Source organism: Citrobacter sp. Cy070 (genome assembly GCF_030332245.1).
In the GTDB taxonomy this organism is placed as follows: domain Bacteria; phylum Pseudomonadota; class Gammaproteobacteria; order Enterobacterales; family Enterobacteriaceae; genus Citrobacter; species Citrobacter youngae.
Window position 1 is genome coordinate 54,950 of sequence record NZ_JAOWIG010000089.1, and the last position, 101,043, is coordinate 155,992.

General features: G+C 54.2%; 103 protein-coding genes, 2 pseudogenes and 1 other annotated feature (1 of these 106 running past the window's edge). Of the genes and pseudogenes, 55 read left to right on the forward strand and 50 right to left on the reverse strand.

Annotated features, from left to right (window positions below; all coding sequences use genetic code 11):
* The 29 genes from OGY19_RS20070 to OGY19_RS20210 form a co-directional block, all read left to right on the forward strand.
* Window positions 1–812 carry the 3' portion of a major capsid protein gene (locus OGY19_RS20070; protein WP_153429476.1) on the forward strand. The gene continues 193 nt to the left of window position 1, outside the view, so 812 of the gene's 1,005 nt are visible here — the last part of the coding sequence; its start codon lies beyond the left edge, outside the window; the stop codon is at window positions 810–812.
* 10 nt (window positions 813–822) lie between these two features.
* Window positions 823–1,122 (forward strand): head-tail joining protein, encoded by a 300-nt coding sequence (locus OGY19_RS20075; RefSeq protein WP_153429478.1) that lies wholly within the window; start codon window positions 823–825, stop codon window positions 1,120–1,122.
* A complete protein-coding gene (locus OGY19_RS20080) occupies window positions 1,119–1,652 on the forward strand; it encodes a phage tail protein (protein ID WP_153429480.1) in 534 nt (177 codons plus the stop codon). The genes OGY19_RS20075 and OGY19_RS20080 overlap by 4 nt, the downstream gene beginning before the upstream one ends.
* A 13-nt stretch (window positions 1,653–1,665) precedes the next feature.
* Entirely contained in the window at window positions 1,666–2,181 is a 516-nt protein-coding gene (locus tag OGY19_RS20085) for a hypothetical protein (RefSeq protein ID WP_153429482.1), read from the forward strand.
* A complete protein-coding gene (locus tag OGY19_RS20090; protein ID WP_153429484.1) occupies window positions 2,178–2,828 on the forward strand; it encodes a phage baseplate assembly protein V in 651 nt (216 codons plus the stop codon). The genes OGY19_RS20085 and OGY19_RS20090 overlap by 4 nt, the downstream gene beginning before the upstream one ends.
* An 87-nt stretch (window positions 2,829–2,915) precedes the next feature.
* Entirely contained in the window at window positions 2,916–3,152 is a 237-nt protein-coding gene (locus OGY19_RS20095; RefSeq protein ID WP_153429486.1) for a hypothetical protein, read from the forward strand.
* 3 nt (window positions 3,153–3,155) lie between these two features.
* A complete protein-coding gene (locus OGY19_RS20100; protein ID WP_286597093.1) occupies window positions 3,156–3,488 on the forward strand; it encodes a GPW/gp25 family protein in 333 nt (110 codons plus the stop codon).
* Window positions 3,485–4,369: a baseplate assembly protein gene (locus OGY19_RS20105; protein WP_286597094.1), complete on the forward strand. Its 885-nt coding sequence runs from the start codon at window positions 3,485–3,487 to the stop codon at window positions 4,367–4,369. The genes OGY19_RS20100 and OGY19_RS20105 overlap by 4 nt, the downstream gene beginning before the upstream one ends.
* On the forward strand, window positions 4,362–4,985 hold the full coding sequence (locus tag OGY19_RS20110) for a phage tail protein I (protein WP_153429488.1): 624 nt from the start codon (window positions 4,362–4,364) through the stop codon (window positions 4,983–4,985). The genes OGY19_RS20105 and OGY19_RS20110 overlap by 8 nt, the downstream gene beginning before the upstream one ends.
* Window positions 4,982–6,061 (forward strand): phage tail-collar fiber domain-containing protein, encoded by a 1,080-nt coding sequence (locus OGY19_RS20115; RefSeq protein ID WP_286597096.1) that lies wholly within the window; start codon window positions 4,982–4,984, stop codon window positions 6,059–6,061. Before OGY19_RS20110 ends, OGY19_RS20115 begins: the two co-directional genes overlap by 4 nt.
* 8 nt (window positions 6,062–6,069) lie before the next feature.
* Window positions 6,070–6,819, forward strand: a complete 750-nt coding sequence (locus tag OGY19_RS20120) for a hypothetical protein (RefSeq protein WP_286597098.1) — start codon at window positions 6,070–6,072, stop codon at window positions 6,817–6,819.
* Window positions 6,820–6,904: 85 nt separating this feature from the next.
* Entirely contained in the window at window positions 6,905–8,065 is a 1,161-nt protein-coding gene (locus tag OGY19_RS20125; protein ID WP_286597099.1) for a phage tail sheath subtilisin-like domain-containing protein, read from the forward strand.
* Window positions 8,066–8,077: 12 nt separating this feature from the next.
* Window positions 8,078–8,581 carry a phage major tail tube protein gene (locus OGY19_RS20130; protein ID WP_286597101.1) on the forward strand — a complete coding sequence of 168 codons (504 nt, stop codon included), beginning with the start codon at window positions 8,078–8,080 and terminating at the stop codon, window positions 8,579–8,581.
* A gap of 32 nt (window positions 8,582–8,613) precedes the next feature.
* Window positions 8,614–8,937 (forward strand): phage tail assembly protein, encoded by a 324-nt coding sequence (locus OGY19_RS20135; RefSeq protein ID WP_286597102.1) that lies wholly within the window; start codon window positions 8,614–8,616, stop codon window positions 8,935–8,937.
* Window positions 8,938–8,986: 49 nt separating this feature from the next.
* Window positions 8,987–11,446, forward strand: coding sequence for a phage tail tape measure protein (locus OGY19_RS20140; protein WP_286597104.1), 2,460 nt, complete (start codon window positions 8,987–8,989; stop codon window positions 11,444–11,446).
* 8 nt (window positions 11,447–11,454) lie between these two features.
* Complete coding sequence (locus tag OGY19_RS20145) at window positions 11,455–12,384, forward strand: phage tail protein (protein ID WP_286597106.1); 930 nt, start codon at window positions 11,455–11,457, stop codon at window positions 12,382–12,384.
* The gene (locus OGY19_RS20150; RefSeq protein WP_286597108.1) at window positions 12,359–12,565 is read left to right on the forward strand and encodes a tail protein X; all 207 of its coding nucleotides are present in this window, start codon (window positions 12,359–12,361) and stop codon (window positions 12,563–12,565) included. The genes OGY19_RS20145 and OGY19_RS20150 overlap by 26 nt, the downstream gene beginning before the upstream one ends.
* Before the next feature lie 3 nt (window positions 12,566–12,568).
* Window positions 12,569–13,621: a phage late control D family protein gene (locus tag OGY19_RS20155; protein ID WP_286597110.1), complete on the forward strand. Its 1,053-nt coding sequence runs from the start codon at window positions 12,569–12,571 to the stop codon at window positions 13,619–13,621.
* A gap of 66 nt (window positions 13,622–13,687) precedes the next feature.
* Window positions 13,688–13,987, forward strand: a complete 300-nt coding sequence (locus tag OGY19_RS20160; protein WP_286597112.1) for a DUF6127 family protein — start codon at window positions 13,688–13,690, stop codon at window positions 13,985–13,987.
* Window positions 13,988–13,989: 2 nt separating this feature from the next.
* Window positions 13,990–14,451 carry a hypothetical protein gene (locus OGY19_RS20165; RefSeq protein WP_286597114.1) on the forward strand — a complete coding sequence of 154 codons (462 nt, stop codon included), beginning with the start codon at window positions 13,990–13,992 and terminating at the stop codon, window positions 14,449–14,451.
* The gene (locus OGY19_RS20170) at window positions 14,451–14,948 is read left to right on the forward strand and encodes a lysozyme (protein WP_286597116.1); all 498 of its coding nucleotides are present in this window, start codon (window positions 14,451–14,453) and stop codon (window positions 14,946–14,948) included. Before OGY19_RS20165 ends, OGY19_RS20170 begins: the two co-directional genes overlap by 1 nt.
* Before the next feature lie 154 nt (window positions 14,949–15,102).
* Entirely contained in the window at window positions 15,103–15,903 is an 801-nt protein-coding gene (locus tag OGY19_RS20175; protein WP_286597117.1) for an ABC transporter permease, read from the forward strand.
* A 12-nt stretch (window positions 15,904–15,915) separates the two neighbouring features.
* Window positions 15,916–16,659: an ABC transporter ATP-binding protein gene (locus OGY19_RS20180; RefSeq protein ID WP_286597119.1), complete on the forward strand. Its 744-nt coding sequence runs from the start codon at window positions 15,916–15,918 to the stop codon at window positions 16,657–16,659.
* 2 nt (window positions 16,660–16,661) lie between these two features.
* The gene (locus OGY19_RS20185) at window positions 16,662–18,047 is read left to right on the forward strand and encodes an FkbM family methyltransferase (protein ID WP_286597121.1); all 1,386 of its coding nucleotides are present in this window, start codon (window positions 16,662–16,664) and stop codon (window positions 18,045–18,047) included.
* Window positions 18,044–18,670, forward strand: coding sequence for a NeuD/PglB/VioB family sugar acetyltransferase (locus OGY19_RS20190; protein WP_286597123.1), 627 nt, complete (start codon window positions 18,044–18,046; stop codon window positions 18,668–18,670). The genes OGY19_RS20185 and OGY19_RS20190 overlap by 4 nt, the downstream gene beginning before the upstream one ends.
* Before the next feature lie 16 nt (window positions 18,671–18,686).
* Window positions 18,687–19,793 carry a DegT/DnrJ/EryC1/StrS family aminotransferase gene (locus OGY19_RS20195; protein WP_286597124.1) on the forward strand — a complete coding sequence of 369 codons (1,107 nt, stop codon included), beginning with the start codon at window positions 18,687–18,689 and terminating at the stop codon, window positions 19,791–19,793.
* Window positions 19,790–20,824, forward strand: coding sequence for a glycosyltransferase family 4 protein (locus OGY19_RS20200; protein ID WP_286597126.1), 1,035 nt, complete (start codon window positions 19,790–19,792; stop codon window positions 20,822–20,824). Before OGY19_RS20195 ends, OGY19_RS20200 begins: the two co-directional genes overlap by 4 nt.
* On the forward strand, window positions 20,821–21,858 hold the full coding sequence (locus OGY19_RS20205; RefSeq protein WP_286597127.1) for a glycosyltransferase family 4 protein: 1,038 nt from the start codon (window positions 20,821–20,823) through the stop codon (window positions 21,856–21,858). Before OGY19_RS20200 ends, OGY19_RS20205 begins: the two co-directional genes overlap by 4 nt.
* Window positions 21,855–23,156: a glycosyltransferase gene (locus tag OGY19_RS20210; protein ID WP_286597129.1), complete on the forward strand. Its 1,302-nt coding sequence runs from the start codon at window positions 21,855–21,857 to the stop codon at window positions 23,154–23,156. The genes OGY19_RS20205 and OGY19_RS20210 overlap by 4 nt, the downstream gene beginning before the upstream one ends.
* A 286-nt stretch (window positions 23,157–23,442) precedes the next feature.
* Here the strand turns inward: OGY19_RS20210 and OGY19_RS20215 are convergent, their stop codons facing one another.
* From OGY19_RS20215 to uhpA, 5 genes and pseudogenes are all read right to left on the reverse strand, one after another.
* Window positions 23,443–23,691: a helix-turn-helix transcriptional regulator gene (locus tag OGY19_RS20215; RefSeq protein ID WP_286597130.1), complete on the reverse strand. Its 249-nt coding sequence runs from the start codon at window positions 23,689–23,691 to the stop codon at window positions 23,443–23,445.
* A gap of 279 nt (window positions 23,692–23,970) precedes the next feature.
* Window positions 23,971–24,792 (reverse strand): annotated as a pseudogene (gene uhpT, locus OGY19_RS20220) (hexose-6-phosphate:phosphate antiporter UhpT); the annotation flags it as partial.
* A gap of 141 nt (window positions 24,793–24,933) precedes the next feature.
* On the reverse strand, window positions 24,934–26,262 hold the full coding sequence (locus OGY19_RS20225; RefSeq protein WP_061066885.1) for an MFS transporter: 1,329 nt from the start codon (window positions 26,260–26,262) through the stop codon (window positions 24,934–24,936).
* A gap of 9 nt (window positions 26,263–26,271) precedes the next feature.
* The gene (uhpB, locus tag OGY19_RS20230) at window positions 26,272–27,774 is read right to left on the reverse strand and encodes a signal transduction histidine-protein kinase/phosphatase UhpB (protein WP_115601264.1); all 1,503 of its coding nucleotides are present in this window, start codon (window positions 27,772–27,774) and stop codon (window positions 26,272–26,274) included.
* Entirely contained in the window at window positions 27,771–28,364 is a 594-nt protein-coding gene (gene uhpA, locus OGY19_RS20235; protein WP_003023923.1) for a response regulator transcription factor UhpA, read from the reverse strand. Before uhpA ends, uhpB begins: the two co-directional genes overlap by 4 nt.
* A 22-nt stretch (window positions 28,365–28,386) precedes the next feature.
* Between uhpA and OGY19_RS24630 the strand changes: the two are divergent.
* Window positions 28,387–28,482: pseudogene (locus OGY19_RS24630) on the forward strand (hypothetical protein); the annotation flags it as partial.
* A 36-nt stretch (window positions 28,483–28,518) separates the two neighbouring features.
* Here OGY19_RS24630 and ilvN read toward each other — a convergent pair.
* The 3 genes from ilvN to ivbL all read right to left on the reverse strand — a co-directional run bounded on the left by ilvN (window position 28,519) and on the right by ivbL (window position 30,707).
* Window positions 28,519–28,809: an acetolactate synthase small subunit gene (ilvN, locus tag OGY19_RS20240; protein ID WP_003023914.1), complete on the reverse strand. Its 291-nt coding sequence runs from the start codon at window positions 28,807–28,809 to the stop codon at window positions 28,519–28,521.
* A 3-nt stretch (window positions 28,810–28,812) separates the two neighbouring features.
* Window positions 28,813–30,501 (reverse strand): acetolactate synthase large subunit, encoded by a 1,689-nt coding sequence (ilvB, locus tag OGY19_RS20245; RefSeq protein WP_115601263.1) that lies wholly within the window; start codon window positions 30,499–30,501, stop codon window positions 28,813–28,815.
* A gap of 107 nt (window positions 30,502–30,608) precedes the next feature.
* Window positions 30,609–30,707: an ilvB operon leader peptide IvbL gene (ivbL, locus tag OGY19_RS20250; protein ID WP_003827118.1), complete on the reverse strand. Its 99-nt coding sequence runs from the start codon at window positions 30,705–30,707 to the stop codon at window positions 30,609–30,611.
* 520 nt (window positions 30,708–31,227) lie between these two features.
* Here ivbL and tisB point away from each other — a divergent pair.
* From tisB to emrD, 3 genes are all read left to right on the forward strand, one after another.
* On the forward strand, window positions 31,228–31,317 hold the full coding sequence (gene tisB, locus OGY19_RS20255; protein WP_003023909.1) for a type I toxin-antitoxin system toxin TisB: 90 nt from the start codon (window positions 31,228–31,230) through the stop codon (window positions 31,315–31,317).
* A gap of 123 nt (window positions 31,318–31,440) precedes the next feature.
* Window positions 31,441–32,274: an EamA family transporter gene (locus tag OGY19_RS20260; RefSeq protein ID WP_286597133.1), complete on the forward strand. Its 834-nt coding sequence runs from the start codon at window positions 31,441–31,443 to the stop codon at window positions 32,272–32,274.
* A gap of 193 nt (window positions 32,275–32,467) precedes the next feature.
* A complete protein-coding gene (gene emrD / locus OGY19_RS20265; protein WP_048213759.1) occupies window positions 32,468–33,652 on the forward strand; it encodes a multidrug efflux MFS transporter EmrD in 1,185 nt (394 codons plus the stop codon).
* Here emrD and OGY19_RS20270 read toward each other — a convergent pair.
* Complete coding sequence (locus OGY19_RS20270; protein ID WP_048213760.1) at window positions 33,579–34,661, reverse strand: cellulase family glycosylhydrolase; 1,083 nt, start codon at window positions 34,659–34,661, stop codon at window positions 33,579–33,581. The two genes, emrD and OGY19_RS20270, sit on opposite strands and share 74 nt — an antisense overlap.
* Window positions 34,662–34,739: 78 nt before the next feature.
* A complete protein-coding gene (gene dsdC / locus OGY19_RS20275) occupies window positions 34,740–35,666 on the reverse strand; it encodes a DNA-binding transcriptional regulator DsdC (protein WP_061068784.1) in 927 nt (308 codons plus the stop codon).
* A 228-nt stretch (window positions 35,667–35,894) separates the two neighbouring features.
* Here dsdC and dsdX point away from each other — a divergent pair, with 228 nt between their 5' ends.
* On the forward strand, window positions 35,895–37,232 hold the full coding sequence (gene dsdX / locus OGY19_RS20280) for a D-serine transporter DsdX (RefSeq protein ID WP_115601261.1): 1,338 nt from the start codon (window positions 35,895–35,897) through the stop codon (window positions 37,230–37,232).
* Window positions 37,233–37,249: 17 nt separating this feature from the next.
* Entirely contained in the window at window positions 37,250–38,572 is a 1,323-nt protein-coding gene (gene dsdA, locus OGY19_RS20285) for a D-serine ammonia-lyase (RefSeq protein WP_115601260.1), read from the forward strand.
* Window positions 38,573–38,584: 12 nt separating this feature from the next.
* Here dsdA and OGY19_RS20290 read toward each other — a convergent pair whose 3' ends face one another.
* The 6 genes from OGY19_RS20290 to ibpA all read right to left on the reverse strand — a co-directional run bounded on the left by OGY19_RS20290 (window position 38,585) and on the right by ibpA (window position 42,763).
* Complete coding sequence (locus OGY19_RS20290) at window positions 38,585–39,115, reverse strand: radical SAM protein (RefSeq protein ID WP_185963964.1); 531 nt, start codon at window positions 39,113–39,115, stop codon at window positions 38,585–38,587.
* Entirely contained in the window at window positions 39,112–39,474 is a 363-nt protein-coding gene (locus OGY19_RS20295; RefSeq protein ID WP_048213764.1) for a DUF202 domain-containing protein, read from the reverse strand. Before OGY19_RS20295 ends, OGY19_RS20290 begins: the two co-directional genes overlap by 4 nt.
* Window positions 39,464–39,811 (reverse strand): YidH family protein, encoded by a 348-nt coding sequence (locus tag OGY19_RS20300; RefSeq protein ID WP_005121491.1) that lies wholly within the window; start codon window positions 39,809–39,811, stop codon window positions 39,464–39,466. The genes OGY19_RS20295 and OGY19_RS20300 overlap by 11 nt, the downstream gene beginning before the upstream one ends.
* Window positions 39,812–40,040: 229 nt before the next feature.
* Window positions 40,041–41,702, reverse strand: a complete 1,662-nt coding sequence (locus OGY19_RS20305) for a putative transporter (protein ID WP_048213765.1) — start codon at window positions 41,700–41,702, stop codon at window positions 40,041–40,043.
* A 124-nt stretch (window positions 41,703–41,826) separates the two neighbouring features.
* Complete coding sequence (ibpB, locus tag OGY19_RS20310; RefSeq protein WP_005121488.1) at window positions 41,827–42,255, reverse strand: small heat shock chaperone IbpB; 429 nt, start codon at window positions 42,253–42,255, stop codon at window positions 41,827–41,829.
* 94 nt (window positions 42,256–42,349) lie between these two features.
* Window positions 42,350–42,763: a small heat shock chaperone IbpA gene (gene ibpA, locus OGY19_RS20315; protein ID WP_040231504.1), complete on the reverse strand. Its 414-nt coding sequence runs from the start codon at window positions 42,761–42,763 to the stop codon at window positions 42,350–42,352.
* Window positions 42,757–42,829 (reverse strand) — a sequence feature (ROSE (Repression Of Heat Shock gene Expression) occurs in the 5'-region of heat shock genes and acts as an RNA thermometer to modulate expression.). Its footprint overlaps the gene before it by 7 nt.
* Window positions 42,830–43,068: 239 nt before the next feature.
* On the opposite strand from ibpA, the gene OGY19_RS20320 reads away from it, so the two are divergent.
* Window positions 43,069–43,401: a YceK/YidQ family lipoprotein gene (locus OGY19_RS20320; RefSeq protein WP_162873168.1), complete on the forward strand. Its 333-nt coding sequence runs from the start codon at window positions 43,069–43,071 to the stop codon at window positions 43,399–43,401.
* Between the two features lies 1 nt (window position 43,402).
* Here the strand turns inward: OGY19_RS20320 and OGY19_RS20325 are convergent, their stop codons facing one another.
* The 9 genes from OGY19_RS20325 to dnaA form a co-directional block, all read right to left on the reverse strand.
* Window positions 43,403–44,629, reverse strand: a complete 1,227-nt coding sequence (locus OGY19_RS20325; RefSeq protein WP_061066890.1) for a YidR family protein — start codon at window positions 44,627–44,629, stop codon at window positions 43,403–43,405.
* 64 nt (window positions 44,630–44,693) lie between these two features.
* Window positions 44,694–45,818, reverse strand: coding sequence for a DUF4056 domain-containing protein (locus tag OGY19_RS20330; protein WP_370528892.1), 1,125 nt, complete (start codon window positions 45,816–45,818; stop codon window positions 44,694–44,696).
* On the reverse strand, window positions 45,815–46,936 hold the full coding sequence (locus OGY19_RS20335; protein WP_260846263.1) for a BamA/TamA family outer membrane protein: 1,122 nt from the start codon (window positions 46,934–46,936) through the stop codon (window positions 45,815–45,817). Before OGY19_RS20335 ends, OGY19_RS20330 begins: the two co-directional genes overlap by 4 nt.
* Before the next feature lie 5 nt (window positions 46,937–46,941).
* Window positions 46,942–47,952 (reverse strand): hypothetical protein, encoded by a 1,011-nt coding sequence (locus tag OGY19_RS20340; RefSeq protein WP_115601258.1) that lies wholly within the window; start codon window positions 47,950–47,952, stop codon window positions 46,942–46,944.
* A 172-nt stretch (window positions 47,953–48,124) separates the two neighbouring features.
* On the reverse strand, window positions 48,125–48,937 hold the full coding sequence (gene yidA, locus OGY19_RS20345) for a sugar-phosphatase (protein WP_048213770.1): 813 nt from the start codon (window positions 48,935–48,937) through the stop codon (window positions 48,125–48,127).
* A gap of 213 nt (window positions 48,938–49,150) precedes the next feature.
* On the reverse strand, window positions 49,151–51,565 hold the full coding sequence (gene gyrB / locus OGY19_RS20350; RefSeq protein ID WP_048213771.1) for a DNA topoisomerase (ATP-hydrolyzing) subunit B: 2,415 nt from the start codon (window positions 51,563–51,565) through the stop codon (window positions 49,151–49,153).
* A 28-nt stretch (window positions 51,566–51,593) separates the two neighbouring features.
* Window positions 51,594–52,667 (reverse strand): DNA replication/repair protein RecF, encoded by a 1,074-nt coding sequence (gene recF, locus OGY19_RS20355; RefSeq protein WP_048213772.1) that lies wholly within the window; start codon window positions 52,665–52,667, stop codon window positions 51,594–51,596.
* Window positions 52,667–53,767, reverse strand: a complete 1,101-nt coding sequence (dnaN, locus tag OGY19_RS20360; RefSeq protein WP_005121477.1) for a DNA polymerase III subunit beta — start codon at window positions 53,765–53,767, stop codon at window positions 52,667–52,669. The genes recF and dnaN overlap by 1 nt, the downstream gene beginning before the upstream one ends.
* Before the next feature lie 4 nt (window positions 53,768–53,771).
* Window positions 53,772–55,175, reverse strand: a complete 1,404-nt coding sequence (gene dnaA, locus OGY19_RS20365) for a chromosomal replication initiator protein DnaA (RefSeq protein ID WP_061066893.1) — start codon at window positions 55,173–55,175, stop codon at window positions 53,772–53,774.
* A 297-nt stretch (window positions 55,176–55,472) separates the two neighbouring features.
* On the opposite strand from dnaA, the gene OGY19_RS24635 reads away from it, so the two are divergent.
* The 10 genes from OGY19_RS24635 to OGY19_RS20410 all read left to right on the forward strand — a co-directional run bounded on the left by OGY19_RS24635 (window position 55,473) and on the right by OGY19_RS20410 (window position 63,441).
* Window positions 55,473–55,553, forward strand: coding sequence for a hypothetical protein (locus tag OGY19_RS24635; protein ID WP_418221920.1), 81 nt, complete (start codon window positions 55,473–55,475; stop codon window positions 55,551–55,553).
* 228 nt (window positions 55,554–55,781) lie between these two features.
* The gene (gene rpmH / locus OGY19_RS20370; protein ID WP_003023858.1) at window positions 55,782–55,922 is read left to right on the forward strand and encodes a 50S ribosomal protein L34; all 141 of its coding nucleotides are present in this window, start codon (window positions 55,782–55,784) and stop codon (window positions 55,920–55,922) included.
* 17 nt (window positions 55,923–55,939) lie between these two features.
* Window positions 55,940–56,299: a ribonuclease P protein component gene (gene rnpA / locus OGY19_RS20375; RefSeq protein ID WP_003844432.1), complete on the forward strand. Its 360-nt coding sequence runs from the start codon at window positions 55,940–55,942 to the stop codon at window positions 56,297–56,299.
* Window positions 56,263–56,520, forward strand: a complete 258-nt coding sequence (gene yidD, locus OGY19_RS20380) for a membrane protein insertion efficiency factor YidD (protein WP_003023846.1) — start codon at window positions 56,263–56,265, stop codon at window positions 56,518–56,520. Before rnpA ends, yidD begins: the two co-directional genes overlap by 37 nt.
* Before the next feature lie 2 nt (window positions 56,521–56,522).
* Entirely contained in the window at window positions 56,523–58,169 is a 1,647-nt protein-coding gene (gene yidC, locus OGY19_RS20385; protein WP_048213774.1) for a membrane protein insertase YidC, read from the forward strand.
* A 105-nt stretch (window positions 58,170–58,274) separates the two neighbouring features.
* Window positions 58,275–59,639, forward strand: a complete 1,365-nt coding sequence (gene mnmE, locus OGY19_RS20390) for a tRNA uridine-5-carboxymethylaminomethyl(34) synthesis GTPase MnmE (protein WP_115601257.1) — start codon at window positions 58,275–58,277, stop codon at window positions 59,637–59,639.
* 182 nt (window positions 59,640–59,821) lie between these two features.
* A complete protein-coding gene (locus OGY19_RS20395) occupies window positions 59,822–61,003 on the forward strand; it encodes an MFS transporter (protein WP_115601256.1) in 1,182 nt (393 codons plus the stop codon).
* Window positions 60,972–61,931, forward strand: a complete 960-nt coding sequence (gene yidZ, locus OGY19_RS20400) for an HTH-type transcriptional regulator YidZ (protein WP_048213776.1) — start codon at window positions 60,972–60,974, stop codon at window positions 61,929–61,931. Before OGY19_RS20395 ends, yidZ begins: the two co-directional genes overlap by 32 nt.
* A 166-nt stretch (window positions 61,932–62,097) precedes the next feature.
* Complete coding sequence (locus tag OGY19_RS20405) at window positions 62,098–62,844, forward strand: 4'-phosphopantetheinyl transferase family protein (protein ID WP_048213777.1); 747 nt, start codon at window positions 62,098–62,100, stop codon at window positions 62,842–62,844.
* A gap of 30 nt (window positions 62,845–62,874) precedes the next feature.
* On the forward strand, window positions 62,875–63,441 hold the full coding sequence (locus OGY19_RS20410) for an NADPH-dependent FMN reductase (protein WP_048213778.1): 567 nt from the start codon (window positions 62,875–62,877) through the stop codon (window positions 63,439–63,441).
* 53 nt (window positions 63,442–63,494) lie between these two features.
* On the opposite strand, the gene adeP is transcribed toward OGY19_RS20410, so the two are convergent.
* Window positions 63,495–64,832, reverse strand: a complete 1,338-nt coding sequence (gene adeP, locus OGY19_RS20415) for an adenine permease AdeP (protein WP_048213779.1) — start codon at window positions 64,830–64,832, stop codon at window positions 63,495–63,497.
* Between the two features lie 166 nt (window positions 64,833–64,998).
* On the opposite strand from adeP, the gene yieH reads away from it, so the two are divergent.
* The gene (gene yieH, locus OGY19_RS20420) at window positions 64,999–65,664 is read left to right on the forward strand and encodes a 6-phosphogluconate phosphatase (protein WP_061066897.1); all 666 of its coding nucleotides are present in this window, start codon (window positions 64,999–65,001) and stop codon (window positions 65,662–65,664) included.
* Window positions 65,665–65,747: 83 nt separating this feature from the next.
* Here yieH and phoU read toward each other — a convergent pair whose 3' ends face one another.
* The 20 genes from phoU to asnC form a co-directional block, all read right to left on the reverse strand.
* Complete coding sequence (phoU, locus tag OGY19_RS20425) at window positions 65,748–66,473, reverse strand: phosphate signaling complex protein PhoU (protein ID WP_003023824.1); 726 nt, start codon at window positions 66,471–66,473, stop codon at window positions 65,748–65,750.
* 14 nt (window positions 66,474–66,487) lie between these two features.
* Window positions 66,488–67,261: a phosphate ABC transporter ATP-binding protein PstB gene (gene pstB, locus OGY19_RS20430; RefSeq protein ID WP_003023821.1), complete on the reverse strand. Its 774-nt coding sequence runs from the start codon at window positions 67,259–67,261 to the stop codon at window positions 66,488–66,490.
* A gap of 46 nt (window positions 67,262–67,307) precedes the next feature.
* Window positions 67,308–68,198 (reverse strand): phosphate ABC transporter permease PstA, encoded by an 891-nt coding sequence (pstA, locus tag OGY19_RS20435; protein ID WP_101742132.1) that lies wholly within the window; start codon window positions 68,196–68,198, stop codon window positions 67,308–67,310.
* The gene (gene pstC / locus OGY19_RS20440) at window positions 68,198–69,157 is read right to left on the reverse strand and encodes a phosphate ABC transporter permease PstC (protein WP_048213782.1); all 960 of its coding nucleotides are present in this window, start codon (window positions 69,155–69,157) and stop codon (window positions 68,198–68,200) included. Before pstC ends, pstA begins: the two co-directional genes overlap by 1 nt.
* 262 nt (window positions 69,158–69,419) lie before the next feature.
* The gene (pstS, locus tag OGY19_RS20445; RefSeq protein WP_115601255.1) at window positions 69,420–70,460 is read right to left on the reverse strand and encodes a phosphate ABC transporter substrate-binding protein PstS; all 1,041 of its coding nucleotides are present in this window, start codon (window positions 70,458–70,460) and stop codon (window positions 69,420–69,422) included.
* A 334-nt stretch (window positions 70,461–70,794) separates the two neighbouring features.
* Window positions 70,795–72,624 (reverse strand): glutamine--fructose-6-phosphate transaminase (isomerizing), encoded by a 1,830-nt coding sequence (gene glmS, locus OGY19_RS20450; RefSeq protein ID WP_061066898.1) that lies wholly within the window; start codon window positions 72,622–72,624, stop codon window positions 70,795–70,797.
* A 225-nt stretch (window positions 72,625–72,849) separates the two neighbouring features.
* Complete coding sequence (gene glmU, locus OGY19_RS20455) at window positions 72,850–74,220, reverse strand: bifunctional UDP-N-acetylglucosamine diphosphorylase/glucosamine-1-phosphate N-acetyltransferase GlmU (RefSeq protein ID WP_048213785.1); 1,371 nt, start codon at window positions 74,218–74,220, stop codon at window positions 72,850–72,852.
* A 655-nt stretch (window positions 74,221–74,875) separates the two neighbouring features.
* Complete coding sequence (locus OGY19_RS20460; RefSeq protein WP_005121460.1) at window positions 74,876–75,295, reverse strand: F0F1 ATP synthase subunit epsilon; 420 nt, start codon at window positions 75,293–75,295, stop codon at window positions 74,876–74,878.
* Window positions 75,296–75,315: 20 nt separating this feature from the next.
* Window positions 75,316–76,698 (reverse strand): F0F1 ATP synthase subunit beta, encoded by a 1,383-nt coding sequence (atpD, locus tag OGY19_RS20465; RefSeq protein ID WP_003023806.1) that lies wholly within the window; start codon window positions 76,696–76,698, stop codon window positions 75,316–75,318.
* 26 nt (window positions 76,699–76,724) lie between these two features.
* A complete protein-coding gene (gene atpG, locus OGY19_RS20470) occupies window positions 76,725–77,588 on the reverse strand; it encodes a F0F1 ATP synthase subunit gamma (protein WP_005121458.1) in 864 nt (287 codons plus the stop codon).
* Between the two features lie 50 nt (window positions 77,589–77,638).
* Window positions 77,639–79,180: a F0F1 ATP synthase subunit alpha gene (atpA, locus tag OGY19_RS20475; protein WP_003827026.1), complete on the reverse strand. Its 1,542-nt coding sequence runs from the start codon at window positions 79,178–79,180 to the stop codon at window positions 77,639–77,641.
* Window positions 79,181–79,192: 12 nt separating this feature from the next.
* Window positions 79,193–79,726, reverse strand: a complete 534-nt coding sequence (atpH, locus tag OGY19_RS20480; RefSeq protein WP_048213786.1) for a F0F1 ATP synthase subunit delta — start codon at window positions 79,724–79,726, stop codon at window positions 79,193–79,195.
* A 14-nt stretch (window positions 79,727–79,740) separates the two neighbouring features.
* Window positions 79,741–80,211 (reverse strand): F0F1 ATP synthase subunit B, encoded by a 471-nt coding sequence (gene atpF / locus OGY19_RS20485; RefSeq protein ID WP_040232304.1) that lies wholly within the window; start codon window positions 80,209–80,211, stop codon window positions 79,741–79,743.
* A gap of 59 nt (window positions 80,212–80,270) precedes the next feature.
* Complete coding sequence (atpE, locus tag OGY19_RS20490) at window positions 80,271–80,510, reverse strand: F0F1 ATP synthase subunit C (RefSeq protein WP_000429386.1); 240 nt, start codon at window positions 80,508–80,510, stop codon at window positions 80,271–80,273.
* 46 nt (window positions 80,511–80,556) lie between these two features.
* The gene (gene atpB, locus OGY19_RS20495; protein WP_005121454.1) at window positions 80,557–81,372 is read right to left on the reverse strand and encodes a F0F1 ATP synthase subunit A; all 816 of its coding nucleotides are present in this window, start codon (window positions 81,370–81,372) and stop codon (window positions 80,557–80,559) included.
* Between the two features lie 8 nt (window positions 81,373–81,380).
* On the reverse strand, window positions 81,381–81,761 hold the full coding sequence (gene atpI / locus OGY19_RS20500; RefSeq protein WP_048213787.1) for a F0F1 ATP synthase subunit I: 381 nt from the start codon (window positions 81,759–81,761) through the stop codon (window positions 81,381–81,383).
* A gap of 614 nt (window positions 81,762–82,375) precedes the next feature.
* Entirely contained in the window at window positions 82,376–82,999 is a 624-nt protein-coding gene (gene rsmG, locus OGY19_RS20505) for a 16S rRNA (guanine(527)-N(7))-methyltransferase RsmG (RefSeq protein WP_048213788.1), read from the reverse strand.
* A 102-nt stretch (window positions 83,000–83,101) separates the two neighbouring features.
* A complete protein-coding gene (gene mnmG / locus OGY19_RS20510) occupies window positions 83,102–84,991 on the reverse strand; it encodes a tRNA uridine-5-carboxymethylaminomethyl(34) synthesis enzyme MnmG (RefSeq protein ID WP_061066899.1) in 1,890 nt (629 codons plus the stop codon).
* Between the two features lie 372 nt (window positions 84,992–85,363).
* Window positions 85,364–85,813: an FMN-binding protein MioC gene (mioC, locus tag OGY19_RS20515; RefSeq protein WP_048213790.1), complete on the reverse strand. Its 450-nt coding sequence runs from the start codon at window positions 85,811–85,813 to the stop codon at window positions 85,364–85,366.
* A gap of 88 nt (window positions 85,814–85,901) precedes the next feature.
* Window positions 85,902–86,360 carry a transcriptional regulator AsnC gene (gene asnC, locus OGY19_RS20520; protein ID WP_003023780.1) on the reverse strand — a complete coding sequence of 153 codons (459 nt, stop codon included), beginning with the start codon at window positions 86,358–86,360 and terminating at the stop codon, window positions 85,902–85,904.
* A gap of 151 nt (window positions 86,361–86,511) precedes the next feature.
* On the opposite strand from asnC, the gene asnA reads away from it, so the two are divergent.
* Window positions 86,512–87,504, forward strand: a complete 993-nt coding sequence (gene asnA / locus OGY19_RS20525) for an aspartate--ammonia ligase (RefSeq protein ID WP_115601254.1) — start codon at window positions 86,512–86,514, stop codon at window positions 87,502–87,504.
* 3 nt (window positions 87,505–87,507) lie between these two features.
* Here the strand turns inward: asnA and viaA are convergent, their stop codons facing one another.
* Both viaA and ravA read right to left on the reverse strand, forming a co-directional pair.
* A complete protein-coding gene (viaA, locus tag OGY19_RS20530) occupies window positions 87,508–88,959 on the reverse strand; it encodes an ATPase RavA stimulator ViaA (RefSeq protein ID WP_115601253.1) in 1,452 nt (483 codons plus the stop codon).
* Entirely contained in the window at window positions 88,953–90,449 is a 1,497-nt protein-coding gene (gene ravA / locus OGY19_RS20535) for an ATPase RavA (protein WP_048213792.1), read from the reverse strand. The genes viaA and ravA overlap by 7 nt, the downstream gene beginning before the upstream one ends.
* A gap of 331 nt (window positions 90,450–90,780) precedes the next feature.
* Between ravA and kup the strand changes: the two genes are divergently transcribed.
* From kup to rbsR, 7 genes are all read left to right on the forward strand, one after another.
* The gene (gene kup / locus OGY19_RS20540) at window positions 90,781–92,649 is read left to right on the forward strand and encodes a low affinity potassium transporter Kup (RefSeq protein ID WP_048213793.1); all 1,869 of its coding nucleotides are present in this window, start codon (window positions 90,781–90,783) and stop codon (window positions 92,647–92,649) included.
* 192 nt (window positions 92,650–92,841) lie between these two features.
* A complete protein-coding gene (gene rbsD / locus OGY19_RS20545; RefSeq protein WP_003023766.1) occupies window positions 92,842–93,261 on the forward strand; it encodes a D-ribose pyranase in 420 nt (139 codons plus the stop codon).
* Window positions 93,262–93,268: 7 nt separating this feature from the next.
* Window positions 93,269–94,774 (forward strand): ribose ABC transporter ATP-binding protein RbsA, encoded by a 1,506-nt coding sequence (gene rbsA, locus OGY19_RS20550; protein ID WP_115602368.1) that lies wholly within the window; start codon window positions 93,269–93,271, stop codon window positions 94,772–94,774.
* Between the two features lie 5 nt (window positions 94,775–94,779).
* Window positions 94,780–95,745 (forward strand): ribose ABC transporter permease, encoded by a 966-nt coding sequence (rbsC, locus tag OGY19_RS20555; RefSeq protein WP_003826999.1) that lies wholly within the window; start codon window positions 94,780–94,782, stop codon window positions 95,743–95,745.
* 24 nt (window positions 95,746–95,769) lie between these two features.
* Window positions 95,770–96,660 (forward strand): ribose ABC transporter substrate-binding protein RbsB, encoded by an 891-nt coding sequence (rbsB, locus tag OGY19_RS20560; RefSeq protein ID WP_003023760.1) that lies wholly within the window; start codon window positions 95,770–95,772, stop codon window positions 96,658–96,660.
* Between the two features lie 141 nt (window positions 96,661–96,801).
* Window positions 96,802–97,731 carry a ribokinase gene (gene rbsK, locus OGY19_RS20565; protein ID WP_115601252.1) on the forward strand — a complete coding sequence of 310 codons (930 nt, stop codon included), beginning with the start codon at window positions 96,802–96,804 and terminating at the stop codon, window positions 97,729–97,731.
* A 3-nt stretch (window positions 97,732–97,734) separates the two neighbouring features.
* Window positions 97,735–98,727, forward strand: a complete 993-nt coding sequence (gene rbsR, locus OGY19_RS20570; RefSeq protein ID WP_105242127.1) for a ribose operon transcriptional repressor RbsR — start codon at window positions 97,735–97,737, stop codon at window positions 98,725–98,727.
* Here rbsR and mdtD read toward each other — a convergent pair.
* Complete coding sequence (gene mdtD, locus OGY19_RS20575; RefSeq protein WP_061066903.1) at window positions 98,693–100,120, reverse strand: multidrug transporter subunit MdtD; 1,428 nt, start codon at window positions 100,118–100,120, stop codon at window positions 98,693–98,695. The two genes, rbsR and mdtD, sit on opposite strands and share 35 nt — an antisense overlap.
* A gap of 3 nt (window positions 100,121–100,123) precedes the next feature.
* Complete coding sequence (locus OGY19_RS20580; protein WP_115601251.1) at window positions 100,124–100,828, reverse strand: FadR/GntR family transcriptional regulator; 705 nt, start codon at window positions 100,826–100,828, stop codon at window positions 100,124–100,126.
* Window positions 100,829–101,043 lie beyond the last annotated feature (215 nt).

Here is a 101,043-nt window from a genome sequence, read left to right on the forward strand (position 1 = left end):
AGCGCGGTGCACCGGGTGACGTCACCGTGGGATCGAAGCGCGACATGATCCCGTTCTCGACCCTGCACCTGGCCACCACGGGGGCCATCAAAGCGGACGAAGTCCAGGGGGTGCGCGCCTTTGGTTCTGAGTCGCAAACCCAGACGGTGCAGAACCTGGTCACCCAGCGCCTGCTCAAAATGCGTCAGCGTCTGGAAGCGACCCTGCGCTACCACCGCTTCGGCGCGGTCACCGGCAAGATCTACGATGCGGACGGTTCGCGCGTGCTGCTCGACTTGCACCAGCGCTTTGGTATCACCGCGCAATCGGTGGCCATGACACTGGGCACCGAGACCACCGACTTGCAACAAAAGATTCGCGATGCCAAGCGCAAGAGCGAGGATGTGATCGGCGACTCGGGCGTGATCACCGGTTGGCTGGGCATTTGCGGTCGCGGTTTCTACGACGCCTTTGTCGGCCACGCCACCGTCAAGCAGGCCTACGACCGCTGGAACGATGGGCAATTCCTGCGGGACGATCTGCGCAAGGGCTTCACCTTCGGCGAGGTGACCTGGAAGGAGTTCTACGGCAAGGTCGGCAGCATCAGCTTCATCGGCGAAAACGATGCCTATCTGATCCCGGTCGGTGTCTCGGAACTCTTCATCACCCGATATGCGCCGGCCGATTACATGGAGACGGTCAACACCATCGGCCTGCCGCTCTATGCCAAGCAGGAGCTGATGCGCATGAACAAGGGCGTGGCGCTCGAAGCGCAGTCCAACCCGCTGAACCTGTGCACCAAGCCGCGTGCGGTCATCAAGCTCAACAAGTGAGTCGGCGGACATGCACGACTTCCGTGCCCTTGGCAATGAACTCGATGCCAGCGTATTCGACGCCTTGGCCGATCAGGCCGATATCGCTGGTCGTCCGGTGCGTGGCATGTTCTCTTCCCCATGGCTCGCCCCTCAGGTGGGGCGATTGGATACCGGCCTGATTGAGCCGCAGCTCATCGTGCGCGATCTCGATGCGGTTGATGTGGCCCGGGGCACGACCTTGAGCTTTGATGGCCAGACGTTCGAGGTCGTCGGGATCGAGCCGGACGGCACCGGCGTCACGGCTCTGATCCTGAGGCCCATGGCATGAGTACCACCCTCAAAGTCGATATCGATGTGGGGCAGGTGCTGGCATTGACCCAGGGTCTGACCGCCAGCGCGAGCCAGGCGGCCTGGCGTCGCACCCTGCGCAAGACCGGGCAGTGGGTCAAAAGCCAGACCGCGAAGGCGGTGAGCGCTGAGACCCGTATCCCGCAAAAGCTGCTGCGCCAGCGCTTGTATTTCTTTCTGCGCTCGCGCGACAGCGGCAAGGTCTGGCTGGGGCTGAACGCCATCGAAGCCCACCGCCTGGGCAAGCCACGCCAGACACGCACCGGCATCTCGGTGGGGCGCCATCGGTTTGATCAGGCGTGGCAGATGCGCAAGCGCTCGCCAGACGGACCACTTTATCGCCGCACCACGCAGGCGCGTCGCCCCTATGAGGTGGTCAAGGTGGACTGGGCCGGCCCTGGTGAGGCGGCATTTCGACAAGCGGCCGAGCGCGCCGAAGAACGCCTGCTGACGGTGCTGCGCCAGGAAGTGAACTACGAAATTCACAAGGCGCTGGCCAAGGCACGCTGAGGATGCAAACCCCATGATTGATTCACTTGCCCAATTGCACACCGCAATCGTCAGCGGCCTGCGTTCCAAAGTGGACGGGGTGCCCACGGTTGAGGCTTATCCGGTCTTGCAGCGCCGCATCGGCCTGCCTGCCGTGCTGGTGGAGCTCGCCGAGATGGAGCCGGGCGATGATCCGGGCAACGGCGCCACGGCACTGATTGGCCGGTTTCAGGCCCGGGCGATTGTTGACCCCAATGCGGCCCAGGCCGATTTGCAGGTGCGTGAATTGGCGGCGCGGGTTGCCGTGGCGCTGACCCATGAGACCTGGGGCCTGCCGATCACCATGGCGAGTCTGGTTCAGATCGGGGATGACGCTTTCAAGCCCGAACTCGATGGGTACCTGGTCTGGGTGGTCGAATGGACCCATGAGTTTCATCTGGGCGAAGCCGTCTGGCCTTACGCCGATGAGAGTGGTCTGGCCATCTGGGTGGGCTTCACGCCAAACATCCAGCCTCCTGAGACCTATGAACCTTTGACGGAGGCGCCATGAGCGATGCTTACGCGATTGGCGAACACGATCGCATGATCGCCGCCATGTTGCAGGCCGGCACCATCGAGGTCGTCGATCACAGTGCCGCCCGGGCACGGGTGCGCATCGGCAACTGGGTGTCGGCCTACCTGCCGTGGCATGTGCCGGCTGCCGGTGCAGTGCGGATCTGGCGCGCGCCCTCGGTCGGTGAGCAGTGCTTGCTCATTTCACCCTCGGGCATGCCGGAGGCCGGGTTTATCCTGCCGGGCTTTTACACCACCACGCACGGCCAGGCCGATAACCGGGACCATGTGACGGTGATCCGCATGCCGGATGGCGCACAGATGCTCTACGACTGGCAGGCAGGTGCATTGCTGGTTGAGGGCACCCAGAGCGTGACTGTGAAAAACGCCGCCACCGTGCTGATCAACAGTGCTGGCCCGGTGACGGTCAAGGCCCCCAGCGTCACGCTGGATGCGCCCGAGACCACGGTCACTGGCAATCTGACGATTGGCGGTGCGCTGGCCCAGGGAGGCTCGGGTGGCGGCAATGCCACCTTCGGTGGGCAGGTTCATGCACAAGGCGATGTCACTGCCGGTGGCATCAGCCTGCAGGGCCATACCCACACCGAACAAGGCGACGGCGCGCCAACCAGCGTTGCCCGCTGATCCTTCATTCACCCCAAAAGCAAGCCCGTCCCCGTTCGCGCTGGACGGGCTTGTGCTTTGGGGTTGTGTTTTTTTAAGGAGCCCCACATGGCCAAGATCGACACCAAGCCCACGCCCACACTCACACCCACCCCGGATGAGAAAAGTCCTTCAACAGCGACGTACCGCGACCTCGCGTTCAAGAGCCGCACCCTGGTGCTGGCCGATGGCCGCAGCTTTGCCGTGGCGCAAGGACGCATCCAGACCGGCGACACCGCCCTGATCGCCTTTCTGGAAAAACACCCGGAATTCCAGCGCGAGCCTGGTCCGGCCGCCGGAGTGTGAACCATGGCCCTGATTGGCATGAGCCGTGACAGTGGCCAGGCGCTTTCTGGCATTGCCCACCTCAAACAGTCCATCCGCGACATCCTGAGCACGCCTTTGGGCAGCCGACGCATGCGCCCGGAGTACGGCAGCGAGATTCCCCGCTATGTGGACCTGCCGATCAACAAGGGCTGGATCTCGGGGGTGCAGGCCGAGGCCGCACGCGCCATCGGCCGGTGGGAGCCACGCATTCGCTTGTCTGCGGTGCGCATCACCGGCGTGGTCGATGGAAGGATTGATTTTGTGATTGAAGGACAGTACGAGGCCGCGCCTTTGCTGCTGGAGGTGGCGCTGTGATCGACTTGTCGCAACTGCCCGCACCCGAAGTCGTCGAGCCACTGGATTTCGAGGGCATCTATCAGGACCTGTTGGCGACCTTCCGGGCGCTGATGGGCGATGGGTGGACTGCTCCGCTGGAGTCCGATCCGGTCGTGAAATTGCTCGAGCTTTGTGCGTACCGCGAGGTGCAGCTGCGTGCGCGTATCAACGATACCGCCCGCTCGGTACTGCTGGCCTATGCCGTGGGTGCGGATCTGGAACAACTGGCGGCCAATGTGAACGTCTCGCGTTTGCTGGTCAGCCCGGGTGACCCAGAGGCCTCGCCACCCGTCGATCCCGTCTATGAGAACGACGCCAGCCTGCGTGCCCGGGTGCAGCGGGCCTTCGAAGGTCTGTCAGTAGCCGGTCCCCGTGCAGCCTACGTCTTTCACGCGCTGTCGGCTGATGGGCGCGTGGCCGATGCTTCGGCCGAGAGCCCGGCGCCCGCCGAGGTGGTGGTTACGGTGCTCTCACGAGAAGGCGATGGCAGTGCGTCTGCCGATCTACTGGACGTTGTGGATGACGCCTTGTCGAGCGAGGAGGTTCGGCCTGTGGCCGATCGTCTCACCGTGCAAGGCGCCCAGATCGTGCCTTACCAGGTCACAGCCACCCTGTGGCTTTATCCCGGGCCGGAGGTCGAGCCCATCCTGGCTGCGGCATTGGCGCAACTGGAAACCTATGTCGGCACGCAGCGCCGGCTTGGTCGCGATATCCGGCGCTCGGCGCTCTTTGCCGCCTTGCATGTGGAGGGTGTGCAGCGGGTGGAACTGCTGCAGCCGTCTGCTGATGTGGTGTTGACGAGCAGCCAGGCTGCGCACTGCACAGCGATTGATGTGTCTGCCGGAGGCTTTGATGAGTAGCGCCTTGCTGCCAGCCAATAGCACGCCATTGGAGCGTCATCTGGCGGATGCGACCCACCGATCGATGCCGGTGCCCATCGCTGATCTGTGGCGACCCCAGTCGTGTCCGACTCACTTGCTGCCGTATCTCGCCTGGGCACGCTCGGTGGATCGTTGGGACCCGGCCTGGTCGGGAGCGGCCAAGCGCGGCGTCATTGCTTCCGCTTTTTACGTACATCAGCACAAGGGCACCATCGGCGCGCTGCGCCGGGTGGTCGAGCCTCTGGGCTACCTGATCGAAGTCGTTGAGTGGTGGGAGCGGGTCCCTGTCGGTCCGGCCGGCACCTTCAGCCTGAAGGTCGGCGTACTCGACACCGGCATCAGCGATGCGATGTACCAGGAGCTTGAACGGCTGATCGATGACGCCAAGCCGCTCAGCCGACACCTGATTGGTCTGGCGATCAGTCTTGAAGCCCGGGGTATTTGCCCCGTTCACGTGGCGGCCTATGAGGGCGACGAGATGGTTATCTACCCCTACACGCCGGAAGTGGTCGAGGTCGCTGGGCTGGTGTGCATCCAAGGCGCCGACCACACGATCGATCACCTGAATATCTATCCCTGGAGCGCATCGCTATGAGTCAAACCTACTTTGCCATCCTGACCGCGATTGGCGAGGCCAAGCTGGCCAATGCCACGGCGCTGGGCACGACGCTGCAACTGACCCAGATGGGGGTCGGTGATGGCAACGGCAGCACGCCACTGCCCAACCGCAGCCAGACCGCCCTGGTTCGAGAGAACCGCCGCGCACCCTTAAATCGTCTCTTTGTTGATCCTGCCAATGCCAGCCAGATCATCGCCGAGCAGGTCATTCCCGAGGAGATCGGAGGCTGGTGGATTCGCGAGATCGGCCTGTACGACACCGATGGCAACCTGTGCGTGGTGGCCAACTGCCCGGATACCTACAAGCCTGTGCTGGCGGAAGGCTCGGGGCGCACGCAGGTGATCCGTGTGGTGCTGATCGTGAGCAACACGGCGGCTGTTCAACTGAAGATCGATCCGGCGATCGTGCTGGCCACGCGCGGCTATGTGGATGACGAGTTCGACAAGCACCTGGCCCACCTTGACCCACACCCGCAATACATGAGCGCTCCGGAAGTGGCCAGCGCCATCTCTGGCAAGGCGGACAAAGCGACGACATTGGCGGGGTACGGCATCACCGATGGCGCCACCATCGCTGCCGCTGTTCAAGCCGCGCCTGCGGGAGCAGTGGCTTTCTTTGGCATGCAAGTTGTCCCAAACGGGTGGCTCAAAGCAAACGGGGCGGAGGTTAGCCGCGTTACGTACGCAGCGCTATTTGCAGCAATCGGGACAAGCTTTGGTGCCGGCAATGGCAGCACCACGTTTCGCCTGCCGGATCTGCGGGGTGAGTTCCTGCGGGCGTGGGACGACGCGCGCGGCGTTGACGTGGGTCGAACATTCGGTGCCTGGCAGGGCGATTCGTTCAAGAGCCACGACCACGTGATCAATTCAGCCGATGTGTTCAACACCGCAGCGTTTGTCATCAACGATAACGGGGGTGACAACATCGTGAGTTCTGACAACGCGCCAGCGATGTACGCCACCTATCACCCTAATCGCTACTACACCGGCGTGGCGGGCGGTGCCGAAACCCGACCCCGCAACACCGCCTTGCTCGCCTGCATCAAATACTGAGGTCACCCATGACAACCCTTTATCACTACCACCCCGAAACAGGCGAGCTGATCGGCCAAAGTGCTGCGGACCGATCTCCTTTGGAGCCGGATATCTGGCTGATTCCGGCATATGCCACCGATCTGCCACCTCCCAAACCAAAAGCACGACAGGTAGCGGTCTTCCGAGAGAACCGGTGGCAGCTCGCTCCCGATTGGCGCTCGGCGGCGCTGTGGTCCACCGAAGACGGCACTGCCGTCTCGATCGCGGATATTGGTGTCACCCCCGCCGATGTTCACGCCACCGAAACGCCACGTCCCAGCGCGGCCCACCGATGGCAAAACGGTCAATGGCAGGAGGATGCAGATTTGCGCTTGGCATTGCTTGATGCTTTGAAGATCGAGCTGTGCCAGCAGATCGATAGCCTTGCCGATCAGGTGAGGCGCGAGTTGGCCGGTGACCCCTTGCGGGTCGCTGAATACGACCGGGCTGCGCAGGAGGCCAGCACGTATCAAACCGCAGGCTACACCGGCACGGTCCCGCCAGCGGTTCTGTCGTGGGCCGAAGCCAAGGGCTGGGCCGCGCAGGCTGCTGCCGACGACATCTTGCGTGCTGCAGGCCGTTGGAATTCCGCCCTTTACCAGTTGCGCGACCAGCGTCTCAAAACCAAAGAGGCCATTCGCAGTGCGCTTGATGAGGCGAGCGCCAATGCGATCGCGGCGGCTGGGCTTGACGCCTTGCGTGCTGTGCCCCTGATGGCAGACACGTTGCCGCCGTAACTTACCCCACGCTTGATCCCTGCCATCCCCGTCCATGCCATCCGGCCCACCCCAGCGGTGGGCTTTTTACTTTCTGGAGAACACGATGCCCACTTCCTTCTTCCACGGGGTGACCGTCACCCTGATCGACACCGGTCCGCGACCGATCGCCATTCCGTCCTCGTCGATCATCGGTCTGGTCGATACCTATACGCCTGCCGAGGGGTTGGCCGAGCCCAACAGGCCCATCTTGCTGACTTCTTATCGCGAGGCGGTAAAGCAGTTCGGTGCGGGCAGCGCCCTGGCCAAGTCGGCACGCGGCATCTATGCCCAGTCATCGGCGGTGGTGGTCGCCATCGGGGTGCCGCTGGTCGCCGATGCCGCTGCGCTCACCAGCGCCATCATCGGTGGCGTGACGGTCGATGGCCAGCGCACGGGTATGCAGGCACTGCTCGACGGCAAGTCCGTGCATAACGCGCAACCCCGTCTGATCGTCTGCCCGGGGCAATCGGCCACCCAGGCGGTGGCCAGTGCCATGGATGGCTTGGCGGCAAAGCTCAAGGCAATCGCCATCGTCGATGGCCCCAATACCGACGACGAGGCAGCCATTGCCTACTTCAGCAATTTCGGGAGCAAGCGGATCTTTGCGGTCGACCCATGGCTCAAGGTCTGGGACCCCGAGTCCGGCGCGGCCAGCACGGTGCCGGTGTCCCCGTATGCCGCAGGTCTCTTTGCCAGGACCGATCGGGAGTACGGCTTCTGGGCCTCTCCATCGAACAAGGAGTTCGTTGAGGTCATTGGGACCGCCCGCCCGATCGAGTTTCTCGATGGGGATGAGACCTGCCGCGCCAACCTGCTCAACGCTGCCAACATCACCACGGTCATCCGTGATGGCGGCTACCGCCTGTGGGGTAACCGCACGCGCTCGGCCGATGCCAAGTGGGCATTCGTGACCCGGGTGCGCACCGTGGACATCGTCATGGATGCGATCCTCTATGGCCACAAATGGGCGGTGGACCGATCGATCACCAAGACCTACGTCAAGGACGTGACCGAAGGCCTGCAGGCCTTCATGCGCGATCTGAAAGCGCAGGGCGCCATCATCAATTTCGAGGTCTACCCCGACCCCGAGCTCAATACCGCGAGCCAGCTTGAGCAAGGCCGCGTGTACTGGAACATCCGCTTCACCGACGTGCCTCCCGCAGAAAACCCCACCTTCCGGGTCGAGGTCACGAACCAGTGGATTACCGAAGTTCTCGACATTTAAGGAGCCGCCACCGTGATCCCGCAAACCCTCTACAACCTCAACCTCTTCATCGACGGCGTGAACTTTGCCGGCATCGCCACCCAGGTCACCCCGCCCAAACTCAAGATCAAGGCCGAAGACTACCGGGGTGGCGGTATGGACGCCCCAATCAAGATGGATCTGGGCCTCGAAGCGCTGGAGGCCAATTTCTCGCTCTCGGGCATGTCGGTCGAAGCCCTGCGCTTCTTCGGCCTGGCCGACCAGAGTGCCTTCAACGGTGTCTTCCGGGGCGCTTTCCGAACCCACAAGGGCGAGGTGCAGTCGTGCGTCGTGACGCTGCGCGGCATGCTGACCGAGGTCGACATGGGCGACTGGAAGCCTTCAGAAAAGGCCGAAACTAAATTCAGTCTGGCCTGCAGCTACTACAAGCTCGAGCTCGATGGCCTGCTCATCTACGAGATCGACCCGATCGCCTCGGTGCGCGTCGTCGACGGGCGCGACCAGCTGGCCGACATCCGTGCCGCCCTTGGCCTGTAACCCACATCCCATCTATCTGAGGAGAACGCCCCATGGACCAACTGACCGTCAAGCTGCAGCACCCGACCGAATTCGACGGCATCCGTCGCGACACCCTGACCCTGCGCACACCACTCGTGCGCGACATGCGTCTGGCTTCCCGGCAAGCGCCATCGGACGCTGAAGAGCGCGAACTGATCCTGTTCGGAATTCTGGCCGGGGTGGCACCCAAGGACCTGGAGGGCATGCGCTTTACCGACTACAAGCGGCTGCAAGACAGCTACTTTTGCCTGGTGTCCGCTCGCCCGGATGACGCCACCCCTGTTGGGGCTGCTGATGAAGCGCCTGGCGCGGGAGCTGCACTTTCCGCCGTCTGAGATTGATGCCCTGGAGCTTGGGGATGCCCTGTGGTGGCTGGAGGACTGAATGAAACGTGATATAGCACTGGGCATCGTCATTGGTGGCGCGGTGGATGCCTCGCTGGGCCGGGCGCTTTCTGATACCCAGTCGCGCATCACGCGTCTGAAGCAGACCGCCGAGCAACAACGCCTGTGGCAGCGCACGATTGGGGAGACACAGCGCCTGCAGGGCGAGTTTCGTAAGCTGCACCTGAGTGGCGATGCCGCTGCGGAGGGCATCCGCAAGAAGATCGAGAGCAATCTGACCGTTTTGCGTCAGGCGGGCATTGAAGCGGACAACCTGGACCGTGCCTATCAACGGCTTGGCCGCACGGCGCGGGGGTTAGAACTGCAGGCTAGCGGGCGTGAACGCATCGGTCAGGGAGTGGCCCAGGGGCGTGAAGCGGTGGGCGATGCCCTGAAGCTGACCGCCACGGTGGCGGTGCCAGCTACGATCTCGGCCAACTACCAGGCTATCGTGCGCGACATGGCGATCAAGGCCGGCATTGCGGGTACCGCACGTGAAGCGCAGATTGGTGAACAGATCGCCCAGAGCGCCCTGGCCAGTGGCATGGGACGCAATGAGCTGGCGCAAGCCATCAATCAGCTCGTGGGTGGCGGCATGGATCTGGAGCGTGCCACCACCTTTGCTCCTTTGCTCGCGAAATTCGCCGTGGGCCAGGGTTCTGGCAGTGTCGACACCGCCCGCATGATCGGCGCGCTGGAGCAAAACGCCAGGATCAGCGACCCGGCCCAGATGCAACAAGCGCTCGAGGCGATCGCCTACCTGGGCAAGGAGGGGTCGTTCGAATCCTCCGACATGGCACGCTGGTTTCCGGAGTTGTTGGCCGAGATGCAGAAGATCGGCATCACCGGCCAGGATTCGGTCAATCAGTTGGGCGCCATGCTGCAGGTGCAGATGAAGGTCTCCGGCTCGCCCGATCAGGCCGCCAACAACCTCAAAAACTGGTTCTCCAAGATCGGTTCTCCCGAGACCCAGCGACGCTACGCCGATGCCGGTATCGATTACACAGCCATGATGCAGGAGGCCATCGGCAAGGGCTGGAGCACGATGGAGTCCTCCTTTGTGCTGGCCCGGGCCTACATCGAGCAGGTCGATCCCCAGCGTGCCCAGCAAGTCTCCGTGGCGGCGCAACGCATCGGTGAGGCACGTGATCCGGCCAAGCAACAAGCCATGCTGCAAGCCTTCGAAGCCACCATGAAAACCGGCGACCTCTTCGCCGACATGCAAGTCAAGGCGGCGCTGACCGCTTACATGCAAAACGCCGATCTGTACCAACGCCTCAAGCAAAATGCCGCACAGGCCAGCGGTGAGATTGAGCAAGACCTGATCGCCCGGCGGGAAACTTCCAAGCAGATCTGGGCCGAGGCCGGTCAGGCGTGGGACGAAGCCTTGCGCCGGATTGGCGACGCCTTGCGTCCCGTGACCGACACCGTGGGTCAGGCTGTCGGTTCTGTCGGCAGAGCCTTGGCCACGCTGGTCGAGCAGGCACCGATGGTGGTGGCGGGTCTGGCCACCGTGGCCGGCGGACTGGTGGCGCTCAAGGGTGCCAAAGCCGCCTGGAATATCGGGCGCGGCGCATGGGATCTCGCGCGCGGCACGCTCATGTCCGGCCGGATCGGGACAGGCAAAGGCCTGCCGGGCAAGCTCGGTAGTCTGGCCAGTGTGCTCTCTGGCGGTGCGGCCAGTGCCGGTGCCCAGCCGGTGTTCGTCACCAACTGGCCTGGTGGTGGCGGAGGGCTTATGGATCTGCTCGGTCAGTCTGGTCGAGTTAGGCCAGGCACCGCCACGACCGCTGGCAGGGCAGCCGGGGGCATCGCAGCTTCTGCAAACAATCTGGGGCGCTTTACGCGTGTGGGCAACTGGCTGGGCAAGGCCGGTGGCCGATTGGGTGGTGCCATGGGCGGTGCGCTGGCCATTGGCACAGCCGCCTATCAGGTTTACGACACCAGCAAAAACGCCACCACCCGCCAGGAGAAAGCCCAGGGCTACGGCGGCGCGGCCGGCACGCTCGCTGGTGGTTTAGCGGGTGCCAAACTGGGGGCAGCGGTGGGCGCACTCGGCGGCCCGATCGGTATCGCCATCGGTGGCCTCTTGGGTGGTGCCATAGGCAGTTTCGCCGGCGACAAGCTGGGCGGCTGGCTTGGCAAATCGCTGGTCGCGCCCACAACGCCCCAGCCGTCACCGACTTTGGCTGCCACGCCAACCTCGGCAGCTGTATCTCCGCCAACGTCTGCAGCAAATACCCCAGCTCCAATTGTCAGGCCAGCCACTACGCCAGCGGTAAAGGCGCCGCCCGTACCGCAACAGCTGAGTTTCTCGCCCACGCTGCAAATCACCGTCAAAGGCGACGTCAAGGACCCGAGGCAACTGGCCAATGAGCTGCTGCCGCACCTCAAAACCCTGTTTGAACAATTTCAGCAAAAGGCCCAGCGTGCCGCCTGGTACGACGGTGCCCATGTGTGAGGAGCACGATGCCTTTCGTTACTAGCACGACCGCCATCACCCAGCAGATATCGCAGGCGAGCACGGCCGTTGCGCGTGCCGCCAGCCATGCGCAGCGTCTTGGGCAACTGGCCAATACCATGACCGATGCCACTCGGCCGGCGGAAAGTGTGTTCCGGCTGGCAAGCACGACCACCGCAGAATTGCTACGCAGCGCTACCGCGCTCAAGGGCGTGGCAGCCCTGTTGCCCACCAGCGTGCTGTCGTCCATCGAGCGCAGCACCGTGGGGCACAGCCTGGCGACGCTTCAGACGGGGCTGGTCGACATCAACCGGCGCACCCAGCAAGTCGGACGCTTGATCGATGCCAGCCAGGCCGCGGCCAAGCGCCTGGGCACCGCCGTGCAATCGATCCAGAATGCGGTAAGCGCGGTGAGCAATCAGGTCACGACCATCAAGACGCAGTTGGGCAACGGGTCGCCCGTGGCCGCCGCTGTCGTTTCCACTGGCGGTTCGGGCGCATCCCCACTGCCTAGCCTGTCCAGCGCTCGCCCACACCTGCTGGTGATGATTGCAGACCAAGGCGAGCGCTTTTACTTTGGCCTCAGCACTGCTGCTTTCGACAGCCTGCGCCGGCAGACCAACTACAACGTCGCCACCCAGGAGCGGCTTGGTCGCCCGGAAGCCTTGCAGGCCGTCAATCAGGGCGGCGAATCCCTCACGCTCTCGGGTGTGGTCTTTGCCCAGATGGCCGGCATGACCCAACTCAACGCTTTGCGGCGCATCGGCTTCCAGATGAAACCCGTGGAACTCATCGCCGGGCACGGTGAAACCCTCGGTCGCTGGTATCTGACCAGCCTCTCCGAAGACCAGAGCGATCTGATGGCCGACGGCGCACCGCGCAAGCAAACCTTCACTGTGGAATTCAAACGCTATGGCGACGACTATCAAAACCTCTGACGGCGACGTGCTCGATTCACTGTGCCGGCGCCACTACGGGCATCTGCTGGGGTCGGTCGAGGCCGTGCTTGAGGCTAACCCGGGCCTGGCTGGCATCCCTCAGCCCTTTGCCATCGGGGTAAGAATATTTCTGCCTGATCTCGCGTCGCCGCGCACCGACGTAATCCAGCTGTGGGACTGACCCATGCGCGCCATCTTTCAGGTCATTGCCAACGCCCAGGACATCACCGATCTGCTCAAAGACCGCCTGCTCAGCCTGGAACTGACCGACCGGGCGGGGCTGCAGTCTGACGAATGTGACATTCGCCTGGACGACCGGGACGATCGCATTGCCTTCCCCAAGAAGGGTGCCGTGCTGCGCATCTCATTGGGTTGGGAGGGGCAGGGCCTGAGTTTCATGGGGGCTTACACCGTCGATGAGATCGAACTCTCCGGCCCGCCCCGCACCCTGGTGATCCGGGGCAAGCCCGCAGACATGGCAGGAGCTGCGAAGAATAGTCGCCAACATGCCTGGGAACAGGTACCACTGTCGCAGATCGTCAAAGAGGTGGCCGCGCGCAACGGCTGGCAGGCCGTGTGCTCGATCGACATGACCATCCCTCGGGCTGATCAGACGGGGGAGTCCGACCTCAATTTCTTGACCCGCCTGGCCCGCCAGTACAACGCCACGGCCACCCTGAAGGAACGCAAGCTGCTGGTGATGCCGCGCGCCAATGGCAAAACCGCCTCCGGCAAGAGCCTGCCGGTGATCCAGTTGGAGACCACCGCGATCAACAGCTATCGGCTGACCTTCCCGGATCGCGGCAGCGTGGCCTCGGTCAAAGCCAGGGCGCACGACAGCAAAACCGGCCAGAAAATCGACATCGTCATCCCGAACCCGGATGCACCGACGGGTTCGAGTGCTGCGGTACATACCGACCGACACATCTACCCCAACGCCAGCACCGCCAAGGCGGCGGCCAGAGCCAAACTGGCCGGAATGAACCGGCAAACCGCCACAGGTAGTCTGACCTTGCGTGGACGGGCCGATCTGGCTGCCGAGAAATCCGTCGAGCTAAAAGGCTTCAAGCAGGAGGCCGATGGCACCTACCTGATCGAGTCGGTGACCCACCACTTGGCCGGGCAGAGCTGGACAACAACTGTGGAGCTCTCAGCCGGGAAGTCTGGCAAAGCCAAAGCCGGGCACACCAAGCAGCCGACCAGAAAGACCGCACTGGTCATCCCAGCCGCGCCCTGACCTGTACATCTCTTAACCCCACCCAACCTCGCCCTCGTGCGGGGTTTCTTGTTTCTGGAGACCGCAATGAACATACCGATGACACCGACCACGCGAGACGGCTGGGTATCCATGCCGCTGGACGAATTCGAGCGATTGATCGAGGACGCAGCTGAACGTGGCGCCAAGCGCGCCATGACCGATGTCGGTCTGGATGGCGAAAGTGCCGCCGCCGACATCCGTGAGCTGCGTGGACTGCTGGAGGCCTTCAACACCGCCAAGCACACGGCCTGGCAGACGCTGATACGCATGGTGACCACTGGCTTCATTCTGGCGCTGGTCGCAGGTGCGCTGATCAAACTGAAACTCTTTGGTGGAGGGCACTGATCATGCTGACCTTGCTCGGATCACTGCTGGGCTTCCTCAGCAGCACCTTCCCGGAATTCCTCAAGCTGTTTCGCGACAGCCAGGATCGCAAGCACGAGCTCGCCATCCTGGACCGGCAGATGGAGCAGCAGCGGTTGGGGCATACCCAGCGACTGGAGGAAATCCAGATTGCGGCTGATGTTGCCGAGAGCCAGGCGCTCTACAGCTATGCCAACCATCCCACGAGTTCGCCATGGGTGGAAGCCTTACAGGCCTCGGTGCGCCCGGTCATCACCTATGCCTTCTTCCTGGTCTTCGCGGTGGTTAAGGTATCGGCGCTGCTCACGATGCTGCAAGCCGATGGGAACACACTGACGGCTGCTTTGCAGGCCACCTGGGACGAAGAGACCCAGGCGCTATTTGCCGCCGTGATGTCCTTCTGGTTCGGTAGTCGCCAGATTAGCAAGATGCGCCGAGGTGGCTGATGCGTCACGTCACCGAAGAAGGGCTCAACCTGATCAAACGGTTTGAGGGTTTTAGCCCGACGATCTACATGTGCCCGGCCGGCTACCCGACGATCGGCTATGGCCACGTGGTAATGGCACATGAGCGGGAGCAGTTCGCAGCGGGCATTACGCAAGCCGAGGCCACCGATATTCTGCGACAGGACGTCGGCATCGCCGAGCGAGCCGTGCTACGGCTCATCTCCGCGCCCCTAACGGACGGGCAGTTCGATGCCTTGGTGTCTTTCACCTTCAACCTGGGTGCCGGGGCGCTACAGCGCTCGACACTGCGGCGGAAGGCTAACCTTGGCGAACACGAAGGCGTCCCCGCTGAGTTGATGAAGTGGGTGTGGGCGACAGGGAAAAGGCTGCCGGGGCTGGTTCGTCGGAGGAAAGCGGAGGCCTTGGCCTACGCCTACGGGACGCATGTGAGCGCAGAGGTGCGCATAGATGATGGCAAAAGCATGCAGAAAGGGTGACACCCCCCCCATCGCATGCTAAAATGCCCAGTAGAATGATGAAATCCGATTAACAGATAAATTCGTACACGTATCAAAGAGCGTGTCGACAAAGTCATGAACAGGATCATAGCTCAATGGTGGCAGATAACGCTGATGCGAGCACTTGTAAATTATGATTAACCTTTTTATTTCACCTGCATTTTTAGACGTAACTGCTGCAATAAAAAGATATTCCTTGGTGGGAATGCTCGGATGGCAGGACGTTCGTCAACGCTACAGAAGGTCTGCGCTCGGTCCGTTCTGGCTAACCATTAGCATGGGGGTCATGATTGGCACAATTGGCATTGTGTTTGGTCAGATTTTTAACTCCCCAATGCAAGAGTATTTGCCGTTTCTTGCCATTGGCTTGATCCTCTGGGGGTTTGTATCTTCGGTTGTCACTGAAGGGTGCACAGGATTTATTGCGGCAGAAGGTGTTATTAAACAGCTTCCCATACCGCTGTTTGTTCATATCCTGCGCATGATCTGGCGGAATATACTAATTCTGGCGCACAACATTGTAATTTTTCCGCTTGTACTTCTGGCGGTTGGAAAGCCAATAGGTCTTATAGCACTTATTGCCATCCCTGGATTTTTGCTTGCACTGATTAATCTGATTTGGATTGCTCTCATCTTGGCTGTCATTTGTGCTAGGTATCGTGACCTGCCGCAAATTGTCAGTAGCATTCTACAAGTTGTCTTTTATTTAACACCAGTAATGTGGATGCCAAGCCTGTTGCCGCAAAGAGCGGGTTTGTATTTGCTTGATCTAAATCCCGTTTATCATCTGCTTGAAATTGTTCGCTCACCGCTGCTTGGTCAATTCCCAAGTGCTACCAATTGGGTGATATCACTCCTTTTGGCACTGATTGGTTGGTGTGTGGCTATTATTGTGTATGGCCGCTACAAACGTCGCATCGCATATTGGTTATAAAAGAAGAAAAACATGGCATCGATAGAATTTAGCAACGTTTGCGTGGATTTTCCCATCTATAACGCGAACGGAAGATCGTTGAAGAAGCGCCTAATCCAGGTTGCCACGGGGGGGCAACTAGGGGCCGACCAAAACGGACGCGTTGTGGTTCGAGCTCTTGAGAACTTGACCTTTTCGATCAAGGATGGTGATCGTGTCGGGCTGCTTGGTCACAACGGAGCAGGTAAAAGTACCTTACTTCGATTGCTCAGTGGAGTGTATGCGCCTTCCTCGGGATATGCTCATATCAGTGGTGATATTGGATCTCTCATAGACATTTCCCTAGGAATCGATCCAGAGGCTACAGGTAGGGAAAATATCTATCTTCGTGGTGGTCTATTGGGCATGGGTCGCTCTGAAATCAATAGTCAAATTGAGGAAATTATCGAATTTTCTGAACTGGGTGATTTCGTCGACATGCCATTACGCACCTATTCCACAGGAATGCATCTTCGTTTGGCGTTTGCAGTGTCCACCATAATTCGTCCCGAAATTCTGCTAATGGACGAGTGGCTATCTGTTGGCGACGAAGGGTTTAAGCGTAAAGCTGAAGTACGAATGACGGAGTTGGTTCAATCCACGAATATTCTGGTGATTGCCAGTCATTCTCGCGATTTGGTATTGCATACGTGTAATCGTGCCATATGGCTTGAGCATGGAAAAATTCGCATGGATGGAGATCCTGACTTGGTGTGTCAAGCATACTTTGGGTTGTGAAAATGAATTCCATCGTCAGAACGGGGTTAAATATTAAAGTTGCTTTTGAGTCTGGTTTCAAGCGGAAATCGCCTCCTGTGTCTCAGTATGAAGATATCCCTGAGAATATACCGATGGTGGCTGTTTCTGCCTTTACTCATGTGCCCAGTGAATCCGACCAAGTTGCGCATCAATCCTGGTTCAAGAGATCGCTTCGCGCAGTTGCGAAATACATTTATCGGCTTTCGAAACCAGCGCTCCGGCCGATCGCTTTTAGGGTTCGCCGTTATTTGATTGACGGCTTGCGTCAAGAGATCCAGCAGGAGATCCAGAGGGCGTCGGCTGCTACGGCACAAGGGATCCAGCAGGAGATCCAGAGGGCGTCGGCTGCTACGGCACAAGAGATCCAACAGGAGATCCAGAGGGCGTCGGCTGCTACGGCACAAGGGATCCAGCAGGAGATCCAGAGGGCGTCGGCTGCTACGGCACAAGAGATCCAACAGGAGATCCAGAGGGCGTCGGCTGCTACGGCACAAGGGATCCAGCAACTGCGCGGTGCCCTTTGGCCTCGACTTGACCTAATAGAGGTATATACCGCTGCCGCGGCTCGCAGAATAGCCATAAACTGCGGAGCGGGTGAAGTTCTAGTTAGAACTGAAGTGGGCTTTCTTCTCTGCGCTGCATCCGATCATGCGTTGCTTTCATGTTTGCTGGATACTGGTGAGCTTGAACGCGGGACAAGGGTCTTTATTCAAAAATATTTGAGACCCGGGGATGTCTATGTCGATGTTGGCGCTAACGTTGGAATGCACACCTTAGCGGCTGCTCGAGCAATGCAGGGGCTGGGAAAGATCATAGCTTTTGAACCGTTTGAGCCGACGATGCGCATGCTCGAAAAATCCATCTGGATGAATGGATTTTCGAGCATGACAGAGATCCATCAGGCGGCTGTTTCGAATACCACCGGCCACCAGCAACTTTTCATCGGCGCCACCAGCGGGCATCACTCCCTGTTTGCGCTAGAGCCCTCACCGAACAATACGCACGGCCCGGTTGAGGTCCCCTTGGTCAGGCTCGACGGCGCAATCCCACCCGGCCAACGCATTGACCTTATGAAAATCGATGCCGAAGGGGCTGAACTTGAAGTGATTGAGGGGGGGGCATCCTTGATTACTGGTAATCCGGATATTGCCTTGATTGTTGAATTCGGCCCTTCGCACCTTCGCCGTACTGGGCATACTCCGAGCCAATGGTTCGCGTCATTCAGCCAACTAGGTTTGGATTACCGGGTGATCAACCAGGAATCTGGGGCGCTTGAACACTGGTCGTTTGACGCACTGGAGCAGACGGAATCTGTCAATCTTTTCTTCGCGCGAGCGGAATCTGCGGCGTGGGGCCGAGTGTCATGAGCTCAGGAATTATTGTAGTTGGTGCGGGAGGTCATGCAAAAGTATGTATTGAACTTCTCCGGGCCATGGGGGAGAGCGTTACCTATTGCGTGGGAGCTCCGGACAGCCCAGACAGTTGCCTAGGTGTCCCGGTTCTGCGGGGAGACGAAAACCTAAGCTTTCTGCGCTCGAAGGGCTATTCCAGAGTCTTTGTTGCCGTTGGTTCGAACCGCCTCAGGGAGCGTTTAGGCACTCTTTGCACTGGGCAAGGCTACCATTTGGTCAATGCGATCAGCCCTCATGCGGTCATTTCGCCAAGCGCCACACTGGGTCACGGGGTCGCGGTGATGGCCGGGGCCATAGTTAACGCAGAATCGGTGATTGATGATCTCGCTATCATCAACACGGGCGCGACGGTTGACCATGACTGCCGTATCGGTCTGGCGGCGCACATCGCTCCGCAGTGTGCGCTTGCGGGGAATGTGACTGTCGGCAACCATAGTTTTCTGGGCGTCGGCTGTAAGGTGATTCCCGAAATCAGGATCGGCGAGCGCGTTACGGTAGGGGCCGGCGCGGTTGTGGTTTGTCATATCGAGTCGGATGCCACTGCGGTTGGCGTGCCGGCAAGAGTGCTCATTAATTGATTGTTCAAGGAAAAGTATGAATCGAATCTTTGTAGCGCAACCCAAGATGGCAGGCAATGAACGCAAGTACGTGCTCGATTGTCTCGATACCAACTGGATTTCCTCCAACGGCAAATATATCGGTGCCTTCGAAGAGGCATTCGCCAAATTCTGTGGTGTCAAACACGCCATTGCTGCAAACAACGGAACGACCGCATTGCATCTGGCCTTGGTGGCACTGGACCTGAAGCCGGGCGATGAGGTGATCATTCCGACGGTAACGTACATCGCGACCGCCAATGCGGTTCGCTACTGCGGCGCGACGCCTGTTTTGGTCGACGTATGCTCGGATACGATGAATATCGATCCTGCGGATATCGAACGAAAAATCACTCCGAAAACGCGCGGCATCATCCCTGTCCATCTCTATGGCCATCCAGCCGACATGGACGCGGTGAGCCAGATTGCATCCAAATATGGATTATGGGTTGTCGAGGATGCGGCCGAGGCACATGGTGCCGAGGTGAACGGGAAAATGGTCGGGACACTGGGAACCTGTGCCACTTTCAGTTTTTTTGGTAATAAGATCATCACAACTGGCGAAGGCGGGATGATCACGACGGACGATGATGATCTTGCCGCCAGATTGCGCCTCTACCGAGGCCAGGGTATGGACCCCAACCGTCGCTACTGGTTTCCCGTTGTTGGATTCAACTATCGCATGACCAACATCCAGGCTGCGATTGGCTTGGCGCAGATGGAGGGGATTGAAACGGCCCTTGCAGATCGAGAACGCCTCGCCGGTTGGTACGACGCTGCATTGAGCGATCTGACTGAGCAGATCGTTTTGCCCACGCAGGCACCTTGGGCTAAGCAGGTCTACTGGATGTACAACATCTTTCTGCGTGACGGCAACGAAAACCGACGCGATCAGGTCATGCGTGACTTGGACGATATGGGGATCGAGACTCGCCCGGTTTTCTACCCGATGCATGTGCTTCCCCCTTATCAGGAAGCCTCGTCTTATCCCGTTGCTGATTTGTGGTCGCAGCGAGGCATCAATCTGCCCACGCATCAGGACCTGACGAAGAGCGACGTCGAGCGGATCGCGCGGAGCCTTCGTGAGGTTCTCAGCAAAAAATGAAAATCGCCCTCTGTTCTTCGTTCGTTCCGTTCATCAATGGGGGCTATCGAAATATCGTCGAATGGCTTCAGCCGATGCTTGAGGAGCAGGGGCATCAGGTGGAAAGAGTTTATCTGCCAGAAGTCGATGCGCCCGACTTGCTGTTCCAGCAGATGATGGCGTTTCGCTGGGTGGACCTTGAGATGGCTGACCGCATCATCTGTTTTCGACCACAAGCACACCTGATCCCGCACCGGCACAAGATTCTCTGGTTTATTCACCATATCCGTGCTTTTTACGATCTGTGGGACAGCCCGTATCGCGGGTTCCCAGATGACCTGAAACACAGAGGCATTCGGGATGCCCTCCATCGAGCCGATGATGCCGGACTAAACGAAGCAAAGGCTATCTTCACAAATAGCCGGGTGGTTTCCGATCGCCTGAAGACTTATAACCGGGTCAATAGCGAAGTCTTGTACCCACCAGTTTTTCAGCCTGAACGCTTTCACTGTGCAGGCTTCAATGACGAGATCGTCTGCATTTGTCGACTGGAGCATCACAAACGTCAGCATCTCCTCGTCGAAGCTTTGCACCATACCCGAACACCGGTACGCCTCCGGTTTTCGGGGACCAGTGCAGGGGCAGACTATCCGCGTGCGCTCTCCCAACGAATTTCAGAGCTGGGTCTAGCCGACCGCGTCAGCATGGATAACCTCTGGATCAGCGAAGAGGACAAAGTGGCGCAACTCGCCCATTGCCTGGCTGCAGCATATCTTCCTTTGGACGAGGATTCCTACGGCTACCCGAGCGTCGAGGCGAGCCACGCATCTAAGCCGGTCCTAACGACATCGGACTCCGGCGGAGTGCTTGAACTCGTCCAGGACGGCGTCAATGGCTACGTTACCGAACCCTCGCCAGAGGCGCTGGCCGACGCCATGGACCGCTTGTATCTCGACCGCCTCAAGACGGAAGCCATGGGCCGGAATGCCTTAGAACGGCTGGAGGAATTGAACATTTCCTGGGCCCATGTGTTGCAGAGGCTCCTTTCATGAAAGTTCTGATTGTCAATAACATGGCTCCATTCGTATGGGGTGGTGCCGAGGAGTTGGCTGCGCATCTCCAGAAAAATCTGGTGATCGCCGGCCATGATGCGGAAATCTTGCGCATCCCCTTTCAGTGGGAACCCGCAGCGCGTATCCCTTCGCAGATGCTGATGGCGCGGGCATTCGAACTGTGGAATGTCGATCATGTGATTGCGCTGAAATTTCCTGCCTATCTGATCCGTCATCCGAAAAAAACACTTTGGCTACTTCATCAATACCGGCAGGCCTACGACCTGTACGATACGGGGCAGACCAATCTCCCCCCCGGAGCCGCAGGACTTGAACTGCAGTCCTTGATCCAGCAGGCCGACCAAGAGAGTTTTGCGGAAAGCCGACATATTTTTACCAACTCTGAAGTCACCCGGCAGCGTTTGCTCAAGTACAACGGATTTGATGCTGAAGTCTTGCTTCCACCGGTCAATGATCCTGAATTGTTTCCGGGCGGTGAGCCTAGTGACTATATCTTTGCCGGCGGGCGGGTGAACGGGATGAAACGCCAGCACCTTTTGCTGGAGGCACTAGCACAAGCCGATAAACGCGTGAAACTACTTATTGCCGGCCCCCCCGATAGCCCGGACGACGCGGCATGTTTGATGGCGGCAGTGGAACGATTTGGACTAGCCGATAGGGCCAGGCTCGACCTGCGTTTTCTCCCTCGGGAGGTCTATGCGGGCTATGTGAACCGAGCTGCTGCGGTGGCTTACCTGCCCTATGACGAAGATTCGCTGGGCTATGTCGCCATGGAGGCAGCGACTGCTGCCAAGGCGCTGATCACTACAGCCGATAGCGGTGGCATCTTGGGTCTGGTCAAGCACGAGGATACCGGGTGGGTGGCACAACCCAGCGCCGATGACTTGGCGAGGGCTATGGAGGCTGTTTTCGAGAATGCTGCACGTACCAAAATTTATGGGCAGTCCGCACGCGCGCTCTGGGAAAGCATGAAAATAAATTGGCCCGATACCGTGGAGGCATTGTTGCGATGAAGCTGATTGTCTTTACGCCAGCCAACACGAAGTCGGCTATTGGCCGCATGGCTGCGTTGGTGACGCGCGAACTGGTGGCTCAGGGGTGTGAGGTGACGGTGGTGCGTACCGAGGCGAAGCATATGCTGTCGACTGATGTACACGACTTTGGCGCTCAGGTCTTGCCTTGGGACGACGACGCAGAGGTTCGGGAACTTAGCCGGAGTTCTGATGCCTGTATTTTTCATATTGGAAATAGTTTTGAGTTTCATGAGGGCGGTGTTCGCTGGCTGGTAGAGTTTCCTGGTCTGGTTTGCCTCCATGATTTTTTTCTGGGTCATCTATTCTATGGCTGGGCGCAGACGCATCGTGCGCAAGCGCAAGCCGTATTGCAGCGCTGGTACGGAGAAGTGATGGCGGAACGTTTCTTCAGTTTTTCCGACAGCGAGTCGTTCATCGACGGCACCCGCGAGGTTATGCCGATGACCGAATGGATTTGTTCGCAGGCAGACGGCGTGATAACCCACAGCAGTTGGGGATGTGGCCGTGTGATGAATTCATGCCCGGGTCCGGTACGGGTAGTGCCGCTTGCCTACGATGCACCAGGCGCGCTTGCTAATATGGCAATTAACACGTATGCTGGAAGCCGAATTTTGCAGATCCTGACTATCGGCCATGTTAATCCGAACAAACGGATTGAGAGTGTGATACGGGCCATAGGGCTCAGCCCCTTGCTCAGGAATCGTGTGAATTATCGACTTGTCGGGGCGGTTGAGCCGGAAATGATGAATTCACTTTCTGACTTAGCTAAGCGCCTTGGCGTGAATTTGGTGATTTCCGGCGAGGTTGACAATAACGATCTGGAGCGTGCCATTGCTGAAAGTGACGTGATTAGTTGTCTTCGCTGGCCCGCACTAGAGGCGGCCTCAGCATCAGCAATTGAGGCGATGCTGTATGGCAAAGCGGTGATTGTTACCGACACCGGGTTCTACGCCGACATACCAGACTCGTGTGCCATAAAGATCAATCATTCGAACGAAATCCCTGGGCTCCAATCTTCTTTTGAAGAATTACTTGAAAATAATATTCGAGTAACAAACTTAGGGAAAGAGGCCCAACGCTGGGCGTCACAAACTTTTACTGCCAGCAACTACGCCATGCGGTTAGTTGAAATCAACGAAGACATATCCAGAACTGTACCGGTCAAAAGGGCGGTTGAAAGTTTTTGCGATATTTTGTCTCGATGGTCATCAAATGGTGCTTTTTTTGTTGCTTCAGATTTAATTAATCCATTGGACCTTTTTGAGAATATAGATTGACTAAATTTTAAGAATATTTTTTTCGATGGTTAACCGGCGAAGCCTCGTGGCAATCTAATTTGCCAAAATTGTATTCAATCTGAAATTTTTGCCCTCATCAATCGATAGCTATTTGATCAACGCTCTGCTTCTGGAGGGGCGCAAGTCCTGCGGGTGGTCTGGGAGGCATTGGTTGTAATGGATGCTTTTGCCCCGGTTGGACAAGAGTAAGATTGGTGACAAGTATATCGAGTCCAATCTACGTATCGGTCCATAGCTGACTAAGCTGTTGTGACTGGCGGTACCCCTATTGGCGTCGACAGGAAACTAGTGACTGGTCGTAAAGCTTCATGTGCTTGCGGAACTCGGCAGTCGACGATACGAGACACTCGTTTTCATACGCTTCGATGTCGCACAGGCGGTAGATAACCTTGCCAGGCAGTCGAATGAACTTTGGACCGATGCCATTGACGCGCCAGCGCTCGAGTGTTTTGTGTGACAGACCCCAGCGTGCGGCAAGTTGCAGTTGATCGAAGTGGGTGGTGGTGGTGGTCATGGCCAGCTCCTTGTGGTTGATGGGAGCCCATGAACGCTCTGTTTCGGGAACGTAGCAAGTCCTGCGGGTGCTCAGGCAGGCTTGACGGAGTACGCCGATACAACGGCCACCTGTTGGGAAGGTAAATTCGGTGACCAGTCTGGGGCGTCAAAAGATCATTGAACCAAGCTGGTTTTGCGGTAGGATGCCGAACGGTCAAACTTTTCGCATGAGCACGTAAGCGCAGGCATCCCCTGTTTTGCGTACATTCATACGACTGTCGGTGGCGGGCGAGTGTCCCACCACGTACAGGAAGATGTTCGAGAAACACAGCAGCCAGATCACTTTGTTTTTCAGCACGTACTCAACAAAGATCTGCCATTTGGTCATCTCGTTTTCTTCGGTCTCTTTGTCTTCTTCGCTGATCTCCTCACCGAACAGCTCTTCGGCTTTACCGAGGCCGTAAGATTCCGGGGAGTCGCTGCCGTAGCGTAGGCCGATAAAACCGACAATCAGGGCGATAATCGACGGGAAGATAAACATCCCGATGACGTGACCGTCGAACAGGTAGTTGGCGCCAAACAACGCCACACCCGCCGCACCGGCACCGCCGAGGTTGTGGGAGATGTTCCACATACCGAGATACGATCCACGCTTACGACGCGGCGTCCATTTGGTGATGGTGGAATAACTACACGAGCCGCCGGTACTCTGGAAGAAGCCGCTCAGCGCGTAAAAGGCGATCATCAGAAACAGGCTGGTCGAACCCGCCCCCATGCTGGCGCTAAAACCGAGCATACAGATAGCAGAGAGGATCAACATAAACGGCAGGAACTGCTTGGTGTTTTTGCCATCCGCGTAATAAGAAACCAGCGTTTTACCCACGCCGTAGGTGATGGAGAAGCCCAGGCCAATCATCCCCAGTTGCGTCATGCTCAGCCCGTAGGTGGAGATCATGTCGTTCTGCGCGATGTTGAAGTTTTTGCGGATCAGGTACATGGTCAGGTAGCCGATGAAAACTACCAGATAAGACTGCATGAACGGTTTGAACCACATTTTGCGCCGCACATCGAGCGGCAGATCCAGGGTTGGCTTGCGCACCTGGTTTAAGAAGGCCAGCATAGGACTCTCCGAGCTAATTTTTATACCTGCGAATAGCAGGCATTGTAAAAATCAGCCGGGGATCACGCCTGAGACAGCGTCCAGGTGAAACCGGGAAAATTTCTTAGTTTTACCCCACTCGGGGCAAAAAGGTGAGGTACATCACGCTTCACCAGGCTCACGCGGCGCCTGGGCATTCAAAAACGGCAACAGCAACAGCGCGGAGATCCCCGCCGCGATGGCGATAACCACAAAGAATCCGGTCCAGTGCCAGACTTCCATTACCTTCGCCAGCGGCCAACCGGAGAGCGAAGCGCCCAGGTAAGCGAACAGCCCGACAAACCCGGTCGCCGCCCCAGCCGCTTCTTTGTGCGAGCACTCCGCCGCCGCCATACCAATCAGCATTTGCGGGCCAAAGACGAAAAATCCGGTGGTGAAGAAGCACGCTGCCTGCATCACGTAGCTGGCGAACGGCATCAGCCACAGCGAACCGACGGAAAGCAAAATCCCGGCGGCAAAAATCAGGTTCATTGGCCCACGATTGCCGTTGAACAGCTTATCTGACCCCCAACCCGCCACCAGAGCCCCAATAAACCCGCCCAGTTCAAACATGGTCACCGCGGTGTTGGCGGTCACCAGATCGACCCCCAGCGTTTCTGACATGTACAGATTACCCCAGTCATTGATCGCCGCACGTACCACGTACACCAGCACATAACACAACGACAGCAGCCAGATGTAGGGATTCAGCAACACATAGCGAGTGAGAATTTCTTTGCGGGTTAAGCCTGCGCCCTCCTGCTGCTGGGCAATTTCTAACTCATCATGTCGCCAGTCGCCAACCGGAGGTAAGCCAATCGCCTGCGGCCTGTCGCGCAACCGCCAGCACAGGAAAAATCCGACCACAATCGCCAGTATTCCGGCAATCATCATTCCTGCACGCCAGCCATAATGCAGCGCCGTCGCCGCCATCACGATAGGGATCAGCGCCCCGCCGACGTTGTGCGCGGTATTCCACAGCGCCCACCAGCCGCCGCGCTCGGTACGCGAATACCATGCGGTCAATAAACGCGCGCAGACCGGCGACCCCCAGCCCTGGAAGAACGCATTCAGTGCCCACAGTAGCGCAAAGGCCCAAAGCGAGGTCGAGAAACCGAACAGGATGTTTACCACGCCGGTTGCAATCAAACCAATGCCCATAAAATAGCGGGCGTTGGAACGATCGCTGACGATACCAGAGACAAACTTCGACAGGCCGTAAGTGATGTAAAACAGCGTTGCCAACAGGCCAATGTCGCTGCGGGTCAGCACACCGCTGGTGAGGATATCCGGCACCGCAGCGTTGAAGCTTTTGCGCGTGAAATAGAACAGCGCGTAGCCAAGCCAGATGGTGGTCAGAATATGCCGCCGCCAGTAGCGATAACGGGCATCTACCTCACTTTTATTGGTAATGAGTGGCGCATTAGCCGGGGCTTTTAGAAACTGAAACATTGCCATTCCTTACACATAACGCTGAGGCAAAGAGACGCTGACCCGCGTACCGTGCGTACAGGATATCGAAAGCTTACCGCCGAGGGCCGTAATGCGCTCACGCATCCCGGTGAGGCCAAATCCCTGCTTATTCGAACCCGGCGGCAGGCCGCTGCCGTCGTCCTCAATCACCAGCATCAGTCGTTCATCCTGTTGCCAGCCCTGAAGTGTCACCGCGCTGGCGTTGGCGTGCTTAACGATGTTGTTCAGCCCTTCCTGGCAGACGCGAAACAGCGTCACCCGCTGGCTTTCGCTGAGTGCAGATTCGTCAATTCGCCAGTCGAGATGACTAACGATGCCACGGCTTTCCAGCTCCATTTCGCGCATCAATGAGCGGATGGCCTGCTCCAGCGTGAGATCGTCCAACTGGCGTGGTCGCAGGCGGCCTAACAGGCGACGCACCGAATCGTACACGCCGAGAGAAAGTTGTTCGATGTGTGCCCCGCTACGCTTCACCCCTGCGTTTTCCGGCGCCAGGCGCTGGACAATACCCGCCTGGGTACGAATGGCGGTGATGGTCTGGCCGATGTCGTCATGCAGTTCACGCGCCACGTCCCGGCGCACGCTCTCTTCGGTCTCCAGCAGGCGTTCAGCCAGACGATGGTTGCGCGCTAATTCGTTTTGCAGCGACTGGTTAAGCTCACGCAGACGCTGAATGCCCGCGCCGAGCAGCAGCCCGGTCAGGCTTTGCACCAGCAAGGAGAGCAGCAAGTCGACGGGATGATCGTGCCAGGTCTGGCTGGCAATCAGCGCGATGGCGTTCATCAGCGTCGCAATCAGCGCCCCCTGCCAGCCGTAGTGCCAGGCCAGCGCAATGATCGGCAACGCGAGGCAAAACGGTGTGAAGCGCGAAAGCTCGGCGGGTAAACCGAGCTGTAGCCACAGGCTGACGCTAAACAGCAGCAGGTACCAGACCAGATGCCGCCCGCGCCAGTTCACCGGCTGCGACACCACCGCAGGGCCCAGCGGCAGCCAGGTGGTGCTGGTCAGATAGTGCCAGAACACCAGGCAGATCGGCGCCAGCGTTAATCCGCCGGTGAGGGTCAGCAGTAGCGCGTTCCATGCCTCTTCACCCTGCCCAAGCCAGGGCAGCGATTGCAACAGTGCCGCTGCGGTCAGCGCTGCCCCCTGTAATAACAATGTGCGCCAGTCACGCTGATGGCGGAAACGTGAGGTCAGTGCGACGGGAAGTAAGGTGAGAAAGCTACCGATCACCAAAAGCGGCAGATGGGACAGCGCCACTTCCTGTGCCAGCCAGAACAGAAGCAGCCATTCCGCACCCAACAGTACCGGCCAGTAGCCGCGCGGACATTGCAGCATTAAGCCCAGGCGCAGGCCGAATGGAAACAGCAGCACTGCCAGCTCCGGGCGTTCAACCAGATGCAGGCTGATGCTCCACAGGCAAAACCATGCGGCAGAGAAGATAAAAAAGCAGGCAACAATGGTGACTAACCGGGAAAAGAACGTGTTCATTGCCAGCCGTCAAACATCCGCCGAGCCAGTTCAACATCGTTGCTTACGCCCAACTTTTCCATCAGGTTGGCGCGGTGCACGTGTACCGTTTTTGGTGACAAGCCCAGTTCAGCCGCAATCTCTTTGACTGCCATCCCTTGCGCCAGTTTTTCTGCCACCTGACGTTCACGTTTGGTGAGCGGGTCCTGACGCCCGGCCGCCAGTTTGACGGCGATGTCCGGCGTCAGGTAACAGCCGCCGGTCGCCACGGTATGCACCGCTGCGATCAGCTCATCCGGGCTACAGCGTTTAGAAAGGAAACCACGCGCGCCCGCGTTGAGCGCCTGCTCCACCAGCGCCGGGCTGTCGTGGACGGAGAGCATGATAATCGCCATTCCTTTTGGCAACTGGCTTAACAGTTCAAGACCGGAGATATCTGGCATCGAGATATCACAGATACAGACCTGCACGCCGCGCCCCGGTAATCCCGCCAGCGCCTCACTGCCTGAGCCAAACTCAGCCACCACCTGCAAATCAGGTTCCAGCCCCAGCAGTTGGGCAAAGCCGGAGCGGACGATAAGGTGGTCGTCAATAAGGGCAACGGTAATCATGGGTTCATCCTGGCGCTAAGACATGCCTGATGGCGCTGCGCTTATCAGGCCTACGGGCAGGTGCCGTTGTAGGCCGGATAAGGCATTAATACCGCCATCCGGCAAAAGCGCTTACCTTAACGATAAGTGCTTTGGTGTTCAAGCCTTGAGCGAATCACTCAAAGAACACGGTGATTTTGTTAAACATCGACGGATCGGACTGATTGCGGGCCACTTTCACCACATCTTCCAGTTTGTCGATCTGGCTTATCATCTGCTCCAGACGCTGGTCATCATTCACCAATAGCCAGATACGGCTCTTATCACTGTCCTGAATCGGTAGACAGAGGATACCTTCCACGTTGAACGCACGGCGGGCAAACAGCCCACAAACGTGGGTCATTACACCCGGGTGGTTGCGTACGGTGAGTTCCAGGATTACGTTGTCATGAGTCTGCTGTTGCATGGCTTATTCCCCCACCATTTCAGTGTTTGCCGCACCCGGCGGTACCATCGGATACACTTTTTCTTCTGCATCAATACGTACGTGGATCAGCGCGGGTCCTGGACGATTGATTATCTCCTGCAGCGCCGCCTGTGGGTCCGCTTCATGATTTAAATCGCAGGTTTCGAGACCAAAACCGGCGGCAATCTGCATAAAGTTAATCATCCCCGGATAGGTCGCAGCAAACACGCCTTGCTTATAGAACAGGCTCTGCTGCTGATACACCAGACCCAGTGCTTCGTTATTCATCAGGATAATTTTAATATCCAGCTGATTTTCGCTGGCAGTCGCCATTTCCTGAATATTCATCATCAGGCTGCCGTCGCCAGAGAAGCACAGCACTTTCTTGTCCGGGTTCGCCAGCGCCGCACCAATCGCCGCAGGCAGGCCAAAGCCCATGGTTCCCAGACCACCAGACGTCAGCCACTGGCGCGGACGGTTCAGCGGGTAAGCCTGCGCCGCCCACATCTGGTGCTGGCCGACGTCGGTAGTGATAATCGCGCTGTCGTCCACGCAGGCGGCAACGGCGTTAATCAGCCCATAATGGCTGAGCGGATCGCTTTCCTGTGGAATAGTACAAGGGAATTCGCGTTGTAAATCGGCCACCATCTGATGCCACGCGTCCCGCGGTTGTGCCTCAATCAATGGGATCAGCTGTTCCAGCACCTCATCGACATCTGCCTGAATGGCCACGTGCGGCTGTTTGATTTTACCCAGCTCCGCGCGGTCAATATCAACGTGGATAATTTTGGCATTCGGGCAGAACTGTTCGGTTTTACCAATCGCCCGGTCATCAAAACGTGCGCCAAGAACAATCAGTAAATCAGCCTCTTGCAGAATAAAGTTGGTGCTGCGCGCGCCATGCATACCCAACATGCCTAACGACAGCGGATGCGCTTTTGGCAGCATGCCCAGCGCCATCAACGTCATGGTGGTAGGCAGTTTTGCTTTTTCGGCCAGCTCACGAACGCGCTCCGGCGCGTTAATCACGCCGCCGCCGAGGTACAACACCGGGCGTTGTGCCGCATTAATCATGGCGGCAGCATCGCGAACGCTGTCCGCGCTAAAGGTTGGCGCAGGGGCTTTTTCTGCAGGCTCCGGCATCTCTTCAATTTCAAATACGGCTGTTTGAATGTCCTTAGGTATGTCTATCCACACCGGGCCTGGGCGTCCTGACTGCGCAATGCGGAAGGCATCGCTCATGACCTGCGGTAATTCATTGATATGGCGAACCAGATAATTGTGTTTGGTGATGGGGATAGAGATGCCGTAGGTGTCAACTTCCTGGAAAGCGTCGGTGCCGATCATCGAGGCCGGAACCTGACCGGTGATACACACCAACGGGATGGAATCCAGGCGCGCATCGGCAATAGCGGTCACCAGGTTGGTTGCGCCCGGTCCGCTACAGGCCATACAGACGGCGGGTTTACCCTCGGTTCGTGCCATCCCCTGGGCGATAAACCCCGCACCCTGCTCGTGGCGCGCCAGGATATGACGGATTTTCGTGCTTTGGCTCAAGGCGTCGTAGACGGGGAGAATTGAGCCGCCAGGAATACCGGTGACCACTTTAATTCCCTGACGTTCCAGGAAATGAACGATGAATTCTGCGCCCGTAAAACGCGTACGCTTGGATGTTATGCCCGAACTTGCCATGCTCCAGTCCTTTTATTCTGGGCCTTTGCTCCGGGCAGGTCTCTGAAACGAAAAACCCCGCCCGGTTTGCGCCGGCGGGGTTTTGGAATCGTGTGTTGTTCCGGACCCTACGGCGCATTGCCGACGACCACCACCACACGCACGACGACCGCTGCGCGAGATGGCGCAGTTTTTAGTAGGGTCGCAGTCAGCATGGAAGGGTTCATTAGGGGCCTTGTCTGTTTGTTGGTTAACAGGATTTATACAAACACAGGTTTTTCAGCGTGACAATGGAAAATTTTTCATCTGCGCAAAAATGCGCCAAAGATCACGTTTATCTGTACGCAATGTAAAAACAAAAAACCCCGCCGGGGCGAGGTTTTTTTCAGGGTTTGCGGCTGGTAACCGCAGAACACACTGTGTTACGTCAACGCAAGAAGTATACGCGATCGGGAACGAACGCGCAATTTAAGGCACGGATTTTGACGTTTCTGAGTATGGATCGCTTTGCGGATTTTGTCCATAAAATACTGTTCATACATACAGTATTTATCTATACTGTAAATGTTCGCAGTGCGCGAGGGGGCCGCTGTTTTACCGGCGCATCAAAGTCCTGGCTGAAACGGGTGGTGCCGTCAGCGCCTTAACCCCCTAAGTGAGCACACTGTGTTACGTCAACAAAGGTGCTGGCAACAGGCAGCGGCGAGGTACGCCAGCACCGTGCTCCTTGTACCAAAAGGAGAGCGTATGAGCCTCGTGGATATCGCTATTCTTATCCTCAAACTCATTGTTGCAGCACTGCAACTCCTTGATGCCGTTCTGAAATACGTTAAGTAATTCAGATTCAAGTCGCACCTAAGGGGGGCGGGTAACACTCCGCTCCCCTTTCACCTTCTCCCTGGTGCTTGTGTCGTGCCAATGTGTTACGTTTTTATGACATCCTCAGGGAAGAATTCCGCCATGACGCTTTCTGTTTTCTGCATTTTGCTGTTCGCCGCACTGCTGCATGCCAGCTGGAATGCCATCGTAAAAGCGGGAAACGACAAGTTGTACTCGGCTATAAGCGTCAGCGGAACCGCTGCGATCATGGCGCTGATTTGTTTACCCTTTGCGCCGCAACCCTCTGCCGCCAGCCTGCCGTTTTTAGCTGTCTCAACCGCATTACAGGTGGTCTATACCGTCCTGGTCGCTAAAACCTATCAGGTTTCGGATATGAGCCAGACCTATCCTCTGATGCGCGGCACAGCGCCGCTGCTGGTCGCGATTATCAGCGTCCTGTTTCTTGGCGATAGCCTCTCGCTACTCGTCTGGGTGGGGATTGCCACCATCTGTCTGGCTATTCTCGGGATGGCATTTAACGGACGCTGCGGCTCGCAACGTGGGATTATCCTGGCACTCATTAATGCCTGTTTTATCGCCGGTTATACGCTGGTTGATGGCACCGGTGTTCGGCTTTCAGAAACCGCGCTGGGCTACACGCTGTGGACCTTCTTTCTGAACGGCTCCTGCCTGCTGGGTTGGGCGATGATCGCCCGCCGCCGGGAAGCGTCACGTTATCTGGTACAGCAGTGGAAAAAAGGTATTCTTGGCGGGATTGGTACGATGGGGTCTTACGGCCTGGCACTGTGGGCGATGACTCAGGCTCCGCTGGCGGTGGTCGCTGCACTGCGTGAAACATCCATTCTGTTTGGCGCACTGCTCGCGTGGCTGCTGCTGAAAGAAAAGGTTGCCGGAATACGTCTTGTCGCGGCTGCAGGTATTGCCGCCGGCGCAGTTTTACTCCGCTTATCATGATGTCGTTGTAAACCCGATGCAATCCGGCAACATTTGTTGCCGGATTTTGTTTACATTTCCTGCCGTCCATCACACAAACATTCCAGCCCACTATCTGGCCTTCTTTTTCTGTTGTGGTAGATTCCACGCGCATTTACGGGAAAGTGCAGCACCTTATTCTTATTTTTTCTCTTTTTTAAAAGTAATCAGCGAAATGAAAAGGCATAGAAGCGTCAATTTGTTGTTGATGTTGGTATTACTGGTGGCGGTAGGTCAAATGGCGCAAACCATTTATATCCCCGCGATTGCTGATATGGCGCGTGAACTGAACGTTCGCGAAGGCGCGGTGCAAAGCGTAATGGCTGCCTACCTGCTGACCTACGGCGTGTCGCAACTGGTTTACGGTCCCCTTTCAGACCGCGTAGGGCGCCGCCCGGTGATCCTCGCCGGGATGTCTATTTTTATGCTGGCCACGCTGGTCGCCATTACCACCCATAGCCTGACGGTACTGATTATCGCCAGTGCCATTCAGGGGATGGGAACGGGCGTCGGCGGTGTGATGGCGCGAACGTTACCGCGTGATCTGTACGAAGGCACGCAACTGCGCCACGCCAATAGTCTGTTAAACATGGGGATTCTGGTCAGTCCGCTGTTAGCTCCGCTGATTGGCGGCATGCTGGATACAGTGTGGAACTGGCGCGCCTGCTATATTTTCCTGCTGATTCTGTGTGCGGGTGTGACGTTTAGCATGGCGCGCTGGATGCCGGAAACACGGCCTGCGGGTGCGCCGCGTCCACGGCTGATCGCCAGCTACAAAACCCTGTTTGGTAATAGCTCTTTCACCTGTTACGTGCTGATGTTGATCGGCGGTCTGGCGGGCGTTGCAGTCTTTGAAGCCTGCTCCGGAGTATTATTGGGCGCACGGCTCGGTCTAAGCAGCATGGCGGTCAGCATCCTGTTTATTCTGCCTATTCCGGCGGCGTTTTTCGGCGCATGGTTCGCCGGTCGCCCTAATAAGCGTTTCTCGACGCTAATGTGGCAGTCGGTGACCTGCTGTCTGGTAGCGGGTTTAATGATGTGGATCCCAGGGCTGTTTGACGTGATGAACGTCTGGACGCTGCTGGTTCCTGCCGCACTGTTTTTCTTCGGTGCCGGAATGTTGTTTCCGCTGGCAACCAGCGGTGCAATGGAGCCTTTCCCGTTCCTGGCAGGCACGGCTGGCGCGCTGGTTGGGGGATTACAGAACATTGGTTCCGGCGTGCTGGCATGGTTTTCTGCCATGCTGCCGCAGACCGGGCAAGCCAGTCTGGGCCTGCTGATGACCCTTATGGGGCTGTTGATTTTTGTTTGCTGGCTTCCGCTGGCATCACGCGTGTCGCATCAGGGACAGGCGGTTTAAGCGTATGATGGCCCGGCTTATCGCCGGGCTTTTCGCATTCTGGCGCGATCATCGTCGTCAGCAACGGCTCCAGCGCCGGACGCCAGGCCCCTTCTTCGCCATCATAGAACTGCATATCCGCATTGATAGCATAGGGGATTTTCGCCTTGCGCAGTTCACATGCCATAAACCGTGCAAATGCAGTTTGCGCGGCAGAAGGCGCGTTTTTGATGGTCTCTCCCGGCGACCAGCCCCCCACCCAACTGAGATGACCCGTTTTCTGTTGCCAGTGAATGGCCGTATTAATACGGGCGCGAATGGCGGCTTTTTCTGCCGCAGTCCCCGACGTCCAGGGATACTTACCGTTATTTTTTAGCGGCCCCCACGGGAAGATATGCCATTCAGCCAGAACGGTATTCTGACTTTGCGGCGGTAATTTCAGATTAGGCAAATCTTCCGGTGCCGCGCGCAGTCGCGGAGCAATGAAAATCATCCGCTGCGGTGAAATGGCGTGGATTGTGCGAATCGTTTTGTCATACACCCGATTGAGCGAAGTCTGATTGTGATTAAGCTTATCGGCAGGCTCATATATCAGGTCGAAACCCAGCAACGGCGAGCCTTGACCAAAGTAATGCGCCACCGCCACCCACCAGTTAACCACCTCTTTTTCGTTACCGGCGCTGGGGTCTTTTTTATATTCGTCAGCCTGATAGGCGATTATCGGGATCACGCCGTATTGCTCGCAAGCCTCTACCAGCTTGCGCAAATGGATGAGCCTGGCTTCTGTTGGCTCACCAGCCACACGAATACGCACATGAGAGATCCCCTTCGCCTTGAAATCCCGTACCACCAGCGGATCGAACTCGCGGATACCGCGATCGGTGCGAGCCCAGTCTACGTCCATTCCAACGCCAAGCTGCTGCGCATACAGCGCCGCCGTCAGCACAGGGGGCGCGGCATACACGGTGGCGCTGGCTAACAGTAAAAGGGAAACAATCGGCTTTAACACGGTCGTCCTTACGCAAATCATCAGGAGTGATATCACGTATTTAGCATGCTTTTTCACTTTCCGTGTAGAGAGAAAGCGTAAAAAATATTCGCGGCCCACTTATTTAACCTGCTCCTGCAGCCAGCCAATAAATGCCTCGATTTTTGGCCACTGCCTGCCGGGCAGCGTGGTGATGTAATAGTGTTGATGGCATTTCAACGCCATATCACCGAAAGGCGCGACCAGTTCCCCGCTGTCGAGACGTTTCTGCACCAGCCGTTTTCGGCCCATCGCCACGCCGATATGGTTCATGGCGGCAATTACCGCTAAATCAGAACGATCAAAGCCGATACCCGATGATGTCGGCAAATTCACGGCAAAATGCTGCGCCCAACTGTGCCATTCATCGGTTCCTGAGTCGTTACTCCATGCCTGTCTGTCATGCAGCAAGGTGCAGTGCGGTAAATTCACCAGCGAACCGGTAAGGTCATGGCGGCGAGCGTAGTCCGGGCTGCATACCGGCAGGATCTCTTCATCCATCAGGAAGTGGTGCGTAAGCTGCGCGGAGGGCGCATCGTCAAAATAGATAGCCAAATCGACCCCGGCACGCTGTAAATTGACGTTGTCGTTGCCGGTCAGGATGGTCAGTGAAATTGACGGGTAGCGACGGGTAAAGTCGCCGAGCGCCGGAACCAGCCAGCACTGGGCGATAGAAGGCCGTGAGTAGACGGTAAGCGTCCCGGACAGCTCCTGGTTTTTAATATCGAGGATTTCCTGATTCAACGTATCCAGCGACGATTTCAGCGCCCAGAACACCCGCTTACCCTCGTGGGTGAGTTCCACTTTACGGTGTGAACGGACAAACAGCTGAATGCCCAGCTCATCTTCCAGCTGATTAATGCGATGGCTGACGGCGCTGGGGCTTAACGACAGCTCATCTGCCGCCAGCGCAAACGACTGATGCCGGGCCGCCACTTCAAAGGTATACAGCTTTGACAGCTGCCAGCCATTGAGCAGCCGGTTTCTGCCCTCACGTAGGGGATCCACACTCACCTCCTGTCCTCCTGATTCATTCGCCGGAGTGTAAAAAAGTTCGCTGTAAAATCAGCACAAAGATGAATCAAGGTGAACCATATCGCATAAATGCAGCGTAATTAGACGTAAATCACTCATTTGATGCAATCTGGATCATGTGAAAGGAGATTTATATCGTTTGTCAGACGGTGCCTTATTTTTGTCCAATAACCCTATATTAATCACAGGGCAAGGTGAGCTATGCACTCTCAAATCTGGGTTGTGAGCACGCTGCTGATAAGCATCGTGTTAATCGTTTTGACCATCGTGAAGTTCAAATTCCACCCGTTTCTGGCGCTGCTGTTAGCCAGTTTCTTCGTGGGTACGATGATGGGGATGGGGCCGCTGGATATGGTTAATGCCATTGAGAGCGGCATCGGCGGTACGCTGGGCTTCCTCGCGGCGGTTATTGGCCTTGGGACCATTTTGGGCAAAATGATGGAAGTGTCCGGCGCAGCCGAACGCATCGGTCTGACGCTGCAGCGCTGCCGCTGGCTTTCCGCTGACGTCATTATGGTGTTGGTTGGGCTGATTTGCGGGATCACGTTGTTCGTTGAGGTCGGCGTGGTGCTGTTGATTCCACTGGCCTTTTCGATTGCTAAAAAAACCAATACCTCATTACTGAAGCTGGCGATTCCGCTGTGTACGGCGCTGATGGCAGTACACTGCGTCGTACCTCCGCATCCAGCCGCTCTGTTCGTGGCGAACAAGCTGGGCGCGGATATTGGCACCGTGATTGTCTACGGCTTACTGGTGGGCTTGATGGCATCGCTAATCGGCGGGCCGTTGTATCTGAAATTCCTCGGTAACCGTCTGCCATTTAAACCAGTCCCGGCTGAGTTTTCCGACCTGAAAGTGCGCGACGAAAGTACGCTGCCGTCGCTGAGCGCCACGCTGTTTACCGTGCTGCTGCCAATTGGCCTGATGCTGGTCAAAACCGTCGCGGAACTGAACATGGCGAAAGGCGGTACGCTGTATACGCTGCTGGAGTTTATCGGTAACCCGATCACCGCGATGTTTATTGCCGTTTTCGTGGCCTATTACATTCTCGGTCTGCGTCAGCACATTGGTATGGGGGCATTGCTGACCCACACCGAAAACGGTTTTGGCTCGATTGCTAACATTCTGCTGATTATCGGCGCAGGCGGCGCATTCAACGCTATCCTCAAGAGCAGCGGGCTGGCGGATACTCTGGCGCTGATCCTCTCAAACATGCATATGCATCCGATTCTGCTGGCGTGGCTGGTGGCGTTAATCCTGCATGCCGCGGTGGGTTCCGCCACGGTGGCGATGATGGGCGCGACGGCAATTGTGGCACCGATGCTACCGCTGTACCCCAACGTTAGCCCGGAAATCATCGCCATTGCCATCGGTTCCGGCGCTATTGGCTGCACGATCGTCACCGATTCCCTGTTCTGGCTGGTGAAGCAGTATTGCGGCGCCACCCTGAATGAAACGTTCAAATACTATACGACCGCGACATTTATCGCGTCCGTTATTGCACTGGCTTGCACATTCCTGCTTTCCTTTATTATCTAAGCGCGAAGAGACTGACTATGGAAAACATTCAAACACTTATCGCCCAGCATCCTTTAGTGGAAGATCTGGTGGCTCTGAAAGAGACAACCTGGTTTAACCCTGGCACCACCTCTCTTGCAGAAGGTTTACCCTATGTTGGCCTGACAGCACACGACGTTGAGGATGCCCACGCGCGTCTGACGCGCTTCGCACCGTATCTGGCGCAGGCCTTCCCGGAAACTGCCGCCACTGGGGGCATTATCGAATCTGAGCTGGCCGCAATCCCGGCTATGCAAAAGCGGTTGGAAAAAGAGTTCGGGCAGCCTATCCACGGCGAAATCCTGCTGAAGAAAGACAGTCACTTGCCAATTTCAGGCTCGATTAAAGCCCGTGGCGGCATTTATGAAGTCCTGACCCACGCTGAAAAACTGGCGTTGAAAGCGGGTCTGCTAACGACAAATGATGATTACAGCATTCTGCTTTCGCCGGAATTCAAACAGTTCTTCAGCCAGTACAGTATCGCAGTCGGTTCCACCGGCAACCTCGGCATGTCAATTGGCATCATGAGCGCCCGCATCGGCTTCAACGTTACGGTCCATATGTCTGCCGATGCCCGCGCGTGGAAAAAATCCAGGCTGCGCAGCCACGGCGTGACGGTGGTGGAGTACGAAGAAGATTACGGCGTGGCGGTTGAACAAGGTCGTAAGGCGGCACAGTCCGATCCAAACTGTTTCTTTATCGATGATGAAAATTCCCGCACGCTGTTCTTAGGCTATGCGGTCGCCGGTCAGCGTCTGAAAGCGCAGTTTGCCCAGCAGGGGCGCGTGGTGGATGCCGATCATCCGCTGTTTGTTTACCTGCCATGCGGTGTGGGTGGTGGCCCTGGCGGCGTGGCGTTTGGCCTGAAGCTGGCATTCGGTGACAACGTTCATTGCTTCTTCGCAGAACCAACCCACTCCCCGTGCATGCTGCTGGGGATTTACACCGGGCTGCACGATACCATTTCCGTGCAGGATATCGGCATCGATAATCTGACGGCGGCAGATGGGCTGGCAGTCGGTCGCGCCTCGGGCTTTGTTGGCCGGGCGATGGAACGCCTGCTCGACGGACTGTACACCCTGGACGATCAGACTATGTACGATATGCTGGGCTGGCTGGCGCAGGAAGAAGGTATTCGCCTTGAGCCATCGGCGCTGGCGGGCATGGCTGGCCCTCAGCACGTTTGCGCCTCCACGAATTACCAGCAGATGCAAGGATTGAGCGCGGATCAGCTCAATAACGCCACGCACCTGGTGTGGGCGACCGGCGGCGGCATGGTGCCGGAAACCGAGATGGCGCAATACCTGGCGAAAGGGCGCTAACCCCCTCTGATCTCAACGCAGCATCGCCATCAGCTCCATCGGTGAGCGATGCTGTTTAATCAGATCGCGCATGACGCGCATATGGGGTGATGAGTGTTCAAAGAAGGCCTGATATCCCGCACACAGCACATTCTCCCCGTGAGTATCCCCATGCACCGGGCAATCACCACGGTAAAATTGCGATAAGGAACATGACCGACAACGCACGCTCTGCTGTGAGGTCGATTGCCGTTCAATTTGAACCGCCAGACCACACCATCGACGCAGAGTTTTATCAAAAAGCTGAATAGATACCCGATTAATATCTTCACGAACCCAGATATCAAATATCGTATTTAAAAACTGCCCCCACCCTTCTGGTGTGACAGATTCAGCCGTCAGGTTGCCTGCTTCATCGCGCTTAATCAGAGGGGTAAACTGTACGAGACGAACATCGCCTTGTCGTAAATCACGGTACAGTTCAATAGGTTGCAAACTCTTCTGGTGATCAATCACCACCTTTAAAATACCCTCACTAACATCCATGTCCTCACATACTGTCATGCAAAATTCCCGATATATACGATAAGTTGGCGAACGTGTGTTACAGCAAACAGTATTGCAAGGGATAACACCGCGAGGGAGATCATAAATTTGTCACGCACCGCACGAGATTCAGAAAAATCGCTATGCGTAACATCCATCAGGTTACGGCTGCGGGTGTAGCGCCAGAGAATAATCGCCACAATTGCCAGCACCGCTATTGAAACCCAGAATAACGCTCCCGCCTGATGCCAGTTATGCTTAATCGCCAGCGCCATCAGTGCGCCATAGCCTAGCAACGTGCGAAACCAGGCCAGCGATGTCCGTTCCGGTTGTAGACCAGGATCGGACTGGCGACGGGCCTTACGACTACCCGGCATACAGCACCAGCGCCATAACAATCACCGCCACAAGCGTCAGCATGACGCTGATAATCAGCAGGCTGTTGGTGTACGGCATGTCCTCTTTCAGACGCATCGCCTTTTCATTTCGCAACCAGCGCAGATAACCGTAGATCGCCAGACCACCCGCAAACAGACACAGCAGCAAGGCAAGTGCCTCACGGATGACTGGCGTAGCAAAGTCCGGGGCCAGTTGATCAAGACCAACGCCCGCCGCCAGAAAACCCAGCGCAGTGCGGATCCACGCCAGAAACGTACGCTCATTTGCCAGCGAGAAGCGGTAATCCGGCGCTTCTCCAAGGCGGGAAATCTTCATGGCGACTCCTTCAATATTGTAGTCTGGTCGTTATACCGGAACAGTGAAAGAGTATGAACCTGATTCGCAAACGAAAGGGAGTGTAATGTGATGAGACAATGGAAAAGAGAGATGTGCTTTGAAATGCCGGATGGCGACTGGCGCCTTATCCGGCCTACAGTGAACGATGTAGGTCGGATAAGCGCAGCGCATCAGGCATTCCTGGATATGCTGACTGGATAGGTCAGTTTTAACCTAATCCCCAGAAGAGCACCGCCAGCAGTTGTGGGGTGATAATCCTCAGGAACATGACCAGCGGATAAACGGTGGCGTAGGAGAGCGCTGCCGCCCCGCTGGTGGCATGCAGGTTGTTCGCAAACGCCAGCGCAGGAGGATCGGTCATTGAGCCGGCCAACATACCACACAGCGTCAGGTAGTTCATTTTGGTGAGAAGGCGCGCCAGCAGACCGACGGTAATCAGCGGGATCGCGGTGATAAAAATACCGTAGCCCACCCAGCTCAAACCGTCGCCCTGCGTCAGGGTATGAACAAAATCACCGCCTGACTTCAGACCAACCACCGCGAGGAACAGTACGATACCCAACTCTCGCAACGCCAGGTTCGCGCTGGGAGGCATAAACCAATACAGCTTACCGATACTGCCAATACGCCCCAAAATCAGCGCCATAATCAGTGGTCCACCGGCCAGCCCCAGTTTTAATGCCACCGGGAAACCGGGGATAAACAGCGGGATTGACCCCAACAACACCCCCAGCCCGATCCCAATAAACACCGGCAACATCTGCACCTGCTGCAGTTTTTGCTGTGCGTTACCCACAACATTGGCAACGGCATCAATCGACGAAGGACGCCCCACCAGATTGAGGATATCGCCAAATTGCAGGCTGGCATCGCTGCTGGCGACCAGCTCAACGCCCGCGCGGTTCAGACGGGAAATCACCACGTCGTAACGTTCTTTAAAGTGCAGGTCACGGATCCGCTTGCCAAGCACCTGTTCGTTGGTCACAACGACACGTTCAACACGCAAATCCGTACCCCGCGTTGACAGCGAAGTGTCCACTTCCTGCCCAATCACCACCTTCGCATTATGCAGATCGCCAGGCTGTCCGACCAGGTGAAGCAGATCGCCCATCTGGATAATCGTACCCGGCGACGGCACCATTAACGTTTCATCTCGCTTCAGGCGTGAACAGATGATTTTGTCGCTGTTCAGAATGGGGACATCCTGAATCGCCATATTATTGAGGTTCGGGTTTTCAACACGAATGTTCATCGTCTGAATCAGCGTATGACCGTTGGTCAGCGTTGATTCATGCTGCTGAGCTTCGGACTCAACGTTCACGCGGAAAATGAGGCGCATCAGCCACATTGTGAGCAAAATGCCGCAAATACCGAAAGGATAAGCCATGGCATAGCTCATCCCCATCTGATCGACCACATCCCCCGGCGTACCCAGATCGCGCAGAATTTGCTGCCCGGCACCCAGTGCGGGCGTATTGGTGACCGCGCCGGAGAAGATCCCCAGCACCACAGGCAGCGGAATAGCGAAGATCTTATGCAGAAGCGCGGTAACCAGCCCCCCGATAATCACGATCAGCACTGCAAACAGGTTCAGACGCAGTCCCGAAACACGCAGTGAGGCAAAGAAACCCGGCCCTACCTGGATGCCGATGGTATAGACGAAGAGTATCAGGCCAAATTCCTGAATAAAATGCAACATATCGCCGCTCAGGGTCATCCCTGCCTGATCGACAAAGTGTCCGACGATGATACCGCCGAACAGTACGCCTCCGATGCCAAAACCAACGCCCCGTACTTTAATGTTGCCGATCCATAACCCGACAACCGCCACCAATGCCAGAACGCTGACCGTCAATGCTATATCACTCATTCTTCTGTTCCCTGTGAATAACATCATTAAGTAAATGGATTCTCGCAGAGTACAAGCGCAATGTATGGGGGGTAAAGCACAAAAAAGCCCCGTCATTTCTGGCGGGGCAAAGGCCTGGAGCTATTTAGCTATTTAATGCGGGACGTTCGCTGATGGCGATACGTTGTGGAGCAATGGTTTCAGGTTCATTACGGGTCAAATCAATATGCAGCAAGCCATTGGTGAAGCTTGCGCCGGAGACTTCCATATTTTCAGCCAACGTAAAGCTCAGACTGAATGATTGAGTGACCAGCCCCTGATGCAACCATTTGGTCTCTTTTTCCGGCTGCTGCGGCGTACCTTTTACGGTCAGACGCGTGCCTTCCAGTTGAATATCCAAATCTTCCTGACGGAAACCGGCTAACGCAAGGGTAATGCGGTAGTGGTTATCATCGCTCTTTTCGATGTTATAGGGTGGGAAGCTTTGGCTTTCACCAGCGTTTTGTAATGCATTGGCCAGTTTGTCAAAACCGATCCATTGACGCAGCAGTGGGGATAAATCGTAGTTACGCATAATATTCTCCTTCTAAGAAGCGAGTAAGTACCTTTCGGCTCCCTGACGGCAAGCCTGTGCTTAGCAGGGCCGCGCAAGCGGCCCGACAGATAAATTAGTTGATTTCGATGCGGCGCGGTTTGTTCGCTTCAGGAATCACGCGCTCAAGCTCGATATACAGCAGACCGTTTACCAGGTTTGCGCCGCGAACGTGGATGTTCTCCGCTAACTGGAACTTGCGTTCGAAGTTGCGTTCGGCAATACCCTGGTACAGGTAAGTACGTTCTTTTTGCTCGTCCGCATGCGCGCCTTTCACCACCAGCAAATTATCCTGGGCGGTAATTTCCAGCTCGCTTTCAGCAAAGCCCGCAACGGCAATCGCAATGCGGTAGTGGTTTTCGTCTACCAGCTCAACGTTGTACGGAGGGTAGCCACCATTGCTTTGGCCCTGGTTGTTTTCCAGCAGGTTAAACAGACGATCAAATCCAATAGCAGAACGGTATAGCGGGGATAAATCAAAGTTACGCATAATCAATAGCTCCTGAAATCAGCGAGAATGTTGGACCTTCCATCTTGGACAGGTCAGGTAGCCAGGACACCCATCAGGCATGCCCTTCATTTGTCTACACCCTAAAAATGGGTCTTAATACAAACTTTTCAAGCGTACTCCTCTGACTTTTTTTGCAGTTTGTTGTCTATTGCATACACTGGGGGGAGCAGTCGTTATCGTTAAATCGCGATTGCCGCCACAGTGCGACAAGATGGTGATGTTATTTTCGCAACGGATCGCTTTAACTCACCCTGCAAACACGATGATTAGCAGATGAAATAATGATGATAAAAAAAATAGTGTTAACACTGATGATGTGCAGCGGGATGGTTTTTATCAGCGGCTGTTCCAGCGTGATGTCACATACCGGAGGGAAAGAAGGGATATATCCTGGCACGCGCGCCAGCGCCACAATGATTAGCGAAAGTGATACAAACTGGGGAACAAAGTCGCTGGCGATTCTGGATATGCCTTTTACCGCGGTTCTGGATACGGTACTGCTTCCGTGGGATCTCTTTCGCAAAGATAACTCGGTTCGATCTCGCGTAGAAAAGAGCGAGGAGAGAACGCAAGCCACCAACGCCGTTATCCCCCCAGCTCAAATGCCTGCGCCTTAAGTTAACGTCTGGTTTCTGTCACCCATAGCTGGCGGAAACCGTCGACGTCTTCCATCCATGCAACCTGTCGGCCATCAGGAGAGAAGACGATCGCATCTGCTGAAGGTGGGTTGCCATGGCTGGTCGTTAAAAATTCAATCTCTCCCGTCTGCGCATCACAACAAGCGATTCTGTTCTGCAGTACAAATCCCAACCATTTTCCCGACGGATGCCAGTTGAATGCTGACTGAATATCCGTGTCACAGCGGGTAAGCTGACGCGGTTCTCCTCCCTGTGGGGAAATCAACCATAACTGCACGATACCGTTGTCATCACGCATCAGAAACGCAATTTCGGCTGCCGTTGGATTACTGCGCACCCAATGCCGCGGTTGATTCACCAGCCCCGGGAAGGCGCGATCATGAGTAAACGTCAGACGGCGCTGAACGATGCCGGCTGGTGGCGCAGGCATTGTTGCTTCCGTTCCTTCCAGAGGTGCCTCGCCAGGCTGTTTCCAGCCACTTTCATGGCGTGGCAAATCAACGATAAACAGTTCCGGTACTTTTTCGCCACTGACAGACAACGTGTCGCCGATAAAGGCCAGCGTATGATCCCCCACCCAGCCTTCTTCATAAGCGCGGTTAATCTCATCGCTCCCCGGTTTTGGCGTTGGTGTCGTCTGGCTCACCAGCACGCACCAAGAGTTCCCGCTGTATTCACGGGGATGCTGCGCGGAGACCTTCACCGGCCCATACGGCGCAGCAACGCCGACATTGCGTAAATCCAGCGCCGGTGAGCGCTCATGTAGCACGTGATCGTTATAGGTGAAACTGACAAACTCGCCGTTTGGGCTAAAAACATGCACATGACTACCACCGCGCAGCGCGCCTGGGGTATACGGCGCAGTAATATCCATCGCATCCAGATTCCCCACCTCTGCCTGCGTAGCAATCACACCACGTCGATGATGAAAATCGTAATACCATGTTTCATCAGGGTTTTCTGGTCCATGAATGAACACATATTTTTCAGCTTTTGGATGAACGGTCACCACGCCGACGTGTGCGCCTTGCGTAGCACGGTAAATCACCGCCACCTCACCGGTGTGAATATTGACGCGTTCAATCGTCTCTCCGGTAAACGATGCACCGGAAGGACGCACATCAAAGACCAGCCACTGGCTGTCCGGTGTCCAGGTGTTGATATTGGTAAGCTGATGATTACGCGCTGCAAAGGTGATTTGTTTCATGGTGGTGTCCCGGACGAAAAATACCGCTCCTTTTTACCACGCACAGCGCGTATCCCATAAGCCTTTAGCGGGCCGCAAGCGCATCAGCTTGCTGAGCGTTCACAGCCAAAGCGGGGAAGTCCTCGAACGTATAGTAACGAATGGGTGGCGGTAACTGCTCCATTGCTGTACCCGGCCACAGTTGCAACTCTCCGACAGCATTGAGATCAACGCCCTGCCAGCGGTGCGGCAGCGCCAGTCGCTGCAGAACAGCCCGCTCGCCAGGCACGCGTGTCGGCAAACGATTATCCCCCATCTGATAGTTACGCCGCAGCACCAGATACTTTTCCGGCACCCGACGCCGACTGTTCCACCAGCGGCCGTCCAGCATATCGAAATGGAAACGGGTGAGTTCCGGCGACTGAGCGCCAAGATGGACAAGTGCCTGGCGAAGTGCCGTCCCCATCGCCACCTCGTAAACCCCCTGAGAAACTGTTTGCCCCTCCAGAATCAGCGACACCGCCAGGCGGGCACCAAGCAGATTGGAGTAAAGATCCTCTGGCGAAAAAGCAGAAACACCTTCAGAAAATCCGGGAACAGACTCAAAACCATACCATTGCGCAATTTCATGCCACTCCGCGACCTGAAACGCCAGATGAGCGGCCAGCCAGGCTGCCAGCGTGTAACGCGCGACAGGATCGGTTGGTGGTGTAAAGGCATTAAACACTAACCGACGCTGGGCCAGTTCGCTATCCAGATCGAGCGTAAAAGCCTGCCCCAGTTTCGGCAGGATCTGACTAAAGATATAGACCGTCATATCAGCGGTATCACGCACGTGGGCGGTATCAATAAAGCCACCGTGCGTGGTGTAGAGAATGCCGTTATTTTCACGGCTTAAGCCGGTCAGGTTTTCCAGCCCGGCCAGCATGCTATCGTTGTACTGATGCAATCCAAGGTGGCTCGCCGGGACCACGTTATCCAGCTGATAAAACGGTACCGGCATGCCCAGCAATTCCGCATGCAAGTTGTAGCCAAATGCACAGCAAGGACGTAACCCTTTAGGCAGTGGCTGTGGCGGCATAGCAGGCCACGCGGTGGTCGCTCTCGTTGTTACCTGCGGAGACAGATCTAATGCCACTGGTAGTGCCGCTCCAGCGCTGCCTGCGAGAAGTGATGCCAGTAACGACATAGTTTTCAGCAACCTGCTCAAAATGCCTCTCCGACCTGAAAATAGAAACCGCTGCTGCCTTTGCCGATGCCGTAATCCAGGCGTACGTTGACGCGCGGCTTGAATTCAAAGCGATAACCGACTCCTGCCGAGGGCAGGAGTCGTCCGTCGTCCAGCGCACTAAATGATGGCCCCATAGTCCCTGCACCCAGCCAACCGACCACGCCGTGCCGCCAATCGAGCTTGCGGCGATACTCAAGTTGCCCGCTGATGACATTCTTGTCCCGATAGCGCCCTTCGTAATAACCGCGCATGCGTTGATTGCTACCGAGCAGCGGCATCATGCTCCATGGCACTGCTCCCTGGGTAAACGTGCCATCCGCCTCCCATGCCAGCACGTTTTTATCGTCCAGCGAGTGGTAACGGCTGTAATGCAACTGGTATTCATCAAACCGGGTATCGCTCCCCACCTCAGGAGTAAAGCGGGTGTAGCGCACATCGGCATACTGCCCTTTACGCGGATTGGGTACGAAATCACGATCGTCCCAGCTCAGTTCCACGCTACTCCCGGAACTGAGAACCGATGCCCCCTGCGGCGTAGTTTCAATTTTCGGCGGATCGTTGTCGTCCATTTGCGCAGCATGCTGGGTATTCAGCGACCAGCCGACCCCCAGATAGATGTTAGGCGCTAACCGCCGGTATAGCGTTGGACGCAAATCCAGGACCTGAGCGGTATATTGCTGTTTTTGGCTATCTTTATCTCCGGCGCTAAAACCCTGCCCCCAGTAGTAGGTTGGGGTATCTGTTAATGCACCATTAAGAAAGAAACGCCAGCGATCGTCGGCGAAAAAAGCATAATTTTGCATCGTGATGCCAAAGGCCCCCGTTGAGCTAAAGTAGCCGCTCAACGTCAGCGTCGAGTTTTGACTCACCGTATCGTTCGGATCGGGTCGATACATCCCCACTACCGCCGTCCCGATCCCCAGCCCCAGTTCTGGGGTATAAAACGGCCCAGGCATCACTCCCCAGTCGATACCTTTAGTGGCGTTAAAGTTATCGCTGGCGCCCAGTTTATTCAACCAGCCGTCAATCTCATTGCGGGTCGGCAGCGCCGACTGAACGTATCCGGCAAACAGGCAGAAAAACAGAAGCAGGCCGATGCGCGTCAAAAACGATACTCTCCCGCAGCAAAGAAGCTATTACGGTCGGCGAAGCCAATTTCGGTGGTGATATTAACGTTGCGGGTCAACTCATATTGCGCGCCTACCAGCACGTTCCAGGGGGATTGCAGGTGTTGTTTAACATCGAAGCGACCATTGCTATCCTTGTTCGCAATATCCACCATTTTTTGCAGCGCCGCAGAAGGCATCGTGAGATCGTTCAGGCTGCCGCTAAATTCTTGCTGCACATCCTGATACATGCTGCCCACCCACAGATTTAACTTACCGGATGGCATGTGCAGGGTCTCCATGCCGGGAGTGGTAAAGCGATAACCTACACGCGGAGAGATGGTAAAGGCATTAATACTGCCATCAAGGATATCGAACTGTGTTTGCGTATAGTTGGCATCAAAAGCCGTAAACCAGTTGCCCACTCCACCAACCAGAGTCGTTCCTACACCGTAGGTTGTGCCTTTAAAGTCGAGCTGAAATGCCAGATTCTGCAAATTGGCTGGTGTACGGTATTTACGTGGTCCTTTGATTCCTACACCTATCTGCGAAACAGAGTGTCCGTCGGTATAGCCAATCAGACCATAGACGTTCATAAAGGGCAGCAGCCAGGCATCCAGTTTTAAGGTTTCGGTTTTACTTCTCTCCCGGGTGTTGCCGACGTTGATTTTAAACGCGTTATCCAACGAGTGACCGCGCAGGGAAAGACCGTTGAAATTGATGCTGTCTACATTAATGTTTTGCCTGATATTCATGTAGTTAATATTCACGCCAAACGGCTCAGGCAGGTCGTAGCCTCGTTTACGTGCCTCCTCACCTAAAAACGGCAAAACAGAGCGGCTTGTGGTTGGTTTAGCCGCGGGTTTTGTCGGCAAAGAAGTAGCCTGACCATCGTCCTGATAGTCATACAGCGGTGTCAATGTTGAGCCAGAATCCGTCGCAGCCCAGGCCTGAAAAGCCAAACAGGAAGACGTCATCAACACCAGGCGGATGCGTGTGTTAGTCATAAGGAAACATAGTTGCAGGCAGGAATCGCCCGAATATAAAAGAAGGGGGGAGAGTATAGAAGTTACGTGCTAAGTGGGGGGATTAATGTGCGATTTCACATCTGATAATACAAACATGATTTTTATAACATTCTTAATGTTTTATGCCTGGCCGAAGCCAGGCATACGTGTATCAGGAGAGAACGTATTTCTCAATCGCCCAGGCTACGCCGTCTTCAAGATTGGATTTCGTCACGAAGTTAGCCACTTCTTTCACCGACGAAATAGCATTATCCATTGCAACGCCTACGCCTGCGTATTCGATCATCGCGATATCATTTTCCTGATCGCCAATCGCCATCACCTCTTCGGCTTTAATTCCTAACGCATCGGCCAGCGATTTCACGCCAGTGCCTTTATTAACGCGTTTATCCAGAATTTCGAGGAAATACGGCGCACTTTTCAGTACGGTGTACTTCTCTTTTACCTCTGCTGGAATACGCGAGATGGCTTGATCGAGGATTTCTGGTTCATCAATCATCATCACTTTCAGGAACTGGGTCGCCGGGTCCATTTTCTCTGCTTCACAGAACACCAGCGGGATGGTCGCGACAAAAGACTCATGCACCGTGTAGTAACTGATATCACGGTTGGCGGTATACAGAGTATTGCGATCGAGTGCGTGGAAATGCGAGCCGACCGTCCTGGAGAGTTGTTCCAGGAAGCGGTAATCATCATAGCTCAGCGCGGTTTGCGCGACGGTGCTTCCATCTCCGGCTTTCTGCACCAGCGCGCCGTTGTAGGTAATACAGTAGTCACCGGGTTGTTCCATATGCAGTTCTTTCAGATAGCTGTGGACGCCAGCATACGGGCGCCCCGTGGTCAGCACCACATTCACACCTCGCGCGCGTGCCGCGGCAATCGCCGTTTTGACCGCTGGTGAAATGGTGTGATCGGGCAGCAGAAGTGTGCCATCCATGTCGATAGCAATAAGTTTGATAGCCATGAGTTCCCCGGATTAAATGAGTCCATCCTCATGCTAACGCGATTCCGCTCAAAAAACAGCTACGAAAAGGGGGATGGAAAGGGGAATCGGGATTCCCCTTTTGACAATCGATGGTAGGGCGGATAGGGCCTGAGCCGCCATCCGGCAAACGCAGACGAACTGCCTGATGGCGCTTCGCTTATCAGGCCTACAGGAGCAGGCCTGAGGTACATGTTAGATATCGATATTCGCCGCTTTCAGGGCGTTTTCTTCGATAAATGCACGACGCGGTTCAACAGCATCACCCATCAGCGTGGTGAACAACTGGTCAGCGGCAATCGCATCCTTCACGGTAACGCGCAGCATACGGCGGCTTTCCGGATCCATGGTAGTTTCCCACAGCTGTTCCGGGTTCATCTCGCCCAGACCTTTATAGCGCTGAATCGCGAGGCCACGACGGGACTCTTTCACCAGCCAGTCCAGCGCCTGCTCGAAGCTGGCAACTGGCTGACGACGCTCGCCACGTTCGATAAACGCATCGTCTTCGATCAGGCCACGTAGTTTCTCACCCAGCGTGCAGATACGACGGTATTCGCCGCCGGTCACAAACTCGTGATCCAGCGGATAGTCGGTATCAACACCGTGGGTACGCACGCGGATCACCGGCTCGAACAGGTTCAGTTCAGCGTCTTTACGCACAAAGCTGTTCCAGGTGCTGCCGTGCATTTCGTTTTCATTCAGCACGTTAACCAGCTGGGAAACCCAGGCAGTGACTTTCGCTTCATCAGTGAGATCGGCTTCAGCCAGCGTCGGTTGATAAACCAGTTCTTTCAACAGCGCTTTCGGGAAACGGCGTTCCATACGGCCAATCATTTTCTGCGTGGCGTTGTATTCAGAAACCAGTTTTTCCAGCGCATCACCCGCCAGCGCTGGCGCGTGGGCATTGGTGTGCAGCGTAGCACCATCAAGGGCGATAGAGATCTGGTACTGATCCATCGCTTCATCGTCTTTGATGTACTGTTCCTGCTTGCCTTTCTTCACTTTGTACAGCGGCGGCTGCGCAATGTAGACGTGGCCGCGCTCAACGATTTCCGGCATCTGACGATAGAAGAAGGTCAACAGCAACGTACGGATGTGCGAGCCATCGACGTCCGCATCGGTCATGATGATGATGCTGTGATAACGCAGTTTGTCCGGGTTGTACTCGTCGCGACCGATGCCGCAGCCCAGCGCGGTGATCAGCGTCGCCACTTCCTGAGAAGAGAGCATCTTGTCGAAGCGCGCCTTCTCAACGTTAAGAATTTTACCCTTCAGCGGCAGAATCGCCTGGTTTTTACGGTTACGTCCCTGCTTCGCAGAGCCGCCCGCTGAGTCCCCTTCCACCAGGTACAGTTCAGAGTGAGCCGGGTCGCGTTCCTGACAGTCCGCCAGTTTGCCCGGCAGACCCGCTAAGTCCAGCGCACCTTTACGGCGGGTCATTTCACGCGCACGACGTGCCGCTTCACGAGCACGCGCCGCATCAATAATTTTGCCGACGACGATTTTCGCGTCAGACGGGTTTTCCAGCAGGTATTCGCTCAGCAGTTCGTTCATCTGCTGTTCTACCGCCGATTTCACCTCAGAAGAGACCAGCTTGTCTTTGGTCTGGGAGGAGAATTTCGGATCCGGTACCTTCACGGAAACAACGGCAATCAGGCCTTCACGGGCATCGTCACCGGTGGCGCTGACTTTCGCTTTTTTGCTGTAGCCTTCTTTGTCCATGTAGGCGTTCAGGGTACGGGTCATCGCCGCACGGAAGCCTGCAAGGTGAGTACCGCCATCACGCTGCGGAATGTTGTTGGTGAAGCAGTAGATGTTTTCCTGGAAACCATCGTTCCACTGCAGCGCAACTTCAACGCCAATACCGTCTTTTTCGGTGGAGAAGTAGAAGATATTCGGGTGGATCGGCGTTTTGTTTTTGTTGAGGTATTCAACAAACGCCTTGATGCCGCCTTCGTAGTGGAAATGATCTTCTTTGCCATCGCGCTTATCGCGCAGACGAATAGACACGCCGGAGTTCAGGAATGACAGCTCGCGCAGACGCTTAGCCAGAATGTCGTATTCGAACTCAACGACGTTGGTAAAGGTTTCGTGGCTTGGCCAGAAACGGACCTGAGTCCCCGTCATTTCTGTTTCGCCAGTTACTGCCAGCGGCGCCTGCGGCACACCGTGCACGTAAGTTTGCTGATGCACTTTGCCTTCACGACGAATCACCAGTTCCAGCTTCTGTGACAGGGCGTTAACGACGGAAACACCCACACCGTGCAGACCGCCGGAAACTTTATAGGAGTTATCATCGAATTTACCGCCTGCGTGCAAAACGGTCATGATAACTTCCGCTGCCGAAACGCCCTCTTCCGGGTGAATACCGGTTGGGATACCACGGCCATCATCGGTAACGGACACGGAGTTGTCAGCGTGAATCGTTACCACGATATCTTTACAGTGACCCGCGAGCGCTTCGTCGATAGCGTTATCTACCACCTCGAATACCATGTGGTGCAGACCGGTGCCGTCATCCGTGTCGCCGATATACATACCCGGGCGCTTACGCACCGCATCCAGTCCTTTCAGGACTTTGATACTGGAGGAGTCATAAGAATTCGACATCAACGTTTCTCGCTCATTTTATCTTGGGTTAATCCGTTATTTTACCCTTTTCCACGGTAAACATCTTCGAATTTTCATCGGACATGTCTATAACGTGTTCAGCGCTGATTGCGCTGACAAAGACCTGAGATTGCGTGGCTTTTAAGCGGCTGGCCAGCAGTCCGCGACGCGCGTCATCCAGTTCAGAGGCAAAATCATCTATCAGGTACAGGCAGCGCCGCCCGCTTTCACGGGTCAGAAACTCCCCTTGCGCCAGACGTAAGGCGCACATCAGCAGCTTGAGCTGCCCACGCGACAACGTATCTTCCACCGGCGCACCGTCGGCGCGAATGCGGAAATCCGCCTTATGCGGGCCGTGCGCGGTGTAGGTCAACATGCGATCGCGTTCAAAACTGCGTTCCAGCACTTCGGCGTAATCTGTCTCTTTCTCCCAGCCGCGCTGGAAAGAGAAGGAGAGAGAAAATTCGGGAAGAAACTGCTGGCAGGTATCCGCCATATCCTGCGCGATACCGGCGCTGTACTCCGCGCGCCAGGTGCTGATTTGTTCCGCCAGTGGGATCAGTTCTTTATCCCACGGGCGGAGTTGCTCATAACGACTTACCTGGCGCAGTGCCGCATTGCGCTGCTTGAGCAGGCGCTTCAGGTTGCTCCAGGCGGTGAAAAATCCGGCTTCATTGTGAAAGCATCCCCAGTCAAGGAATGCTCTTCTGTATTTGGGGCCGCCATTGAGTAAAGTAAACCCCTCGGGCGTGATCAGCTGCATCGGCATCAGGTGCGCCAGTTCCGCGACCTTGTGCCCGTCAGTGCCGTCAATGCGCACTTTACTGTCGCCCAGTTTGTCTTTCGTCAGGCCAATCGACGTCTCACGCTCATCACCCTGCAAACGCCCGTGTAAAACAAACGATTCCTGCTCGTGGCGAATCACGCGGCCAATTTGCAAACTGCGAAACGCCCGGCCGTGGCCGAGCGTATAGATAGCTTCCAGCACGCTGGTTTTGCCGCTGCCGTTAGCGCCTACCAGGAAGTTAAAGCCGGGAGATAAAGCGAGATCCGCGTTTTCGATATTACGAAAATCGCGGATCAACAGGCGGGTCAGCGACATTACAGTCTCATTGGCATAACAACGTAAGCCGCGCTCTGGCTGGCTGCATCTTCAATTTGTACGCTGGAGACGGAATCGGTCAGCAGAATACGCACGTTTTCGCACTTCAGCGCGTTCAGAACGTCCAGTACGTAGCTAACGTTAAAGCCGATTTCCAGTTCTGTACCAGGATAGGAGACATCCAGAATTTCTTCGGCTTCTTCCTGCTCCGGGTTATTAGCGGTGATTTTCAGCTGGTTTTCACTGACATACAGACGCACGCCGCGGAATTTCTCGTTAGAGAGGATCGCCGCACGAGCAAACGCCTGTTTGAGGATATCGCAACCTGCTTCCAGATGTTTGTCCGGATTCTTCGGCAGTACGCGGCGATAATCCGGGAAACGACCGTCAACCAGCTTGGAGGTAAAGATGAAATCACCCACGTGCGCACGAATATTGTTGCTGCCAATCTGTACGCGCAGCGGGTTATCGCCGCCGTCGAGCATACGCATCAGTTCAATCACGCCTTTACGCGGTACGATCACCGAATGGCTGGGCAACGGCTGACCGACAGGCATTGAACAGACCGCCAGGCGGTGACCGTCGGTCGCCACGGTACGCAGCTCTTCCCCTTCGGTTTCAAACAGCATGCCGTTTAAATAGTAACGCACGTCCTGATGCGCCATTGAAAACTGCGTGGCTTCAATCAGACGCTTCATCGTCGCCTGCGGTAGCGTGAATTCGACTTCGCTCTGCCAGTCGTCCAGATTCGGGAAGTCGGCGGCAGGCAGCGTGGACAGCGAGAAACGGCTGCGGCCAGAACGCACCAGCATACGGTCGCCTTCCAGTTGAACGGCAATTTCTGCGCCTTCCGGCAACCCGCGGCAAATATCGAAGAATTTACGCGCCGGAACGGTGGTCGCACCAGGTTCATGCGGCTGGATCAGCGCCACGCGCGCCACCATCTCCATTTCGAGATCGGTACCGGTCAGAGAAAGCGCACCGTCAGCAACCTGCAGCAGCAGGTTTCCGAGGATCGGCAGTGTAGGACGTCCACCCAGCGGGCCGCTGACCTGCTGAAGCGGTTTTAATAAATGTTCACGTTCAACGGTAAATTTCATAGCGTCACGAAGATAATGTTCTGATTAAATTGGAGAAATCTTCTTTAATATCATGGCTTTCTTCACGCAACTGCTCAATCTTACGGCAGGCATGAAGCACGGTAGTATGGTCGCGCCCACCAAACGCATCGCCAATTTCCGGCAGACTGTGGTTAGTGAGCTCTTTTGCCAGCGCCATCGCCATCTGACGCGGACGTGCTACCGAACGAGATCGACGCTTAGAAAGCAGATCCGCAATTTTGATTTTGTAATACTCTGCCACCGTCTTTTGAATATTGTCGATGGTGACCAGCTTTTCCTGCAAAGCCAGCAGATCGCGCAGCGCTTCACGCACGAAATCGATAGTAATTGCCCGGCCGGTAAAATTGGCGTTAGCGATCACGCGGTTCAGTGCGCCTTCCAGTTCACGCACGTTAGAGCGTAGACGCTTGGCGATAAAGAACGCCACTTCACCCGGCAGACGAATGTCGTTTTCGTCAGCCTTTTTCATCAGGATCGCGACGCGTGTTTCCAGCTCAGGCGGCTCGATCGCGACAGTCAGTCCCCAGCCGAAGCGAGATTTCAGACGATCTTCAACGCCGTTGATCTCCTTCGGATAGCGATCCGAGGTCAGGATGATCTGCTGATTACCTTCCAGCAGGGCATTAAAGGTGTGGAAAAATTCTTCCTGTGAACGTTCTTTATTAGCAAAGAATTGAATATCGTCAATCAGCAGCGCATCAACGGAACGGTAATAGCGTTTAAACTCTTCGATCGCATTGTTTTGCAGGGCTTTAACCATGTCCTGCACAAAACGCTCGGAGTGCATATACACCACTTTTGCGTTCGGCTTACGCGCCATAATGCCGTTACCGACAGCGTGCAGCAGGTGGGTTTTACCCAGACCCGTACCGCCATAAAGGAATAACGGATTGTAGGCGCCGCCTGGATTGTCCGCCACCTGACGTGCCGCCGCGCGCGCCAGTTGGTTAGATTTACCTTCAACGAAGTTATCAAACGTATGTTTGACGTTGACGTTAGAGCGATAGGTAGGTTCAGCCGGAGCCGGGACGTTATCCCAGCCAGGGCGCGCTGCCGGTACGGTACGTTGCGGTTGCACTTGCTGAGCCACGTGGGCGGGCGCCACAACGTTGTTGACCGGCGTTTTCAGCGTTTGCGTAACGGGTTTAGTGCCAACCTCAAAACGCAGCTGTGGGGCATCCGCTCCGCAAAAATTATTGAGTAATCCATTAATATTATTAAGGTATTTATCCCTTACCCAATCGAGCACGAAACGGTTTGGCGCATACAAAGCCAGCGTGTTATCGCTCAGTTCCGCCTGCAACGGGCGTATCCACATACTGAATTCTGTGGCTGGTAACTCATCCTGCAATCGGGCAAGACACTGCTGCCAAAGCGAAAGTGACACGGCGGACTCCACTCGAACAAAAGTCGATAAATGACAAAGGCTGAAACATTCATGATTGTTGACGCACATCGACAAGACCCTATGCAAAGGGTGACGTGCGAATTGCTATCTGCAATTTTTACCCGATCAGGATCCATTGAAACGATCAGGACCGCGGATCATAGCGTAAACTGAGAAAGAGATCTTCTGTTTCTCACAGATTCTTCCCGATTTATCCACAGGATGATCCAGAATCGGCTAAGTGTAAACGATCCTGGAGAAGTGCTGCAGGTTTTCGCGCGCATATTGAAAAAATTAATGAGTAAAGATGCTTTACTGCTTAAACGATCTAATAAAGATCCCGTGCGATCCTTGCGCTTTATCCACCAGCCCGTATAATTCTTACCCCCAGCGAGTAACGGTCGCCTTACGGCGTCAACGCTGCCTGTTTTTTACACAAAACCACGTGAAAAAAAACGGGATATAAGGAAAGAGAATTGACTCCGGAGTGTACAATTATTACAATCCGGCCTCTTTAATCACCCACACTGTGGCGTAAGTCGTTCGAAATTCGTTCGGGTATACGCAAAAGTCAGTGAATTTATTCAAGTTTAGGTAGAAATCGCCATGAAACGCACTTTTCAACCGTCTGTACTGAAGCGCAACCGTTCTCACGGCTTCCGTGCTCGTATGGCAAATAAAAATGGTCGTCAGGTTCTGGCACGTCGTCGTGCTAAAGGCCGTTCTCGTCTGACCGTTTCTAAGTAATAAAAGCTAGCCCCTGAGTGGTTAAGCTCGCATTTCCCAGGGAGTTACGTTTGTTAACTCCCACTCATTTCACATTCGTCTTCCAGCAGCCACAACGGGCTGGCACGCCGCAAATCACCATCCTCGGCCGCCTGAATTCGCTGGGGCATCCCCGTATCGGTCTTACCGTCGCCAAGAAAAATGTTAAACGTGCGCATGAACGTAATCGGATTAAACGTCTGACGCGTGAAAGCTTCCGTTTACGTCAGCACGAGCTTCCAGCAATGGATTTCGTGGTGGTGGCGAAAAAAGGGGTTGCTGACCTCGATAACCGTGCTCTCTCGGAAGCGTTGGAAAAATTATGGCGTCGCCATTGTCGCCTGGCTCGCGGGTCCTGATAGCCCTCATTCGGGTCTATCAACGCCTGATCAGTCCGCTGCTTGGGCCGCATTGCCGTTTCACTCCAACCTGTTCGAGCTACGGAATTGAGGCATTGCGCAGGTTTGGAGTGATAAAAGGCAGTTGGTTGACGGTGAAACGCGTATTAAAATGCCACCCTTTACACCCTGGTGGTGACGATCCCGTCCCGCCCGGACCATTTGATACCAGAGAACACTAACGATGGATTCGCAACGCAATCTTTTAGTCATCGCTTTGCTGTTCGTGTCTTTCATGATCTGGCAAGCCTGGGAGCAGGATAAAAATCCGCAACCTCAGGCCCAACAGACCACGCAGACAACGACCACCGCAGCGGGTAGCGCCGCCGACCAGGGCGTACCGGCCAGTGGCCAGGGGAAACTGATTACGGTTAAAACTGACGTGCTTGATCTGACCATCAACACCCGTGGTGGTGATGTGGAACAGGCTTCACTGCCAGCTTACCCGAAAGAACTGGGTTCTACCGAACCGTTCCAGTTACTGGAAACCACGCCACAGTTCATCTACCAGGCACAAAGTGGCCTGACAGGTCGTGACGGCCCGGATAACCCGGCTAACGGCCCGCGTCCGCTGTACAACGTCGAAAAAGACGCGTTTGTACTGGCTGACGGTCAGAACGAACTGCAGATCCCGATGACCTATACTGACGCAGCGGGTAACACATTCACTAAAACGTTTGTACTCAAGCGTGGTGAATATGCTGTCAACGTTAACTACAGCGTGCAGAACGCCGGCGAAAAACCGCTGGAAGTCTCCACCTTTGGTCAGCTGAAGCAATCCATCAATCTGCCATCTCATCGTGACACCGGTAGCAGCAACTTTGCGCTGCACACCTTCCGTGGCGCGGCGTACTCCACGCCAGATGAGAAGTATGAGAAATACAAATTCGACACCATTGCTGACAACGAAAACCTGAACGTCAATGCTAAAGACGGTTGGGTTGCAATGCTGCAACAGTATTTCGCCACGGCATGGGTTCCGCGTAACGACGGCACCAACAACTTCTATACCGCTAACCTGGGTAACGGCATTGCCGCTATCGGCTATAAATCACAGCCGGTATTGGTACAGCCTGGTCAGACTGGCGCGATGACCAGCACCCTGTGGGTCGGCCCGGAAATTCAGGATAAAATGGCGGCCGTTGCACCGCACCTGGATCTGACCGTGGATTACGGCTGGTTGTGGTTCATCTCTCAGCCGCTGTTCAAACTGCTGAAATGGATCCATAGCTTCCTGGGTAACTGGGGCTTCTCCATCATCGTTATCACCTTTATCGTTCGTGGCATCATGTACCCGCTGACCAAAGCGCAGTACACCTCCATGGCGAAGATGCGTATGCTGCAGCCGAAGATTCAGGCAATGCGTGAGCGTCTGGGTGATGACAAACAGCGTCAGAGCCAGGAAATGATGGCCCTGTACAAAGCTGAGAAGGTTAACCCGCTGGGCGGCTGCTTCCCGCTGATCATCCAGATGCCAATCTTCCTGGCGTTGTACTACATGCTGATGGGCTCCATTGAGCTGCGTCATGCGCCGTTCGCGCTGTGGATCCATGACCTGTCCGCACAGGACCCGTACTACATCCTGCCGATCCTGATGGGCGTGACGATGTTCTTCATTCAGAAGATGTCTCCGACCACCGTGACCGACCCGATGCAGCAGAAGATCATGACCTTTATGCCGGTCATCTTCACCGTGTTCTTCCTGTGGTTCCCGTCAGGTCTGGTGCTGTACTATATCGTCAGCAACCTGGTAACCATTATTCAGCAGCAGCTGATTTACCGTGGTCTGGAGAAGCGTGGCCTGCATAGCCGCGAGAAGAAAAACTCCTGATTCGGTGTAGGCTGGATTAGGCGAAGCCGCCATCCGGCAAACGGAACATAAAGTAAAGGGCGGTCATTAGACCGCCTTTTTTATTGCATTAAGAAGAGACAAACCATGAGCCATAACGACACCATCGTCGCTCAGGCCACCCCACCGGGACGTGGTGGCGTGGGTATCCTGCGTATCTCCGGCCTGAAGGCGCGCGAGGTCGCAGAAACCGTACTGGGGAAACTGCCAAAACCGCGTTATGCCGATTATCTGCCGTTTAAAGACGCGGATGGCAGCGCGCTGGATCAGGGGATTGCCCTGTGGTTCCCCGGCCCGAACTCCTTTACCGGTGAAGACGTTTTAGAGCTTCAGGGCCACGGCGGTCCGGTGATTCTTGACCTGCTGCTCAAACGTATTCTGACCATTCCCGGGCTGCGCATTGCCAGACCGGGTGAATTCTCCGAGCGAGCTTTTCTCAATGATAAGCTCGATTTAGCCCAGGCAGAGGCTATTGCCGACCTGATCGATGCCAGCTCGGAGCAAGCCGCTCGCTCGGCGCTGAATTCGTTGCAGGGTGCATTTTCCGCACGGGTAAATCATCTTGTGGAAGCGCTCACTCACCTGCGCATCTATGTCGAAGCGGCGATCGACTTCCCGGATGAAGAAATCGACTTCCTGTCTGACGGCAAGATTGAAGCCCAGCTCAATAGCGTTATCAGCGATCTTGATGCCGTTCGTGCCGAAGCGCGTCAGGGCAGCCTGCTGCGCGAAGGGATGAAGGTAGTCATTGCCGGTCGCCCTAACGCCGGGAAATCGAGCCTGCTGAACGCGCTGGCTGGCCGTGAGGCGGCTATTGTGACCGACATTGCGGGGACGACTCGCGACGTATTGCGTGAGCATATTCATATCGACGGTATGCCGCTGCACATCATCGATACTGCCGGTCTGCGCGATGCCAGCGATGAAGTTGAACGCATTGGTATCGAACGTGCCTGGCAGGAAATCGAACAAGCCGACCGTGTGCTGTTTATGGTGGATGGCACCACCACCGACGCCGTAGATCCGGCGGATATCTGGCCAGACTTTATTGCGCGTTTACCGGCAAAACTGCCGATTACCGTGGTGCGTAACAAAGCGGATATTACCGGTGAAAAGCTGGGTCTCAGCGAAGTAAATGGCCACTCACTGGTTCGTCTCTCCGCACGTACCGGTGAAGGTGTTGACGTACTGCGTAACCATCTCAAACAGAGCATGGGCTTTGAAACCAATATGGAAGGTGGCTTCCTGGCGCGTCGTCGTCACCTGCAGGCGCTGGCAGAAGCGGCGGAGCATCTCGAGCAGGGTAAAGCCCAACTGCTTGGCGCATGGGCCGGAGAATTGCTGGCAGAGGAGTTGCGTCTGGCGCAGCAGAACCTCAGTGAGATCACCGGGGAATTTACCTCCGACGATCTGCTGGGACGGATTTTCTCCAGCTTCTGTATTGGCAAATAATGTTGTATTGCCCGGTGGCGCGATGCTTACCGGGACTACAGGCCCCGTAGGCCGGATAAGGCGTTTACACCGCCATCCGGCAACAACAATTTCCCATGCGGAAATCACTGTTGTCCAAATGGCAACTCGTGCAGTTGACTCTCTGACCGTATGCTTAGCGCCACATTTCTCATGAGGTCGCTATGACACGCTTTCTAATCTGCAGTTTCGCCCTGGTTCTTCTTTATCCTGCCGGTATTGATATGTATCTGGTGGGGCTGCCCCGTATTGCGGCTGATCTACAGGCCAGCGAGGCGCAGTTGCATATCGCGTTTTCGGTTTATCTGGCGGGAATGGCGACGGCGATGCTTTTCGCCGGAAAAGTTGCCGACCAGTCGGGTCGTAAACCGGTCGCCATTGTCGGTGCCCTCATTTTTATTTTCGCCTCTGCGCTGTGTTCGTTCGCCGAAAGCGGCACCCCGTTTCTCGCAGGCCGCTTTATTCAGGGCGTAGGCGCCGGCTGTTGCTACGTGGTGGCTTTCGCCATCCTGCGCGATACGCTCGACGATCGCCGCCGGGCGAAGGTACTGTCGCTGTTGAACGGTATTACCTGTATCGTGCCGGTGCTGGCTCCGGTGATGGGGCACCTGATTATGCTCAAATACCCGTGGCAGAGCCTGTTCTACACGATGATGGGCATGGGCGTGGTCGTTTGCCTGCTGTCGGTGTTTATCCTGCGAGAATCGCGCCCAGCGACGCTCTCGACCTCTACGCAGAGCGATCATCGCGCAGAGTCGCTGGTAAACCGTTTTTTCTTAAGCCGTCTGGCCATTACCACCCTCAGCGTGTCGGTGATCCTGACCTTCGTGAATACGTCTCCGGTGCTGCTGATGGAAGTTATGGGCTTCGACCGCGGCGAGTACGCCACTACCATGGCCATGACCGCAGGCATCAGTATGGCGGTCTCTTTCTCTACGCCATTCGCACTGAGTATTTTTAAACCCCGCATCCTGATGCTGACTTCACAGGTCTTGTTCCTGGCTGCGGGCATCGTGTTAATCCTTGCCAGTACGCACGCGGTAACGTTGTTCGGGTTAACCTTAATCTGCGCCGGATTCTCGGTCGGTTTCGGCGTTGCCATGAGCCAGGCGCTGGGGCCGTTCTCGCTGCGCGCAGGCGTCGCCAGCTCGGCATTAGGCATTGCCCAGGTTTGCGGTTCATCTCTATGGATTTGGTTGGCTGCCATCCTCGGTCTCGACGCACTGAATATGCTGATCGGGATTCTGATTGGTTGTAGCATAGTGAGTATCATGCTGATTATCACTGTTGCACCAAACCGGCCCACACCAACTCATGAAGAAATCCCTCAGCAGTCTCGATCTTAATTTACTGCTCTGCCTGCAACTCCTGATGCAGGAACGCAGCGTCACTAAAACCGCCAAACGGATGAACGTCACGCCGTCGGCGGTCAGCAAATCGCTGTCGAAGCTGAGAGCCTGGTTTGACGATCCCTTGTTTGTTAACACCCCGCTGGGGCTAACGCCAACGCCGCTGATGCTCAACATGGAACAGAGCCTGGCGGAGTGGATGCAGATGGGCAATCAATTGCTCGATAAGCCACACCATGAAGCACCACGTGGGCTGAAGTTTGATTTAGTGGCTGAAACGCCGCTGGTGATGATCATGTTTAACGCGCTCTCCCAACAGATCTACCAACGTTATCCACAGGCAACGATCAAAGTGCACAACTGGGATTACGATTCGCTGGATGCCATTATCCGTGGCGAGGTGGATATCGGCTTTACCGGACGTGAAAGTCACCCGCGCTCGCGTGAATTGCTGAGTCTGCTACCGTTATCGATCGACCACGAGGTCCTGTTTTCCGATCTCCCCTGCGTCTGGTTGCGTGAAGACCACCCGGCATTGCAGGAAGAGTGGAATCTGGAAACATTCCTGCGCTATCCCCATATCAGCATTAGCTGGGAGCAGAGCGACACCTGGGCGCTGGACGATGTGCTTCAGGAGATGGGGCGTGCGCGTAACATCGCATTGTGTCTGCCAGGCTTTGAGCAGTCGCTGTTTATGGCAGCGCAGCCGGATCACGCGCTGATTGCCACCGCACCGGTTTATTGCCAGCGTTATAACCAACTCCACCAGCTTCCGCTCGTGGCACGTCCAATGCCTTTTGATGCAGCGCAACTGGAAAAAATGCGCGTCCCGTTCACCCTACTTTGGCATAAACGCAACAGCCACAATCCTAAGATCGTATGGCTGAAAGAGACGATCAAGGCACTCTATCGCGAGATGTCATGAAGATCCTTTGCTATATTGTTGTTTTATTAACCTCCCTGGCGCTGGAAATGTAAATGTCGCGTAATGTATCCCGATTCCGTTTACTTTTTGGGCAGTAAAGCCTGCCTGGAAGCCGCGTAAATGTTACTCTGATAATAATCACGGACCATTAATCACGGAGCGAAAAATGGCGACACATTTTGCCAGAGGGATTCTTACGGAGGGACACCTGGTTTCAGTTCGCCTCCCTACTCCATGTCATTTTGAAGTAAGAAATCTACCCACTCACCGCCGAACACGCTTTCTGGCCTCCCGAAGTCTTCTCGCTGAACTGATGTTTATGCTTTACGGCACCAGCACATTGCCCGAGATTGTTACCGAGGCGAAAGGTAAGCCCGTTTTTCGCGATAAAAACCTGCCTGGCTTTTCGATTTCCTATGCCGGGAATATTGTCGGCGTCGCGCTTACCACAGAAGGTTCATGCGGTCTGGATATGGAGCTTCAGCGGGCAACTCGCGGGTTCCATACCCCGAATGCCACAGATTCCTACCGCTTTTCCAGTAACGAAAACCTGTGGATCAATAATCAAAACGACCCCAATGAAGCGCGTGCGCAGCTCATAACGTTACGCCAGAGCGTTCTCAAGCTCACTGGCGACGTGTGCAATGACGATCCACGTGAACTCCAGCTGTTACCGGGTGCGGGCCGTCTGAGATGTGCTCACGTTACGCAGATAGAAGCCATTTGCGATGCCGAAGATGTGCTGGTGTGGTCGGTCGCGGTCACGCCAACCATTGAAAAACTCAACGTTTGGGAGTTTGATGGTAAACAGGACTGGAAAAGCTTGCCTGATATCCAGACACGCGCCAATGAGCCAACGGGTCGCCTGATCCGGTTCTCGCAATTATGCGCAGCGAAGAGCCATACGCTTTGATTTAACCTTCATGATGAAACAGGAGTAACCATGTCTGAAACATTGAATGTTGTTACGTTACTGGGGAGCCTGCGCAAGGGTTCGTTTAATGGAATGGTTGCCCGTACGCTGCCAAAAATTGCCCCCGCGGGGATGGAAGTGAATGCATTACCGTCGATTGGGGATATTCCTCTGTACGATGCCGACCTCCAGCAGGAAGAGGGTTTTCCGGCAAGTGTAGAAGCGCTGGCGGAACAAATCAGGAAGGCTGACGGCGTCGTTATCGTCACACCGGAATACAACTATTCTGTTCCTGGCGGGCTGAAAAATGCCATCGACTGGCTGTCCCGCCTGCCCGATCAACCATTATCCGGCAAACCGGTGCTGATCCAGACCAGCTCCATGGGCGCCATTGGCGGCGCGCGCTGCCAGTATCATCTGCGTCAAATCCTGGTGTTCCTCGACGCGATGGTAATGAACAAGCCGGAATTTATGGGCGGCGTGATTCAGAATAAAGTGGACCCGCAGGCGGGTGAAGTGATCGACCAAAGCACGCTGGACCATCTGACCGGTCAGCTGACCGCATTTGGCGACTATATTCAACGTGTAAAAGCCTAAAGAAAAAGCCCGCCAGCAACGATGCCTGGCGGGCCGTTGTCCAGACCGATATTTTAGTGCGCGTCGATAAACACAATCTTCAGTACAAACAGCAGCGCGACAACGATGACGCACGGGCTGAGATCGCGGAAACGTCCGGTACCTATTTTCATCACGCAGTAAGAGATAAAGCCCAGCGCAATACCTTCGGTGATCGAGAAGCTAAACGGCATCATCACGGCGGTAATAAACGCTGGAACCGCTTCAGTCAGGTCATCCCACTTCACGCGCGACAGGCTTGATGTCATCAGGACGCCAACGTAAATCAGCGCACCTGCGGCGGCATATCCCGGCACCATTCCCGCCAACGGCGACAGGAAGATAACCAGCAGGAACAACAGACCGACAACGACCGCGGTCAGGCCAGTACGCCCACCAACAGAAACCCCGGAAGAAGACTCAATATAGGCGGTAACGGAGGAGGTACCGATAAACGCGCCGGTAACAGACGACACGCTATCGACAAACAGCGCCTGCTTCATGCGTGGGAACTTGCCCTTCGCGTCTGCCAGACCGGCTTTATCCGTCACGCCAATCAGGGTACCGGAGGAGTCAAACAGGTTCACCAGCATGAACGAGAAAATCACGCCCGCAAGGCCAATGTTAAACGAACCGGCCAGGTCAACATGCCCGATAACCGACATCACGCTCGGCGGCGCGGAGACGATCCCGCTGTAATGGACATCACCCAGCATCCAACCCAGCAGCGTGGTCACGATGATAGAGATCAGCACCGCCGCATGAATATTACGTGACGCCAGAATCGCGATGATAAAGAAGCCCAGAATGCCGAGCAGTACGCTGTGGGACGTCAGGTTGCCGATAGATACCAGCGTGTCTTTGTTGGCGACGATAACGCCGGCGTTTTTCAGCCCCATCATACCGATGAACAGACCGATACCGCTGGTGATCCCCACGCGCAGGCTCACCGGGATATTGGCAATCATCCAGTAACGTACGCGGAAAATGGTCAGCAGCAGCAGACCTATCGCACCCCAGAAGATTGCGCCCATACCTATCTGCCATGACAGGCCCATCGCGCCAACGACCACGAAGGCAAAGAATGCGTTCAGGCCCATAGCAGGTGCCAGCGCAACCGGCAGATTGGCAAAAAGCCCCATCAGGATGCTACCAAATGCAGCAATAAGGCAGGTGGTAACAAAGACGGCGCTGGTATCCATGCCAGCCACGCCAAGAATTTGCGGGTTAACAAAAACGATATACACCATCGTCAGGAAGGTGGTTAAACCGGCGATCACTTCGGTCCGTGCCGTTGTGCCATGCTCGCGCAGTTTGAACACGCGTTCCAGCATCCCCTGGCCAGAAGCCTGGGTTGTGTGTTGTTGACTCATTATCAATTTCCGAACAAGGAGGGAAAATTCGTCGCTATCCTATACCAAAATGCGACAATAGGGTTGGGTTATGAGCAACTTTTTTCATTGATTTTGCTTATACGGCAACGATTGCGTGGCGTAAATAAGCATGACGTAAACGTTAAACTAGCGATAAGAGGAAGGCATGTCCCAGATAGAAGCGGTATTTTTTGACTGCGATGGTACGCTGGTCGATAGTGAAGTGATCTGTTCCCGGGCGTATGTCGCCATGTTCCAGGAGTTTGGTATCAAACTCGATCTCGAAGAGGTGTTTAAACGCTTTAAAGGCGTAAAACTCTACGAAATCATCGATATCATCAACGAAGAGCACGGCGTTACGCTGGCGAAAGCCGATTTAGAGCCCGTTTACCGCGCAGAGGTCGCACGCCTGTTCGACTCGGAACTGGAGGTTATCGCTGGGGCAAATGCTCTGCTGGACAGCATGACAGTGCCAATGTGCGTGGTCTCAAACGGTCCGGTCAGCAAAATGCAGCATTCGCTGGGTAAGCTGGGCATGTTGCACCATTTTCCTGATTTACTGTTCAGCGGCTACGATATCCAACGCTGGAAGCCCGATCCGGCCCTGATGTTCCATGCGGCAAAAGCAATGGACGTTAACGTTGAGAACTGCATTCTGGTTGATGATTCCAGCGCAGGCGCGCAGGCGGGAATTGCCGCCGGGATGGAAGTGTTCTACTTCTGCGCCGATCCGCATAACAAACCGATCGATCATCCAAAAGTCACGACCTTTACCGATCTGGCACAGTTGCCGGAATTGTGGAAGGCGCGGGGTTGGGATATTACCCGGTAATTTTTTGTAGGCCCGGTAAGCTTGCGCCACCGGGCAATTGCCGGATAGCGCTAACGCTTATCCGGCCTACTTTCTACGTTTTTTCACTCTTTAGGATCTTTGCCCGCCAGCAGCTTATCCAGTTCATCGCCGCCCACGTGACGGAAGTCTTGTCCCTTCACGAAATAGAAGATGTATTCGCAGATATTCTGGCAGCGGTCACCGATACGTTCGATGGAACGTGCGCAGAACAGCGCGGTCAGCACACTTGGAATGGTACGCGGGTCTTCCATCATGTAGGTCATCAGCTGGCGCACAATGCCTTCATATTCCTGGTCGACTTTCTTATCTTCGCGATAAATACGTACCGCTTCGTCGAGATCCATACGCGCAAACGCATCCAACACGTCGTGCAGCATCTGCACGGTGTGACGACCCAGCGACTCCAGACTTACCAGCAGCGGCTGATGCTGTTGCGAAAACTTCTCCAGCGCGGTGCGGCAAATTTTGTCCGCCACATCACCAATACGCTCCAGCTCAGCGATAGTTTTGATAATCGCCATCACCAGACGCAGGTCGCTGGCGGTAGGTTGACGCTTGGCGATGATACGCACGCAGGCTTCATCGATCGCCACTTCCATCATGTTGACGTTTTTATCGCCTTCAATGACGCGCTTCGCCAGTTCGCTGTCCTGATTGTGCATGGCGGTAATCGCATCAGAAAGCTGCTGCTCTACCATGCCACCCATGGTCATCACCTGGGTACGGATGCTTTCCAGCTCTGCATTGAACTGGCCGGAAATATGTTTATTAAGGTTAAGGTTATCCACAACAAGCTCCTGAATCAGCCGTAACGACCGGTGATGTAGTCTTCAGTTTGTTTCTTCGCGGGCTTGGTGAACAGATCGTCCGTGTTGCTGAACTCAATCAACTCGCCCAGGTACATAAATGCCGTGTGATCGGAACAACGCGCTGCCTGTTGCATGTTGTGGGTAACGATAACAACGGTGTAATCTTCTTTCAGCTCAGTGATCAGCTCTTCAATACGCCCGGTAGAAATCGGGTCGAGCGCTGAACATGGCTCATCAAGCAGTAGCACTTCCGGGCGAATGGCGATACCACGCGCAATACACAGACGCTGCTGCTGACCACCGGAGAGAGAGTACCCGCTCTGGTGTAATTTATCTTTGGTTTCATTCCACAGTGCGGCCTTGGTCAATGCCCACTGCACACGTTCGTCCATATCCGCACGCGAGAGTTTCTCAAACAAACGTACGCCAAACGCGATGTTGTCGTAGATAGACATTGGGAACGGCGTTGGCTTCTGGAACACCATGCCGACTTTGGCACGCAGCAGCGCGATGTCCTGGGTGTTGGTGAGAATATTGTCACCATCCAGCAGGATTTCACCTTCCGCACGCTGCTCCGGGTACAGTTCAAACATTTTGTTGAAGGTACGCAGCAGCGTCGATTTACCACAGCCTGACGGCCCGATAAACGCCGTGACCTGGTTTTTCGCGATATCCAGGTTGATGTTCTTCAGGGCATGGAATTTGCCATAGTAGAAGTTCAAATCACGAACCTGAATTTTACCCGGGGCAGTATCAACCATACTCATTTCAATCTTTTCCTCATCCGGCGCCGCATCAGCCACGCCGTAAAAATTAACCGTGTTTCTTCTTCGCGAAAATGACACGCGCCAGAATGTTCAGCAGCAGTACGCACAGGGTAATAATCAGTACCCCGGCCCAGGCCAGTTGCTGCCACTCAGCAAACGGGCTCATCGCAAACTTAAAGATCGTGACCGGCAGGTTGGCTATAGGCTGCATCATGTCAGTGCTCCAGAACTGGTTGGAGAGCGACGTAAACAGCAGCGGAGCCGTTTCACCTGCAATACGGGCAATTGCCAGCAGAATACCGGTAATAATGCCCGATACAGACGCCTTCAGGGTGATTGCAGAAATCATCTTCCACTTCGGCGTACCCAGCGCATAGGCGGCTTCACGCAGGCTATCCGGAACCAGTTTGAGCATGTTCTCAGTGGTACGAATAACGATAGGTACCTGCAGCAACGCCAGCGCAATCACGCCCGCCCAGCCGGAGAAATGTTCCATTTTTGCTACCACGATGGTGTAAACGAACAGACCGACCACGATGGATGGCGCAGACAGCAGAATGTCGTTGATAAAGCGAATGACCTCAGCCAGCCAGGACTTACGTCCATACTCAGCCAGGTAGATACCCGCCATAATACCGAGCGGGGTACCAAACACGGTCGCCCACAGAATCAACAGACCGCTACCGGCCAGGGCGTTCGCCAGACCACCACCCGCCGTATTCGGCGGCGGCGTCATTTCGGTGAACAGCGCCAGCGACATACCGTCAATACCACGGGTGATCGTGGACATCAGGATCCAAATGAGCCAGAACAGACCGAACGCCATGGTCGCCATAGAGAGCGTCAGCGCGATGCGGTTCTTCAGGCGACGACGCGCCTGCATTTTACGGCGGGATTCCGCAAGCTGAGCGGTGTTTTGCATTTCAAGCGTAGCCATTAGCGTGCCCCCTCGTTCTTCGCAAGGCGCATGATCATGAACTTAGACGCAGCCAGCACGATGAAGGTGATCACAAACAGAATCAGACCCAGCTCCATCAACGCGGCAACGTGCAGCCCAGATTCCGCTTCGGCAAATTCATTCGCCAGCGCAGAGGTAATACTGTTGCCCGGCATGTACAGCGAGGCACTGTCGAGCTGGTAGGTGTTACCGATGATAAAGGTCACCGCCATGGTTTCACCCAGCGCGCGACCCAGACCCAGCATTACGCCGCCAATGACACCATTTTTAGTGAACGGCAGAACGATACGCCAGATAACTTCCCAGGTAGTACAGCCAATACCGTAGGCTGACTCTTTCATCAGTACCGGCGTTTGTTCGAACACATCACGCATAACTGCCGCAATGTACGGGATGATCATGATGGCGAGGATCACGCCAGCCGCCAGAATACCGATACCAAATGCCGGGCCAGCAAACAGTGCGCCAACAAACGGAATGTTGGAAAGAATATTACCGACCGGCTCCTGGAAATACGTCGCAAACAGCGGGGCAAAGATAAACAGCCCCCACATGCCGTAAACAATACTCGGGATCGCCGCCAGCAGTTCAATAGCGATACCCAGCGGACGTCTCAGCCAGCCAGGTGCAAGTTCCGTCAGGAACAAAGCAATGCCGAAACTCACCGGAACGGCGATCAGCAGTGCGATAAGTGAGGTGACCAGCGTACCGTAAATCGGTACCAGTGCGCCGTAGATATCATTTGGCGCATCCCAGTCTTTGGTCCAAAGGAATGAGAAACCAAATTTCTGGATGCTTGGCCAGGAGGAGATGATCAGAGAGACAATAATGCCACCCAACATCAATAGCACAATCAGCGCAGCCAGTTTTACCAGCGCGCTGAAGATCATGTCACCCTTTTTACCCGGTGGGTTAAAAGCAGGCTTGGTTGCAGCCATAAATCACTCTTTAAGTTTGGGCCAGGAAGCGCGCATTTTATCGTGCTTCCCAGCTAACGTAATGCCATACCCTAAATAATTCGAGTTGCAGCAAGGCGGCAAGCTTGTGACAAATTCGTCAGGAACGAATTTGAACAGCCGGAGGCTGCCTTCGGTGAGGGACAAGGATGTCCCTCATTCATCCCCAGGAGCATAGATTTACTATGTAACTGGAGTGAACAAGCGCAGCCAACACAGCTGCGGCTCGAAGTATGACGGGTATTTAGTACAGCGCTTTACCGCTGCTGTCTTTCACGTTGGTCTTCCATGCAGCACGAATCTGCTCAACCACGCTGTCCGGCAGGCTGGCGTAATCCAGGTCGTTGGCCTGTTTGCCGCCATTTTTGTACGCCCAGTCAAAGAACTTCAGCACTTCAACGCCCTGCTCAGGCTTCTTCTGCTCTTTGTGAACCAGGATGAAGGTGGTGGAAGTGATTGGCCACGCATTGTCACCTTTCTGGTTAGTCAGATCCTGAGCGAAGGTTTTGCTCCAGTCAGCGCCTTTAGCTGCATTAGCAAAGTTTTCTTCTGTCGGGCTTACCGGCTTACCATCAGCAGTAACCAGTTTGGTGTATGCCAGGTTGTTCTGCTTAGCATAAGCGTACTCAACGTAGCCGATAGAGCCTGGCAGACGCTGGACGAACGCAGCGATACCGTCGTTACCTTTACCGCCCAGACCGGTCGGCCAGTTCACAGTAGAGCCTGCGCCAATTTTAGATTTCCACTCTTCGTTCACTTTCGCCAGGTAGCTGGTGAAGACGAAGGAGGTACCGGAACCATCTGCACGACGCACAACGGCAATGTTCTGAGAAGGCAGCTTCAGACCCGGGTTCAGTTTGGTGATGACTTCATCATCCCACTTCTTAATTTTGCCGAGGTAGATATCGCCCAGAGTTTTACCGTCAAGCACCAGCTCTCCGGACTTCAGGCCAGGGATATTCACCGCCAGCACCACACCGCCGATCACTGTCGGGAACTGGAACAGACCTTCCTGAGCCAGCTTCTCGTCAGATAACGGCGCATCAGATGCACCGAAATCAACGGTATTTGCGGTAATTTGTTTTACACCACCGGAGGAGCCGATACCCTGGTAGTTTACTTTGCTACCGGTCTCTTTCTGATAAGTATCAGCCCATTTGGCATACACTGGCGCAGGAAAAGTTGCACCAGCACCTGTCAGGCTCGCTGCAGCAAAGGCAGAGAACGCGCTCATAGATAAGGTCGCGGCGACAACAGTTGCGACAGTGGTACGCATAACTTTCATAATGTCTCCTGCACGGTTTTCGTAAATTGTTGTTTGAGTTGCTACTGTGAGCAAAATAGGACAAACAGGTGACAGTTAAATGTACGAAATATGACAGTTTTATGACAATGAAAAATAATGCGCCAAGAACAATTAAAAATTGTATAAAAACAGCAAGTTAATAGATTATATGACAATCATATTTCGGCAAAATTTTCTTTTTATGACACTGAAAACAGTAGCTGAAGATGACGGTTTGTCACATAAAACAGGCGGGATAATTGATTAAAAACAGAACGCGTTTAAAAAAATGCCCCGCTTTGAGCAGGGCATTTTCAGTTCAGCGAGGTATCGCTTATTCCACGGTAACCGACTTCGCCAGGTTACGCGGCTGGTCCACGTCAGTACCTTTAATCAGCGCCACATGATACGCCAGCAGTTGCAGCGGAACGGTATAGAAGATCGGTGCAATCACCTCTTCCACATGCGGCATCTCGATGATATGCATATTTTCATTACTGATAAATCCTGCATCCTGATCGGCGAAGACGTACAACTGGCCGCCACGGGCACGCACTTCTTCAATGTTGGATTTCAGTTTTTCCAGCAACTCGTTGTTCGGTGCAACCACGATAACCGGCATATCCGCGTCAATCAGCGCCAGCGGACCGTGCTTCAGCTCACCAGCGGCATACGCTTCTGCGTGAATATAAGAAATCTCTTTCAGCTTCAGGGCGCCTTCCAGCGCAATGGGGTACTGATCGCCACGACCAAGGAACAGTGCATGGTGTTTGTCAGAGAAGTCTTCCGCCAGTGCGGCAATACGCTTGTCCTGTGACAGCATCTGCTCAATACGGCTCGGCAGCGCCTGTAACCCGTGAACAATCTCTTGTTCAATAGTCGCATCCAGACCTTTCAGACGAGCCAGCTTCGCCACCAGCATTAGCAGAACAGTCAGTTGGGTGGTAAATGCTTTCGTGGAGGCCACGCCGATTTCGGTCCCGGCATTGGTCATCATCGCCAGGTCAGATTCACGTACCAGAGAAGAGCCTGGAACGTTACAGATTGCCAGCGACCCCAGATAGCCCAGCTCTTTAGATAAGCGCAGACCCGCCAGGGTATCCGCCGTTTCACCGGACTGAGACAGGGTAATCATCAAACTGTTACGACGCACAGCGGATTTGCGATAACGGAACTCAGAAGCAATTTCCACATCACAAGGAATGCCGGCCAGCGACTCAAACCAGTAGCGGGATACCATGCCTGAGTTGTATGACGTGCCGCAGGCAATAATCTGGATATGCTCGACCTGAGACAGCAACGCGTTGGCATTAGGGCCAAGCTCACTTAAATCCACTTCGCCATGACTGATACGCCCGGTCAGCGTATTTTTTATCGCGTTCGGTTGCTCATAGATCTCTTTCTGCATGTAGTGGCGATAAATACCTTTTTCGCCCGCGTCGTATTGCAGATTAGATTCAATATCCTGACGTTTAACTTCCGCGCCTGTCTTGTCAAAAATAGAGACTGAACGACGCGTTACCTCGGCGATATCGCCCTCTTCCAGGAAGATAAAGCGACGGGTTACCGGCAGCAGAGCCAGCTGGTCGGAAGCGATAAAGTTTTCACCCATGCCCAGACCGATAACCAGCGGGCTACCAGAACGCGCCGCCAGCAGAGTTTCCGGATTACGGGTATCCATGATCACTGTGCCGTAGGCACCGCGCAGCTGCGGAATAGTACGCAATACCGCTTCACGCAGTGTACCGCCCTGTTCCAGCTCCCAATGCACCAGGTGAGCAATCACTTCGGTGTCCGTTTCAGACACAAAGATGTAACCACGCGCTTTCAACATTTCACGCAGCGGTTCATGGTTTTCGATGATGCCGTTATGCACCACCACAATGTGCTCAGAAACATGCGGATGCGCGTTTGCTTCTGAAGGTTCGCCGTGTGTTGCCCAGCGGGTGTGAGCGATACCCGTACCACCGTGTAACGGATGTTCTTCCGCAGCAGCAGTCAGCATCTGCACTTTACCCAGACGACGCAGACGGGTCATGTTACCTTCAGCATCAACAACAGCCAGACCGGCTGAGTCATAACCACGATATTCCAGACGACGTAAACCTTCGAGAAGGATTTCAGCTACATCACGCTGCGCGATAGCGCCAACAATTCCACACATATTTTTTGATTCCGAATTTAGGCATTATGCCTGTCGTTGTCGCTGACCTGTATTTGCCCTTTCCGGGCGCCCCGAGCCTTGTAGAGAGTGGGGTTATTTTTATAGGTACTGCTTGTTGAGCGGAGGATTATGTTATCCCCTCATCTCTTGTCTGCCTGATGGCACTCACGCTTATCAGGCCTACAGAACGTCATCGCACGTAGGCCGCCATCCGGCAAAAATCACTTACTTTTTCTTCACCGGGCGCTGCCAACCTTGTTTATGGACCTGCGGTACACGGCTTAATACCAGTTCGTTATCAGCGATATTACGCGTCACTGTGGTTCCAGCGGCGATCGTCGCGCCTTTACCCACGGTGACAGGCGCCACCAGTTGAGTATCCGAACCCACAAACACATCATCACCAATAATGGTTTTAAATTTATTAGCACCATCGTAATTGCAGGTGATCGTCCCCGCGCCGATGTTCACGTTATCGCCAATTTCAGCATCGCCCAGATAGGTCAGATGACCGGCTTTAGAACCTTTACCCAGACGCGCTTTTTTCATTTCGACGAAGTTACCCACGTGTGCGCCTTCCTGCAGCTCAGCGCCCGGACGCAGACGCGCAAAAGGCCCGATAGTACATGCCGCTTCCAGATGGGCATCTTCCACCACGCTGTACGGGCTAAGCTCACAGCCATCGCCAATTACGCTATTTTTGATAATGCAGCCAGTACCAATCTTGACGCGATCGCCAAGGGTTACGTTACCTTCAATGATAACGTTAGTATCAATTTCAACATCGCGCCCGTGAATAAGCGAACCGCGAAGATCAAAACGTGCGGGATCGCGTAACATAACGCCAGCTAACAGCAGTTTCTCTGCTTGTTCGGACTGATAGACACGTTCAAGACGGGATAACTGAAGGCGGTTGTTCACCCCTTCGGTTTCGCTAATACGTGCCGGATGTACCGCAGCAATTTCACGACCTTCCTGGTACGCCATCGCAATGATATCGGTGATGTAATATTCACCCTGCACGTTGTTGTTGGTCAGTTTAGATAACCAGCGCTTCATATCAGCGCCATTGGCAATCAGGATGCCGGTGTTAATTTCCTGGATCTTGCGTTGCTCGTCGGTCGCATCTTTATGCTCAACGATGCCAGTAACGCTGCCGTTATCACGCGTAATGCGCCCATAGCCGGTTGGGTCGTCCAGTTTTACGGTTAATAAGCCAATACCCCCCTGAGGTTTAGCATCGCGCAGGCGGCGTAACGTTTCAGTGGAGATTAACGGCACATCGCCATAGAGCATTAAAATGTCTTCGTCATCACCAAAGAACGGTGCAGCCTGCTGCATAGCATGACCGGTTCCCAACTGCTCTGCCTGCAGAACCCAGTTCAGATTGCCATCTTTCAACGTCTGCTGAAGCAAATCACCACCGTGCCCGTAGACCAGGTGTACATGAGTTGCGCCTAATTCATTAGCGGCATCAATAACATGCTGCACCATCGCTTTTCCTGCGAGAGTGTGCAGCACTTTAGGAAGATCGGAATACATACGTGTACCTTTGCCTGCGGCAAGGATCACGACGCTCATAGCATTATTCAACATACACATCCTGACTGTCATTTGAGAACGAATTTATACCCTTTCATATTGAAAATACTACATTTTTTTCATCATGAAATGGGCCGAAGATAAAACGTTCAATAGGGGAAAATCCCTAACTATTAACTCACTATTTTCGACTATATCGGCGCCTTTTGTCTCCCAAAAACCAGGAGCATGCTCTTATTAAAGCCTTAGGTTAATGTTTTTGCTATTTTTTTACCGCATGAATAAAGAGTTACACATGCAAAGCCCGATTTTATTTATGTGATTCAGTAAGAAACCGAAAATGCGTACGCGAAAATAAAAAGTTGAGGGAGAAGAGGAGGAAGAGAGGATCTATAACAACAAGTGGCGCTGACTGATAAACCATATCAAGCATCGCGCCACAGGACGGGCAGGTAAAAGCTAAAAGCTAAAAGCTCATATTGCTGAACATGGCGATGATTTTATTGAGTAATTTCATGTTGGCATCTCTTTTTATTTGAGTTCATTATGTGATATTCATCACATAAAAAGAGTCTACGCCGCATTTTTTAACCAATCAACTTTTTTTGATCTAAATCACAAAACAGATTTCACTTTAAATGTTTATGCAACAAAACAAAAAAAAGCCAGCCTGGAAACCAGACTGGCTTTTGTGCTTTTCAAGCCGGTGTTACATCGCTTTTTTGGTCAACTCGATAACGCGCAGTTTCGCGATCGCTTTGGCCAGTTCCGCAGATGCCTGAGCGTAATCCACGTCACCATGAGAGCTCTTAATATGCTCTTCAGCCTTACGTTTCGCTTCCAGGGCTCTCGCTTCATCGAGATCCTGCCCGCGAATCGCGGTATCAGCCAGTACGGTCACGTTGCCAGGCTGCACTTCAAGAATGCCGCCGGACAGATAGATAAACTCTTCATGACCGAACTGTTTAACGATGCGGATCATACCAGGCTTAATGGCGGTGAGTAGCGGTGCGTGACCTGGGAAAATACCCAGTTCACCTTCACTACCCGTTACCTGGATTTTTTCGACCAGACCAGAGAACATTTGTTGCTCTGCGCTGACGACGTCCAGGTGGTAAGTCATTGCCATATCACCCTCCGATTAAGGCGTTAAAGTTTTTTGGCTTTTTCTACGGCTTCGTCGATAGAACCAACCATGTAGAACGCCTGCTCTGGCAGGTGGTCGTATTCGCCTTCCATGATGCCTTTAAAGCCACGGATGGTGTCTTTCAGGGAAACGTATTTACCCGGAGAACCGGTGAATACTTCCGCAACGAAGAACGGCTGGGACAGGAAGCGCTGAATTTTACGCGCACGTGCTACCACCAGTTTATCTTCTTCAGACAGTTCATCCATACCCAGGATGGCGATGATGTCTTTCAGTTCCTGATAACGCTGCAGCAGGGACTGTACGCCACGCGCGGTGTCGTAGTGTTCCTGACCAACAACCAGCGGATCCAGCTGACGGCTGGTGGAGTCCAGCGGGTCAACTGCCGGGTAGATACCCAGAGATGCGATCTGACGGCTCAGTACCACGGTTGCATCTAAGTGAGCAAAGGTGGTTGCTGGGGATGGGTCAGTCAAGTCATCCGCAGGTACGTATACCGCCTGAACGGAGGTGATAGAACCGGTTTTGGTAGAAGTGATACGTTCCTGCAGAACACCCATCTCTTCCGCCAGGGTCGGCTGGTAACCTACCGCTGATGGCATACGACCCAGCAGTGCGGATACTTCCGTACCGGCCAGGGTATAACGATAGATGTTATCGACGAACAGCAGTACGTCACGACCTTCGTCACGGAATTTCTCAGCCATGGTCAGACCGGTCAGCGCAACGCGCAGACGGTTTCCCGGCGGCTCGTTCATCTGGCCATAAACCAGGGATACTTTATCCAGAACGTTGGAGTCGGTCATTTCGTGGTAGAAGTCGTTACCCTCACGAGTACGTTCACCTACACCCGCAAACACAGAGTAACCGGAGTGCTCGATCGCGATGTTACGAATAAGCTCCATCATGTTTACGGTTTTACCTACACCCGCACCACCGAACAGACCAACTTTACCGCCCTTAGCGAATGGACACATCAGGTCGATAACTTTGATGCCGGTTTCCAGCAGTTCCTGAGAGCTGGACAGCTCTTCATAGGAAGGTGCTGCGCGGTGAATAGCCCAACGCTCTTCTTCTCCGATATCGCCTTTCATGTCGATCGGGTGACCCAGAACGTTCATGATACGACCCAGCGTTGCTTTACCTACCGGGACTTCGATCGGGTGCTCGAGGTCTTTAACTTCCAGACCACGACGCAGACCGTCGGAAGAACCCATGGCGATGGTACGTACGATACCGCCGCCGAGCTGCTGCTGAACTTCCAGCACCAGGCTCTCTTTACCATTCATAACCTCAAGAGCATCGTACACGCGCGGTACGGCATCCTGAGGGAATTCGACGTCAACCACGGCGCCGATTACCTGGACAATTTTTCCAGTAGCCATCTTGAATCCTCTACGAATTAACCTGGTTATACCGCGGATGCACCACCGACGATTTCGGTGAGTTCCTGAGTAATGCTGGCCTGACGAGCTTTGTTGTATACCAACTGCAGCTCTTTAATCAGGCTGCCGCCATTGTCGGTCGCGGCTTTCATCGCCACCATACGTGCGGCCTGCTCGCTGGCCAGGTTTTCTACCACGCCCTGATAAACCTGAGATTCAACGTAACGACGCAGCAGGGTATCCAGCAGCGGTTTCGGGTCTGGTTCATACAGGTAATCCCAGGCTTTTTGTTTTAACTCTTCATCTTCTGAAGCCGGTAAAGGCAGCAGTTGAGTGAGAGTAGGAACCTGAGACATGGTGTTAATAAATTTGTTGCTGACAACGTACAGTCTGTCCAGACGACCTTCATCATAGGCCTGCAGCATCACTTTAACCGGGCCGATCAGTTCGGACAGGGAAGGGTTATCCCCCATACCGGTTACCTGAGCAACCACGTTACCGCCTACGGAATTAAAGAAAGACACGCCCTTAGAGCCGATCATTGCGATGTCGCACTGAACGCCTTTATCGGACCATGTTTTCATATCCGCCAGCAGCTTTTTGAACAGGTTAATGTTCAAGCCACCGCACAGACCACGGTCGGTCGACACCACCAGGTAGCCCACGCGCTTAACGTCGCGTTCTTCCAGGTAAGGGTGCTTATATTCCAGATTACCATTCGCAAGGTGACCAATCACTTTGCGCATGGTCTCTGCATAAGGACGGCTGGCCGCCATGCGATCCTGCGATTTACGCATTTTGGAAGCGGCGACCATCTCCATCGCTTTAGTGATCTTCTGCGTGTTCTGGACGCTTGCGATCTTACTACGTATCTCTTTTGCGCCGGCCATGAGCTTCTCCTCAATGCCTTGCGGTCCGCCCTAAGACAGACCGCCAGACGTTACCAGGACTGGGTTGCTTTGAAGGAATCGAGGATAGCTTTCAGCTTGCCTTCGATTTCATCGTTATAGCCACCGGACTGGTTAATCTCTTGCATCAGCGGAGCGTGATCACGGTCAACGTAAGCCAGCAGAGCGGCTTCGAAGCTACCGATTTTCGCCAGTTCCACATCTTCGAGGTAACCGCGTTCAGCCGCAAACAGCACCACGCCCTGCTGTGCAACAGACATTGGGGCATACTGTTTCTGCTTCAGCAGTTCAGTTACTTTCTGACCGTGGCTCAGCTGCTTACGCGTAGCTTCGTCAAGGTCGGAAGCGAACTGAGAAAACGCTGCCAGTTCACGATACTGTGCCAGCGCGGTACGGATACCACCGGACAGTTTCTTGATGATCTTGGTCTGCGCTGCGCCACCTACACGGGATACGGAGATACCCGGGTTAACTGCCGGACGAATACCGGAGTTGAACAGGTTGGTTTCCAGGAAGATCTGACCATCGGTAATGGAAATTACGTTGGTCGGAACGAACGCGGAAACGTCACCCGCCTGGGTTTCGATAATCGGCAGAGCGGTCAGGGAGCCAGTTTTACCTTTAACTTCACCATTGGTGAATTTCTCAACGTATTCCGCGTTAACGCGGGAAGCACGTTCAAGCAGACGGGAGTGGAGGTAAAATACGTCGCCCGGGAATGCTTCACGTCCTGGTGGACGACGGAGCAGCAGGGAAACCTGACGGTAAGCAACAGCCTGTTTGGACAGGTCATCATAAACGATCAGTGCATCTTCACCGCGGTCACGGAAGTATTCGCCCATTGCGCAACCAGCATAAGGTGCCAGATATTGCAGTGCAGCAGATTCAGACGCGGTCGCCACAACAACGATGGTGTTGGACAGTGCGCCGTGTTCTTCCAGTTTACGAACCACGTTAGAAATGGTGGACGCTTTCTGGCCGATAGCCACGTACACACATTTGATGCCGGAGTCACGCTGGTTGATGATGGCATCGATTGCCATCGCGGTTTTACCGGTCTGACGGTCACCGATGATCAACTCACGCTGACCACGACCGATTGGGATCATGGCATCAACGGATTTATAACCGGTCTGTACCGGCTGATCTACGGACTGACGTTCGATTACGCCTGGTGCGATAACTTCGATTGGCGAGAAGCCATCGTTATCAACCGGACCTTTACCGTCAATTGGGGAACCCAGAGTGTTCACCACACGACCCAGCAGGCCACGGCCAACCGGAACTTCCAGAATACGACCAGTACACTTAACCTTCATGCCTTCGGCGAGGTCAGCGTATGGACCCATCACAACTGCACCTACGGAGTCGCGCTCCAGGTTCAGTGCGATAGCATAACGGTTACCCGGCAGAGAGATCATTTCCCCCTGCATACAGTCAGCAAGACCGTGGATGCGGATAACACCGTCACTTACAGAAACAATAGTACCTTCGTTGTGAGCTTCACTCACAACACTGAACTGAGCAATGCGCTGCTTGATCAGTTCGCTGATTTCGGTGGAATTCAGTTGCATGCTCCAGTCCCCTTAAGACTGCAAGACGTCTGCAAGGCGCTCAAGACGGCCGCGTACGCTGCCATCAATGACCATATCACCCGCACGGATGATTACGCCTGCCATTACAGACTTATCGATTTTGCAATTCAGCTTAACTTTGCGTGACAGACGTTTTTCCATCGCTGCACTAATCTTCGTAAGCTGTTCATCACTCAGTGCATTGGCAGAAGTGACTTCTACCTCAGAGATAGCCTCACTGGCTGCACGCAGGTGAATAAACTGCTCAAGAACATCCGGGAGCGCATTAAGACGGTTATTTTCAGCCATTACCTTAATCAGGTTCTGGCCATTTTCGTCCAACTGCTCACCGCAGATTGCGATAAACGACTCAGCGAGCGTTTCCGGCGCCAGCGCGCCAGAGAGAAGCTCTGCCATTTGTTCGTTCTTCGTCACCTCAGCGGCAAACGTCAGCATATCCTGCCAACGGTCAACGCTTTGGTGCTCAACGGCAAAGTCAAAAGCTGCTTTGGCGTAGGGGCGAGCTACCGTAATAAATTCAGACATCAGCCCCTCCCTCCTTACAGTTCAGCGACAAGTTTGTCCACGATGTCGCTGTTAGCAGCTTCATCCACGGAACGTTCGATGATCTTCTCGGCGCCAGCAACAGCCAGGACAGCAACTTGCTTACGCAGCTCTTCGCGAGCACGTTTACGCTCGGCGTCAATTTCCGCCTGCGCTTGTGCCACGATTTTAGTACGTTCCTGCTCTGCTTCAGTTTTAGCTTCGTCCAGGATCTGAGCGCGGCGTTTGTTTGCCTGCTCGATAATTACCTGAGCTTCCGCCTTCGCTTTTTTCAGCTGGTCAGTCGCGCTGGCCTTTGCAAGGTCAAGATCCTTATGTGCTCGTTCAGCAGAAGCAAGACCGTCAGCAATTTCTTTTTGACGTTTTTCGATGGCTGCCATTAATGGCGGCCATACGTACTTCATGCAGAACAGAACGAACAGGACAAACGCGATGGCCTGGCCGAGGATTGTTGCGTTAAGATTCACAGCACAATGCCTCTATCTAGTTAACGTTCTGATATTGCTCTTAATTCAAGCAACGCTTACTACGCGACAGCGAACATCACGTACAGACCCAGACCTACAGCGATCATCGGGATAGCATCCACCAGACCCATAACGATAAAGAACTGAGTACGCAGCAGAGGAATCAGATCAGGTTGACGCGCTGCGCCTTCCAGGAATTTACCCCCGAGGATGCCGATACCGATCGCAGCACCGATTGCCGCCAGACCCATCATCACAGCGGCAGCCATGTACAGCAGATCCATATTCAGGTTTTCCATGACAGTCTCCAGTTTGTTTCAGTTAAAACGTAGTAGTGTTGGTAAATTAATGCTCTTCAGACGCCATCGACAGATAGACAATCGTCAGAACCATGAAGATGAAGGCTTGCAGCGTGATAATCAGTATGTGGAAAATGGCCCACGGCACATTCAGAATCCACTGTGACCACCACGGCAACAGACCAGCAATCAGAATGAAAATCAGCTCACCAGCGTACATGTTGCCGAACAGTCGCAGACCAAGAGAAACTGGTTTGGACAGCAGGCTTACCCCTTCAAGGATTAAGTTGACAGGAATGAACGCCCAGTGATTGAACGGCTGCAGCGTCAACTCTTTCGCGAAGCCGCCGATGCCTTTCATTTTGATGCTGTAGAACAGAATCAGGATAAACACGCCCAGCGCCATCGACAGGGTGATGTTTACGTCCGCAGACGGAACCACGCGCAGCGCCGGCAGGCCCAGTATATGCTCAGCAATATACGGCAGCAGGTCGATTGGCAGTAAATCCATCAGGTTCATCAGGAAGACCCAAACGAAGATCGTCAGGGCAAGCGGTGCGATAACCTTGCTTTTGCCATGGTACATGTCTTTGACACTGCCATGAACAAAGCCGATTACCAGCTCAATCGCGGTCTGAAATTTCCCTGGTACGCCGCTGGTTGCCTTTTTAGCAACGCTACGGAACATAAGCAGGAACAACAGACCCAGCACCACCGAGAAGAACATGGAGTCAATATTGAGCGTCCAGAAGGTGGCTGGGGGGTTATGCGGATCTACCAGCGAGAAAGTACGCAGGTCCAACTGAAGGTTATTCAGATGGTGCCCTATGTATTCCTGCGGCGTCATATTTTCAGAAGCCATGATGCCTTTTACCCTTTGTTGTTAATTACAGCCGGTGCCAGTATCTGAACCACCAGCACCAAAACCCACGTAACGATCAGCGGTAAGAACACCGCCTTCAAAACCGCCAACGCCACCACAAGCAAAACCAGCATAGCTAACACCTTGAAGGCTTCGCCGAAAGCGAACGTCCAGGCCACTCGGCCCTTTGCTGGTGTATGTGCCTGGTGACGCCAGGCAAATATCATAAACAACATATTAGGCAGTAACACTGCCAATCCCCCGCACAATGCGGAGATGCCCCAGAAAGGGTCTTTGAGGCTAAACAGCAATCCACTTGCTATTACCGCCAGAAGCTGTGTGAGCAAAAGCTTACGAGCAACGTTTCGACTCAAGAGCGACATAGACATCACGTTTTTACTCCTGCTCCCTTCGAGGTATGCCGCGTGTCGTATAAAACGTTCTTTATGGCTTAGAGTCAAGCATCAAAAAGCGGTCAAATTATACGGTGCGGCTTCGTGATTTCAAACAATAAGTAGCTAAAAAGTGAATAAATGTTTAAATATTTTTCTCCAGGCCACATTTATTACTTTTCGGCAAACTGTGAACGATCATGCAAAACTGCAAAAGCCGCGTAAACACTGGCTGCAAAGCGTGCACCAGATCACATATTAAGCATATTCGCCCCTGCACTATTTATTTACTTGGCAAATGATGCCATTTCAACTTTTTGATATTTAAGCCTAAAATCCGTTACTGTTTTAAAAATAGCGAATAACAACAAAAAAACCACCCATTGACATTTATAATAAAAAATTAACACAAGCGGTGATTCTTTGATTCTATTTTTAGCAGGCTGATATTTTCACAGTTGACTTGTTTCACTTTTAACAAAAAACGGTACGTTATAGTTATGATGCAAAACCGTAAGACATTAGTGAAATGTAACGACATTTAACCACACTATTCCCTATGACTTTTAACACCTGAAGAGCCGTTTTTTTTCTATTTTTTTTGATAAAAATTAAATTTTGTTTGGCTTAATAACCACCAAATGACGCTCACCATCCAGTTGTGGAACCCGTAATTTTACAACTGATTCGACGCTGAACGCCGCAGGCAATGTGGCGATCTCATCTTCCGGTAATTGCCCTTTTAAAGCATAAAAACGCCCGTTTTGACCAGGTAAATGGTGGCACCAGCTCAGCATGTCGTTAAGAGACGCAAAAGCACGACTTATCACGCCATCAAAAGGTGGCTCGGAAGGGAATTCTTCTACCCTGCTTTGCACTGGAGTGATGTTATCCAGTTTAAGTTCATGTTGTACCTGACGCAGAAAACGTACGCGTTTTCCCAGACTATCCAGCAGAGTAAAATGCGCCTCAGGACGCACGATAGAAAGAGGAATTCCTGGTAAGCCCGGTCCCGTGCCGACATCAATAAAACGCTCGCCTTGCAGATGGGGGGCGACAACAATGCTGTCCAGAATATGGCGCACCAGCATTTCGTTGGGATCCCGCACCGATGTCAGGTTGTACGCTTTATTCCATTTGTGCAGCATATCGACATACGCAATCAGCTGATTTTTCTGGTGATCGGTAAGAGAAATACCAGCATCAGCCAGCAGACGAGAGAGTTTGTTGAGCACGGTCGTTACCTGTTAATAATCAATGACCCGATAAGCTATAGCGTATCGGGTCGACAAATTTGCAGGGCGGACAAGCGAAGCGCCCCCGCCCAAATAGTGTGATTAAGCGCTACGGCGCAGCATACCTTGTTTTTTCAGCCAAACCAGCAGAATGGAGATGGCGGCAGGCGTGACACCTGAAATGCGCGATGCCTGGCCGATTGATACCGGTTTGTGATCGTTCAGCTTGGCAATAACTTCATTCGACAAACCGGAAACCTGACGATAATCCAGAGTCGCAGGCAGCAACGTATTCTCGTTACGCTGTTGTCTTTCGATTTCATCCTGCTGACGGGCAATATAACCTTCGTACTTAACCTGAATTTCAACCTGTTCAGCCGCCTGAGGATCATCAAGCGCGGGTGCAAATACAGACAATGACGTCAGCTGTGCATAGGTCATGTCCGGACGACGCAGCAGATCTTCACCACTGGCCTCGCGTGACAGAGGCGTAGCCAGGTGAGCATTCACTTCTGCTGCAGATTCGGCAAGCGGGTTCACCCAGGTAGATTTCAGACGCTGGCGTTCTTGTTCGATGCGTTCCAGTTTTTCATTGAAGCGCGCCCAGCGTTCATCCCCCACCAGACCCAGTTCACGACCAATTTCGGTCAGACGGAGATCGGCGTTATCTTCGCGCAGCATCAAACGGTATTCTGCACGCGAAGTAAACATGCGGTACGGTTCTTTGGTGCCCAGCGTACACAGGTCATCCACCAGCACACCAAGATAGGCCTGAGAACGCGCAGGTGCCCACCCCTCTTTGTCAGCGGACAAGCGTGCGGCGTTCAGACCCGCCAGCAAACCTTGCGCAGCGGCTTCTTCGTAACCGGTTGTACCGTTAATCTGACCAGCAAAGAACAGACCTTGAATGAACTTACTTTCCAGGGTTGGCTTCAGATCGCGTGGATCGAAGAAATCATACTCAATAGCATAGCCAGGACGGACAATTTTGGCATTTTCCATCCCCTGCATGGAGCGGACAATTTGCATCTGCACGTCAAACGGCAGGCTGGTGGAAATACCGTTCGGGTAAATTTCGTTAGACGTCAGTCCTTCCGGTTCAAGGAAGATCTGGTGCTGGTTACGATCGGCAAAGCGCATCACTTTGTCTTCGATCGACGGGCAGTAACGTGGGCCGATACCTTCGATCACGCCAGCATACATCGGGCTACGATCGAGGTTATTACGGATCACATCATGGGTTTTCTCGTTAGTATGCGTGATGTAGCACGGCATCTGGCGCGGATGTTGAGAAACATCGCCAAGGAACGAAAAGACCGGCATTGGGTTATCGCTGTTTTGCTGGCCAAGTACGCTGAAATCGATGGTACGCGCATCTATACGCGGCGGTGTGCCGGTTTTCAGACGGCTAACGCGCAGCGGTAGCTCACGCAGGCGACGTGACAGTGGGATAGACGGCGGATCGCCAGCACGGCCACCGCTGTAGTTGTCCAAACCAATGTGAATTTTCCCGTCGAGGAAAGTCCCTACGGTTAATACAACCGCTTTGGCACGGAACTTCAGACCCATCTGAGTCACTGCACCGACAACACGATCGTTTTCAACAATCAGATCTTCAACCGCTTGCTGGAAGATCATCAGATTCGGCTGGTTCTCCAACGCAGTACGTACAGCCTGACGATAGAGCACGCGATCCGCCTGAGCACGGGTGGCGCGAACTGCCGGGCCTTTGCTGGCGTTTAGTATTCTAAACTGGATACCAGCATGGTCAATTGCGGTTGCCATCAGGCCGCCAAGTGCATCCACTTCTTTTACCAGGTGTCCCTTCCCAATGCCGCCAATCGCCGGGTTACAGCTCATCTGTCCCAGAGTGTCGATATTGTGTGTCAACAGCAGGGTCTGTTGACCCATTCGCGCCGCGGCCATTGCAGCCTCGGTGCCTGCATGACCCCCGCCAATGATGATGACGTCAAAAGGATCCTGATAAAACATGGTAATTGCCTCGCATAACGCGGTGTGAAAATGGATTGAAGCCCGGGCCGTGGATTCTACTCAACTTTAGTCGATGGAGAAAGACCTCGGATCCTGGGTATTAAAAAGAAGATCTTTTTATTTAGAGATCTGTTTTATTGTGATCTCTTATTAGGATCGCAACTATCTGTGGATAAGGGCGATCCTTTGAATAAGATCAACGGGTTGTTGAGGATCATTAGCTGTGAATGATCGGTGATCCTGGTCCGTATAAGCTGGGATCAGAATGAAGGGTTATACACAACTCAAAAACTGAACAACAGTTATTCTTTGGATAACTACCGGTTGATCCAAGCTTTTAACCAGAGTTATCCACATAAAAAAGTACGATCTTTACAAATCTCTGAGCAATGGATGCCAGGATCCCAGCCAAATCTCTGCCGGATCTTCCGGTATCTCATGTTCCAGTACGTTGATCCTGAGCGTTTCACCGATCTGTTTCGCCCCGCAGGCCTTCAGTTCAGCTTCCAGCTTGTCAATCGCACCGCAGAACGTGTCATATTCGCGGCTACCAATGCCGATGGCACCAAAGCGTACCTGCGAAAGATCCGGTTTCTGCTCACGCAATGCGTCATATAAAGGTTGCAGGTTATCCGGAATGTCTCCCGCACCGTGCGTTGAGCTGATAACCAGCCAAACCCCTTGAGTCGGAACCTCGTCGAGCATCGGTCCATGCAGTATTTCGCTGGAAAAACCGGCGTCATCCAGCTTTTCTGCCAGATGTTCTGCTACATATTCCGCACTGCCAAGCGTGCTGCCGCTGATAAGAGTGATATCTGCCATTGATCGCTACCTCGATGAAGAGGCAGCATTGTACGCTGTGAGCGAGTTGGGATCTACCTGTGGAAAAATAGGGGATTAAAAAAAGCGATCAGGGCTTGATGGTACGCATGATCGGGTTCTGCAAGACGATCAAGGTTTCAGTGGACTGAATTTCATCAATTGTTTGGATCTTGTTGATAAGTACCTGTTGCAGGGCATCGATAGATTTACACATTACCTTAATAAAGATGCTGTAGTGCCCGGTGGTGTAATACGCCTCGGTCACTTCATCGAGACTTTCCAGTCTGGCCAGCGCTGACGGATAGTCTTTTGCACTTTTCAGGATAATGCCGATAAAGCAGCCGACGTCATAACCCAGTTGTTTTGGACTGACATCAATTCGCGCGCCGGTAATAATCCCAGCCTGCTTCATCTTTTCTACACGAACGTGAATTGTCCCCGGGCTGACGCCGAACTGTTTAGCTAATTCAGCGTAGGCGGTACGGGCATTTTCCATCAGGGCGTCAAGAATGCCGCGGTCCAGATTGTCGATCTGATAATTTTCCATAGGTTTTTCTTATGTAGATTAATGATTCACTCTATTTTAGACGTTATTTTTAACGAATCAAAATTGAAGTCGGCTTTTTGTTTGTGGATTATTGAATATTACCTCCATTCTGTTGCTTAATCATAGGCAACAGGACACAGGAGTACACATAATGAAAACCGCTTACATTGCCAAACAACGTCAAATTAGCTTCGTAAAATCTCATTTTTCTCGCCAGCTGGAAGAGCGTTTAGGTCTGATCGAAGTTCAGGCACCGATCCTCAGCCGCGTAGGAGATGGCACGCAGGATAACTTGTCGGGCAGTGAAAAAGCGGTGCAGGTGAAGGTTAAAGCATTGCCGGACGCTCAATTCGAAGTGGTTCATTCCCTGGCGAAGTGGAAGCGTCAAACGTTAGGACAACACGACTTTAGCGCAGGCGAAGGGCTGTACACGCACATGAAGGCCCTGCGTCCCGATGAAGATCGCCTCTCCCCGCTGCACTCAGTGTATGTTGATCAGTGGGACTGGGAGCGCGTGATGGGCGACGGTGAGCGTCAATTTTCCACTCTGAAAAGCACGGTAGAGGCTATCTGGGCGGGAATTAAGGCCACCGAAGCTGCGGTAAGCAAAGAATTTGGTCTGGCACCGTTCCTGCCAGAGCAGATCCACTTTGTGCATAGCCAGGAGCTGTTATCTCGTTATCCGGATCTTGACGCAAAAGGTCGTGAACGTGCGATCGCAAAAGAGCTGGGCGCGGTGTTCCTGGTCGGGATCGGCGGCAAACTTAGTGACGGCCACCGTCATGACGTTCGTGCTCCGGATTATGATGACTGGAGTTCAGCGTCCGAACTGGGTCATGCCGGTTTGAACGGTGATATTCTGGTCTGGAACCCGGTACTGGAAGATGCGTTTGAACTGTCTTCTATGGGGATCCGCGTGGATGCCGATGCGCTGAAACACCAACTTGCTCTGACCGGAGATGAAGATCGCCTGAGTCTGGAGTGGCACCAGGCACTGCTGCGCGGTGAAATGCCGCAGACCATTGGTGGCGGTATTGGGCAGTCACGCCTGACGATGCTGCTGCTGCAGTTGCCGCACATTGGCCAGGTTCAGTGCGGTGTGTGGCCTGCACAGGTCCGTGAAAGCGTCGCATCTCTGCTGTAAAAATTAACGCCGCCAGCGTCTGAGCAGGCGGCTTCGCATCCCGGTATCAAAGCGCCAGATATGATCGAAAATGCGCATGATGCCGGGTTTGCCATGTGCAGACATCGCCACAGCATGAAAACGATGCTGGTGCACTCGCTGCAATTCCCCCACTTTATTGACAACTTCATCAGGTAATCGCTGAGCGATAAAATCTGAGATCACCACCGCATCGGCATCAAACCATTCCCGACCCTGCATGCGTTCAATAATGGCGCGAAAACAGCTGGCAATATCAGTGCCGCCACGAAAGCGCTGACTTAAAAAGCGGATCGCCTGTTCGATACCCTCCGGACCGGATAGCTCATAGCGCACGACTTCTGTTGAAAACAGCATAATGAAACAGCGCCGGTTATCGGCAAGGGCGACGCGCATTAGCGCCAGGCAAAAGGCTTTCGCACACTGTTCGTTAAATCCGCCCATCGAACCCGAGGTATCGACACAGACAATAAAGGGCCCACGAGGCTGCTCGTCAAAATCCTGGTGGATAACCGGCCGCTCCGTGACTTTCTCGCGCCAGGCTTCTCCATGCAGGCGGTATGTCAGGAGCTGCTTTTCCACCAGCCGCCGATAGAACTCATATTCCAGTTCGGTAATACCCAACGTGGCCAGTTCGGGGGGAAGTAAACGCAGGATATCATCGCTTTGTTGAATGCCATCCACCTGCTCCGGGACGGTGGCCGGTTCACGCACCAGCGTACGGAATGTTTCCATTGGCGCGTCTTTACGCGGCACGGATTTCGCTTCTCTGGAGCGCCCCAACTGTTCGGCCAGGCGCTGGAGTTCGGGTTGTTGCGTCAGAAATTCACCGTATTTCACCATCAACTGATAATCACCTCGCTTGATTTGGCCCGCGCTCATATCCCACAACCGGCCTGCAGCGTTGTCATTTTCCGCCAGAACGGGTTCCAGTTGTCCGCTAAGGGTCATCCGTTCCTGTACTTCACTGAGCAAATGCTCGCGCTCTTCTTCCAGCAGTTGCTGATTCAGCGTTGTGGTTTGCACCACTAGGCTCAGGCGCCAGCGCTGGAGAAAAAGCGTATGTAGGGCGGGCGTAAAGGTGCTGTTGTCATTGACCAGTTGCTGCGCTTGCCCAGCCCATGGCGAGTGGAGTCGGTGCAGGAGCGCTAATATTTGCGGTAGCTGGACGATAAACTGCGGAGTAGAGAGGAGCTGACTTTGCTGATAGCACATGACCTCTTCTGTGAGCTCCGGCGGTACGTGGGTATCTTTGAGGCGGTTACGTAACGCTTCGCGCCAGCGGGGAACATCGTCAGTAATCGCTTTTTTTAGCCGGGGAAATTTTTTGAAAAAGACCGCCATCTGCGGGGAAGCCAGCAGTGCGATGATCATCTCTTCAATCATCCCCTCTTCGCCGACCGCCAGCATGATATTTAGCGTATCAAGGGTCAGCATTGTTGTGCCTGTCGGATCTGTGTACCGACGTCCTGCAGGCTGGCTTCAATGCGGCCTAACCAGTCACTATGAATAAACAGACATTTTTGCTGTTCACTAAATTCGCTGTGCTGCTGGTGCCATTCGTTGTCGAGCGCTTCAAGTTGCTGCTTTATCTCACTGGGCATGCTTTCTTCTGATGCGCCGGGTAGTGCCAGGCGAGAACCTTGCAAACTGACGTCGCGCACGACCAGGTGCTGAGCGCTGTCGACTTCCATATTCAGCGTCTGGGCAAATCCGATACCGTTTAATTTTCCGCGGATCTCACCGCCTTTAGTCAGCCACTGCTCCAGAGCGCCGCGTTCAAAGGCAATATGGATAACCTCCATATCGTGCAGTTTTAGGGGTTTTTGCAGTAGCAGCGTCAGTACGGAAGTGTTGGCTTCCGGCGGTAAATCATAATGAGGACGGCGGCTGAACATTCCACCCTGACGGATTACCGTGAACGCCGTTTTATCACTTTGCTGCTGCTGTAGCTGGATGCGACGCTGCATTATTGCCCCAAGGCGAGTCAACATTGCCTGCTGCTGCCAGGCGTGCCCGGTCATCAATATTTCGATTTGTTGCTGCATCAGATTCAGGCTTTGCGCGTCATACCACAGGCAATCTTTCAGCAGAATAAGGTCGATAGGCGCAACGGCATCGCGCCCGCTAAAGAAGGCGCTGGCCTGGAGTAAGCGGATTGCTTTTTTCCAGCGACGGTCAGATACGTAGGGGGCATTCGGTAGCGCATCCAGTTGCTGGCGCAGGGTGAAAATCAATTCAAATACACGATCGGGAAGCGTGATTTTGCCAATGTCTTTTTGCCACTGGTAGTACTCTTCATCGGTCACTTGTAACGTTGTTGGAACGGGGTTGTCACTTTCATCCTGCTGGCTTAACAGCATGGACCGGAAGTTGGCCTTGTCCTGTACTTTATCCAGCCACAGGCGAATCAGCATACGGTCGTACAATGCTTCCAGGCTGCTGTCTGCTTCAGGTAGTTCGTTGGAGGCCGCGACCAGCAGGCGCATCGGGATTTTCTCCTCGTGTGCGCCGTTGCGGAAGTGGCGTTCGTTAATGGCGGTTAGCAGGGTGTTGAGAATGGCCGGGCCTGCTTTCCAGATTTCATCGAGAAAAACAATTTCGGCTTCAGGAAGATAGCCTGCTGTTAAGCGCTCATAGCGACCTTCGTCTTTAAGCGCCTGAATGGATAGCGGGCCAAAGACCTCTTCAGGTGTCGAGAAGCGCGTCATCAGATATTCGAAAGCACGGGCATTTTTAAAGGCAAACTTCAGTCGGCGAGCGATTAAGCTTTTCGCTATCCCTGGAGGGCCTAATAAGAAGACGCTCTCGCCGCTGAGCGCGGCCAGCAGACAAAGGCGAATGGCGTGACTACGTTCATAAAGTCCCTTTTCCAGCGCATTGCTCAGACGGGAAATTCTTTCCGCTAATAAATGTGGGTGAGCCATAATGAAGTGGCGTCCTTTCGCCAAATGTACCGCGTTAAACAGCGAGTATAGATGTTTAACCCCTGGGCTGTAATAGACTGAAGGCGCGTTTATTTTTCTTTGAGCCAGATTAATCTGGTCTCATTTAGGGGTACGATTTTGCGATTAATCGTGCATACTGTGCGCCTTTTTGTGGGCCAAGGGACGACGCACACATTTCTTATATATACACCATATCAATCAAGCTGCACCAAGGCGGCAATGGAGTTATTCCCTGGGATGGGCGGAATAACGAATGCAGCCAACGCGGAGGTAGCTTGAACGATGATGTGTATAAACGAAAGACGAGTCTATGAGCACTGATAATAAGCAATCATTGTCTGCGATTACCCTCGCGGCCATTGGGGTTGTCTACGGTGATATTGGTACCAGCCCACTTTATACGCTTCGTGAATGTTTGTCCGGGCAGTTTGGTTTTGGCGTTGAACGTGATGCCGTGTTTGGTTTTCTCTCGCTGATTTTCTGGCTGCTGATTCTGGTTGTTTCCGTTAAGTATCTGTCATTTGTTATGCGTGCTGATAACGCCGGGGAAGGTGGAATCCTGACGTTGATGTCGTTGGCCGGGCGTAATACGTCGGCGCGAACGACCTCGATGCTGGTGATTATGGGATTGATTGGCGGCAGCTTTTTTTATGGCGAGGTGGTGATTACGCCAGCCATTTCGGTGATGTCGGCGATTGAAGGTCTGGAGATTATTGCTCCACAACTGGACACCTGGATTGTTCCTCTCTCTATTATCGTACTTACCCTGCTGTTTTTGATTCAAAAACACGGTACCGGCATGGTCGGTAAGCTGTTTGCGCCGATTATGCTGATATGGTTCCTGGTACTTGCCGTGCTGGGTGTACGCAGCATTATTGCAAATCCGGAAGTGTTGCATGCCCTAAATCCGTATTGGGCTGTTCATTTCTTCCTGGAATTCAAAACGCTGTCCTTTATTGCGCTGGGCGCGGTGGTGCTGTCGATTACCGGTGTTGAAGCGCTGTATGCGGATATGGGCCACTTCGGTAAGTTACCGATTCGCCTTGCATGGTTCTCCGTCGTATTGCCTTCGCTGGTTTTGAACTATTTTGGTCAGGGTGCATTGCTGTTAAAGCATCCCGAAGCGATCAAAAACCCGTTCTTCCTGCTGGCACCGGACTGGGCGCTGATTCCGCTGCTGATCCTTGCCGCGCTGGCGACGGTAATTGCTTCGCAGGCGGTTATCTCCGGCGTATTCTCACTGACGCGCCAGGCTGTGCGTCTGGGGTATTTATCGCCGATGCGGATTATCCATACTTCAGAAATGGAATCGGGTCAGATCTATATTCCTTTCGTAAACTGGATGCTTTATTTCGCCGTGGTTATCGTGATCGTGAGCTTTGAGCACTCCAGTAATCTGGCTGCTGCGTACGGTATTGCGGTAACGGGAACGATGGTACTGACGTCCATTCTGTCGACGACCGTGGCGCGGCAAAACTGGCACTGGAATAAATACTTCGTCTTCCTGATCCTGGTTGCGTTCCTGTGCATCGATGTTCCGTTGTTCTCTGCAAACCTCGATAAGCTCGTTTCAGGCGGCTGGTTGCCGCTCTCGCTGGGTCTGGTGATGTTCACTATTATGACGACCTGGAAAAGCGAACGCTTCCGTCTGTTGCGTCGCATGCATGAGCACGGTAACTCTCTGGAGGCGATGATTGCGTCGCTGGAGAAATCCCCACCGGTGCGCGTGCCAGGAACGGCGGTGTATATGTCCCGTGCGTTGAACGTCATCCCGTTTGCGCTGCTGCATAACCTGAAACATAACAAGGTGCTGCATGAACGCGTTATTCTGCTGACGCTGCGTACGGAAGACGCGCCCTATGTACACAATGTACGTAGAGTGCAGATTGAGCAATTGTCGCCTACCTTCTGGCGCGTGGTGGCCAGCTACGGTTGGCGTGAAACGCCAAACGTTGAAGAAGTGTTCCACCGCTGCGGTCTGGAAGGCTTAAGCTGTCGGATGATGGAAACCTCCTTCTTCATGTCGCACGAGTCGTTGATTGTCGGCAAACGACCATGGTATCTGCGCCTGCGTGGCAAGCTGTATCTGCTGCTACAGCGCAATGCGCTGCGCGCGCCGGACCAGTTTGAAATCCCACCGAACCGGGTTATTGAACTCGGTACGCAGGTCGAGATTTAATGTTGTTAACGCCCTCTTTCATCGTGAAAGGGGGCGTTTTGTTTGACCCCTCTCAGTTTTCTTTTCATCTCATGATAATCCTTGCGAAACGTTTCGATGGTGATCACATTTTCATAACGTCGCGGTGGTTTTCTGTCCACTCTTCGAACTACACTTATCTTCAGCGAAACGTTTCGCTAGTGGGGAAAGAAAATGAAGAAAGGCACGGTACTCAACTCTGAAATTTCATCGGTGATCTCCCGTCTGGGGCATACCGATACGCTGGTGGTGTGTGATGCAGGTTTACCCATCCCGAACAGCACAACGCGTATCGATATGGCATTAACCCAGGGCGTACCTTCTTTTATGCAGGTATTGGATGTGGTTACACGTGAAATGCAGGTCGAGGCGGCCATTCTCGCGTCGGAAATTAAACAACATAATCCGCAACTCCACGAAACGTTGCTCAGTCACATTGAGCAACTGCAACAACACCAGGGAAACACCATAGAAATTCGTTACACCACGCATGAACAATTCAAAAAACAAACCGCAGACAGTCAGGCGGTAATTCGCAGCGGAGAATGTTCTCCGTATGCGAATATCATTCTCTGTGCTGGCGTCACGTTCTGAGGCCATCATGAACGCATTACTGCAACTCAAAGGGATCGATAAAGCGTTCCCGGGCGTAAAAGCGCTATCCGGCGCCGCGCTGAATGTCTACCCAGGCCGCGTAATGGCGCTGGTGGGCGAAAACGGCGCGGGCAAATCCACTATGATGAAGGTGCTGACCGGAATCTACACCCGTGATGCCGGTTCCTTATTGTGGCTGGGTAAAGAGACCACCTTTAACGGCCCGAAATCCTCCCAGGAAGCCGGAATCGGTATCATCCACCAGGAGCTGAACCTGATCCCGCAACTCACTATTGCCGAGAACATTTTTCTCGGTCGCGAGTTCGTGAATCGCTTTGGCAAAATAGACTGGAAGAAGATGTACGCCGAAGCCGATCTGCTGCTCGACAAACTCAATTTGCGCTTTAAAAGCGACAGGCTGGTCGGTGAGCTGTCGATTGGCGATCAGCAGATGGTTGAAATCGCCAAAGTGCTGAGCTTTGAATCGAAGGTCATCATTATGGATGAACCGACGGATGCCCTCACCGATACTGAAACCGAATCCCTGTTCCGCGTCATTCGCGAACTGAAATCCCAGGGACGCGGCATTGTCTATATTTCTCACCGCATGAAAGAGATCTTCGAGATTTGCGATGACGTAACCGTCTTTCGCGACGGGCAGTTTATTGCCGAGCGTGAAGTCGCCTCGCTGACCGAAGACTCGCTGATTGAAATGATGGTGGGACGTAAACTGGAAGATCAGTACCCGCGTCTGGAAAAAGCGCCGGGTGATATTCGCCTGAAAGTCGATAATTTGTGCGGCCCTGGCGTAAACGATGTGTCATTCACGCTGCGTAAAGGCGAAATCCTTGGCGTATCGGGGTTGATGGGTGCTGGGCGTACCGAGCTGATGAAGGTTTTGTACGGCGCATTGCCGCGCACCAGCGGCTACGTCACGCTTGATGGCCATGAAGTTGTCACCCGTTCGCCGCAGGATGGACTGGCTAATGGCATCGTCTATATTTCTGAAGACCGTAAACGCGATGGTTTAGTGCTCGGTATGTCGGTGAAAGAGAACATGTCACTGACCGCGCTGCGCTATTTCAGCCGTGCAGGCGGAAGCCTTAAACATAAAGATGAGCAGCAGGCGGTGGGTGATTTTATTCGCCTGTTCAATGTTAAAACGCCATCGATGGAACAGGCTATCGGCCTGCTCTCCGGCGGTAACCAGCAGAAAGTAGCGATTGCGCGCGGTCTGATGACCCGTCCAAAAGTCCTGATCCTCGATGAGCCGACGCGCGGCGTTGACGTTGGGGCGAAAAAAGAAATCTATCAGCTTATCAACCAGTTTAAGGCTGATGGGCTGAGTATCATTCTGGTCTCTTCTGAGATGCCAGAAGTATTGGGCATGAGCGATCGAATTATCGTTATGCATGAAGGGCATCTCGGCGGTGAATTCACTCGCGAGCAGGCCACTCAGGAAGTATTAATGGCTGCCGCTGTGGGCAAGCTTAATCGCGTGAATCAGGAGTAAAAAAGATGACTACCCAGGCTGTTTCTGGTCGCCGTTATTTCACTAAAGCATGGCTTCTGGAGCAAAAGTCGCTCATCGCTCTGTTAGTGCTGATCGCGATTGTTTCCACCATGAGCCCCAACTTTTTTACCGTTAATAACCTGTTCAACATTCTCCAGCAAACGTCGGTGAACGCCATCATGGCGGTCGGCATGACTCTGGTCATCCTGACGTCGGGTATCGACCTGTCCGTCGGTTCCTTACTGGCGCTGACCGGCGCGGTTGCGGCTTCCATTGTAGGGATTGAAGTCAATGCGCTGGTGGCTGTTGCTGCTGCTCTGGCGCTCGGCGCTGCCATTGGCGCGGTAACCGGGGTGATTGTCGCGAAAGGTCGCGTGCAGGCGTTTATCGCGACCCTGGTGATGATGCTGCTGCTGCGCGGTGTGACCATGGTCTACACCAACGGCAGTCCGGTAAACACCGGTTTTACTGATAATGCCGATCTGTTTGGCTGGTTCGGGATTGGTCGTCCATTAGGCATCCCTACGCCGGTGTGGATTATGGGGATTGTTTTCCTCGCGGCGTGGTACATGCTGCACCACACGCGTCTGGGTCGTTATATCTATGCGCTGGGCGGTAACGAAGCGGCAACGCGTCTGTCCGGAATCAGCGTCAGTAAAATCAAAATTATCGTCTATTCACTCTGTGGGCTGCTGGCTTCGCTGGCGGGCATCATTGAAGTGGCGCGTCTTTCCTCTGCACAACCGACGGCAGGTACAGGCTATGAGCTGGATGCTATCGCCGCGGTGGTATTAGGTGGTACCAGCCTGGCGGGTGGTAAAGGACGCATTGTTGGGACGCTGATCGGCGCATTGATTCTTGGTTTCCTCAATAATGGTTTGAATTTGTTAGGTGTATCCTCCTATTACCAGATGATCGTCAAAGCGGTGGTGATTTTGCTGGCGGTACTGGTAGACAACAAAAAGCAGTAACAACGATTACAGGACATCTTAAATATGAACATGAAAAAACTGGCTACCCTGGTTTCTGCTGTTGCGCTGAGCGCCACCGTGAGCGCGAATGCGATGGCGAAAGATACCATTGCGCTGGTGGTCTCCACGCTTAATAACCCGTTCTTTGTCTCCCTGAAGGATGGGGCGCAAAAAGAGGCAGATAAGCTGGGCTACAACCTGGTGATTCTGGACTCGCAGAACAACCCGGCGAAAGAGCTGGCTAACGTTCAGGACTTAACGGTTCGCGGGACTAAAATCCTGCTGATCAACCCAACTGACTCCGATGCCGTGGGTAACGCCGTGAAGATGGCTAACCAGGCGAAGATTCCGGTTATCACCCTTGACCGCGTAGCGTCTAAAGGTGAAGTGGTAAGCCATATTGCGTCTGATAACGTGCTGGGCGGAAAAATTGCGGGTGATTACATCGCGAAAAAAGCCGGTGAAGGCGCGAAAGTTATCGAACTGCAGGGCATTGCCGGAACGTCTGCGGCGCGTGAGCGTGGCGAAGGTTTCCAGCAGGCCGTTGCGGCACACAAATTTAACGTACTGGCCAGCCAGCCGGCAGACTTCGACCGCACTAAAGGTCTGAACGTTATGCAGAACCTGCTGACCGCGCATCCTGACGTGCAGGCCGTATTTGCCCAGAACGATGAAATGGCGCTGGGTGCGCTGCGTGCGCTGCAAACGGCGGGTAAATCTGATGTGATGGTGGTTGGATTTGACGGCACTCCAGATGGCGAAAAAGCAGTAAATGATGGCAAACTGGCTGCGACCATTGCTCAGCTGCCGGATCAGATCGGCGCGAAAGGCGTTGAGACTGCGGATAAAGTCCTGAAAGGCGAGAAGGTTCAGGCTAAATATCCGGTTGACCTGAAGCTGGTTATCAAGCAGTAATACCGATTCAGGCCGCTCGCGACCTGATGGAGACATAAATACGCCATCCCTGGATCTTGTTCTGAGGATGAAAGCGTAAAAAGAAAAGCAGGGCACGCGCCACCCTAACCCGGTGGCGCACTTTGACTTGGAATACCTAACATGAAAACCGCAGGCAACCTCGTTGTTCTTGGCAGCATTAATGCCGATCACATCCTCAACCTTAACTCTTTCCCGACACCGGGTGAAACCGTAACCGGTAGTCAATATCAGGTGGCGTTTGGCGGTAAAGGCGCGAATCAGGCGGTTGCTGCAGGGCGTAGTGGCGCGAATATCGCGTTCATTGCCTGTACGGGTGATGACGATATTGGCGAAAGTGTTCGTAAACAGTTAGCTCGCGATAATATTGATATTGCCCCGATTAGCGTTATTTCGGGTGAATCGACCGGTGTGGCGCTGATTTTTGTGAATGCCGAAGGTGAGAACGTTATCGGTATTCATGCCGGCGCGAATGCTGCTCTTTCTCCGGCGTTGGTAGAAGCACAGCGTGACCGTATTGCTCAGGCGTCTGCGTTACTGATGCAATTAGAATCACCGATCGAAAGCGTACAGGCTGCGGCAAAGATTGCGCATCAGAATAAGACTCTGGTCGCCCTTAACCCAGCTCCGGCACGTGAACTATCCGACGAGCTGCTGGCGCTGGTGGATATTATTACCCCGAATGAAACCGAGGCTGAAAAGCTGACGGGGATCCGGGTAGAAAACGATGAAGATGCAGCTAAAGCGGCGCAGGCATTGCACGCGAAAGGGATCCATACTGTACTGATTACCTTAGGGAGTCGCGGTGTGTGGGCCAGTGTAAACGGTGAAGGTCAGCGAGTACCGGGTTTTAAAGTTGACGCGGTTGATACTATCGCTGCCGGAGATACCTTTAACGGTGCGTTAATCACAGCGTTACTGGAAGAGACTCCGCTATCGGAAGCCATCCGTTTTGCACATGCTGCCGCAGCGATTGCGGTCACACGTAAAGGTGCACAGCCTTCCGTTCCATGGCGTGAAGAAATCGAAGCGTTTTTAAGTCAACAGAGGTAACGCTTGGCTACAATGAAGGACGTTGCCCGCCTGGCGGGTGTTTCCACGTCGACGGTTTCTCACGTCATTAATAAAGATCGCTTTGTCAGTGAGGCGATCACTGACAAAGTTGATGCGGCAATCAAAGAGCTTAACTATGCGCCTTCCGCGTTGGCGCGTAGTCTCAAACTGAATCAGACCCGCACTATTGGCATGTTAATTACAGCCAGTACTAATCCCTTTTACTCTGAGCTGGTTCGTGGTGTTGAACGTAGCTGCTTTGAGCGCGGTTACAGCCTGGTGCTGTGCAACACCGAAGGTGACGAGCAGCGTATGAACCGTAATCTGGAAACGTTGATGCAAAAGCGGGTAGACGGCTTGCTGCTGCTCTGCACGGAAACACATCAGCCTTCCAGAGAAATCATGCAGCGTTACCCTTCTATACCGACCGTGATGATGGACTGGTCGCCTTTTGATGGTGAAAGCGATCTGATTCAGGATAACTCCCTGTTAGGTGGGGATTTAGCCACTCAACATCTGATCGAAAAAGGGTTTACGCGCATTGCCTGCATCACGGGCCCTCTGGATAAAACACCGGCGCGTCTGCGTCTGGAAGGGTATCGCGCGGCAATGAAGCGTGCAGGGCTGGCTATCCCGAACGGTTACGAGATCACCGGTGACTTCGAGTTTGGCGGTGGGTTTGAAGCTATGCAAACGCTGTTGTCGCATAAAGACCGCCCACAGGCTGTTTTTACCGGCAATGACGCGATGGCGGTTGGAGCATATCAGGCTTTATATCAGTCTGGATTGCGTATCCCGCAGGATATGGCGGTAGTCGGTTATGATGATATAGAACTGGCGCGTTATATGACGCCGCCGCTGACAACTATTCACCAACCGAAAGATGAGTTGGGTGAACTGGCCATTGATGTGTTAATCCACCGTATGGCACAGCCCGCATTGCAGCAACAGCGCTTGCAGCTTACTCCTGTTCTGATGGAGCGGGGGTCGGTTTAGGCTTATGTCGATCTTTGATCAGATTGCGCCCATCTTTGGCTCTTAACAGCATAAACATCAGCGCCGATACGACGGTGATCGCGCCCATTGTAATAAAAGTATAGTGGAACTGTTCAACCGTATTGGTTCCTTCCATACCTTCGTAGATACGCAGAACCGCGGCACTAATGGCAACCCCTAAACTAATAGACAGCTGCTGCGTAACGGCTAAAACACTGTTGCCGCTGCTGGCATTCTCATCAGTTAAATCGGCCAGAGTAATGGTATTCATTGAGGTAAACTGGGTGGACATCGCCATACCTAAAATGAACAGTGGCAGAATTAGCATCCAGACCGGCATGGCGGGAGACTGCAAAGAGAACTGTGCAATCATCAGGCCGATAAACACTGTAATACCGACCAGCGTGGTCCGGTAGCCGAGCCGGCGCAGTACCTGCGTCACCATCGATTTCGCCAGAATTGAGCCCAGCGCTGTCGGAGCCATCATGCAACCGGCAATGAGTGCCGGGTATCCAAAGCCTACCTGCAGCATCAGTGGCATTAAGAAAGGTACGCATCCCGTTCCCAGGCGAGTAGCAAGGTTTCCGGCGATGCCAACAGAAAAGGTTCGCGTTTTAAAAATAGGAAGCGCAATCAACGGTGTCGGATGGCGACGCGCATGACGAATGTAGGCGAGCAGTAGCACAATGCTGGCGAGAATAATGCCAAGTGCGACCCAACTGGCAACAAGTTTCTCGCCAAACAACTCAACACCGCTGGAAAACAGTACCAGGCTTAGACCAAAGAGAAAGAAACCGGTCATATCGAAGCCGCGGCGTGGTGTGGTGAAGTTCGGCATATATTTGCGGGCATAGAAGATACCGGCTATGCCGATGGGAATATTAATCAGGAAGATCCAGTGCCAACTGGCCCACGTTACCAGCACGCCACCCAGTACCGGACCTAAAATCGGTCCAACAAGACCGGGCATGGTCACGAAATTAAGTACGGGGAGCAGTTCGCTACGCGGGTAAGCACGCAATAATGCCAGACGGGCAACAGGCATCATCATTGCGCCACCGATACCCTGTATCACGCGGAAAACCACCAGTTCACTTAATGAGCTGGAAAGTGCACAAGCCAGCGATCCCAACGTAAACAGGCTAACGGCAATCATAAATACACGCCGGGTCCCGAATCTGTCAGCCAACCATCCACTCACCGGGATCAGCATAGCGACTGTCAGGGTATAGCTGATAATGGCTGATTGCATAGCAAGCGGGGAGCGGTTAAGACTATGTGCTATTGCGGGTAAGGCCGTGTTGAGGATAGTGGCATCTAATGCCTGCATAAAAAAGGCCATGGCGGCTATCCATGGCAATCCAGCCATACTGCGCGATTTCTTTTCTGACATAGATTATTTATCCGGGAGCTCGTTCGGTGCTATCAGTAATGCCTGACAGGCGGCAAAAGCGCGTTCGCCATCGCTATCTTCTATTGCATCGACAATGGCCTGGTGCAAATCCAGCTTGACCACATCGTTATAGGTAATCGACGTAAAGTAGGTCTGATAAACGGAATGGAACAATGATGCGAAGGATATCAGGAATGGATTCGCGCTCATTTCATAAATGTGCTCATGCCAGGCAATATCAACTTCAATCCAACGTTCGCGTCTGAAGTTCTTTTTCAGCTCGACCATCTCTTCCATTAATGTATTGAGATGGGCTTTCTGCTCTGCCGTACCAATCGTCGCCGCCAGTGAACAGGCTTGAGGCTCCAGGCTAATACGCATCACCAGAAAGTGTTTAATGACCTGTGGGAAATTATCTTCCGTCATCCACCAGGTGAGCAGCTCCTGATCGAGGAAGTTCCAGTTTGCCTGCGGCATAACGCGTGTACCAATACGTGGGCGCGGTAATACCATACCTTTAGCCGTTAATGTCTTAACTGCCTCTCTTACCGCAGTTCGGCTTACGCCAAACTGATCGCCCAGCTCAATTTCACCTGGCAGGATAGCGCCGGGTGCGTATTCACCTTTTAATATTCTCTGAGCCAGCTTTTCTGCCAGAACATAGGAAAGATTCTTTTGGGCAGCTATCTGTTGGGCATTTAAAGGCATGAATGTTCTTCCTTACGCTTTTTCTTATTCATTAGTATGCCATCAGGGAGTGTGATTGCGGCTGCAAAAACGGCAAATTGCTTATTTTATGGCATGTTAATGGTGGTTTTGGTGAAAAAACACGCATTCGGAAAGTTATTTTAAATTTCCCCTTGTCAGCCTGAAATAACTCCCTATAATGCGCCTCCACTGACACGGAACAACGGCACGCAAGC

Excerpts from the sequence above, each read along its gene's own strand:
- OGY19_RS20340 (WP_115601258.1), bottom strand. The coding sequence starts at position 47,952 with ATGACTAACACACGCATCCGCCTGGTGTTGATGACGTCTTCCTGTTTG.
- OGY19_RS20140 (WP_286597104.1), top strand. The coding sequence starts at position 8,987 with ATGAAACGTGATATAGCACTGGGCATCGTCATTGGTGGCGCGGTGGAT.
- pstA (WP_101742132.1), bottom strand. The coding sequence starts at position 68,198 with ATGGCTACGCTTGAAATGCAAAACACCGCTCAGCTTGCGGAATCCCGC.
- ivbL (WP_003827118.1), bottom strand. The coding sequence starts at position 30,707 with ATGAACCCTTCCATGCTGACTGCGACCCTACTAAAAACTGCGCCATCT.
- OGY19_RS20165 (WP_286597114.1), top strand. The coding sequence starts at position 13,990 with ATGCTGACCTTGCTCGGATCACTGCTGGGCTTCCTCAGCAGCACCTTC.
- OGY19_RS20115 (WP_286597096.1), top strand. The coding sequence starts at position 4,982 with ATGAGTCAAACCTACTTTGCCATCCTGACCGCGATTGGCGAGGCCAAG.
- OGY19_RS20155 (WP_286597110.1), top strand. The coding sequence starts at position 12,569 with ATGCGCGCCATCTTTCAGGTCATTGCCAACGCCCAGGACATCACCGAT.
- OGY19_RS20580 (WP_115601251.1), bottom strand. The coding sequence starts at position 100,828 with ATGCCTTTAAATGCCCAACAGATAGCTGCCCAAAAGAATCTTTCCTAT.
- OGY19_RS20460 (WP_005121460.1), bottom strand. The coding sequence starts at position 75,295 with ATGGCAATGACTTACCACCTGGACGTCGTCAGCGCAGAGCAACAAATG.
- OGY19_RS20100 (WP_286597093.1), top strand. The coding sequence starts at position 3,156 with ATGGCCCTGATTGGCATGAGCCGTGACAGTGGCCAGGCGCTTTCTGGC.
- dsdA (WP_115601260.1), top strand. The coding sequence starts at position 37,250 with ATGGAAAACATTCAAACACTTATCGCCCAGCATCCTTTAGTGGAAGAT.
- OGY19_RS24635 (WP_418221920.1), top strand. The coding sequence starts at position 55,473 with ATGAGTAAAGATGCTTTACTGCTTAAACGATCTAATAAAGATCCCGTG.
- ibpB (WP_005121488.1), bottom strand. The coding sequence starts at position 42,255 with ATGCGTAACTACGATTTATCCCCACTGCTGCGTCAATGGATCGGTTTT.
- OGY19_RS20295 (WP_048213764.1), bottom strand. The coding sequence starts at position 39,474 with ATGCCGGGTAGTCGTAAGGCCCGTCGCCAGTCCGATCCTGGTCTACAA.
- atpB (WP_005121454.1), bottom strand. The coding sequence starts at position 81,372 with ATGGCTTCTGAAAATATGACGCCGCAGGAATACATAGGGCACCATCTG.
- uhpA (WP_003023923.1), bottom strand. The coding sequence starts at position 28,364 with ATGATTACCGTTGCCCTTATTGACGACCACCTTATCGTCCGCTCCGGC.
- yidA (WP_048213770.1), bottom strand. The coding sequence starts at position 48,937 with ATGGCTATCAAACTTATTGCTATCGACATGGATGGCACACTTCTGCTG.
- OGY19_RS20410 (WP_048213778.1), top strand. The coding sequence starts at position 62,875 with ATGTCTGAAACATTGAATGTTGTTACGTTACTGGGGAGCCTGCGCAAG.
- rbsK (WP_115601252.1), top strand. The coding sequence starts at position 96,802 with ATGAAAACCGCAGGCAACCTCGTTGTTCTTGGCAGCATTAATGCCGAT.
- OGY19_RS20195 (WP_286597124.1), top strand. The coding sequence starts at position 18,687 with ATGAATCGAATCTTTGTAGCGCAACCCAAGATGGCAGGCAATGAACGC.
- viaA (WP_115601253.1), bottom strand. The coding sequence starts at position 88,959 with ATGCTGACCCTTGATACGCTAAATATCATGCTGGCGGTCGGCGAAGAG.
- OGY19_RS20185 (WP_286597121.1), top strand. The coding sequence starts at position 16,662 with ATGAATTCCATCGTCAGAACGGGGTTAAATATTAAAGTTGCTTTTGAG.
- pstB (WP_003023821.1), bottom strand. The coding sequence starts at position 67,261 with ATGAGTATGGTTGATACTGCCCCGGGTAAAATTCAGGTTCGTGATTTG.
- yidD (WP_003023846.1), top strand. The coding sequence starts at position 56,263 with ATGGCGTCGCCATTGTCGCCTGGCTCGCGGGTCCTGATAGCCCTCATT.
- atpA (WP_003827026.1), bottom strand. The coding sequence starts at position 79,180 with ATGCAACTGAATTCCACCGAAATCAGCGAACTGATCAAGCAGCGCATT.
- mdtD (WP_061066903.1), bottom strand. The coding sequence starts at position 100,120 with ATGTCAGAAAAGAAATCGCGCAGTATGGCTGGATTGCCATGGATAGCC.
- yieH (WP_061066897.1), top strand. The coding sequence starts at position 64,999 with ATGTCCCAGATAGAAGCGGTATTTTTTGACTGCGATGGTACGCTGGTC.
- OGY19_RS20125 (WP_286597099.1), top strand. The coding sequence starts at position 6,905 with ATGCCCACTTCCTTCTTCCACGGGGTGACCGTCACCCTGATCGACACC.
- OGY19_RS20135 (WP_286597102.1), top strand. The coding sequence starts at position 8,614 with ATGGACCAACTGACCGTCAAGCTGCAGCACCCGACCGAATTCGACGGC.
- yidC (WP_048213774.1), top strand. The coding sequence starts at position 56,523 with ATGGATTCGCAACGCAATCTTTTAGTCATCGCTTTGCTGTTCGTGTCT.
- pstS (WP_115601255.1), bottom strand. The coding sequence starts at position 70,460 with ATGAAAGTTATGCGTACCACTGTCGCAACTGTTGTCGCCGCGACCTTA.
- rbsA (WP_115602368.1), top strand. The coding sequence starts at position 93,269 with ATGAACGCATTACTGCAACTCAAAGGGATCGATAAAGCGTTCCCGGGC.
- OGY19_RS20205 (WP_286597127.1), top strand. The coding sequence starts at position 20,821 with ATGAAAGTTCTGATTGTCAATAACATGGCTCCATTCGTATGGGGTGGT.
- OGY19_RS20270 (WP_048213760.1), bottom strand. The coding sequence starts at position 34,661 with ATGATTTGCGTAAGGACGACCGTGTTAAAGCCGATTGTTTCCCTTTTA.
- uhpB (WP_115601264.1), bottom strand. The coding sequence starts at position 27,774 with ATGAACACGTTCTTTTCCCGGTTAGTCACCATTGTTGCCTGCTTTTTT.
- atpH (WP_048213786.1), bottom strand. The coding sequence starts at position 79,726 with ATGTCTGAATTTATTACGGTAGCTCGCCCCTACGCCAAAGCAGCTTTT.
- atpG (WP_005121458.1), bottom strand. The coding sequence starts at position 77,588 with ATGGCCGGCGCAAAAGAGATACGTAGTAAGATCGCAAGCGTCCAGAAC.
- rbsC (WP_003826999.1), top strand. The coding sequence starts at position 94,780 with ATGACTACCCAGGCTGTTTCTGGTCGCCGTTATTTCACTAAAGCATGG.
- OGY19_RS20395 (WP_115601256.1), top strand. The coding sequence starts at position 59,822 with ATGACACGCTTTCTAATCTGCAGTTTCGCCCTGGTTCTTCTTTATCCT.
- rbsD (WP_003023766.1), top strand. The coding sequence starts at position 92,842 with ATGAAGAAAGGCACGGTACTCAACTCTGAAATTTCATCGGTGATCTCC.
- asnC (WP_003023780.1), bottom strand. The coding sequence starts at position 86,360 with ATGGAAAATTATCAGATCGACAATCTGGACCGCGGCATTCTTGACGCC.
- OGY19_RS20405 (WP_048213777.1), top strand. The coding sequence starts at position 62,098 with ATGGCGACACATTTTGCCAGAGGGATTCTTACGGAGGGACACCTGGTT.
- tisB (WP_003023909.1), top strand. The coding sequence starts at position 31,228 with ATGAGCCTCGTGGATATCGCTATTCTTATCCTCAAACTCATTGTTGCA.
- OGY19_RS20190 (WP_286597123.1), top strand. The coding sequence starts at position 18,044 with ATGAGCTCAGGAATTATTGTAGTTGGTGCGGGAGGTCATGCAAAAGTA.
- pstC (WP_048213782.1), bottom strand. The coding sequence starts at position 69,157 with ATGGCTGCAACCAAGCCTGCTTTTAACCCACCGGGTAAAAAGGGTGAC.
- recF (WP_048213772.1), bottom strand. The coding sequence starts at position 52,667 with ATGTCGCTGACCCGCCTGTTGATCCGCGATTTTCGTAATATCGAAAAC.
- mnmG (WP_061066899.1), bottom strand. The coding sequence starts at position 84,991 with ATGTTTTATCAGGATCCTTTTGACGTCATCATCATTGGCGGGGGTCAT.
- ilvN (WP_003023914.1), bottom strand. The coding sequence starts at position 28,809 with ATGCAACAGCAGACTCATGACAACGTAATCCTGGAACTCACCGTACGC.
- OGY19_RS20145 (WP_286597106.1), top strand. The coding sequence starts at position 11,455 with ATGCCTTTCGTTACTAGCACGACCGCCATCACCCAGCAGATATCGCAG.
- OGY19_RS20305 (WP_048213765.1), bottom strand. The coding sequence starts at position 41,702 with ATGAGTGATATAGCATTGACGGTCAGCGTTCTGGCATTGGTGGCGGTT.
- dnaN (WP_005121477.1), bottom strand. The coding sequence starts at position 53,767 with ATGAAATTTACCGTTGAACGTGAACATTTATTAAAACCGCTTCAGCAG.
- OGY19_RS20175 (WP_286597117.1), top strand. The coding sequence starts at position 15,103 with ATGATTAACCTTTTTATTTCACCTGCATTTTTAGACGTAACTGCTGCA.
- atpI (WP_048213787.1), bottom strand. The coding sequence starts at position 81,761 with ATGTCTATGTCGCTCTTGAGTCGAAACGTTGCTCGTAAGCTTTTGCTC.
- emrD (WP_048213759.1), top strand. The coding sequence starts at position 32,468 with ATGAAAAGGCATAGAAGCGTCAATTTGTTGTTGATGTTGGTATTACTG.
- OGY19_RS20080 (WP_153429480.1), top strand. The coding sequence starts at position 1,119 with ATGAGTACCACCCTCAAAGTCGATATCGATGTGGGGCAGGTGCTGGCA.
- OGY19_RS20215 (WP_286597130.1), bottom strand. The coding sequence starts at position 23,691 with ATGACCACCACCACCACCCACTTCGATCAACTGCAACTTGCCGCACGC.
- OGY19_RS20325 (WP_061066890.1), bottom strand. The coding sequence starts at position 44,629 with ATGAAACAAATCACCTTTGCAGCGCGTAATCATCAGCTTACCAATATC.
- dsdX (WP_115601261.1), top strand. The coding sequence starts at position 35,895 with ATGCACTCTCAAATCTGGGTTGTGAGCACGCTGCTGATAAGCATCGTG.
- rpmH (WP_003023858.1), top strand. The coding sequence starts at position 55,782 with ATGAAACGCACTTTTCAACCGTCTGTACTGAAGCGCAACCGTTCTCAC.
- OGY19_RS20320 (WP_162873168.1), top strand. The coding sequence starts at position 43,069 with ATGATAAAAAAAATAGTGTTAACACTGATGATGTGCAGCGGGATGGTT.
- glmS (WP_061066898.1), bottom strand. The coding sequence starts at position 72,624 with ATGTGTGGAATTGTTGGCGCTATCGCGCAGCGTGATGTAGCTGAAATC.
- ibpA (WP_040231504.1), bottom strand. The coding sequence starts at position 42,763 with ATGCGTAACTTTGATTTATCCCCGCTATACCGTTCTGCTATTGGATTT.
- OGY19_RS20225 (WP_061066885.1), bottom strand. The coding sequence starts at position 26,262 with ATGTTTCAGTTTCTAAAAGCCCCGGCTAATGCGCCACTCATTACCAAT.
- yidZ (WP_048213776.1), top strand. The coding sequence starts at position 60,972 with ATGAAGAAATCCCTCAGCAGTCTCGATCTTAATTTACTGCTCTGCCTG.
- OGY19_RS20210 (WP_286597129.1), top strand. The coding sequence starts at position 21,855 with ATGAAGCTGATTGTCTTTACGCCAGCCAACACGAAGTCGGCTATTGGC.
- atpE (WP_000429386.1), bottom strand. The coding sequence starts at position 80,510 with ATGGAAAACCTGAATATGGATCTGCTGTACATGGCTGCCGCTGTGATG.
- ilvB (WP_115601263.1), bottom strand. The coding sequence starts at position 30,501 with ATGGCAAGTTCGGGCATAACATCCAAGCGTACGCGTTTTACGGGCGCA.
- OGY19_RS20200 (WP_286597126.1), top strand. The coding sequence starts at position 19,790 with ATGAAAATCGCCCTCTGTTCTTCGTTCGTTCCGTTCATCAATGGGGGC.
- mioC (WP_048213790.1), bottom strand. The coding sequence starts at position 85,813 with ATGGCAGATATCACTCTTATCAGCGGCAGCACGCTTGGCAGTGCGGAA.
- OGY19_RS20300 (WP_005121491.1), bottom strand. The coding sequence starts at position 39,811 with ATGAAGATTTCCCGCCTTGGAGAAGCGCCGGATTACCGCTTCTCGCTG.
- glmU (WP_048213785.1), bottom strand. The coding sequence starts at position 74,220 with ATGTTGAATAATGCTATGAGCGTCGTGATCCTTGCCGCAGGCAAAGGT.
- OGY19_RS20290 (WP_185963964.1), bottom strand. The coding sequence starts at position 39,115 with ATGACAGTATGTGAGGACATGGATGTTAGTGAGGGTATTTTAAAGGTG.
- gyrB (WP_048213771.1), bottom strand. The coding sequence starts at position 51,565 with ATGTCGAATTCTTATGACTCCTCCAGTATCAAAGTCCTGAAAGGACTG.
- OGY19_RS20160 (WP_286597112.1), top strand. The coding sequence starts at position 13,688 with ATGAACATACCGATGACACCGACCACGCGAGACGGCTGGGTATCCATG.
- mnmE (WP_115601257.1), top strand. The coding sequence starts at position 58,275 with ATGAGCCATAACGACACCATCGTCGCTCAGGCCACCCCACCGGGACGT.
- OGY19_RS20150 (WP_286597108.1), top strand. The coding sequence starts at position 12,359 with ATGGCGACGACTATCAAAACCTCTGACGGCGACGTGCTCGATTCACTG.
- OGY19_RS20075 (WP_153429478.1), top strand. The coding sequence starts at position 823 with ATGCACGACTTCCGTGCCCTTGGCAATGAACTCGATGCCAGCGTATTC.
- OGY19_RS20120 (WP_286597098.1), top strand. The coding sequence starts at position 6,070 with ATGACAACCCTTTATCACTACCACCCCGAAACAGGCGAGCTGATCGGC.
- OGY19_RS20260 (WP_286597133.1), top strand. The coding sequence starts at position 31,441 with ATGACGCTTTCTGTTTTCTGCATTTTGCTGTTCGCCGCACTGCTGCAT.
- OGY19_RS20180 (WP_286597119.1), top strand. The coding sequence starts at position 15,916 with ATGGCATCGATAGAATTTAGCAACGTTTGCGTGGATTTTCCCATCTAT.
- rbsB (WP_003023760.1), top strand. The coding sequence starts at position 95,770 with ATGAACATGAAAAAACTGGCTACCCTGGTTTCTGCTGTTGCGCTGAGC.
- OGY19_RS20170 (WP_286597116.1), top strand. The coding sequence starts at position 14,451 with ATGCGTCACGTCACCGAAGAAGGGCTCAACCTGATCAAACGGTTTGAG.
- kup (WP_048213793.1), top strand. The coding sequence starts at position 90,781 with ATGAGCACTGATAATAAGCAATCATTGTCTGCGATTACCCTCGCGGCC.
- OGY19_RS20110 (WP_153429488.1), top strand. The coding sequence starts at position 4,362 with ATGAGTAGCGCCTTGCTGCCAGCCAATAGCACGCCATTGGAGCGTCAT.
- OGY19_RS20095 (WP_153429486.1), top strand. The coding sequence starts at position 2,916 with ATGGCCAAGATCGACACCAAGCCCACGCCCACACTCACACCCACCCCG.
- atpD (WP_003023806.1), bottom strand. The coding sequence starts at position 76,698 with ATGGCTACTGGAAAAATTGTCCAGGTAATCGGCGCCGTGGTTGACGTC.
- ravA (WP_048213792.1), bottom strand. The coding sequence starts at position 90,449 with ATGGCTCACCCACATTTATTAGCGGAAAGAATTTCCCGTCTGAGCAAT.
- adeP (WP_048213779.1), bottom strand. The coding sequence starts at position 64,832 with ATGAGTCAACAACACACAACCCAGGCTTCTGGCCAGGGGATGCTGGAA.
- OGY19_RS20090 (WP_153429484.1), top strand. The coding sequence starts at position 2,178 with ATGAGCGATGCTTACGCGATTGGCGAACACGATCGCATGATCGCCGCC.
- OGY19_RS20085 (WP_153429482.1), top strand. The coding sequence starts at position 1,666 with ATGATTGATTCACTTGCCCAATTGCACACCGCAATCGTCAGCGGCCTG.
- asnA (WP_115601254.1), top strand. The coding sequence starts at position 86,512 with ATGAAAACCGCTTACATTGCCAAACAACGTCAAATTAGCTTCGTAAAA.